This is a genomic window from Azospirillum sp. UENF 111221, assembly GCF_058780625.1.
This window is the reverse complement of record NZ_JBSNCH010000002.1, coordinates 787,041-887,625: the sequence shown is the minus strand read 5'-3', so window position 1 is coordinate 887,625 and position 100,585 is coordinate 787,041. Positions and strand designations below refer to the sequence as shown.

Here is a 100,585-nt window from a genome sequence, read left to right as displayed (position 1 = left end):
CTATCCCGGTAAGCGGTGTTTCGGCTCCCGATGGCCTCGATCCAAGATGTCTTCACCCATGCCCAGCAGCGTCATGCCGCCGGGCATTTCGCCGAGGCAGCGGCGCTCGCGCGGGAGGTGCTGCGGCTGGCGCCCGATCATGCCGTCACCCGCCACATGCTCGGCACCGCCTTGTGCGCATCCGGCCATGGCGAGGAGGGGCTGGCCCACATTGGCACGGCCATGCTTCTTGATCCGGGCCAGCCGGTCTATGCGGTGAACCTGGCCATCCTGCTCCATTCCTTTGGCCTCAAAGCCGATGCGGCCTTCCATCGCGCCTTGCGGCTGCGGCCGGGGGATGCCCGGTTGCTCGACGGGTTGGGAAGCTGCATGAGCGAGCAGGGCGATAACCCGCAAGCGCTCATTCCCTTGAGGCATCGGTTGGCGCTGGAACCCAGCGTGGCAGAGGCCTACCGCAAGGTTGCCATCGTTGCCCAGCGTGCCGGCCAACTGGAGGAGGCGCGGCGGGCTTACCGTCGGGCTTGGCGGCTGGGCGGCGGAGACGGGCTTTTGGTGCGCGAGGCGCTGACCTTGCCGGCCATTCCCCGCTCAGCGACCGAGATCGAGGAAAGCCGCGCCCATTGCGCCGCCGTGCTGCGGCAGGCGCGCGAGCACGGCCTGCGCATCGACGACCCGCTGCGCGAGGTCGGCGTCACGTCCTTTTTCCTGTCCTATCATGGGCTCGACAATCGTGCCTTGAACGGCGAGCTGGCTGCCTTGTACCAGGAGGCTTGCCCCTCCTTGCTCTACACCGCCGCACATTGCCGGGAGCCCGGATGGCCCGGCGCGGCGGAGGACAGGGCCGGTCGGCGGCTCCGCGTCGGCTTCATCTCCGACTATTTCCACAATCACACCATTGGCATGCTGAACGAGGGGCTGATCGAGCGGCTGTCGCGCGAACGCTTCGAGGTGGTGCTGTTCCTCACGCCAGGGCCGGACGACGACCTGCGGCGCCACTTGCGCACCGTGGCGGACCGCGCGGTCGACATTCCGCGCGATCTCGGTGCCGCACGGCATATCATCGCCGAGGAGCGCTTGGATGTCCTGTACTATACCGACATTGGCATGTCGCCCTTCACCTACTTCCTCGCCTTTGCCCGGCTGGCGCCGCGGCAATGCCTGAGCTGGGGGCATCCGGACACCACCGGCATTCCCACCTTGGACGTCTTCTTGAGCTGCGATGCGATGGAGCCGGAGGATGGCGAGGCTCATTACAGCGAACGCCTGATCCGCTTGCCTGGCCCGACCGTCTGCTACCGGCGCCCACGGCTGGCCGAACCGCGCAAGACCCGCATCGATTTCGGCCTGGCCGCCGAAAGCCGGCTCTATCTCTGTCCGCAGAGCTTGTTCAAGATTCATCCCGTCTATGACGACGCCCTGATCGCCATTCTGCGACGGGACCGTGACGGCATCCTTGTCTTTGTCGATCCGCGCGGCCAAGGCGCTGCCCTGACGCGGCGGCTGGGCGCCAAGGGACCCGATGTGGCCGGTCGCATCCACCTGCTGCCGGGGCTGGGGACCGCGGATTTCATCGCACTGACCGCCGACGCCGATGTCATGCTCGACCCGTTCCATTACAGCGGTGGCAAGACAAGCTTGGAGGCTCTGGCCTTCGGCACGCCGGTGGTGACCTGGCCTGGCGCCTTCATGCGCGGACGCCATACCCTGGGTTTCTACAGGCTGATGGGGCTTGACGACTGCGTGGCGAGCGATCCGGCCGATTATGTCGATCGGGTGGTCCGGCTCGGCACCGATCAGCGGCTGCGCGCCCAGGTCCGGCAGCGCATCCTTGAGCGAAGCGCCGTCCTGTTCGACGACGGGACGTCGATCCGGGCGATCGAACGCTTTTTCCAGGAAACGTCCTGACCGGAGCGCGGCCAAGCCGTTTGGGGGGATCAGTGTGCGGGCAAGGCCGACAGGCGGTCGGCCATCCGCAGGACGCCCTGGGCCAGCCGGACGATGGCGGGAGAGCCGATGAACAGCTCCCGCAGGGCCGCCCCTTCGCCGAAGCGCAGGACGAAGCCGTTCGGGTTGAAGACCACAGCGACCTTGGCCGTCTCCGACAGGACATGCTGGGTGCGTCCCTGGAACACGGCGTCCAGGATCGACCGCGCAAGCTCGCGGGCGTCCTCGACGTCCAGGGAGGCTATCTCCGGCCCGAGCCGGCTTTCGTTGAACAGGAAGACGCCCTCCAGCCGCAAGGCGCCTTCGCCGTCCGCCGCTTCGCCTTCATGCAAGGCGATGTGGGACAGGAACTTGCCGTCCGGGAACAGGACAGTGCGGTCGTCCACCTCGATGTTGATGACGAGCTTGCTCCTGGCCGACATGGGGCGGGCTTTCTTCGGAAGGCTGTTCCGGACGGATGAGGGTCTCGGAAAGCGAATTGGGACAGGGGCTCAGGCGACCGACCGGCGTGCCATTTCGGCATCCGCCAGCCCGGCGACCACCTGGGCCATGCGGCGTTCGGCACGCCATCCCAGCATCCGGTCCGCCTTGGCGGAGTTGCCCACGCTGAAGGCGATGTCCGAGGGGCGGAGCAGGTCCGGATTGCCGCTGACGTGACGGCGCCAGTCCAGGCCGAAATAGGAGAAGGCCTGGGCGACGAACTCCTCCAGCCGGTTCGCCTCGCCGGTGGCGATCACGAAATCATGGGGTTCGTCCAGAGCCAGCATGCGGGCCATGGCGTCGACATATTCCGGGGCCCAGCCCCAGTCGCGGGCGATCGACAGCGTCCCCAGCTCCAGGACGTCCGTCTTTCCCTCGGCGATGTCGGCAGCCCCGCGGATGATCTTCTGCGTGACGTAACGGGTGGGCCGCAACGGCGATTCATGATTGAACAGGATGCCGGAGCAGGCGAACAGGCCGTAGGCCTCGCGGTAGTTGGCGACCGCCCAGAAGGCGGCGGCCTTGCCGACGCCATAGGGGCTGCGCGGATGGAAGGGGGTGGATTCGTCCGCCGGCGCCTCGGTGTTGCCGAAACATTCGCTGGAGCAGGCGCTGTAGAAGCGGGTGTCCAGCTTCAGGAAGCGGATCGCTTCCAGAATGTTGATGGTGCTGGAGATGGTGCTGTTCAGCGTCTCGACCGGCTGGTCGAAGGACAGTCCGACCGAGGCCTGGCTGGCGAGATTGTAGATCTCGGCCGGCCGGACCCGGGCGATGACCTCGACCACGCTGCGGAAGTCGGTCAGCACGGAGGAATGGAGGATCACCCGGCCGAAGATGCCGAGCCGCCGCAAATTGGCAAAGCCCGCCATCTCCCGGTCGCGCGAGGTGCCGTGGACCGCATAGCCCTTGTCCAGCAGAAGCTGGGAGAGATAGGCGCCATCCTGGCCCGAAACGCCGAAGATCAGTGCGCTCTTCGGATCGCTTCGGGTCACTTCTCCAATGGTCATCGGACGGCGCCTACATCGGTTGCCGGGCGGTCACTGAGCGGTCGCGGGGGCGGTGTCAGCGGTGATCGTCGCCGCCGGCGAGAAGACGCATGTCGGACTCGACCATCTCCCGGACCAGATCGCGGAAGGCGGTGGTGTGGGTCCAGCCCAGCTTCTCGCGCGCCTTGCTGGGGTCGCCCAGCAGCAGGTCGACCTCGGTCGGGCGGAAATAGCGGGGGTCGATGCGAACCACCACCTTGCCGGTCTTCTGGCAGATGCCTTCCTCGTCCACGCCTTCGCCGCGCCATTCGATCCCGCGGCCGATGTGGCCGAAGGCCAGCTCGACGAACTCGCGCACGCTGTGGGTCTCGCCGGTGGCCAGCACGTAGTCGTCCGCCTCGTCCTGCTGCAGGATGCGCCACATGCCCTCGACATAGTCGCGCGCATGGCCCCAGTCGCGCTTGGCGTCCAGGTTGCCGAGATACAGGCAGTCCTGGCGGCCCTGCTCGATGCTGGCCACCGCGCGGGTGATCTTGCGGGTGACGAAGGTCTCGCCGCGGGTCGGGCCTTCATGGTTGAACAGGATGCCGTTGCTGGCGTGCATCCCGTAGGCCTCGCGGTAGTTCACCGTGATCCAGTAGGCGTACAGCTTGGCCGCGGCATAGGGGCTGCGCGGGTAGAAGGGCGTGGTCTCGCGCTGCGGCGTCTCCTGCACCTTGCCGTACAGCTCCGAGGTGGAGGCCTGGTAGAAGCGCGCGGTCTTCTCCAGACCCAGGATGCGGATCGCCTCCAGAAGACGCAGCGTGCCGATGCCGTCGGCGTTGGCGGTATATTCCGGCGTCTCGAAGCTCACATGCACGTGGCTCTGGGCCGCCAGATTGTAGATCTCGGTCGGCTGCACCTGCTGGACCAGGCGGATCAGGTTGGTGCTGTCCGTCAGGTCGCCGTAATGCATGAAGAAGCTGACGTCCTCCTCATGCGGATCCCGGTAGAGATGCTCCACCCGCCCCGTGTTGAAGGACGACGACCGGCGCTTGATGCCGTGGACGATATAGCCCTTCCCCAGCAGAAGCTCGGCAAGATACGCGCCATCCTGGCCGGTGGCGCCGGTGATGAGGGCAACTTTGCGCAAAGGACCGACCCTTGATCTGTACGGCGTTAATGATCGGGCACTATCCTCAAAGGATCCTGGCAAGGCAAGGGGCGTTGCGCCCGATCCCAGATAAGGCACGGGCATTGTGCCGCATTATCGGCTTTCCGGCGGGGCGATGGAGAAGCCGGCGGCGGCACGAACGGAGTTGAAGCGCCTATCGCGGAACGATAGGGTGCGCGCCGAACGGGCCGGCCATCCCCGGCGGCCCCGGTCGGGTGCGGCCGTGGAGCCGGGGCCGGAGGCCGCACAGCACGGATTGTCATGGCTACCGTCGCCGAAGCATTGCAGATCGCCGTGGGACTTCAGCGTGCCGACCGCCTGGACGAGGCGCGCGCGCTCTATCTGCGCATTCTGGAGGTCGATCCACGCAATGCCCATGCCCTGCATCTGCTGGGGCTGATCGAGCGGCGCCAGAACCGCCGGGACAAGGCGCTGGACCTGATCCGGGCCGCTCTCGACATCGCGCCGGAGATGGCGGACGCCGCCTGCAACCTCGGCAGCACCCTGTCCGAACTTGGCCAGATCGATGCCGCCGCCGCGGCGTATCGCCGGGCGATCCAGTTGGATCCGGCGCTGGAAGGCGCGCATCAGGCGCTTGCCGCCCTGCTGGGCGGGCGTGGCGGGCCGCGCGACTGGGCGACGGCCGCTGTGGCCTATCGCCGCGCATTGCGGCTGAACCCCTACCGTTCCGAAAGCTATCACGACCTCGGAATCGCGCTGCGGCAGGACGGGGCGGTGGAGGAGGCGCAGGCAAGCCAGCGAAACGCGCTCGTCCTGCATCCGGGATTTGCCGGTGCCCACATGAACCTGGGCAACCTGCTGGTCGAGGTCGGTCGTCTCAACGAGGCGCTGACTTGTTTCCGCCGCGCGCTGCTGATCCAGCCAGGGCATGGCAGCGTGCTCTACAACCAGGGCAATGCCCAGCATGCCGCCGGACTGGCCGAGGCGGCGGTCGACAGCTATGCCGGTGCGGCACGTGCCGGCCTCAACATGGCGCTGACCCGGCTGGCGGACGTGCTGACCGGCCTTGACCGGCTGGCCGAGGCGGAGCAGGTGCTGCGGCTGGCGCTGACCCAGCCGGGCAGCGACGTGCCCGGCGCCATCGACATGCTGTCGGCCCTGCTGGCGCGCCAGGGGCGGCATGAGGAAGCCCGGCGCTTCTTCGCCGACTACCGCTATCCGCATGCCGCCGATCCCGCCATGTTCCGCATCGAATGCCTGACCGCGGTCGCCGAGAACTGGCTGGCTGCCGGCGAGACCGACCGTGCGGTGGAGGTGCTGGCCGGGGTTCATGGCCATGGCAGCCGCTTCTTCACCGTCAAGTCGATCGCCGGGCTGCAGCAGTCCCTGGCCCGGCAGGGCCGTCGGCTGGAGCGTCCGGCCAACTCCGACCCGTCCCTGCCGCGCATCTGTTCGTCCACGCTGGCGACCCATGGCCGTTTCGCCCACAACGCCCTGGAATATGTGCTGCTGCGGCTCTACGCCGAGAAATTCGGCTACCGGCTGGAGACGCCGGACTGGGTCGGCGGCCATTACTTCGATCTCGACGATCCCAGGCCCGGCGGCGGGCTGAAGCCGATGCATTTCGGCCGGCGCATCCTGAACGATCTGGTGACCGGGCGACGCGACGACCCGCGCCCCGGCGTCGACATCCTCTCGCCGCTGTTCCTGTTCGATTATCGCGAGGAGTGGCGCGAACGGGTACAGTCCTGGCTGAAGCCACGGCCCGACTGGCTGCCTCATGTCGATCCGGTGATGCAGGCGTTGAAGGCGCGCGGTAACACGGTGGTGGCCCTGCACATCCGCCGCGGCGACTTCGTCTGGTTCCGCTACACCATCACCGAGACCTCCTGGTACGTCGACTGGCTGAAGGCGCTGTGGCCGACGCTGGACCGGCCGGTGCTGTACATCGCCACCGACGACCCGGCGACCATCGGCGACTTCGCGGAGTTCGCGCCGGTTTCGCTCGACGATCTGGCGAAGGACGGGGCGGTGGAGCCGTGGAAGGGGCTGGAGTTCCTGCAGGATTTCCACGTGCTGATGAACGCCGACGTGCTGGGCGTCAGCGCCCAGAGCGGTTACAGCCAGCTGGCGGCCCTGCTGAACCGCAATGCCCGCCTGTTCGTCGAGCCGGATGCGGCGGCGCAGCGGATCAGGCCCTATTCCCCCTGGACGAGTTCGTCCGGCACCCCTTAAGACCACCACCATCACGATCAACGCGACGCCCTCGAAAAGGGCAGGAGGGCAGCCCCATGGATCTCGCGACCAAGGAATTCTACGACGACTTCTGGCCCCGTTTCGTGCCGATCTACGACGAGACCAAGAAGTACATGCTGGAGACGCTGACCGAGCGGCAGATCGGCCGGGCGCTGGATGCCGGCTGCGGCCACGGCATCTGCTCCGTCATCCTGTCGGAAATGGCGGAGCGGGTGGTGTCGGTCGACGTCTCGTCGGACAGCCTTGCCACGGCCCGCCAGCAGGCCCAGCGCTTCGGCCGCGACAACATCGAGTTCCACCACCAGGATCTCCAGGAACTGGACACGAACCTGGGTCCGTTCGATCTGGTCTGGTGCTGGGGGGTTGCGATGATGGCGCCCGACCCGATGAAGGTGATGCGCAACCTGATGGCCGTCACCAAGCCGGGCGGCACCGTCTATCTCGGCCTCTACCTGAAGACCTGGCTGTCGCCGGTGCATGAGGGCGTGCGCCATTTCTGCCGTGCCTACATGGACACGCCGGCCCGGCGCAAGCTGGTCGGCGGCTTCTTCACCGGCCTGACCAAGGTCGCCTGCGCGCTGAAGGGTCAGGAGATCAACCGCCGCGCCGACAACGTGTCGATCCAGGCCCAGGTCGAGGACTGGTACTATCCGCCCTACAAGACCTTCTATTCGATCGAGGAGATCGTGGCGCTGTTCGAGCGCAACGGCTTCAAGGCCGAATGCATCCAGGACCGTCTGGGCCGGATGAAGAGCGCCACGATCTTCGTGATCCGGGCGACGAAGAATGGCTGAGGCGGCGGCGGGCCGGCAGGACCGGGCGGCTCCCCCCGACTGGGAGGAACTGGGCCGGCTGCTGTCCCGCGGCTACATCGACAGCGGCTTCATCGGCGGCGTCACCCGCGTGCCGGTGAAGGACGTCGTGCGCGACATGCTGTCGGAGGCGCGCGCCGACGAACAGGTGGCGGAGCTGCGGCGGACGGCCGCGGCCGCCGGCGTCGATGCCGGCAACGCCCGCATCCTGGAGGTCGGGTCCGGCTGCGGCATGACCGTGGTGCGCGGGCGCACGGCGCATGGGCTGGACATCCACGGCATCGAGCCCAGCATGGGCGAATACAGCTCCACGCTCGACGTCTGCCGCCGGCTGATCGACCATTACGGCCTGCCGGCGGACGCGGTGCGCGACGCCACCGGCGAGGCGATTCCCTTTCCGGACGCCAGCTTCGACATCGTCTATTCCTCCAACGTGCTGGAGCATGTCGGCGATCCGGCGGCGGTGCTGGACGAGGCGCTGCGGGTGCTGAAGCCTGGCGGGCTGCTGCTGATCGTCGTGCCGAATTACGGCTCCTGGTGGGAGGGGCATTACGGCATCCTGTGGCTGCCGCGGATGCCGGCCGGTCTGGCGAAGCTCTATGTCCGGCTGTTCGGCCGCGACCCATCCTATGTCGACACCCTCAACCTGATCGACCGCCCCTGGTTCGACCGCTGGCTCGGCCGCCATCCCGGCCGGCTGGAGGTGCTGGACTGGGGCTGGGGCGTCTTCGAGCAGCGCCTGCGCACGCTGGGCTTCGGCGACTGGGCGGCTCTGTCGGTCGCCAAGCGCATCGTCACCTTCGTCCACCGCTCCGGCCTGCTGGAACCGGCGATCTGGCTCGCCCGGCGCCTGCATTGGGAAACGCCGATTATCTTCGTGGCGCGCAAGCGGCCGGACTGACCGGCCTCCGCGCCGCCGCCCTGCTCGCCGTTGCCCCGCGCGCCGCCGGCCCGGTCAGCGCCCCATCCGGTACAGGGCGATCAGCGACTTCCATTCCAGTGCCCGGTTTTCCCAGCGGTAATTGGCGCCGATCGCCTGCCGCTGGTGCCGGAGCGACGCCTGGAGGTCCGCTCCGTCGCCGTTGCTCCACTGCCCGATCTTGGCGACCAGGGCGTCGGTGAAGGCCTTTTCAAACCCGTCTCCGCCCTTGCCATAGGGGACCATGGTGGCGAAGCCGGCCGCGCTTTCCGGCAGTGCGCCGCGGTCCGTGCAGACGAGGCTGCAGCCGGCGGCGAGCGCCTCGATGGGGGCAATGCCGGAGGTCTCCTCGAACGCGGTGGGGTAGGCGACGACGGCGGTGTTCAGCAGCCGCTCGGTCAGGCGGGCATGGGAAAGCGGGCCGCGATAGTCGACGCCTTCCATCGTCATGCCGCTGAGCAGGCGGTGGATGGGGTCGTCGGCCTGCGCGACGCCGTAGATCGACTGCCCGGAATAGACGGTCAGCGTTGCGGCCGGGCATTTCGCCCGCACCTCCGGCCACAGCTTCAACAGGGTTTCCAGTCCGCGCGTCGGTGCCGAGACATAGGCCACCTCCAGTGCCGCCCGCTTGGCCGCGAACAGCCCCGCCTCGTCGTCATGCCGCCGCAGGACGAAGGGGTTGCAGGCGTTGCGGATCACATGGCACCGCTCCGCCGGGACGGTGTCCCTAAACTTTTCCAGGAAGACCCGCTTCTGCCATTCGCTGACGAACACGATGCCGTCGGCGGAGCGCGCGTGGTCGGTGTCCAGATAATGGGCCAGGCATTTCAGGTCGTGGAACCACACATCGTGCTGGATGTGGACCCACAGGAAGACAGGCACGGAGGGGACAAAGCGCTTCACCGCCGTCACGTTGTCGGCGTTGTTGCTGACGATGACCGCGTCGGTCCCGGTCAGGTCCCCGGCGGTGATCTTGGTGCAGTCGACGACCTTGACCCCGCTGCGGCGCGCATCCTGGCCGCTGCCGATGGCAAGCACGACCTCGTGCCCCTCGGCGGCGAGGCAGTCGGACAGGTAGATCAGCGACGAGGCGATCCCACCCATTCCTTCCGTTTCGCTGTAGGCATCGCTCGCCTTCGTCAAATGGGAGTCGATGAGGAGGAGCTTCATGGGTCGAAAAGCCTTTTTCGGAAGGGCGGCAGGCTGCACGGGGCCGGTGGGGCGGGACCGGTCGGCGATCCCGGAGTTATAGGCCGCCTGCCCGCCGGTTTCATAGCGTCTGCATCCGCCGGACGATAAGCGCTTCATGTTGAAAAGGCGGGCGGACTGTCCGAGATTGGCCGTCTCTCAGCCTCATCCTTCGCCGTGACGGGCGGGGGAGAAAACCTTCGAGTGGTCAGCCGATCGATGCGTCAGCGCCTTCAGTTCACCGCCCCGGGCCAGTTCGAGGCCCTGCTGCGGCAGTGCGTCCACCGTCTGTCCGTCGATCCGGCCGATGCCAACCAGTGGTTCGTCCTGGCACAGGGGTTGGAGGGCGTCAGGCGGGACGGGCAGGCGCTTCGCCTTGCGCGACGGGCGATGGCCCTGCTTCCCGGCCAGCCTGTGCTGCTGCGTTTCGTCGGGGCGCTGTCCAAGCGCCTGAACCGGCTGGACGAGGCGAAGGACTGCTATGGCGAGATTTCCCGTCTTCTGCCCGGCGACGAGGAGGCCCTGGCCGAACTGGCCGACATCGACAGCCGGCAGCGCATCCTGAGCGCCCCCCTGCGCGTCCGGGCGGAGCCGAAGGGGACAACACCGTCCGCTCCGGTCACCGTCAACCTGCTGTACAAATGGTGGGACCAGCCCTGGCTGCGGCAAACTCCCGGCGGGACCGGGCGCTGGGGAAACCACCAGTTCGTCGCCAACCGGCGGGGCGGGCAGTCGGACTGGGTGGTGGTCTACGAGGATTCTGGATGTGCCCAGGACGGTCACCTGCCGGCAGGGGAATCTCGTCCTGGCGACCGGGGAACCGCCGTCCCTGTCCCGCTACAGCCGCGGATACCTGGACCAGTTCGATCTGGTCGTCACCTCCCATGAGGATTCTGGAGCATCCCCGCGCCCTGCTCTCGCAGGTTCCACTGCCCTGGCACATCGGGCTGTCCGGTGTGGAGGCGTGGCCCGGCTCCGGACCCATCGGCTACGACCTGCTGTCCGGCGTGACGGGGATGGACAAGGCCTTCGCCGTCTCCGCCATCGTGTCCGACAAGGTGCTCACCGAGGGGCATGTCGTCCGCGGGGAGTTCCTGAGGCGGTTGAAGGCCCTCATGGGTGACAAGCTTCACCTGTACGGCCGGGGATATTGCGAGGTCGCCAACAAATGGGCGGCGATCGCTCCGTACAAATTCCATCTGTGCATAGAGAATTACCAGAGCAGCCATTACTGGACGGAGAAGCTTTCCGACGCCTATCTCGGCTGGTCGATCCCGATCTATCATGGGTTCACCAAGGTCAGGGAGGCATTCGATCCCTCGACCTTCTGCGAGATCGACATCCGCGATCCGGAAGCGACATACCGGCGGATCATGGATTTCATGGAACGGCACAGGGACACCGACGTGTCCGACCTGCTGGCCCGGCAGCGTGCCGCCGTCTTGAACGGCCACAACATGTTCAACCGTCTGGCCGAAATCTGCGCCGATGCCACGGGAACAGCTTGGCGTCAGGTGACCATTCATCCCGAGGTCTCCTTTCAGAAGGGCCGCTGACGGTCCACCCTCCGGGGATCGGGCCGCCGGGTTCATTTGACCGGCCAAATTGGCCTGTGCTATGCCGCCGGATGGGCCGGGGATCGGGCGGGGTGCCGTTTTCCTCGCCCAAGTTCTTCGCCCAAGCGTCTGCTTTCCCCTGTTCTTCCCCGGTCAAGGCCACGCCATGGGACATGTCACCGATCGCGCCATCGAACTGTACAAGGCCGGGCGCCGGGACGAGGCGCTGTCCCTGGTCGAGCAGGTGCTGCGCGAGAATCCCGTCGACCGCGACGCCTTGAGCCTGGCGGGCGCCATCCTCTACCAGTCGGACCGGCTGGACGAGGCGGAGCGGATGCTGCACCGGCTGGTTGCCGGCCACCCGCTGTTCGCACAGGGGCGCATCAATCTGGCGACGGCGATGCTGGCGCGCGGAGCCAAGCGGGAGGCAATCGGCCATCTGCGCGTCGCCTGCCTGCTGACGCCCGGCGATCCCGATGCGCACGGCCGTCTCGGCAACCTGCTGCACGGGGCCGGCGATTACGCGGCGGCCACGCGCCACATGACCCATGCCGCCCGGCTGTGCCCCACCGATCCCGACCGGCAGGTCCTGCTGGCGGTGGCCCTGCTGTCGCACTGCGACCATGCCGGGGCGGTGGAGGTGTTGACCCCCGTCCTGGCCCGGCATTCCGGCCATACCGATGCCCGCACCCATCTGGCCGCGGCCTGGCTGTCGCTCGGCCGTCCGGATCTGGCGGAAGAGACCCTGCTGGCGGCGGGTCCATCGGGCGCCAAGCCGCCGGCCGCCCAGGGGATCGCCCAGGGGGCCTCGCAGGGCGATCCCATACTGTCCCGCGCCCGGCTCTACCGCCAGGTTGCCGCCGACGCCCAGCGGCCCCACACGCCGGAGGGGCTGCTGGTCCGCGCCCCCTTCTCCGTGCTGTCCGGCTATGGCGACTTCGCCCAGCATTTCGTGCGCAGCCTGATGGAATGCGGGACGACCCTGCGGCTGGCCGGGCTGATGGGGGAGGAAAGCTGGCGCCCGGCCTTCACCGACCCGATCCTGCAGGCGGCCGCCCGGCGCCTCGGCGATCCGGTGCGGGCGCGGCTGGCGCTCAGCGTGCTGACCCCGCCACTGGTGGAGCCGGTCCCCGGCCTGCCGACGGTCAACTACACCATGTTCGAGGGGCCGCGCATCCCGGACTCCTGGGCCGTCTGCAACCGGGCCCACGAGATGGTCGTCGTGCCGACCGACTCCTCGCGCCTGGCCTGGATCGCCGCCGGCCATCCCGAAGACCGCATCCGCGTCTGCCCGCCCGGCATCGCCCCCCATCCGGCCGATGCGGCGGCGCAGCCGCTGCCCATCGTCGGTCCGGGCGGACGCAGCGTGATGGATTACCGGGTGCGGGTTCTCAACATCTCCGACTTCGTCGCGCGCAAGAATCTCGCCGGGCTGCTGCGGGTCTGGCTGCGCGGCACCCGTGCCGGTGACGATGCGATCCTGATCCTGAAGGTGGGAAAGGGCGGGTCGTCCCTCATGGGCGAGATGCGCCGTCTGGTCGAGGAGGGCATGCGTGCCACCGGCCGGCGGCTGGATGAGGCGGCTCCCATCGCCCTGCTGACCGACCGCTACGACGATGCGGGAATTGCCGGCCTCTATGCCATGGCCACCCACTATCTCAGCCTGTCGCATGGCGAGGGCTGGGACCTGCCGATCACCCGCGCCGGCTGCCTGGGGGCCGGGCTGATTGCGCCCCGGCACAGCGCCTACACCGCCTATCTGAACGACCGGGTCGCCCACCTGATCCCCTGCACCACCGGCCCGGCGCTGATGCCGTACAGCAGCGCCTATTACCAGCCCTTCCATGGGCTGGACTGGTGGCATCCGGACGAGGAGGCCGCGGCCGACATCCTGTCCCGCGTCATCCGCGACCCCGAAGGGGAGCGCCGCGACGCAGCCCGTCATCTGATGGACAATTTCACCTGGGACGCCGCCGCCCGCCGTCTGCTCGACGCCCTCGACGGGGTCTAATCCTCCAGCACGAAGCGGCGGCCATGCAGGGCGATGCGGGGGCGGAGCCCCTCCTGCTCGACGCTGCGCAAGGCCCGGATGCGGCGCTCCATCTCTTCCGCACCGATGTCGGAGGGCAGGGTGCGGAGGTCGTCCAGCGCCTTGGCCGTGCAGCGGCGGCTGTGGTCCCAGGCAAGCTCGGTGCGGGGCAGGGGCCGGCCGGTCGCCGCCAGCTGGGGCGCCAGCATCACGAACAGATGGACCAGCGCGGTATGGGCCTGGTCGATCAGCCAGACCGGGTCGGGATCGGCGGGCAGGGCGAAGCTGAGTGCACCGACGATCGGGCCGGCATCCACCCGCTCCACCATTTCGTGGGCGGTGACCCCATACTCCGCCACCCCGTCATAGAGTGCGAAGGCGAAGGGGTAGCGGCCGGGATAGGCGGGCGGGGCCGGGTGGAAATTGTAGGAGGGGCCCGAAACCCGCCGCAGCAGCTCCGCCGGCACCACGCAGTTGGTCCGGAAGGCGACGAGGCGGTCGATCTGCCCACGGTCCGCCATCGCGGCTTCCAACTGCGGGCGGTCGGCGACCGTCACGACGGTCAGGTCGTGGTTGGCTCCGGCGAGGATGGCGGCAAGATGGCGCGCATCCCCCGGCTGGGCCAACAGGACCAGGGTGGCGGGCATGACCGGACCTCCTCCCTCAACAATCCTGGCGAAAGCCCCGGCTTCACTGCCCCGGCTTCACTGCGTGGCGTCGACGAACGCCTCGGCGAAGGCGCGCCAGCTGCGCTCGGTGCGGATGAAGGCCTTGGCGCGCGCGGCGCGTGCCTTGGCGGCGGCACGGTCGGCGTAGAGCCGCTCCAGCGCCTCCACCAGCTCGTCGACCGAGGATTCGCCCCAGCCGAAGCGGCTGCCGTCGCGGTCGGCGACCGGAACCTGACGGTCGAGCGTCAGGCACAAATCGTCGCCCTGGGTCGGGCTCTTCAGCAGGTCGCGGTGACCGGTGTTGTTGGACAGAACCACCGGAACGCCGCAGGCCATCGCCTCCATCGCGACGAGGTTGGTCGCCCCCTCGCAGCGGTTGGGGAAGACGGCGGCGTGGCAGTCGGCGAGGATCCCGGCGATCTGGTGGCGGCCGAGGAAGCCCAGATCGACGAAGCCCTCCTCGTCGGCGCCGTTCTCCATCGCCCAGCTCTTCACGTCGATCATGTTGTTGGGCAGGACCCGCGGCGGCTTCGGCGCCAGCGGCGATTCCGCCATCGTCATGCCGACCTCCGGCCAGGCGTTCTGCCAGGCGGTGACCAGCAGCGCGTCGGGATGGCGCTGACGGAAGGCGCGGAAGGCGGCCAGCACGATGTCCTGGCCCTTGCGGAACTCCAGCTTGCCGCCGGAAAAGACGACGAAGCGGTCGCCGAAGCGGCCACTCGGTTCCGCCTCCACCATTTCGGTCGGGTCGATGCCCTGGAAGGCGAGGCCGACATTGTCGAAGCCCCAGATCTCCAGAAGCTGCCTGTTGTAGGTGGAATGCACGACGATGCGGTCGTACTGGCGGGCGCGGGCCATCACCTCGGGCGTGAAGCGGGTGTCCTCATAGGCGATGACGCCGATGTTGCGCCGGCCGCGGAAGCGCGTCGACGGACCGCCTGCGGTGAAGCCGTTGCCCAGCGCGTGCAGGACGTCGAACTCCTTCAGCAGCAGCATGTGGCCCTTGGCGTTGTCGGCCATGGCGGCGATCTGCTGGTAGGGGGCTTCCAGCGGCTGCAGCTTTTCGCGGTTTTCCGGGCGCAGGGTACCCATCAGCGGCTTTTCCAGCAGCAGCGGCGGCCGCCCGGCGTCGGCGAGGTAGAGGGCGGTGTGGACACCCACCAGTCCCCAACCGTGGACCTCCGTGAGCTGCCAGGTGAAAGCCAAGTTCGGAATCATGATGGAAACCCCAATTCTGGGTGCAGGTCCGCCAGCCCAGGCGGGCGCCCAAGCGGGCGCCGAGCGGCGGGAAGATCCCGCGCCGGGGCGGCGCTTGTCAAGCCGAGCGGAGCGGACTGGATTCCCCGCCTGCCCGATGCTACGACAGCGGCGGCTTTCCATAGCGGGATGGTGCTCAAGGTGCGGACGGAATCGCTTTTCTCCCTGGAGGGCAAACGGGTCTGGGTGGCCGGGCATCGCGGCATGGCGGGCGCCGCCGTCGTCCGCCGGCTGGAGCGCGAACCCTGCGACCTGCTCACCGTCGGGCGCGACCGCGTCGACCTGCGCCGCCAGTCGGAGGTGGAGGACTGGATGGCCGAAACGAAGCCGGACGTGGTCTTCGTTGCCGCCGCCACCGTCGGCGGCATCCTCGCCAACTCCACCCGGCCGGCCGAGTTCCTCTACGACAACCTGGCGATCGAGACCAACATCATCCATGGGGCCTACCGGACGGCCGTGAAGAAGCTGGTCTTCCTGGGATCCTCCTGCATCTACCCGCGGCTGGCCGAGCAGCCGATGCGCGAGGACGCCCTGCTGACCGGCCCGCTGGAGCCGACCAACGAGTGGTATGCCATCGCCAAGATCGCCGGCATCAAGATGTGTCAGGCCTACCGGCGCCAGTATGGCTGCGACTTCATCTCGGCGATGCCGACCAACCTCTACGGCCTGAACGACAATTTCGACCTGCAGGGCGGGCACGTCGCCGCGGCATTGCTGGCCAAGATCCACCGGGCCAAGGTGGAGGGGCTGCCCTTCGTCGAGCTGTGGGGGACGGGTGCGCCCAAGCGCGAGTTCCTGTTTGCCGACGATCTGGCCGATGGCCTGGTCTTCCTGGCCCGGCATTATTCGGGCGAGCCGCACGTCAATGTCGGTACCGGAAGCGAGGTGTCGATCCGGGAACTGGCAGAGCTGATCCGCGACGTCGTCGGCTATGAGGGCGAGTTCCGCCACGACACCTCCAAGCCGGACGGCAGCCCGCGTAAGCTGATGGACGTCAGCCGGATGAGCGGGATGGGCTGGACCGCGCCCACGTCCTTGCGCGACGGCTTCGCCACCACCTACCGCTGGTTCCTGGAGACTGTCGACCGCGGCGGCCTGCGGGGGGTATGACCCCCGAACGGTGAAGCCTGCCGGGAGAGGGCGCGGCGCCGACGGGGCCGTGCCCTCTCCTCTTTCATCCCCTCGGGTGGCGTTCCCTCAGGCGGCGCTGCGGGCCACCCAGTCGCGCCACATGGCGCGGTAGGCCGCCTCGACCCCACGGGCGAAGCCCGTGTAGTCGGTCAGCGGGGCGGCGCTCAGCCGGCTGCGCATCGTCCGGCGCAACCGGTCCAGGCGGCCCGGGTCGCCGGCGAGCGCCACTGCGGTGGCGATGTAGCCCTCCATGTCGGAGGCCACCAGCTCCGTCAGCCCGCAATGGGTCAGCAGGCTGGCGCCGACGCGGGCGACATGGTTGGCGCCCGTCAGCGTCACCACCGGCACACCCATCCACAGGGCCTCGCAGGTGGTGGTGGTACCGTTGTAGGGGAAAGGGTCGAGCCCGATGTCGATGCGGTCGTAGGCGCGCAAATGCCCGTCGGCCGCGTCGATGCGGGCCAGAAGCTCGACCCGGCCGGCGTCGATCCCGCACTGGACGAAGGTGTTCAGATAGCGCCGGCGCGTCTCCTCGTCGCCCATCTGGGCGCTCTTGACGATCAGGCGCGAGCCCGGCACCCGCTTCAGGATCTCCGACCAGACACGCACCACCTCCCCCGTCACCTTGGAGGTGTTGTTGAAGGAGCCGAAGGTGACATGGCCGCTGGCGCGGAACGGCGGTTCGGCCGGCGGGGCGACGTCCACCGGCGGGCGGTAGCTGTGGAAGCCATGCGGCAGCCTGACGATGCGTTCCGCGCTCAGCCGGTCGGCCTCGCCCGGCGGCTCGGCGATGGCGTCGCTGAAGCGCCAGTCGATGGCGCGCATGCCGGTGGTGTCGGGATAGCCCAGCCACGTCGCCTGCACCGGCGCCGGCTTGCGGGCGAACAGGGTCAGCCGGTTGTTGGCGGTGTGGCCGGTCAGGTCGACCAGGATGTCGATGCCGTCCTGCTCGATCAGCGCCGCGGCGCGGGCATCGTCCACCCCCACCAGCGACCGCCAGCCGTCGGACAGCCCCTTCAGCCGTTCGGTGACCATGTCGGAGCGTGCGTTCGCGTGGTAGCAGAAGACCTCGAAGTGCCCGCGGTCATGCTCGCGGATCAGCGGCTCCGCGAAGAAGGCGACCGAATGGGCGCAGAAGTCGGGCGAGACGTAGCCGATGCGCAGGCGACGTTCGGGATCGCGCGGGTTGGGGTGGCGCCTGCCGGCGGGCAGCAGCGGGTCGGCATGGCGCTGTGCCCATGCCACATGGGCCCTGAAGATGGTCTCGGGCGGAACGGCCGGGGTGTAGTGCAGGGCCAGCAGCAGGTTGGAATGCATCAGCGCGTGGGCGGGATGCGCCTCCAGCCCCTTCTGGAAGACGGCGACCGCCTCCTCGATGCGTCCCATCTCCTTCAGCGTTTCGCCCAGGTTGTTCCAGGCCTCGGCCGATTTCGGGTCGGCCTTCAGCGCGGCGACGAAGCACTCCACCGCGCGGGTGAGTTCGACCGCCCCCTTGTGCAGGTCGCCCAGGTTGCACAGCGCCGACGCCATGTCCGGCTTCAGGCGCAGCGCCTCGCCGTAGGCGGCCTTGGCCGCCTCGCGGTTGCCGCGGTTGCGCAGGATGTTGGCGAGGTTGAAATGGGCCTCGGCATACTCGGGCTTCAACCGGATGGCGGTGCGCAGCGCCTCCTCCGCCTCGGCGCTTCGGCCCATGTCCTGCAGCAGGCAGCCATGGTTGCTGTGGACGAAGGGATCGGCCGCGTTGCGGGCGAGCGCCCGGCGGTAGCAGCCCAGCGCCTCCTCCCAGTCGCCGCGGGCCCGCAGGATGATGGCGAGGTTGTTGTTGGCGTTGGGGTGGCCCGCATCGGCAGCCAGCACGGCGCGGTATCCGGCCTCCGCCTCGGCCGTCCGGCCTTCCCGGTGCAGGCTCAGCGCCCGACCGAAGCCGGCGTCCCCTGCCGAAACCGCCGGAGCCGTGCTCTGCGGGGAGGGGGCCGGAATGGCCGGGCGCTTGGCCCTGGCCTGCTTGCGTGAAGGCTTTTTCATCGGGCTGACCGCTTGGCGTTAATTCGTCGTCGGCAGAAGAGCCGTCCTGCCGGTCGATAGCAATGACCATGCGCTGCCGCAAGCGGCATCTCGTCTCCGGATGGATGTGCCGCAACGGCCACATGGGGTGGAGACATATGATGGATGATGGATGGGCCCTGGGACAGATGGCTTGCCGCTGTTGGGCCAATTCTGCTATTCCAGCGGAATCGCGTGGTTATACATCGTCTGCAAGTGGCGGACCCTACGCGCTTCGTCGCGCCCCTGGGCCCCAAGGAGCGCATGGTCGATCAAGACCGGGTGACCGAACGGTATGAAGACCTTGCTTTCGCGACGCATTTCACATTTTTCACGGCGGTTCCCATGACCCTCGCTGCGGAAGTCCCTTGCGCCCACACCGGGCTGCATTCCCTGGCTGTCGTCGCGCGCCAGCGTGGCCTCGACGTTTCGGCCGAGCGGCTTCAGCACAGCAACGTCATCGGAAACGAGGAGCTGGACACCGCGCGCCTGCTGCGCGTCGCCAAGTCGATCGGCCTGAAGGCCGAGGCGACGACGCTGGACTGGGACGATCTGGGCAAGCTCCACGATGCCTTCCCCGCCATTCTGCGCCTGCGCAACGGCAACTCGATGGTTGTCGTCGGCTTCGGCAAGCAGGGCGACACCGACGTCGCCATTTTGCAGGATCCGCTGGCGGGCCAGGAGTTGATCCTGCCGGTCGACCGCATCCGCCTCAGCCAGGCCTGGGCCGGCGAGGTGGTGCTGCTGAAGCGCGACTACGGCCTGACCGACGCCGAGCAGCCTTTCGGCCTGAAATGGTTCCTGGTGGAGATCCTCCGCCACAAGCGCATCTTCCGCGACATCGGCATCGCGGCGATCCTGATGAGCCTGTTCGCGCTCGCCGTGCCGATCTTCTTCCAGCTGGTGATCGACCGCGTGCTGGTCCACCGCAGCATGGGTACGCTCGGCGTGCTGATGATCGGCATGGTCGGCGTCATCATGTTCGAGGCGGCCTTCTCCTACCTGCGCCAGTACCTGATGCTCTACGCGACGAAGAAGATCGACGCGAAGATGAACGTCCAGGTCTTCAACAAGCTCGTCGGCTTGCCGATGCATTATTTCGAGCGGGTATCGTCGGGCGAGATCGTCAAGAACGCCCAGCAGGCCGAGCGCATCCGCAACTTCCTGACCGGCCAGCTCTTCATGACGCTGCTGGACACGGTCTCGCTGGTCGTCTTCCTGCCGATCATGTTCATGTACAGCGTGCCGCTGACCTTCCTGGTCCTGGCATTCTCGATTCTGATGGCGATCAACATCGGCATCATGATCCCGCTGATCAAAGGCCGGATGAAGGAGCTCTATCAGGCCGAGGTGCGCCAGCAGTCCTTCCTGATCGAGAACATCCACGGCATGCGCACGGTGAAGTCGCTGGCACTGGATTCCCGCCAGAAGCAGGAATGGGACCACCGCGTCGCCCGCGCCGCCGAACAGCGCTTCGACGTCGGCCGCATCATGATCATCGGCCAGACGATCGCACAGCCGCTGAACCAGCTGATGATGGCCTGCCTGCTCGGGCTCGGCACCTATCTGGCGCTGAACGGCGAGATGATGATGGGCGCGCTCATCGCCTTCTACATCCTGGCCGGGCGCGTCACCCAGCCGCTGCTGCAGATGGCCCAGCTGGTGCAGCAGTTCCAGGAAGTGTCGATCTCGGTCCAGATGCTGGGCACGATCATGAACCACGCTCCGGAAGAGGGGCGGACCGGTCGCGGCCTGCGCACGCCGCTGCGCGGCACGGTGGAGTTCCAGGAGGTCCGCTTCCGCTATGCCCCCTCCACGCCGCCGGCGCTCGACGGGGTGTCCTTCATCGCGTCCGAGGGCACCATTCTCGGCGTGATGGGCCGCTCCGGCTCCGGCAAGACCACCGTGACCAGGCTGCTGCAGGGCCTGCACCGGGCGCAGGAAGGGCTGATCCGCATCGACGGCCGGGATCTGCGCGAATACGACCTCGATCACCTGCGCGCCTCGATCGGCGTCGTGTTGCAGGACAATTTCCTGTTCACCGGCACCATCCGCGAGAACGTCTCCGCCGCCAAGCCGGGGGCGACGACCGAGGAGATCCTGAGGGTGATCCATCTGGCCGGCGCCGACGAGTTCGTCGAACGCCTGCCCAAGGGCCTGGAAACGATGCTGGAGGAAGGCTCGTCCAACCTGTCCGGCGGTCAGCGCCAGCGTCTGGCCATCGCCCGCGCGCTCCTGACCAACCCGAAGATCCTGATCATGGACGAGGCGACCTCGGCGCTGGACGCCGAGAGCGAGGCGATCGTCCAGGCCAATCTGATGAACATCGCCCGTGGCCGCACCATGATCATCATTTCTCACCGCCTGTCGTCGCTGGTGCCGTCCGATACCATCCTGGTGATGGACCGCGGCAAGGTGGTGGACAGCGGCAAGCATGACGAACTGCTGATGCGCTGCGACATCTATCAGCATCTCTGGCACCAGCAGAACCGGCACATCTAGGAGCGCGTCCCTTGACCGCACAGAAGCTTGCGAAAATTGAGACCGCGCGCGTTCCCGCCAACGATGTGGCGCCGCAAGGGCCGCTGGACAAACGGGCCAAGGCGCGCGGAAAGGCGGCGATCGGGGCCTTCCAGAAGGATACGGAGGCGATCCAGAACGCCCCCGATCCGTTCCTGGCGCGCGTCACGCTGCATCTGCTGGCTCTGTTCGTCATCGGGGCGATCACCTGGGCGTCGATGGCCTATCTGGACAAGATCGTCGCCTCCCAGGGCAAGATCATCTCGACCGAGCCCAACGTGATGGTCCAGCCGCTGGAGATGGCGGCGATCAAGCAGGTCCTCGTCCGTGCCGGCGACGTCGTGCATCAGGGGCAGGTCCTGGCGACGCTGGACCCGACCTTCACCCAGGCCGACGTGCTGCAGCTGGAATCCCGCCTCGCCAATGCCGACGCGCAGATCGCCCGGCTGGAGGCCGAGCATGACGGCAAGCCCCTCGTGCCGGTCGCGGATCGCTATGGCTACGGCACGCTGCAGCAGGCGCTGTGGCGTGAGCGCCAGGCGCAGTACCAGTCGCAGATGCAGAATTATGAGGAGAAGCTCGCCCGCCTGCAGTCCAACGTCTCCAAGTACGAGATGGACCGCCTGCACCTGAACGAGCGGCTGAAGGTGGTGCGCGAGATCGAGAACATGCGCTCGTCGCTGCTGGCCACCCAGGTCGGCAGCAAGCTGAACCTGCTGCAGGCCACCAGCGACCGCATCGACATCGAGCGCAATCTGGTCCTGAACCAGAACGAGCTGCAGGGCAACCGTCACGATCTGCAGGCCCAGCTGGCGGAGCGCGACGTTTTCATCCAGCAGTGGAACGGCAAGATCATCGAGGAGCTGGCCACCCAGAGCAACGAGCGCGAGGCGCTGCGCGAGCAGCTGACCAAGGCGCGCAAGCGTCAGTCGCTGGTCCAACTGGACGCGCCGGTCGACGCCATCGTGCTGGAGGTCTCACCCAAGGCCACCCCCGGTTCCATCGCCAAGGAAGCCGAACCGCTCTTCACCCTGGTGCCGGTCGGGGCTCCGCTGGAGGTCGAAGCCAACATCGATGCCCGCGACCTCGCCTTCGTCCAGATCGGCGACAAGGTGCGCGTCAAGCTGGATGCCTATCCCTACATGCAGCACGGGTCGCTGGAGGGAGAGGTCGCGACGATCAGCGAAGACTCCTTCTCCAGCAAGGAAAACGGGAACGGCATGCTCTTCTACCGGGCGCGGATCAGGCTGCTGACCACCACGCTCGACAATGTGCCCTCTAACTTCCGCCTGATCCCCGGCATGCCGCTGACGGCCGACATCAAGGTCGGCGAACGCCGGATCATCACCTATTTCCTGCGCCCCATCCTGCGCGGGTTCGACGAAAGCCTGCGGGAGCCCTGATTGTGTTCGGCAAACTGCTGAAGCGAAGCAAAACCACCAGTTTCCGCAAGCCGGACTTCCAGCAAGGTCTGGCCGCCTTCGAGGCGGATGACCATGCCGGCGCCGTGGCCAACTGGATGCCGCTGGCCGAACGCGGCCATGCCGAAGCGCAGTTCCGCATGGGACAGCTCTACGCCCGCGGGCAGGGGGTGGTGCGCGATTTCGGCGACGCCGCCCACTGGTTCCGCAAGGCGGCCGAGCAGGGCCACACCGAGGCGCAGTTCTCGCTCGCCCTGTGCTACGCCAACGGCGAAGGGGCGGCGCAGGACACGGCCTTGCCGGTGCGCTGGTACAAGACCGTGTCCAAGGCCAGCCCGCCGACGGCGGAGGCCAACCTGGCCCTGCTTTATCCCAACGGGCTGGGCATCGCGCCCGACATCGCCCAGGCGCTGCACTGGTACCGGCTGGCTGCCGAGGCCGGCCACGCCGAGGCGCAGTACCACATGGGCCTGCTGCATGCCTACGGACAGGGAATGCCGCAGGACCAGGTCGTGGCCGCCGACTGGTACCGGCGCTCGGCCGAAGGCGGCTATGCGGTGGCCCAGCATGCGCTCGCCTCCTTCTACGCCAACGGCCAGGGGGTGGAGCGCGACATCGGTCAGGCCATCGCCTGGTACGGGCGTGCGGCCGAACAGGGCTATGCCAACTCGCAGCTGGCGCTCGCCATCATCTACGAGCACGGCACCGGGGTGGAGGCCGATCCGGCCCGCGCGGCGGAGTTCTATCGTCTGGCGGCCGAGCAGGGCCATCCGGTGGCGCAGGTCAATCTGGGCCTGCTCTATGCCCGTGGCCAGGGCGTGCCCAAGGATTACCGCGAAACCCTGAAATGGTGCCGCCTGTCGGCCGAGAAGGGCAACGTCAACGCCCAGTTCAACCTGGGCCTGATCCATTCCAACGGACTGGCCGGCCAGCCCGACTATGCCGAGGCGGCTCTCTGGTACCGCAAGGCGGCCAACCAGGGGAATGTCGGCGCCCAGGTCAATCTGGGGCTGATGCTGATCCATGGCTGGGGCGGCCGCCCCGAGCTGGTGGAGGGGGTGGACTGGCTGCGCAAGGCCGCAGCGCAGGGTCACACCGGCGCCATGAGCAACCTCGGCGCGCTCTATGCCGATCAGAACAGCAAGGCTTACAACCCTGTCCAGGCTTATGTCTGGACCATCATGGCCGCCGCCGGCACCCAGTCCGGAGCCGAGCGCGACGGGCTGGAAGCCAAGGCGCATCAACTGGGCAATGCCTTGACCAGCGATGACCGCCACAAGGCCCAGCTCATCATGGAAGAGTGGAAGAAGAACCCCAAGTCGATGGCGATGGCCTGATCATGCCCCTGGCCGGCAGCGGATTTCTCCGTGGATTTCCCAGTGCCGGCCAGGGCCCCGTTCAGGTGCCGGACCCGCCGCCGTCGCCATTCGCCTCCTGCTGCAACCGCCCGACGACATCCATGATCAGGTGCTGGGCCTCGGCCATCCGGCGGCGTCCGGCCGCGATCTCCTGTTCGGCCAGTTCGGAGAAGGACGGGTCGTCACGGGGGGCGTAATCGGGCATGCGGCCCTCGGCCATGCCGTATTGAACGAAATGGCTGTAGCCGTCGGGGAAATGGCCGGCCAGGACCGCGCTGCGGACATCCGGATTGGCCGTCAGGTAGGCGTCTTCGTCGAAGGGCAGGCGGCGGCCCGCTTCGCGGTGGATCTGCCGGTAGGTCAGCACCCCGTCGAGTGACGCCGGCGTCGCCAGCCCGATCCGCTTCAGCAGCGCCAGCAGACAGAGATCGGCGATGCGGTCGGTCGACCGCTCCGTCCGGATCGCCTCGATGTCCGGAAGCCCCGCCCTGTCCGCCGCGCCGTGCAGGCGGCCGATGGCGTCCAGCCAGGCGGCCTCGCTGTTCTGCACCAGCAGTCCGGCCGGCAGCGTGCTGGCGGCATGGGCGGAGCAGGCGGAATAAATCCCGCGGTGGCCGGCCGCGCCGAACAGCATCATCCGTTCGTCGCCCGGAAGCGTGCCGCTGCACTCCACCCCGTCATCGACCGGAGCCAGGGCGATCAGCGGTTCGCATTGCAGCAGGGAATTCAGGATCGCCGGCCGCGTCGCCGCCGCCTGGATGCGGATGTCCGGGATGAACCGGAAGAAATCCGGGTCGGGGGCACCGAACCACAGAAGCGGCAGTCCATAGCGTGCGGACGCCTTGGCGATGACGGTCAGGACCGGTCCCTTGGACGCGGCGAGAGGCAGGCCGTCGCTGGCGTCCATGACCATGGCGACGGGCCGCCCCGCCGAAGCCGGCGCGCTGCCGGGCAGAGTGCCGGGCAGATCGAGGGCCGGCGGCAGCAGGATGCCCTGCCGGCTCGCATCCACCCGGTTCAGCAGCCCCGGGGATGAGGCGCACAAGGTCGTCTGTCCACCCATCAGGCGGCGCAGGGCGCTTCCGGTCCCGCCGCTCCCGGTGCCGCCCGCTGCTCCTTCGAGATGCAGTCCCCGCCGTTCCGTCGTCAGCAGGGTCGCTTCCACCATGGAGCGGCTGGGGGTGCCGCAGACCAGGACCGCGTCATGGAGGTCGCCGGACGAGGGCTTGCCGTAGCGCTCGACTGCCGGGGCCTCGATCCCCTCCGCCTCCTGCACCACCGTCAGGCCAACCAGCCGTCCGCGCCGGATCAGCGACGCGAACAGGGGAAGCAGCGCGTCCACCCGCCGCCGGCCGGCTTCGCCGCCGGCCACCAGCAGAACGCTTCCCATATCCGGTCCGGCGGTGGGGGCCGCGGGGCGGCGGGACGCCGGCTTGGTCAGCGCGCGCAGCGCGGGCGCGCCATCCGACGGCATTTGCGGGACCGGCAGGGCGACCTGCCGGGCGGTCAGGTCGCGCAGGATGGTCGCGGTGTCCTCCTCGCCGGTCCAGGACATCAGCCCGATGCTGTTGCGGGCGCAGATGGCACGCCGCATCGCGGTCGCCAGATAAGGCTCGCCGCAGACATGGAAGGGGTCGATCGTCACCGCGGCTTCGCTCAGCAGCCGTCCGAGCGTTTCCGGCACGGGAGCGGCCAGAAGCTGCGTGTGGGCCGGCAGCAGGTCTGGCGGCGGGCTGGCGGAGCGGAAGGGCAGATGCACCAGGGCGACGGAAAGCCCGGCCCGTATCAAGGCGCCGGTGAGCATCCCGAAGGCCTGCGCCTGCGGGGCCAGAAGGGCAAGGTCGCCCATCACCAGGATCTGGCGGGGCTTTGCCGAGCGGTTCACCCGCAAGGCTGCCGGGCAATCGGCAGGCAGGTGGAGAAGGGGGGTGCCGGCCGGCAGGACGGCGTGGGCCAGATCGGCCTGCGCGGCGTCCAGTATGAAGCCGCCGGCGGCGTCCGCCGTCTTCCAGGCGGCCCGTGCCGCGTCCAGCCCGTCGCCCGCGGCGTCCATGCCCGCCATGTCGCAGAATTTGCGAACCAGCGGCAGGGCGTAGGACGGCAGGGCGAACCGCTCGGGTGTCAGCCACAGCGCGGTGGCGGGGCGATGGTCGCGCAGGACGGCGGTCTGCATCTCGCCTGCGCCATCCCGTTCGGAGGCTGACCATTCGCAAGCGGCCGGCAGGGCCGACATGGTCGCGCCGAGCTTCGCGGCCAGAAGCGCTTCCGCAATCTGGCTGCTGCGGCAGGACGCGACGGTGACGGTCTGGCCGTCCTTCAGGCGCGGGCCGCTGGCGAAGACGTGAACGGTCGTCATGGCTTCTTTCGGCTGGAAAGGGCGGGACGTCTCCGGACCGGTGCCGGAGACGTCAGGCCCTTCTGTCAGACAAGGCAGGGAGAGTCCACATCCGGCAGGGACAAGTCCCGGGGCTGGTCCTGCGGAGATCGGAACGGGGGGCGGCGCGGCGGGAAGGCCAGCCCCGCATCCGTCGTCTCAAGCGTCAGGTTCGGGTTGTAATAGGGGTCCTCGGCCAGGGCATCGCCCCAGCGTGCCCGCAAAGCCGCCGTCTCCGCCGCAGGTGCCGGCGGGGCTGCCTCGCGGCAGACCATCTGGGCGAGCGGCGTGTACAGGGACCGGAACCCCACACCGGCCAGACGCAGGCACAGGTCGACGTCGTGCAGAGCCTGCGGCAGGCCCTCGTCGAAGCCTTTGGCGGCCATGAAGCGATCCCGCCTTATGGCCATGCAGGTGACGGACACGGACGACACCGTCTGCCGCAGCACGGCCCGCCCGCCCGGACCGACCATGGCGATGTGCTGGCCCGCGTAGGCCGCGCTTCCCTGCGCCTCACCGCCGAGCCGGTATCCGGCATAGCGGATGAGGCCGTTCGCAGTCACCAGCCGCGCGCCGGCGGCGCCGACCCCCGGCGCCATGCACTGGCGCACCAGCTCGGCCAGCCAGATGCGGTGCATCGGTCTGGTGTCCTCGTCGAGGAAAACCAGAACCTCCCCGGTCGCCGCCTTGGCCGCGGTGTTGCGCAGGCTGGCCGGCGCCTTGTCCATCGGCAGCAGCCGCAGGTTCCGCCATCCTTTTGCCGCCTTGGCCATATCGGCGGAAACGGCGGCGGGGCAGGTCACGATCACCTCGGAGACGGACCGGGCGGTGAACCGCTTCAGGACGTCGAGGGTGTCGGCAAGCCTGGCTCCGTCGCCCCGGCAGGACAGGATGACCGAGACCTTCGGCCAAGCCTCCAGCCGGGGGCGCAGATGCAGGAAGGGCGGCTGCAGGCTGGGGCAGGCGCGGGCCTTCAGCCCCCGTCGCTTCAGCGACGCCTCCAGGCCCTTGCGCATGGCGTCGGCCGCATAGTCCTTCTCGTCGATCCTCAGGGCGGTGGACCCCGGAACGGCCCGCCAATGGTAAAGGACGTGCGGGATGTGGCGCACCGCCGCGGGCGGGCTGTGTTCGATCACGCGCAGGGCGAGGTCGTAGTCCTGCGACCCTTCCAGCCCGACGGTGAAGCCGCCGAGACGGCGCATCAGGTCGATGCGGTAGACCCCGAGATGGCTGATGCAGTTCTGCGCGGCCAGGAGATCCGGATTGTAGCCGCCCTTGAAATAGGGCTCGAACCGCTCGCCGGCCTCGTCGATCTTGTCCTCGTCGCTGAAGATCAGGGTCGCTTCGGGGTTGGTCAGGATTTCCTCGGCCACCAGAAGCAGGGCGTGTTCCCTCAGCAGGTCGTCATGGTCGAGCAGGACCGCGAACTCGCCCGTCGCCAGTTCCAGTGCGCTGTTGCTGGCGGCGGAGATGTGGCCGTTGACGGGACGGTGCACGACGCGGATGCGGCGGTCGGCGCGGCTTTCCTCCTTCAGCAGCGCGGCGATCTTCGGATCGGTCGAGGCATCGTCGGCGATGCACAGCTCCCAATCCGGGTAGATCTGCCGGCGAACCGAGGCGATGGCCTCGCGCAGCAGGGGCACGGGCGTGTTGTAGACCGGCATCAGCACCGACAGCAGCGGTCGGCGGGGCAGGGCGTCGAGCCGTGCCCGCATGGCCTCCCGATCTGCCGGCGTCACGGTGTCGTAGCGTTCGACCCAGGCGCGGTAGGTCCGGCACAGGTCGACCGTCAGCGGGCTGCCCGGCAGGTCCCGGCCGGTGCCGGCGATCCGGACCCGGATTTCCGCCATCGCGGACTCCGCCCCGGGCGGCGGCGCCGGCGGCCGGCAGCGGAAGCCGCTGGCGAGGCGCATCGCATCGATCGCTTCCAGGTCGGGACGATCGACGTCGGCCGTGAGTGTCCTGTAGGGGCGGCCGTCGACCAGGATGTCGACACGGATCGGAACGTCGGGGGTCTTCTCGTCATAGGCCCAGCCGACGATGTCGCCGTCCGCCGCGAACGTCACATGCCCGCGCCAGGACGGCTCCGCCGCCGGCTGGACGGTCAGCGGCGATCCCGGCACATGCTGGCCGGTGGCGGCGACGACGAAGGCGACCCGATGCGGCTTGCCGTCGCACAGGGCATCGGGGATCGGCCAGGAGAAGCCGTGCCGCTCGGAACCGATGCCGACCAGCTTCAGGCCGGATCGCAGCCGGTCGGCGGTCACCGTGCCCCAGACCTCATCGTCCACCAGCACCGCCAGTTCGACAGGGCGGGCGGCCCGCGCGGTGTTGCAGCACCAGCCCGAAACGGTCCGCCCGTTCACCCCGTCCATCTGGCCGATGCAACGGCCGGCGGGGTCGGGCTGCTGGAAGCGCAGGGGCTTGGCGTTCAGCATCGCGCCGCTGTCGGCGATGGCCAGATCGATGCGGTGCGGCTTGCCGTCGCACAGTTCGGACGGCAGGGTCAGGCGGAAGCCGCCGCGACGGGGTTCCCCGACCCCGGCCTTCGGCCGTTCCAGATTAGCGGCGAGCCGGTAGCGCGGACGGCCGTCCACCAGCACGACAACCCGTTGCACCTCGTCCGGGCGGTCGGGATCGAAGGCCCAGCCGGAAATCTGGTTCTGGATCATCCATTCCACCCTGCCCAGGGCCACCTTGCCCAGGTCCAGCCCGTCCCGGGTGCTCGGGGCGGATGCGCCCGTGGGAGCGGCGGCAGGAGAACCGGGGGCGGCCATGGGCGCCGGGGCGGGGTGGACCTGGGCGGGGCTCGCCGCCTGCGGAACCGGTGCCGGCGCGTCCTGAGCCGCTTCGGCCTCTTCCTCCCCGGCGGAGGACGCCGAAGGGGACGCCGCGGGGGCGTCGGCCGGAGCCGGCGGGGGGGCCTCCGCAGCCTTGCGGGCGTGCGTGCCGGCCCGGGCGGACGCGGCGGTGCGCACCGGCTTGCTCCGCTCCAGCGTCTCGTCGAGGAGCGCGGTCCAGGCCGCCAGATAGCGGTCGTGGTTGAACAGGTCGAGGGCGGTCAGCCGTGCCCGTTCGCCGATCCTGCGGGCCGCAGCCCGGTTGCGGCAGAGGTGAACCAGATAATCCGCCAGCTCCTCCGGCGACTCCCCGCAGAAGCCGTTGACGCCGTGGCGGATGAACAGGTCCACGTCATCGCTGCGCAGGCAGACCGGGACGACGCCGCACAGCATCGCTTCGGCGCGCGACCGCGGCATCGGCGAGCGCCGCGTCGTGTCGAGATAGGCGGTGAAGCTGCGGATGCGGTCGATGTATCCGCGGAACTTGGATCGCGCGTAGCCGTTCGTTTCCCGCGGCCACAGGCCGCCATCCTGGTTGACCGCGGTTTCCACCCGGATGTCGGCCGGCAGGCGGGCCATGACCCTCTCATGCTCGTAGGCGCCCCGGTAATGCGGCCGCTCCCACATGGAGGAGCCGAGGGCCAGAACGTCGCGTTCGTAGCGCGCGTCGGGATATTCCTGGGGATCGAAGCCGTGCCAGATCACCCGGCTGTCCGCGAACCCCCACTCCGCCTGCGCCTGCCAGGCGTTCACCACGACCGGGATGCCCCGTTCCGCCAGCAGGTCGACGAGTGACCGCCGTTCGGCTTCGTGGATCTGGAAGCGATCGATCGGGCCGCGCATCGTGCCGTATTGGCCGACGAAAGCCGGGGTGCCGTGGCAGAGGGCGATCTTGGGCAGCGGAACGTTGGCCAGGAACCAGCGGAAGGCGTTTCCCCAATCGTCGGGCAGCGCGCCGGCCCCCATCTGCGGAGCCAGGACATTCTCGTCGAAATGCAGGATGGCGACGTCGTACTTCGACGGGTCGAGCTCCTCCATATCGACGAAGCGGACATTCGGGCGTAGCGGGCGCTGCTCGTAATCCCAGCGGTCGGTCAGGCCCGGTCCCAGGCCGCGCACCAGGGTGAACTCGTGCGGCAGCTTGTACAGTTCGTACTGGTGTCCGCAATGCCAGCGGTAGGACAGCACGCGCAGGGGCTTGCGCGCCGCCCGGCGCAGGGCCGGGGAGGCGGCGGCCGCGCCGAAGCGGGACTTCAGCTCCGCATAGGCCGGCGTGTGCAGGGACTCTCCCTGGCGATCGTCCGCGCGGATGGCTTCCAGGATGCTGCCGGCTTCGGCCACCACCCAGCGCCGCGCCACCAGCGCCAGTTCGGGATAGGGCCGGAACAGGCTGTTGAAGCCCTCCATCCGGCGTTCCTGCGGCGTGAGCCCGTCGGCGGCGGCCTCGTCCGTGGCCCTGGCGCCGTTTGCGGTGCGGATGGCGAAGGCATGCTCCGTCCGGCCGAAACGCGCCCCGGCCCGGTACAGCAGGTAACCCAGCACCAGATCGTCGAAGCGGTTCCGGCCTTCCCCGGCGGCCCCCTGAAGGATGCCGGGGAAGGCGTCCTCCTGCGGAAGGGCGAGGCGGCGCAGCAGGGTCGATTTGACCGACAGGTTCCCGGCGGCGACATTGAGAAAGCCGTCCGGCTGCACCGGATCCCGCATCCTGATGCGGTCGCGGGCGTGGTTGGCGTCGGCTTCCAGCTCATCCAGCAGGCGGTCGGGATTGCGGCCGTCCGCCGCCACCGGCGGGGCTCCGATCACGGCGTCGAAATCGGGATGGCGATGCGCGAAGGCGTGGGCCGCCAGGAAGTCGCGGTTGACGTGGAGATCCGCATCGAGGACGACGCAGACGTCCGCGTTCGTCAGCGTGGCGGCCTGGAGCAGGCGCCGGCCCTGCGTCTTCCCGGCGCCGGCCGGCGCGATGTCGTGTTCCTCCTGGTCCACCGCTTGGCACACCACTTTGATGTCCAGCCGGGTCCGCCGGTCGCGCTGTCCCCACAGCTGGGCCCGGATGCCGAAATCCTCCGACGGGCCGGGATCGCTCAGCAGGAGCAGGGTGACCGGACCGCCGTAGCTCTGGCCGGTCAGGGTATGGAGAACCGCGTCGAACGCCTCCTCGCCGCCGCGCAGATCGCAGACGACCGCGATGTGCGGCAGGGCGGCATGGAGCGCCGCGTCGCGGAGGCCGCGCAGATCCGGCACCGCTTCGGGGGCGCCGTCCGCCCAGGCGGCCCGGCCGTCCGGCCCGGCGACGAGGGCGTGACGGCAACGCCTTGCGGTCTGGAGCGGCCCGGTCAGCGCCCGCTGCAGCCTGCCGTCCAGCCGCAGGCCGGCCGCCGGCTGCCCGCCGGTGCCGAGAGTGCCGGTGTCGACATGGATGGTGCAGACCAGTCCGGCGTCCAGCAGGGCGACCGTCTCGTCGTAAAGGCGGGTCGCCTCGCCCGCCTGCGGGTGCAGATCGACGAACAGGACGACATCCTGCGCCGACAGCCGCGGCAGCAGAGCGGCCCAGCCCCCATCCGGGAGGCTTTGCAGATCGATGGTGTGATCGGGGAAGGCACGGCCGAGGAATGTCGCCACCGAACCCGGCCGCGGATGGTCGTCCGGCACCAGGGCGCAGACCCGCAGATGCCCCTGCCCATGCGGGGTCGTACCGCGGGCGGCGCGCGACCGCTCCACATATTGCGCCAGGCCCGTTTCGGCGCCGAGAAGCCCCAGGCCGGGGGCGGGCGGGCGGGCGGGAAGCCCCTCGCGGTTGACCAGCACGCAGTTGCAGTCGTCCGCCGCCGCCGTGGGCGAGGTCAGGCTGACGCGATAGGTCTCCCCGACCCGGAGCGGGATTCCCGCAAGATCGAAATCTACATACTGCGGCACCGGCCGGGGCATCGGCCGGATCGAGCGCATCAGCAGAAGATTGCCGTCCCTGTCATGCAGTTCCAGCTGCAGCGGCACCGTGCCGCGCGCCATCCGCGGGGCGACGCGGATGCCCAGCGCGTCGACGGCGGCGGCCGGAGCCTCGAAACAGAATTCCAGGCTGGAATGGGAATAGACGGGCAGCGGGATCAGGCCGAAACGCTTCTCCAGCCACTCTTCGGTCGTCACCTGCATGCGGGCGCCATGTTCGACCCATTGCAGGCGCCACATCGGTTCCCGGCGGACGGCCGGGGTGACCTCGACGGACGGCTCGGGGCAGGCGGTGGCGGTGATGCAGCCCCAGACGCCGAAGCCGCCCTGCGGGGCATCCCCGTCTGGCCGCAGCATGACGCGATAGAGGCGCTTCTCCCGCAGCGGCGCGCCGATCAGGTCGAACAGGACGGTTCCGTTGCCCTTGGACGGCGGCACGGTCAGCTGGGTGGTGTGGAGGATCTGTTCGGCGATCCCGTCGCCCGACGGCTCGAAGGAGCTGATCGTCAGGGTCAGCCTGCACGGGTCCGCCAGTCCCCGGCTGTCCAGCTCCAGGGAAAGGGAGTGAACCCCGCTCTGTCCGCGGATGGTGAAGGCCAGCCCGTCCGCGCCCAGCCGCTGCTGGACGGGGGCACCCATTCCCGCTGTCGCCGCGCTGACGGCATAGCGGATGACCTGGCCATCCTCGTGGCGGATCAGCTGATGGAGGGGAAGGAACTCTGCGCGCTTCGCGACGTGGGACACCGGAGGAAACACCAGGGAAGAGGCGGGAATGGGAGCGTCGTTCATATCCGGGCGGCTTTCGGTCATCGCCTGCGCTTTTTCCGTTGGGACGGGCGCTGGGTTGCCGGAATGGACGCGGGGCGCGCCTTGTGCTGCGGAGCGGGCGGAACGGCCCGTACCACGGCTGCCTCCAGCGGCTTGGCGAGGGCAGGGGCGGGGGCAGCGGCGGCGGGGGCGGATGCCGGGGCCTGGACGGCGGCCGGCGCGGGGAGTGCCAGGGCGTCCAGGGTCCGCTCGACGAGCACCTCCACGGTGAAGCGGCGGTGGACGTCGGCCTGCGCCTCCGCGGCCAGCCGGCGGCGGTCCTCATGGTTGCGCAGCAGGAACAGGCAGGAGCGCGTCAGCCCGTCGAGATCGTCGGTCCCATGCATGTAGGGCAGCAGGCCGGGGCTGAGGGCGGACGGGGTGCCGCCCGCGCAGGTGCAGACCACCGGAAGCGCCTGCCACTGCGCCTCCATGATGACGTTCGGCAACCCCTCGGCCTTGGCCGTGTGGAGAAGCAGGTCGGCGGCCCCCAGCAGGACGTTCACGGACTGGCTGCGCCCCAGGAAATGGATGGCGTCCTCGATGCCGAGTGCCCGCAGCCGCCGTTCCATCGCCTCGCGAAGAGGCCCGATGCCGGCGACCACCGCCTTGACGTGCGGGATCTCCCGACGGATGCGGGCGATCACCTCGACGAACAGAAGGGGCTGCTTTTCCTGAGCGAGCCGGAACACGCCGGCGATCAGCGGGCGGGAGGAGCCGACCCCGATCGACAGGCGGGTCTCGACCCGTTGCGCCAGTGTCGGCTGCGGCAGATCCTCCACGGCGATCCCGTTGACGATGGTCTTGACCGCCTCCGGCTTCAGCATCAGCCAGGCGGCGTAGGATCGGGCGCCGGCCTCGGCATTGGCGCTCATCACCACGCGCGGGGAGCGCAGGAGCATGCGGTACAGGCCGTAGAACCACGGGCGGTAGAGGTTGGGGAAATGGGTCGGGTTGACGTTGCGGCCGGACAGAAGGATGCGGGGCACCCCCACCAGAAGGGCGGCGAGCCCGCCGACCACATTGACCATGTCGAGATAGCAGATCACGGCGGCCGGCCGCAGCCGGTGCATCCGGATCATCGCCTCGATCACCGGCAGGCGGACTTCCTCCGGCAGGCGCCGCAGGGTCGGGGCCGCCGCCCACAGGATGTGGCGGAACTCCTCGTCCCCGGTCGCCAGGACGAAATCGCCGTGGGTCATCACGTCGAGCGACAGGATGGGGATGTCGCTGTCGTGCAGCAGCATGTCGGCGTAATGCCGCCCCTCGTCGCGGATCGGCGACATGGTCATCAGGGACGGCGCATACCCCTGCGCCAGCAGGCCGCGCGCCAGATTGCAGATTCTGCCGTTCCGCGCCGCCGGGGCCGAGATAGCCGATCATCAGCAGGATGCGCTGTTCCGACGGTTCGGGAGGCAGCAGCCGGTCGCCGTCCTGCCCCAGCCACTCCTCGAACACCCGCTCGGCCGGGCGCAGGCTGGGCAGCCGGCGCGCCTGTCCGCGGTCTTCCGCCTCCAGGTCGGCCTGGCTCCAGGCGGAGTCTCCGGACGGCAGCACCCCGCTGATCCGTGCCAGACGGCGATCCATCCCCGTCGGGTGTTCCGGCAGCTCGATCCAGGAATAGGTGCGGCCGTTCTCGTTGGGATTGCTGTTGTCGGAGCTGGAGAAGAAGACCCGGCTTTCCCAGTGGGAGTAAAGCCCGCGCCCCACCCCGCGCAGCGCCGTGTGCAGCGCATGCGCCGAGCCCAGCGGCCGACCGTCCTCCAGCAGAACCAGCCGCGAGCGGCCCTCCTTGCCGTTGGCATCGGCGCGGGCGGCGAGGCTGGGGCAGTGGGCGCTGAAGCCGTGCCCCCCTTCGGGGTGATAGCCTCCGGCCTTGCCCAGCGGGTGCTTGCGCATGCTGTCGGCACAGAAGCGGTGAACCGCCTCGTCGATCAGCCGCCGCCGCCGCGCCCGGTTCTCGTCGCAGCGCACCACGACGGGCGCCCCGCCGACGATGGCCGTGACCGTCTTGTGGCCGAGCCGGGCCAGCCGCAGGATGGCTGCCGACGGGATGGCGCTCTGCCGGCAGAGGAAAAGCAGCTCCACCCGCTCCCCTTCGGCCAGAAGCGATGGAAGGGTGTCGCGGTCGGACCCGTCTCCCCCGGCCGTTTCGGCAGATTCGGCCCAAGGCCCGTCGTTCCAGGCATCGTCCGTGAGCCAGGGAAAGGAGATGGCGTCGCCGGTTGCCGGATGGGTCGCCGAATCTCCGCCCGGCACGACGCAGGCGCGCAGGTTGGGCAGCCCGCGGAGCTGGGACAGATCCTCGGGATGGCAGAAGGCGACGAGGCCGCCCGGTGCGCGGCAGCCTGCGGCCTCCACATACAGCAGAAGGCTGATGGACAGGGTCACTGAAGCACCATGGATGCTTGGGGCCGAGTGGAAGCGGCTGTGGCGGATGGGTGCGCGGGATAGCCCGGACGCGCGCGCAGCCAGCTTTCCAGAATGAAGAGCAGCCAGAGCTGGTAGGCGCTGTAGGACTGTTCCTGATGGTCGAGGAAGGCGGCGATCCGCTCGACCGGGATCCAATCCTGCAGGCGGCTTCCGGCATCGAGCGTGAGCGCCCGGGTCCGCGGCAGCAGCTGGTCCTTTCCCCACAGCGCCATCGGCAGGCCGAAGCCGCGCTTGGGCCGTTCCAGCCAGTCGCGTGGAACGTAGCGGGCGGCGATCTGCTTCAGGACGCGCTTGCCCTGTCCGGCGGCATAGCATTCCTCGGGGCGAAGGCCGCTGGCGAAACGGGCGACCTCCAGCCCCAGCAGCGGCGCGCGCACCTCCAGGCTGTTCTGCATGCTCATCCGGTCGACCTTCGGCAGGACGGCGCCCGGCATGTAGTGGGCCGCGTCCAGTTCGCGCAGGCGGTGGATCAGCGGCTTTCCGCTGCGGTTGATGGTGGAGCGCAGGTGGCGCAGGAGGCTGGCGTTCTCCGGCGGCATCCGTCCCAGCAGCCGCGTCACGTCGCTGTCGGCATAGACCAGGATCCGGTACGAGTAATAGGCATTTCCGGGGTCCCAGCCAGCCATGCCGACGGGATCGCGCTCCAGGCGGGCAGCGTCCTCCAGCGTGGAGAAATAGCGCCCATAGCCGCCGAACAGCTCGTCCCCGCCGTCGCCCGACAGGGCGACCGTGACATGTTCGCGGGCGAACTGGGTCAGCAGGAAGGTCGGCAGGCAGGAGGTGTCGCCGTTGGGCTCGTCCAGCACCGATCCGACATGTTCGCCGAGCGCCAGCATGTCGGGCGAGATGATGCGGTCGTGGTGGTCCGTTCCCAGATGGCGGGCCATCGCCCGCGCATCCTCATGCTCGGATTCCGGCGTGTCCGCGAAGCCGATCGAGAAGGTCATCAGGTTGCGGTTCAGCCGCTTGGTGGCGATGGCCGCCACCAGGGTGGAATCGACGCCGCCCGACAGGAAGGCCCCCAGCGGCACGTCGCTGATCAGCTTGCGCCTGACCGAGCGGACGAGGATTTCCTCCAGCTCGTCGGCCAGCTCGTCGATGCTGCGGATCTTCCCCTGGTGTGGTTCCGCTTCGAAGGCGAAATGGCGGCATACGGTCGCATGCCCGTCCTCGCTCAGACGCAGATAGCAGCCGGGCGGCAGGCGGCGGACGTCGCGGTAGATGGTGCGGGTGCCCGGCACATACTGGAAGCTGAGATAGCCGGCGATGCTTTCCAGGTCGATCGCCGCGTCGAACCCCGGCAGCACGGTCAGTGCCTGAAGCTCCGACGCGAAGGCGAACAGCCCGTTTCCCTGCCAGTAATAGAGCGGCTTTTCCCCGAACGGGTCACGGGCGAGCAGCATCGACCGGTTGTCGTGGTCGAACAGGGCGAAGGCGTACATCGCATCGATGCGCGACAGCAGCGCCGTGCCGTATTCGCACAGCCCGTACAGCAGGACCTCGGTATCGGAGCGGGTGCGGAACCGGTAACCCCGGGCCTCCAGAATCCTCCTTCAGCTCCAGGAAGCTGTAAAGCTCCCCGTTGAAGCAGATGGAATGGCGGCCGTCGGGGGTCTGCATCGGCTGATGCCCTCCCGAAGACGTGTCGATGATGCTGAGACGCCGGTGCGAGAAGGCGCAGAAATTGGTGTCGTCGACCCAGACGCCGCCATCGTCCGGGCCGCGATGGATCATGGTATCTGCCATCGTCTCGGCGATGTTCGCCAGTTCCTGCCTGCTGAACCGACCGCCGAAATTCACCAGTCCTGCAATTCCGCACATGATCGACGTTATGCCTCCTAACAACTTGGAATTGCCCGGATCGGGCCTTGTCGGGTCACCGGTGGGGGCGGACAGCCTGCCGGAGCCGCTCGGACAGAAAGGCCACCAGCCCCTTCAGGCTCTCGATCGTTGCCGACTGGGCACGGATCTGGATCAGCATCGCCGCGCGCTCCCGCAAGCCATTCTCCTCCCCCTCCTTCAGCCGGCCGATCGCCTGCCGGATGTCCCAGCCGGAGGCGGGGGTGTCAGCTGCCGAGGACGCTGCGGACAGAGCGGATTGCTCTCCCAAACGTTGAATCATGGTGTGACAAGCACTTCCCAGGCGCGCCGCCAGCGTGTTTCCGCTTCGATCAAGCGCAACTCTGAGCCTGCCGAGCCTCTGTGCTGCTTCGTCTCGGTTGTTTAAAGCAATGGCCACTTCCACAAGACCAAGCTCGGCCGACAAATCATCCGGGTTAACTCGCAGGGCCTCTTCGAATGCAAAGCCTGCCGCAACGATGTTGCCGCGCGCCATTTCTGCATGAGCCAGCTTCTTTAAAACTTCGGGGCGCCTTTTCGATGCTTTTTCCGCCTTTGAATAAAATTCTACCGCCTCATCAAATCGACCGCCAGAGACAAAGAAATCTCCCGAGATTTCATAATCGTCATCGTATGATATTTGTTCTATTACCGACGAGTTTTGCTCATCTTTCTGAATTGATGGTGAGTAGTCAGAGGAGTTTCCTGAATATACACGCATCACTTCATCCAAAGAAAATTGAAACTTCGCCTTGCGGGAAGAATATATCCAATTGACGTGAAAGCTTTCTTAATGTTTCTTGATGCGTATCTTTTGTAAAGAAGCATGTTAATCGTACTCCAGAGATCATGTGGGATACAATGCCAAAAGGGCAGAGCACGGCGGAGCGCGCGTCCTCCCAAAACCAGCCGTACCCCCTGGAGGGTCCGTTCGAGGATGATGGGGGATACGGCTGGCGTATCTCGCTGCCGGAGCTGAGTGCTTACGGGGCCTCGTCCGAAATGCCCCGTTCGTCCTTGTCATTGCTGGAAAACGGCCGTCCCCTGGGGCCGCCGGACCAGCTTCACGACGATGTCCGCCAGAAGGGCGGCGGCCGCTACAGCCATTGGGGCGACGGATTGTGGTTCTCCGCCTCCGACAACAGCGACCCGAACACCAACGGCCGCGACTACACGATTATTATCGATAAAGAAAACAAATACAGTGCGGCCGAAGTCGAGGACTCCGAAGCCGGATGCTCCTCCCCGGTCGTCCTGTCGCCCTTCGGGGCCGATATCCAACCGCAGGTAGGGGCGATCTATCCCCTGCCGAAGCCCTTCGCGACCGACAACGGCTTCGCCTGGCTCGTGAAGCTGCCCCAGTTCGAAGCCTGGGGAAAGGGCGGGACAGGATTCAGGCTGCAGTTCATGGAGGATGGCCGTCCCCTGGGACCGCCTGAGCAGCTCCACGACGATATCCGTCAGGAAGGCGGCGGCCGCTACAGCCATTGGGGCGACGGGTTGTGGTTCTCCACCTCCGACAACAGCGACCCGAACGCCAACGGGCGCGACTACACGATTTCCATCGTGCCGGCCGGCCAGGCTGTGCCGGCGGCCGCGGTCAAGGAGGGCTATGCCCGCCTGTCGTTCGAGGAGGGCGTCTACACAGTCGACCTGCCGGGGCGGTACGGCAATGCCGGCGGCTTCGCCTGGACCGCCTACATTCCGGAACTCGCGGCCCTGGCCTCGGATGGGCAAAGCCGCTACTCGGAGCTTTTCCTGATCGAGGACGGCGTGTTCCTGCCGCGGGCGGACATGCTCCACGACGACATCCGCCAGAAAGGCGAGGGCCGCTACAGCCATTGGGGGAACGAGCTGTGGTTCGCCACCAGCGACAACAGCGATCCCAACACCAACGGCCGCCACTATCAGCTCGGATACAAGATCCATAGGACGCTGGACGACGGATCGATCATCTATCACGCCGCCCGGGGTGCCCATGTCCTGTTCCGCGGCGGCAGCCGCTTCGCTTTGCCGCAGTACTGCAACATCGGCCTGACCAACAAGTGCAACCTGCGTTGCGAGATCTGCGGCAGCCAGAAGTTCCTCGACAACGAGAAGATCCCCCGCCGCTTCATGGATATCGGGGTGTTCCGCAAGGTGGCGGACACCATCCTGCCCTTCATGACCGAGGTCGAGCTGAGCAGCTACGGCGAGCCGTCGCTGCATCCCGACTTCGAGGAGGTGCTGAGGGCGATCCGTGACCATGGCTGCGTGTTCAAGCTCCAGACCAACGCCACCCTGCTGACCGACCGGCTGGTCAACCTGCTGTCCGGCATGGTGGGCACCGTCTGGATGTCCATCGATGCGACCGGCCCGCTGTTCAACGAGGTCCGTCGCAATGGGAAATGGGAGGCTGTCGAGCGCGGGGTCCGTCGGCTGAACGAACTGCGCGATCCTGAAAAACTGAAGCTGTGCGTCAACCCCACAGTCACCCGCCGAACCCTGCCGGCGATGCTGGACGTCATGGAGTGGGCCTCCGCCAACCGGATCGATTCGGTGAATTTCCGCCAGTACGATCCGATCTCGGATTCGTTCGAGGAGCAGCCCAGCCCCGAGGAGCTGGCTCCCCAGATCGCCGCGCTGGGCGAATGGGCGGCGGCGCATCCGGACGGTCCCGACATACGGTTCGAGCCGAACTGGATCCGCTTCACCAACAAGGAGGTCGTGGACACCGTCCATTACAAGGCGCGGTCCGGCCACGCCAACTACCCGATCCTGTCGGGCCGCTCCGACGCCCATCCCGTCTATGCCTGCATGGCGCCGCTGCAGTATGTGGACATCGGGCTGGATGGCGAGATCTATGCCTGCTGCCGCACCCAGCGGACGGTCCTCGGCTTTGCCAACAGCCTGGACGCGTTTCTGAACACCTGGTGCGGCAAGCGTTATAAAAGCCTGCGCCGCTCGCTGCGGCATGACAGCCTGAATCCAATCGTGCTGCCGGAATGCGCAGGCTGCGTCAAAAGCTACGGTGGAAGCTGACGCCGGCCGTTTCCTACCGACAGGACTGTCGCCACTCCGGACTGTGAAGGCCGGAGTGGCCGGCAGCCCGGACAGGTGCCGCCAGGGTACCGTCATGCTGATCATATCGACGATGCACATGTATTGGAGCGGGGCTGGGTTGATGAATGCTCGTCGAAACCCGGCAAGACTGGACGTTTGATGAAAAAAATGTTATCAATTCGCCTCGATTGAAAATTAGAAGCTGCTGAGTTGTTCGATGTCACAGATCTTGAAGCATCTCTATTTTAAAGAGGCTGGCTATGCATGGGCTCGTCCAAGCTGGCCGATTGAAGGGATATCGGATAATTCACAAGATGCGTTGGCATCAACGCTTCAGGTTTTTGAAAATGGTCGGCCGCTTGGTCCGCCTCATGCTCTTCATGAAGATATTCGGTTGAAAGGGAATGGCCTTTTTTCTCATTGGAGGTCTAGTCCTTCCAGCATGGCGATGGTTATTTTTTCGACATCCGATAACTCAAATCCAAATACAAACGGCAGAGCCTATGATTTTATTTTTAACTATGGCGAAGAATACAATGAAAGAAAAAATAAAAACAGAAGATCCATTGGAGATTTTCTGACGTACTGCTGCCTATCTTACCATTTGGATGATATTAATGCCGTAGGGCTTTCATCAATTCGGATAGTGAATTTTCTCGCTCACGTTTCTCGAAGTCTCAGAGTAATATTTCCATGGGGGACGCATGGAGAAAATTTCATTGATGATTACAATGAGAATTATCATGATTTTCACGAAATTATTTTAAGACGACCGCCAATGCTATGTGGTGCCTTTGCAAGGGCATTAGGGGACTGCGCGATGGGTATGGGGTTGAGAGCAAGGCCAGTTATATTTCCAGCGCATATTGCAGTTGAGATCGAAATTACTCCTGATCGTTGGGTCTATTTCGATCCGGCGTTTCAGTTCTTTGCAGCGGTAAACGGAGAGTACTTGAGCGCTCGTGATTTGGCTAAGCGCATGGATTTGATTCAGGCTTGGGATCAGCATTTTAATTCAACTTTAACATGTACAAATATTCTGTCTCATCAATTCAATATGGGATTCCATGAAGGGGAAATTCTTCCATCTATATAGATAAACAGTAGATACGAAAACCGCTCGAGAGCTAACACCTGACTCTGCTTGGCAGATAAAATAGAAGGAGTAAAGCCATGGAAATAAATCTGGAAAGACCATTTCGCCATCATGGCGGGTTTTCGTATCAAAAAGATCTTTTTGACTTTGTTTCTGTTGCTGATATCCCTGGAGAAGATCGATCGACCTTGCAGCTTTTTGAGGATGATCTTCTGCTCGGTCCGGCGCATATCCAGCATAGCGAAGTGGCTGCGAAGGGAAATGGGCGATATAGTCATTGGGTGCAAGGGATATGGTTCTCTGCTTCCGATAATAGCGATCCAAATGAAAATGGTAGATCGTATCGAATCATCATAGATGATACAAAAGTCGAGATGGCAAAGTCATCTAATAATGTAGATTTTGAAATATATCAGACTTTTTCCTGTATGAACTCATACTGCCGTGAACCATTCCCTGTATTTCGTAGTGAAAATAAAATAAATATACTAGAAATTGGCGCAAGATATTTGGGTGTTGCTGCGCTTTTCGCAGCACGTGGCGCATATGTAACGGTCATAGAACCGGAGGGAATTCAATGGGACGATGAACGCAGCCCGCTTTTCTATAAGTCACTCTCTGAGCGAGCCGAATTGCAAGGTATTTCTATCGTCGATCAATCTGTATTTGATATAATTATCGAAAGCAAGGGAAAAGTAACCCCTCGCATTGAGGTCTTGGAGACCACAGTAGAAGAAATGAATTCAAGAGAATATTCAAATAGATTTGACCTTGTTCTTTCTAATTCTGTTCTTGAGCATATATTTGATCCAGAGCGTACAATGGAAAATTTGGCTAAATGCTCAAAGCCATGGTCTTTGGCAAGGCATGGCGTGGATTATAGAGATCACAGTAATTTCAGTGATCCACTGAATTTTCTTTTCATTGACGATGCTGAGTTTCGTCAAAAAATTGTTGCGCATGATACAGCTAGAGGAAATCGTCTGCGTCCTTCCGAGCTTGAATATTGGTTCACACGCATGAACTTTAGCATCAAGGAACGTATTGTTCGTAGCTATAATACAGACGATTATGTCAATAAATTCCTTCAGGAAAGTAAAGAGAAAAGTCGGAGCCGTCTTTACAGAAACTGCATTCATCAAGATCTATATGAAAATTCAATAGCTTACAGCTTGGTTCTGATGCCATGAAATAAATTTATTCAATATATTTTCTGTATGAGTATTGGAATCTCTATTCATGGTAACGGGGGTTTCGTTCCCCGTCATGGGAGTCATCTTGCTCTGCTACGAAGATGATTGGGCATTGGTTTGGGAAGGCTCTCGTTGAGAGCCTTCAGCACTATAGATTCGATTCCGTCGTATTTGACTGCCAAGTTGAATAGGGTTGTGAAAAGATGTGAGGACCATTGGTTACGTCCAAACACCAGCGGTCATTGGTGATCGCCGCTGGTATCCGCGCCGACCGGCGCGGCGGCGGCTCCTGCCGCCGAAGCCTTTGATCCTGACCTGTCAGGATCAAAGGCTTCTGGGATAAGGGCAACACATCGTAGCCCTGTGCTCCAGTATGATAGAGATGTGAATGAATCATGGGGCTTTATAGGTAGGCTTGAGGAGGTATTGTAAATTTGCTAGTACTCTCTTGTCCATGAAAGCAAGAAAGTCCGGACTTTCAATCTTTGTCAAAAAACGAAGAAAATCTATCAATTGGAGGTTGCTCTGAGGATGAAAGGTACTTTCATTGAAACAAAAAAAATTGAAGAATTGATTGAAGTAAATTCATCAATAGAAGAATTTTTTTCTTCCAATTCTAAATATTGCAAATCAATTTTATTAGGAGAAGAATTTGTTGATTTCAGCGATGGGTATTTCCTCGAGGATTATTTTCAGGATAAGAGTGCTTACAATTATAATTGGACTAAAAGTCAAAAATCCTATACAAGCCAGAATTTATTTTTCCTTCGTCTGAAGGATGTTTTTGTATTTCCGAACCGCAGCGCGATCATGATTGCTCCTGGGGTATTCTTAAAAGAATCTTTGAACAATATTTGCTACGGAGATCAATCAAAAAACTTTGATTATTTAACTCGTTTTCTGCCGAATATTACAAAGACGGACAAAGGCTTGGTTTTCGATCCGGAAATCTGCGACCGTGCAGAAATGATCGAAGATACAGTCATGCTGGTCAACACCGTTCAGGACAATTATGGTCACTGGCATCTTGACAGCATGTTGTCCGCCTACGGGATCCGTGACTGGATTTTAAAAAATGATGTCAAGTTCCTTATGCCCAGTGCTAGGCATGCAATTAATCATTACAGAAACCGAGGTTGGATTCAAGAAAGTTTGACGGCGCTAGGCATGGGGGGGCGGTTGCTCGGCACCCCTGAACCGATTGTGTTTTGCCGGGACCTCATCTATTCAAGTCGGATGCTTGGGTTGGGAACAAACAATCCTCCACCACTTTTTCATACTATGACTTCCGAGATCGCGGAGCGAATCGCCCGTGACAGTTCGGTTCAGATCCATCAGCCCGAGTACATCTTCCTGATGCGCAAAGGTGGTGGCTCTGGACGTTACATGCTCAATGAGGAGGCTTTATCTATCGGCCTCCAGAATTATGGTTTCAATTGCGTTGTGCCCGATAATTTTAACTTTGCCGACGAAGTGAAGTTTTTCGGCAAGGCCAAGATCCTCATCTGCCAGACCGGCTCGGCGATACTGAATGCCGCCTATGCGCCGGAAGGCTGCATCATCTGCGAGATCGGGGCCGGCAACGTGTTTTTCACCGCCTTCGTCCATGTGCCGGGGGTCACGGGGAAGCGCTACGTCATGTATCATGTGCCGGAAATGATCCGGCAGGATCCGACCCGTGCGGTGGAGGCGGCCAACCGCGACCAGTGCTCCTTCGAGGTTCCGCTGGAAAGCTTCCTGCCCTTCGTCGCGCGGCTGATGGAACTGACAGGCGTCACGGTCAATCCGGAAGCCGCTTTGATCCGTGCCATGGCCGAGACGAAGCCGGAAATCGAGCGCGGGGCCTGCTATCGGGTTCTTGATGCGCCTTTTTCGCCCGACCAGATCGGGACCTTTGCCTATGCATACCGTCTCCCTGAACTCGTGCGTTACGCGGACGGCATGGCGGCGAGCTCCCGGTCGCCGCTCCGCCTGCTGGAAAATGGCCGGCCGATCGGTCAGCCACACAGTATGCATCACGACATCCGGACCAGCGGTGGCGGGCTCTATTCCCACTGGAACGACTACATCCTTTTCTCGACCAGCGACAACTCCGATCCGAACGCCAACGGCCGAACCTATTCGATCTATCTCGACCGCTGATCGTTTGCCCTTTCCCAATCTCCACCGGGGCAGGCTCTTTCCGCCCGTCCCGGCGGAGGGGCGACGCGACGCACAATCACAGCCGCCGTCCGGCTCATTTTTTCAGGCAAGGAATGCCGCATGGATAGACAGGATCTCCTCGACGCCGCGGGACGCTGGTGGGAAGACCAGGCAAAGCCCGCCTTCGTTCCGGGGAGAGCTATGTGCCCGTCACCGGCAAGGTGGTGGACGGTGACGATCTGCGGCATCTGATCGACGCGTCCCTGGACATGTGGCTGACCGAAGGGCGCTTCGCCGACGGTTTCCGCAAGCGGTTGGCCGAGCGTTTCGGGGTCAGGTACGCCAGCCTCACCTGTTCCGGCTCCGCCTCCAATCTGGTGGCGGTGAGCGCCCTCACCTCCCCGTCGCTGGGGGAGCGGCGGCTGGCGCCGGGCAGCGAGGTGATCACCGTGGCGGCCGGTTTCCCCACCACCGTCGCCCCGATCGTCCAGAACGGCTGCGTGCCGGTCTTCGTCGACGTCGATCTTGCCACCGCCAACATCACCCCCGACCGGGTCGAGGCGGCGCTGACCGACAGGACGCGGGCGATCGTCGTCGCCCACACGCTGGGCAATCCGTTCGACGCCGCGGCGCTCGCCGACATCGCCGAACGCCACAACCTGTTCCTGGTGGAGGATTGCTGCGACGCCTTCGGCGCCACGCTGAACGGCCAGGGGGTCGGCACCTTCGGAACGCTGGCCACCGTCAGCTTCTATCCGGCCCACCACATCACCACGGGCGAGGGCGGCGCCGTCTTCAGCAACCGCAAGGCCTACGAGCGGCTGGTGAACTCCTTCCGCGACTGGGGGCGCGACTGCTGGTGCCCGCCGGGCCGCGACAACACCTGCGGCCGCCGGTTCGACTGGACCTTCGACGGGCTGCCGCCGGGCTACGATCACAAATACGTCTACTCCCATCTCGGCTACAACGTGAAGATGACGGACATGCAGGCCGCCATCGGGTTGAGCCAGCTGGACAAGCTCGACGGCTTCGTCGTCCGCCGGCGGGAGAATTTCCGCTTCCTGCGCGACGGCATGACCGCCCTGGGGCTCGACCGCCATTTCGTGCTGCCCGAGGCCATCCCGGGGGCGGAGCCGAGCTGGTTCGGCTTCCTGCTGACGGTGCGCGACGGCGTGGCCCTGGACCGCGGCGTCCTGGTCCGCCGGCTGGAAGAGCGCAGGATCGGCACCCGCCTGCTGTTCGGCGGCAACCTGACCTGCCAGCCGGCCTTCCGCGGCGTGGACTATCGCACTGCCGGCGATCTCACGAACACCGACACCATCATGCGCCGCTCCTTCTGGCTGGGCGTCTGGCCGGGCCTGACCGAGCGGCACCTGTCCTATGTTCTCGACACCCTCAAGAGCATCGTTGCGGAGGAACTGCGATGAAGGCGGTCATTCTTGCCGGCGGGCTTGGATCGCGTCTCAGCGAGGAGACGGACCGCCTTCCCAAGCCGATGGTCCGCATCGGCCGCATGCCGATCCTCTGGCACATCATGAAGCTCTACAGCCATCACGGCATCAACGACTTCGTGATCTGCCTCGGCTACAAGGGCGAGGTCATCAAGCAGTTCTTCCTGGAAATGCGCAGCACCCTGTCGGACTTCACGATCGACATCGGGAACGGAGCCATCAGCTATCACGACAAGTCGCACGACGACTGGCGCGTGACGCTGATCGACACCGGGGATGCGACGATGACGGGCGGCCGCGTCAAGCGGATCGCCCCCTATCTCGACAACGAGACCTTCTGCCTGACCTATGGCGACGGCGTCGCCGACGTCGACATCCGGAAGGAGATCGCCTTCCATCACGAGCAGAAGCGTCTGGCCACGGTGACGGCGGTGGAGCCGCCGGGCCGTTTCGGCGCGCTTGAGCTGGCGGGCGACCGGGTGGCCTGCTTCTCGGAAAAGATCGACAACAGGAACGCCTATGTGAATGGCGGCTTCTTCGTGCTGGAACCGGGCTGCCTGGACTACATCGAGGGCGACACAACCGTCTGGGAGCAGGAGCCGCTGGAGCGTCTGACTGCCGCGGATCAGCTGGCCGCCTATCGGCACAAAGGCTTCTGGAGGCCGATGGACACCATCAACGACAAGCGCATCCTGGAGGAGCTGTGGGCGACGGGCAGCGCCCCCTGGAAGGTCTGGTCGTGATGACCCCGCAGGCGCACGGTTTCTGGCGGGGCCGGCGGGTCTTCCTGACCGGCCACACCGGGTTCAAGGGGGCATGGCTGTCGCTGATGCTGCGCCGGCTGGGCGCGGAGGTCACCGGCTATTCCCTGCCGCCCCACACCAACCCCAGCCTGTTCGAGCTGGCCGGCGTCGCCGACGGCATGACCTCCATCATCGGCGACATCCTGGACGCCTCCTCCCTCGCGCGCGCCATCGCCGATTGCCAGCCGGAAATCGTCCTGCATCTGGCGGCCCAGCCGATCGTCCGGCTGGCCTACACGGATCCGGCCGGCACCTATGCCACCAACGTCATGGGCACGCTGAACCTGCTGGAGGGTGCGCGCCGCGTTCCCTCGGTGCGATCCGTCGTGGTCGTGACCACCGACAAATGCTATTTGAACCGCGGCTGGGTCTGGGGATACCGCGAGAACGATCCGCTCGGCGGCAACGATCTCTACAGCAGCAGCAAGGCCTGCACCGAGATCCTGACGGCCTCCTTCCGCCAGTCCTTCTTCCCGCCCGAACGCCATGGCCAGCATGGCGTCGGCATCGCCACCGCCCGTGCCGGCAACGTGATCGGCGGCGGCGACTGGGCGCCCGACCGGCTGGTTCCCGACGCCATCCGCGCCTTCACCCGCGGCGACACGCTGCGGCTGCGCTATCCCGGCGCGATCCGCCCCTGGCAGCATGTGCTGGAGCCGCTGGAGGGCTATCTCCGGCTGGCGATGCGGCTGTGGCAGGACGGCGCCACCCATGCCGACGCCTGGAACTTCGCGCCGCTTCCCAGCGGGGAGCGCCCGGTGGGCTGGATGGCCGCCCGGCTGGCCGCCCTGTGGGGCGGTGGCCGGGTCGAGGTCGAGCAGGCGGACCACCCTCACGAGGACACCGTCCTACGGCTGGATGCGACCAAGGCTCGCGTGTCGCTCGGGTGGGAGCCGCTGCTCGACCTGAACGAGACGCTGGAGCAGACGGTGGCCTGGTACCGGGCGCAGGCCGGCGGCACCGACGCCGGCACCCTCACCCGCGACCAGATCGACGCCTATCTGGCCCGTGGCGCCGCCAAGGCAGAGGTGCTCCCGTGACGGAGACCGTCAGGCTGGACCTTCCCGGCGCCTTCGAGATCCGCCCGCCCGTGCACCGGGATCCGCGCGGGACCTTCCGCAAGATCATGCACCGCCCGACCTTCGAGCGGCACGGGCTGTCCACCGATTTCGCCGAGGAATATTTCACGGAATCGGCGGATCGGGTGCTGCGCGGCCTGCATTTCCAGCTGCCGCCGCACGATCATGTGAAGCTGGTCTATTGCGTGACCGGCACCGTGCTGGACGTTGCGGTCGACCTGCGCCGGGACTCCCCCACCTTCGGGCGCCACGTCATGGTGGAGCTGTCGGCGGACCTCGGCAACGGCGTCTATCTGCCGCCGGGACTGGCGCATGGGTTCTATGTGCGGCGGGGGCCGGCCATCCTGGTCTACAAGACCAGCACCGTCCATGCCGCGGCTGCGGACAGCGGCATCCGCTGGGACAGCGCCGGCATCGATTGGCCTGACACTGCCCCTATTCTGTCCGAACGTGACATCAATCTCCCGATGCTGGAGTCTTTCGAAAGTCCTTTCCATATCCGCTGACTGACATGTCTAGTATCGTTGCGACGAATTGCTTGTGTGAAGCCTCATCGATTTCAATCCAAGAAAGTACAGTTCAAGACAGTCCTGAAACTTGGAGTAAATCTTTCAGGCCCGCCTCAAGAGGGATTGCCGGTGTCCAGCCCGGTACGGAATTCCCTCCGCGCCATGGCTGCATTACCTCCCGAGTTCGGTAAGGGCGGGCTCCCCACTCTACGGAAATCGGTTGCGCGATGACTTTTTCAAAGAGGCTTACAATTTCACGCAACGGCAGACAGCGGCCCGATGATACGGTGTAGCACTCTTGTGCGCCGATTTTCCTGCTCAGCAAATGTGTCCCGGCTATTCGAAAGGCTTCGACCACGTCCTTGATATGAACAATATCGAGGAGTTGCTCTCCCGGTGACATGCGCAACGTTTCTTTATTTTCCACAGCGTTCCGCAGTAAATGAAACAATTTGGAGCGACTATCTCCGGGGCCGTAGGTGTCATATAATTTAAGCGTTGTTACGGAAAATCCGCGAGCGGAAACATAGTAAGAGATAATCGATTCAAGAGCCTGCTTGGTCGCGGCATAAAGGTTTACAGGCTCATATTGATCGCCATTGAAGTGCTGCCACGAGGTTCCGGTATTAACGAGACGCTGAACGCCCACATTGGCCATGGCTTCCATCAATCGGGTGCCGAACAATACATTGGAATTTATAAGGCTGATAATATCCTGGGGCTTATGTTCTGTTATGTAGAGAGAAGCAAGGTGGAAGACGATATCTGGCCGAACTGTTTCAAGAATTCCGGCTAATTCCTCACCTTCGCCATCCATATGCTGGGTGATGTAGGGAGGAAGGAGATGTGAGTTGCTGTCGGGACGGACCACAGCGTGTACGAGTGCTCCATGCGCGGCCAAATGGCTGGCAAGATGACGTCCAACAAAGCCGGTGGCCCCTGTCAGGAGAACGCGTAATTGATTGGACGGTGCTAACGTCATGGCACGCCTCTTTTGGAAATGATTTTACTCATAATCGGCATTGAGCGCCGCCGGCGACAGACCGGCCATCTGAGCGCCGCGCAAGGCGCAGTCGTCGGACCACAGATATTTCCATTGGGCAAAACGACCACCGAGCAGCAGGGGGCCTGACAGGGGGCGTGCACGCTCCCAGTCGACCACCGGGTCCAGATCGCCCTCCTCCCGCTCCAGCCCATAGCCGGACAGCCAGTCGAGGATGCTGTCCAGCGCCGCTTCGCGGGCATGGTCGAACAGCACGTTGGCGTAGGGCTGCGACACCAGCCTGGCCCGGATGCTGTCCCGGCCGGTGCCAGGCGCGATCAGCCCCATCGCCGTCAGTTCCTCCACCACGCGGTCGACCAGCGCCTGCCCTTCCAGCGGCAGCGGCCGGGTGGGGCCGGCATACACCTCTACCTGCAGGCCGCAACTGCCGGGCGGGGTGACCTCCGGCGACAGGTTGGTGGTCAGGGTGATGCGGGTGGACAGGCAGTCCTCGTCATAGACATACAGCCAGCTCTCTGGACGCGTGGGCGGATGGGGGACCAGCACATTGACCAGCGACAGGTCGGTGCGGACCAGCCGCCTTGCCGCCACCCGTATCTCGTCGCCGGCCTGCAGCGTCGCCTCGACGAAGCGGTCAAGCGGGATGGTGCTGACCAGCCGGCTATAGGGATGCACCGTTCCGTCGGCGGTGGTCACCTCCCGCCGCTCCAGATCGATCCGCTCGACGCGGGCGCCGTAGCGGATGTTCGCTCCCTCCGCCAGATGGGAGAAATAGCCGGCATAGCCGCCCGCCTGGGGATAGCGGATGCTGGTGATGTAGTGGGTGTCGTAGGGCAGGGGGCCTTCCGCTCCCCGTTCGATCTGCTCCAGGTCGGGATAGAAGATGCGGCGCCCGATCCAGGACACCGTCATCTCTTCCGGTTCGACCGTCCAGTATTTGCGGGTGTAGGCCGCCGCGAAGACCCGGCTGAATTCGGGGCCGAACGCCCGCTCCAGCCAGTCGCCGTAATGCGCCGGCTCCTTGGCCGGCAGGGCGCGGATCGCCTGGACCGACGACAGGCAGGCTTGCCGCAGGCCCGGCTCCATCTGGTAGAGGTGGCTCTGTGCCGGATGGGAGATCCAGCTGCCCCGGTAATGGTTGCTGATCAGGGCCTGGAAGCTGCGCTGCCGCCCGGCGCAGCCGACCTGCTGGAGATGGCGGACATAGGCATGTTTCGTGAAGGACACGTGGGGGCCGATGTCCCAGAAGGCGCCGTCCGCCTGTTCGGTCCGTACCAGCCCCAGGGGGCGCGTGCTTTCCTCAAGCACCAGGCAGCGGTCATGGCCCGCATGGTGGCTGAACGACAGGCCGGTCAGGCCCGCTCCCAGAACGACGATCATGACTGGACCACGCAAGAGCGGTGAGGATGGAGGGGAGAAACGGGGCCAGCCTGCCCCTGATCGGACTATATCGATAGTCCAGATGGAAATCAGCGAAGCCGTCCATCCTCCCAGCACCGGACGTTGCCTGACAGGCTTGACATAAAGGAAAATGTTCCTTTACTGTCCGTCCATCAACACCCGCAATGCGCCCACGCCGGTTCCCGCCGCCGTGGGCTTTTTCATGCCCGGACTCCGGAGGTGCCGCCGATGAACCCTGTTGTCATGATCCCCGACGCCTATGGGCACAAGACCGACATCCTGACGCCGCCCCCGCACCGGCAGGTCCATTCGCTGGCGCCGTCCACCGCCGTCACCATACCCGTTCCGGCCGGTGCCCGGGCCGTTCTGATGGCGGCGACCACCGATTACTGGGTCCAGTACGATGGGGATGCCGTCCTGCCGGCGGCGTCGATCACCGGAGGAAAGGCGCCGGAGTTCAACCCGATGGCCCGTTCGGTGGCCGGGCTGACGACGCTTTCCTTCGTCTCGGAAAAGGCCGGCTTCCTCAGCCTCGGATTCTATGGGTGACGCAATGAATGGACGATATTCCTATGCTCCGCAGCCCGATCTGAGCGGCCTCGCTCCCGCCGCCCACGGCCATGGGATGGAGGCGGTGGCCGGGCTGACCCCGGCGCTGAACGGCAAGGCCCCGCTGGCCTCTCCCTCCTTCACCGGTGCCGTCGCCTTGGCCTCCGGATCGGCCGCCGTTCCGGCCCTGACCTTCGCCGGCGACACCAACACCGGCCTGCACCGGCCCGCTGCCGACACGTTGGGCTTCGCGACCGGCGGGGTGCAGCGCACCACCCTGGACAGCGGCGGCGCCCTGGTTCAGGGCCATACCGCCGGGGTGGGCATCGGTGGAACCGGTGGGTCCTCACCGGTGATCCAGGCGCACGGGACATCCTGGTCGTCCGGGATCGGCGCCTGCCGCTGGGACGGCGCCAGCGTCTGGGGCGCGCAGCTTTCCATCGCCAAAAGCCGCGGGACCGCCGTCGGTACGCGCGGCATGGTCCAGAGCAACGACGAATGCGGCCGGGTGTGGTTCATGGCCGACGACGGCAGCGCGTTCCTTCCGGCCGCCGACATCCGGTGCTGGGTCGACGGCACGCCGGCGGCGGGCAGCGTGCCGGGCATGCTGGCCTTCGGGACCACCCCCGCCGGCGGCACCGTACCGGTGGAGCGGCTTCGCATCGGCAGTGACGGCACGGTGACGCACCGGTCCAACGCGACCGTCGTCATCGATGCCAACAGCCATCTCGGCCTGCGCAGCTACACGGTGGCGACGCTGCCGAGTGCCGCCGCGGTGGGGCGCCTGATCTGTGTCAGCAACGGCACTGCCAGCAAGAGGCTGGCGGTCAGCGACGGCACCGGCTGGCGGTGGCCGGACGGCGCCCTGGTTTCCTGATTCGATAGCTGACTGGGAGAGAACGATGCAGACGACGAAGCGTCCTTACGAATTCCTGGTGCGCTGGGACCAGCAGGGCAATCTGGCCGGTGCCCATGCCCAGTTCCGCTATATCACCACCGATGAAGCCGGGACGGTGATCGGCGAGTTCATCGGGCCGGCGGAACCGGTGGCGATTGCCGGGGCGAACGGCTTCCCCCTGGCCACCGTCCTGACGCAGGAGCAGATCGCCGCCTTTGCCGGCGCGGTGCCGGAGCCGGTGGACGGCGGCGGTCAGCCGCTCTGATCCCCGGCAGGGGAAGCCTACCGGACGATCAGGAAGATTCCGCCCAGGGTGGACAGCAGGGCCGGGTCGATGTCCCGGAAGGGGCTGTCCGTCGCAGCACGGAGACGCGGCAGGAATTCGGCGAAATAGTCCTGATCGACGGTGGCTTCCGGCAGGAAATCGACCGTGGCGAAGTCGATGGTGCGGAAGAGGGCCTCCATGACGTTCGGCCGCATCCGGTTGCCATGCTGGTACTTGGCATCCCCGCTCAACTCGTCGTAGCCGTCCTGGCTGAGCAGAAGGAATTCCAGCGGGCGGGCGAAATTGCGGTGGTCGCGGAAATCGACCCGATGCACACCCCGCCCCCCCGGCTTCATGCAGCGGGCCAGCGAAAGCAGCGCCGGCTTCATCGCATAGAAATGCTCGAACGCGGCGTGGGAGACCGTCAGGTCCGCCAGTTCGCCCCCCGTTCCGAGATCGGCGGCCGTCACATCCTCCAGCGAGAGCGGCACCGGCCGGATCAGTTCGGGATCGAACGCCTGGGCCGCCAGCGATCGCTCGACCGGTTGCGGATCGACCGGCCAGCCGCGCTTGCGCATCTCCTCGATCAGGACCGGCAGATACTTGTCGTGCCATCCCGCCCGCCAACTGGCCAGATAGCGGTCCACCACGCAAACCCGCGCGCCCAGGCATGCCATCGCCAGAACGCTGCCCATGTCCGGACCGGGGCCGATCTCCAGAACCAGGCGGTCGCGGAAACCGTTCAGTCCGCCCTGCACATGCGTCGCATAGAACTCGACGATGCTGAGGGCGTAGTTCACGCGCTCTGAAAAATAAACGGTCTCCGACGGCTCGACCGTATAGACGCGCCCGTTGGTGTTCGGGTCGCTGTTGTCGCTCGTGGAGAAATACAGGACGTCTCGCCAATGCGAATAGCGTCCGTTGCCCTTGGTCCGGATTTCGTCATGCGAGGCATGGCCGGGACCGAGCAGGCGGTCACCCTCCCGCAAGGCCAGGATCGAACGGGTGACGAAGCCGACATCGTCGGTCAGCGGAAAAAGACCTAAGTCTATCTGAACCGTCCATGCGGCTCCGCTTTCCTTCCGGAAAGGCGGAGACAGTATGACGGGAATGGAAATCTGCTCGTCACCGCCGAACATGGCAGCCCTTAACTCTGATTAATCTGCACTAGCTATTGAATAGCTCTGCCGGAAAGTCAATGAATTGCCATGACAAAAGATATGGCTTTCTTTGATTGCAGCCCATGCATGCGAACGGATGCCTTCCACGGCAGTTCTGCGAAGTGAATGAACCATCCCGGCATCGTCTCAATGGAAGCGCCAATGGCGTGGCATGATACCGCAGCGTGTGGATGCGGCCGGCTTGTGAGGCGGGCGCGAATGGCTTGTCGAAGTTGCTTTCGGCGTGCAAATGTTCAATCTGCATTGTCAGGCGGCCCGATGACGCCTTGCAAGCCAGACAGTACCATCATCAAGACCAGGTCCGGACTCCATGAGCTTCATCGCAGGATGCCTCCACACCTCTCCTTCAGTGGACAAGGCGGCGCGGTCGATTGTGTCCAGGGCCGCAGCCAAGGCGGAAGCACGGGGACTGCTGCGCTTCGGTTTCGAGGTGGGGCCGCGGATCAGCGTTGCCGTCGCGCAGCCCGCTGGACCGGACGAACCGTTCCAGCCCTTCGCCACCGGCGACGGACGATGCGGTCTCGTGCTGCTCGGCGGCCGTCCGGCCACGAACATCGGGCAGGCGTCCGGCGGCGCGTCGCACCTGGGCGAGCGGCTGCTTGAGCGGTACCGCACCGGGGGCGAGGCTGCCCTGGCCGGGCTGGCGGGCGATCATCTGTTTTGCCTGTGGGATGAAGACCGCGACCTCTGCATCGTGTCGCACGGCTTGGCGGGCACCCGGCCCCTGTTCGTCAGGATGAATGGCGCCGACATCGTGTTCGCGTCCGAGGCACGGCTGCTGTCGGACATGGATGGATGTCCGCTGTCTCCCGATGCGGCCCTGCAATTCCTGCTCGCCGGCATCGCCGCTCCCGGTCTGGACCGGAGCCGTCCGGACGACGGGGTGCGGCGCCTCGATCCGGGGATGACCTTGCGCTGCCAGGGCGGGGTTCTGTCCCTCTGGCTCTCCGATGCTCCGGCAGGAACGGGAGGCGGAAGCCTTCTGGACCGGCTCGCCGGCGTTTCCGGCTTCGGACCGGGCCGCAAGGTTCTGCTGCTGAGCGGCGGGCTGCACGCCGGCATCCTGGCGGCGGCGCTGGGCAAGGCCGCCGCGGGAGATGGGGCGCCGCCGGTCGCCTGGGCCTTCGGTTTCCCCGGATTGAACGAGTTTCCCCTCGCCGGTGCCATCGCCGACCGGTTCGGCCTGAAGCTGGAAACCTGCGAACTGTCGCCCGAAGCTGTTTTCGATGCGGTGGATGGCCGGCTGGCCGGCCATGGGCTGCCGGTCGACGATCTTCTGCTTTTCCTGCTGTGCGCCGGGATTGGGCATCTGGGCGATGGGCCCGGCCGTATCCTGGCGGGAATCGGCGGCCGTGCCCTGTTCGGTGAAGCGACCGTCGGGATGACCGCCGGGGCGATGCTCGACGCCGGTGCCTGCGCCGGGCTGGTGCGCGGAGCTGACGTCGTCGGAACCCTGCACCGGACCGGCCTGTCGATGCGCGGCTGGGACCCGACGGGTCCGCTGCCGGCTGCGGATGAAACCACCCGTCTTGCCGGAGGGACGGTTCCGCTGCTGGCCAGTGTGCTGGGGGAACGCGGTTGGGAGCTGGACGTGCCTTTCCTCGGCGGCGGCGAACTGGCCGGCTGGGCGGAAGCGCTGCGTCGCCAGGCCCGCGCCGATGGCATGCCGGTGCGGCGCCGGCTGCTGGCCGAAGTGCCGGCACCGCTCGCCGATGCGATGGGACAGCGGGAGCCGGGTGCGGAACTGGTGACGCCCGACATCCTGCTCGACGGTCAGCGCGACCGTGTTCTCGACCGTCTGGCCACCGCCCGTGGCGGCTCGCTCGCCGGCCTTCTCGATCTGGATGCCGCGGAGCGGCGGATCGCCGCCCATTATGACGGGACACCCGATCCGCTGCTGGTCTGGCGGCTGTTCCTTCTCGCCACCTGGTCCGCTTCGGCATAGAGCCGAAGCGGAACCGCCCCGGGTCCTCGGGGGTGTGGATGTTGTGCAGATCGATCATCACCGGCCGCTTCAGCATCGGAATCTCGCCGTTCCTCAGCCGCTCGATCTTGCCGGCGTCCTTGTCGGCGTCCTTGTCGGCGTCCTTGCCGGCGCAGGTGACCTGCACGCCGAATTCGGAAAAGCAGGCGGCGGAGACCAGGCCGATAGATGGGTCGGAAGGCTGATCCCCGTCCCGGGATCCGATCCCTTCACGCCTTTTCCTTTACAGGGCGATCCTTGCGAAGGGGGTGTCCAGCCGGTTGAAAGCCGGGCTGTAGAAGGGGTCGTCGAGCGCCTCTCCCCATGCCGCCAGGATTCTCTTCACGTCGTTCCGATGGGTGTCGAGGCCGGCCTGACCGGACAGGTAGCCGCGGGTCTTGGATTCCAGGTGGTACAGGCAGACCGCGGGGTCGTAGACCACCCGCCGTCCCTCACGCCGCACCGCCATGCAATAGACGATGTCGTTCCACTCGACCGGCCAGGACGGGTCGAATCCCTTCACGCTCTCGAAAACGGAGCGCCGGGTCACCATGCAGGCGCCGGTCACGGCGGCGGCGGACCGCAGAACGAGGTTGCGGCCGAGATAGCCGCCCTCGTTGCCGGGCATTCCGCGCCCGTCATGCACCGCCCCCTGCTGGTGGCTGGTGATCACGCCGGCATGCTGGATGCTGCCGTCGCCATAGAGCAGGCGGCCCCCCACCACCGCGACGTCGGGCAGTTCCAGCGTCGCGACCGCACGGGCCAGCCATCCGGTGTCGGTGGTGATGGTGTCGTCGTTGAGGAAGACCAGCACGTCGCCGCCGGCCTGCGCCGCGGCCAGATTGTTCATCATCGCCCAGTTGAAGGCGCCGCGATACGGCATGACGTCGACGCCGCGCTGAGCCTTCATGGCGGCGATCAGGGCGACGCTGTCGGGATCCTCGTTCTGGTGGTCGATCACCAGGATCTGCATCGTCCCCGCATAGGCCGTGCGCGTCCGCAGGAGCGAGTCCAGGCAGTTGCGCAGCAGGACCGGGGCGTTCCTGGTCGGGACGATGACGGTGACCGAAGGCAGGTTGGGTCGGCGGGGCACGATGTCGCAAGGCTCGACCAGCGTCTGGCCGGCCTCCCCGGTTTCGCTGACCACACGCGTCTGCCGCACCTCGGCCGCCAGCCCACGGCGTGCGGCCCATGCCTCGACCGCCCGCGGGTCGCCGGTCAGCAGCCGCGGCAAGCCGCCGGGGCCGCGCAGGTCGGCCGTCTGGTCCAGGCTGTAGAGCACGGACGGAACGTGCCGGATCGCCTCGGCCGGCACGCAGTCGCTCAAGCGCAGCATCAGGTCGTGCAGCCCCGACGGCGGCGTTCCGTCGGCAATGGCGAATGACCGCAACAGAGCGTCCGGCGTCACCAGGACGATCGGGCCGGCATAGTCGTAGGACAGCAGCATCGCCGGATCGAAGCCGGGCTTGAACACCGGCAGCACCTGCGCCGGCTTGCCGTTGCGGGCATCGGTCAGGACGTCGTGGTCGCTGTAGGCGACGGCGGCCGGATTGTCCGATGCCGGTTCCAGGGCGGCAAGAAAGGCGGCAAGGGCGTCGGACCGCAGCGGACCGGCGCTGCCGACCACCAGATGGGCGGCGGCACCGGCCAGGGCAGGGTGGCCGGCCAGCAGGCGCGGCAGCGTGGCCGGCGCCGCGACCACCGCCCGGCCGTCGGCCTCCAGCGGACGGATCAGCGCCCCGGCCTCGCTGCCCAGGTTGTTTTGGCCGAGGCCATCGGCGGCAAGCACGGTCAATGTCCAACGGCGGTGCGTCTGGTCGTCCAGCGAGGCGAGCAGGCTGCGCAGCGGTGCCGGCTCGAGCGCCGTCTCCAGCAGGATCACGTTGACGGTGAGGTCGGCCGCTGCGGCGGCCTCACCGTCCAGCAGGCGATGGCAGGCGAGCAGCCCTTGCGCCTTCAGGGCGCCATAGGCCGACAGCGGTGGACTGACGGCACGCAGGACATGCGGGATCTGCTGCTCGATGCTGGCGAGCATCTCCTTCATCGACTGGATGGCGGCCAGCACCCGGCCGAGATCGTCGAGGGCCGCCGGCAGGTTCGCCTTGACGTAGATGTCCGACCCGAAAGGCGCCTTGGAATGGGCGTCGCGCAGCCGCAGCATCGTCCCCCGGGCGACGAGGTCGGCATGGGCCGTCGGGATATCGAAGAGGAAGCCGTAGGTGCCGCCGCCGCCGACGCGCTCGCCCAGACCCGGAATGAAGTGCTCGCACCGCACCGCGCCGATGAAGCGGTCGCCGAGATGCAGTTCCAGCACCACGCGCTCCGAAAAGTCGCTGGCATTGGCGCACCAGCCGGAAACGCCGCCGGTTCCGTTGTGCGACGCTTCCCCGATCAGGCGGCGGGTCGGGGCGAGTTCGACGGCGGCCAGCCGCCCTTGCACGCCGGAACGTGCCAGCCAATCGGCGACGGCAGCCGGCAGCCCGCCGCGGAAGCCGTCGTCGCGCAGGATCGTCAGCAGCCAGAAGCGCCAGGAGCGGCTGGTGGCGATCGACTCCCGGGAGCTTTCCGACAGGGGCAGGCGGTCCAGCGCCCAGCGTGCCAGGGCATCGTCCGGAGCCGGGGCCAGGGCGACATGCGGCAGAACGGCATCGCCGGCCAGCCCGGCGATGATGCCGTTGAGAAACTCCTTGTGCAGCAGATAGCCGCCGAGGAACTCGGCCGGCGTGCAGCCGGTGGCGGCCGTGATTTCCTGAACGCTGTTCGGGTGGCGGCCAAGGAACAGGCGGTAGCCGTTGAAGGCGTCCTCGAGGCTGGTTTGCGCAGAGGCGTCCGGGCCCTGCGCCGGGAGCGGCTTGTTTCCAGCCGTGTTCAGGCCGCTGTCCATTCCCATATCCCTGTCTTGCTCCGCCGATCCGCCTTCATGCCGACGCCCTTCACGTCAACGCCGGGCGGGAAGGATGCGGACCTTCCATCCGGCCCCTGCTTACCAGAAACCGGCTCAGATGGTTTGCAGGATCGTGGAGAGGCGGCTGGCATAAAGCTCCTGCAGGACGGGCCGGGCGAAGCGGCCGCGGACGGAGGCGGCCCCGGCGGCGGCCCGCCGTTTGGTTTCGCTCCGGTTCTCCTTCACCCGCCGCATCGCCTCGGCGGCTTCATCGATATCCGGCTCGAACCAGCGGGCGCCCGGCGTGACGCCGATATACTCGTCGCTGTCGAGGTAGCATTCGCAGCCGCCGACCAGGAAGCCGGTCTCGTCCGTCATGTAGTCGAGATTGGCGGAATAGCGCGAGGCAATGACCGGCTTGCCCATCATCATCGCCTCCACCATGGTGTAGCCGAAGCCTTCGGCCCGGTGCAGCGAGACATAGGCGTCACAGGACCGCATCTCGGCCAGGGAGTCGGCGTATGACAGCTCGCGGTCACGCACGACGATGCGCGGATCGGTGCCGACCAGACGGTCGAGGTCCAGCTTGTGGGCGAGATCGGCGATGCTCCGGTTGGTCTGGCGGTAGCGGATGCGCAGGATGAGCCGCACCCCGCTTTCGGACGGAAAGGCTTTCCGGAAGGCGCGGACCACCGCGAGCGGATTCTTGCGCGTGTACCAACTGCGGGCATCGAAGCAGAAATAGAAGGTGAAGGGCTGATCCTCCGGCCGTTTTTCCGCGGAGACCTTCAGGACACGCTCGTCGACGCAGTTGGGCACGATGCGGATGGGACCGGAGAAATGCTGCCTCATGGTGTCGGCGCAGAAGGCCGACATGGTCCAGACCTCGTCCATCATGTCCAACGCCAGATGGGCCGAGCGGGGCAGCGCGCTGGTTTCCCACAGGAAGAAGCCGATGTTGTACGCGCCGGCGAAGCGCGCCAGTCCATGATTGATCATGTCGCCCGGCGCACCCAGCAGGCCGAAATGGATCAGGTTGATCGGGTAGAGTTCCTCGCCGGCATGGCGGTTGGGCACCGCCATCATCGGCATCGTCACGCCGAAGCCGGCGTCCTGCAGGATATCGCGGGAAAACAGGGCATTGCGGCTGATGCCGGTGCCGCCGTCGAAATAGCCGAACAGGTTGACGCCCTTCGCCTGCGGCATGCGCGGCAGGTGGCGCGCCACCGGCGCGCATTGCCGCTGGCGCAGCGACGACAGGCTCAGGGCCTGCGCCCCCGGCACGCCGAGGCGGGTGTAGAAATAGCCAAGCCCGGACATGGCCTGCCCGTCATGATGGATCGGCGCGTCCAGAAGCGCGCTCACCTCCGGCGGCAGGAACAGGTCGTCCAGGTTCCAGCGCAGCAGCCACAGCGAGATCGCCAGCAGCAGGGGGAACAGCGCCCGCTCGTCGCGCAGGTCGAAGGCCGCGGTCAGCTCGGGGTCGCGGGCATGCATTCCGGCGTAGAAGCGCGAGATCAGTCCATGGCGGTCGATCCGGGCCGGCGCATTCGAGATCCTCCACATGGCGGGGGGACAACGATTCCTTGGGCAGGCGGGCCTTGCCGAACATCCAGTGGACGAGGTCGCACAGCACGTCACCGTCACCGCTGGCCGCACCGGTCTCGCCCGTCCGGTAGGCCGAGAGCAGGCGCGAGTGGAAGAAGCCGGCGGCATCCTCTTCGCCCGAGGTCAGATAAGCCGTCACATCGGCCGGCAGCGGGCACCATGCATGGTCGGCCAGCGTGAAGCGCTCGGCGTGCTGCACCAGAAAGCGGGTCAGGTCGGCCGCGCTGCGCAGATGGAAGTTCCGCTGTTCCTGCAACCGGTAGAGCTGGTGTGCCAGGAAGGAGCCGACCGTCAGCTCGCTCCTTTCAAACCCCTCGGCGTTACGGACCAGCCTTGCGTCCTCGATCTGGTCGCGTCCACGCCTGGTCTGGTTCGTCGTCTCGCAAAGCGCACTGGCGCACAGGGCCTGCCGTTCCGGCGTCATTCCGGACAGGGCCGTGTCGATCACCGCCCGGTGAAGGCCGGTGACGACGGGGGCGCCTGGAATCGATATCCTGGTGCCATGGATCTTGATGTCGACACAGCAGCCGTCGATCGACAGAAGGCCAGTGGGAAGGGGGATGTTGAAAGCGAGGAAGCCGTTCCGTCCCGGCAGTCCGCTCAGCGCCTTGTGATGCTCGTTGCAGGCATGGGTGCCGAGAAAGCGTCCATCGACATAGAGATCGACCAGGCATTCCTCCGCCGGATTGCTCTGGTTGTGCAGCCAGCCGTAGATCTTGCTGGTCGTCACGAACTCGAGCCGGCCCTGGTAGGTGGCGACCTTTGCGAATTCGACCTTGACCGGGCTGATCGCATTCATCGGACACCCCCCGGCGCGGCGGCCGCGCCGGCTCCGGAGCTGAGTGCAACCGAAGAGGGCGCGTGGCAGTTCAACCCAAAGGCAAGGGAAGAGATCGAAGCGCTCTGGAAAAGCTTAGATCCCGAAGCAATACGCTCCATTTGGTCAGCCGTACCAGCAAAGAGATATCACCGAAGAGGTATAGTATCAAAATCAACCCCAATCGGTTAGGGCTTTTGCATTATATTGCAATCATGAAACAGGAATTTACGCATCCTGGAATTGAAAATTGCGGACCGGGCGGATGGAAGCGAAACGGGGGAAGGTTTCCCTTCCCCCCGCCCTTCCCCTCAGCCCGCCGGCAGGATGAAGCCCTGCGGCGGCTTGCCGGCCTTGTGCAGCGCCCACATGACCTGATAGGCGCGTTCCAGGTTGCGGGTGAAGCGGTGGCTGTCGAACAGCGGCACCGTCATCCGCCCCCCCTCCAGCCGCTTGCGGAAACCGGCGCGCCGCTCGGGATCGCCGGCGAGCGCCACCGCCAGCTCTTCGTAGCCGGACAGCGAGCGGGTGATGGTGTCGGGCAGGCCGGCCGCGTTCAGCAGGCTCGCCGCCACCCTGGACGCGAAGCTCCCGCCCAGGCAGGTCACCACCGGGCAGCCGGCCCACAGCGCGTCGCTGGTGGTGGTGTGGCCGGTGTAGGGCAGGGTGTCGAGCGCCAGATCGGCGACACGGTAGCGGGCGATGTGGTCGGCCAGCGGGCGGGGCGGGGCGAAGACCAGCCGGTCGCCGGAGACGCCTTGGGCCTCGGCCGTGGCTTTCAGATTGGCGGCGGCCTGCGGATTGGCTTCGAACAGCCACAGCACCGATCCGGGCACGCGCTTCAGGATGCGCATCCACAGGGCGAACATGGTCGGGCTGATCTTGTAGGCGGTGTTGAAGGCGGCGAAGACGACGCCGTCCTCCGGCAGGCCGCACTGGCCGCGCGACGGCACCTGCTCGGGCAGCGGGCGGCGGCGGTCGTTGATCTGATAGGCATCGGGCAGGATCGCCAGCCGCTCGGCATAGAAGGGCTGGTGCTCCGGCGGGGTGACGAAGCGGTCGCCGATCACATAATCCATGTACGGGCAGCCGATGGTGCCGGGATAGCCCAGGTAACTGACTTCGACCGGCGCCAGCCGGCGCGACAGCAGGTCGAGCCGGGTCTGCTTCGTGTATCCCTTCAGGTCGATCATGATGTCGACGCCGTCGTCGGCCATGCAGCGGGCGACGGCATCCAGCGGCACGCTGCGGATGTCGCGGAAGCGGTCGAACGACTTCACCAGCCGCTGGCGCATGGCGCTGCCGTCGTCGGGGCCGTAGGAATAGGCCAGCACCTCGAATTGCCCGCGGTCGTGCAGCTCGAACAGCTCGGCCGCCAGATAGGCGGTGGCGTGCTCGTGGAAATCGGCCGAGACATAGGCGATCCGCAAACGGCTGTCGGGCCGGCTGTCGGGCCGGCTTTCCGGCCGCGCCGGCATCGGCGGGGCCGAGGGGCGCTTGACCAGCCGGTCGTAGAACAGCCGGGCGGACCGGTCCTGCTGGGCCGGCGTGGTGTCGATCGACAGGGTGGCCAGCGGGATGACGACGCCGGCATCCTGGTCGATGGTCTCCGTCACCCGGGTGCACAGCCGGTCGTAATCGTCCCAGGCGCACAGCGTCTGCTTGAGGTAGAGGTGGTAGCACAGGGCTTCGGTCTTGGCCGGCGTCAGCGTCACCGCGCGGGCATAGGCGGTTTCCGCCTCGCCCAGGCGGCTCAGTTCGCGCAGGGCGTGGGCATAGCCGAGCATCGCCTCACCATTGCCGGGCTCGATGACCAGCGCCCGCCTCAGGGCGCGGATCGCCTCGGCCATCCGCTGCCCCTCGCGGAGCGCCACGCCGAGATTGGCGGCGGCGAGCGCGTCGATCGGCCGCAGCCGGAGCGCGCGGGCGAAATCGGTCGCCGCCCCGTTGCGGTCGCCGAGCGCCAGGCGGGTCGATCCGCGGTTGACGTAGCCCTCCGGCGTGCCGGGGGTCAGCTGGACGCAGCGGTCGTGGGCGGCCAGGGACTTGCCCATGCGGCCCAGCGACTGCAGCACGGTGCCGAGATTGCTGTGGCTGTCGGACAGATCGGGACGGATCGTGATCGACTGGCGTAGGATGGTCTCCGCCTCCTGCGGGCGGTTCTGCATCATCACCACCGTGCCCAGCAGCTGGAGGATCTCGCCCTGGCCGGGAACGGCGTTCAGGATCGCCCGGCATACCTGCTCCGCCTCGGCCGGCCGGCCGGCCCGGAAATGGTCCAGCGCCAGCCGGAGCGCTTCGTTCAGCGTCATCGCCCCGCCTCCCCGGCGAGAATGCCGGTCCGGTTTCCGGCCTCGGCCGCCACGTCCGCCGTCACCCTGGCCATCACCTCGGCCCAGTCGTTGGGTCTCGCCTGCCGGAACAGGCGCATGGTCGGATACCAGGGGCTGTCGAGGCGGTCGCGCATCCAGCGCCAGTCGGCGAACCATTTCAGCACCACCCAGGTCGGCCGCCCCATGGCGCCGGCCAGATGGCAGACCGAGGTGTCGCAGGTGACGATCAGGTCCATGTTGGCCATCGCCGCGGCGGTGTCGAGGAAGGCATCCGGTCCGGCGTCGAAATCCGCCCCCAGCTCGGTCACCGCCACCCGGTCGCGCAGCCGCTCCAGATGGTCGAGGCCCGACACCTTCTGCAGGCTGTAGAGCCGGACGCCGGCCAGTTTCCCCATCGCCTCGAAGCATTCCAGCGGGATCGACTTGCCGGTCTCGTTGCCGTGCCAGTTGATGCCGATCCGCAAGGCCGGGCGATTGCCGCCCTCCAGCCGGTCCAGCCGCTCCGCCCAGCCGGCCTGCAGCTGCGGCTCCGCCCGCAGATAGGGCACGCCGCCGGGGACGCTGTCCGGCGTGGTGCCGAGCCGGTTCATCAGGCTCATCAGCGAGATGTGGTAATCGTAGGCCGGCAGCGGTTCGCCGAAGGCGAACAGCCCGTCCAGGTCGGGGGCGGCCGACAGCACGCGCTTCAGCGCCGGCTGGCATTCGTAGAGCACCCGCGCGCCCATCCGCTTCAGCACGCCGGCATAGCGGATGTACTGGAAGGAATCGCCCAGCCCCTGCTCGAAATGGACCAGCAGGGTCTTCCCCGCCAGCGGCTGGCCCTGCCACAGGACGCCCGGCATGTTGCGCTTGCGCCAGACCCCCTGCTCCAGCCGGCCCTCATAGGCGACGGTGCCGTTGGCGTAGTCGCCGGCCATCAGCAGGCAGGTGCCGAGATTCTTGCGGTATTCCGGCCTGCCGACGTCGATGGCGAGCGCCCGGCGGTAGTTCAGCGCCGCGTCCGCCAGATGGCCGAGGCTGAGGCTGACGGCGCCCAGGTTGTTGTGGTTGACGGCCACGTCCGGCTCGACGGCCAGCGCCAGCCGGTAGACGGCGCACGCCCGCTCGCCGTCGCCGCTGAACATGAACAGGTTGCCCAGCGTCAGCAGTGCTCCCGGATAGTCGGGCTTCAGTCTCGCCAGTTCGCGGAAGGCGATCAGCGCATGCTCGATGTGGCGCTGGTCCAGCAGGATGCCGCCCAGCGCGTTCAGCGCGTCCAGATGGTCGGGCTTCAGCCGCAGCGCCTGGCGCAGCGGTTCCATCGCCTCGGCCGGCCGGCCGGAGGCGCGCAGGCACAGGCCCAGCGCCCCATGCAGGGTGGCGCCACGCGGTGCCGCGATGTCCGGGTTTTCGTCGATCAGGCGGCGGTAGACGGTGGCCGCCTCGTCGAAGCGGCCGGCCTGGAACAGCGCCGCACCGGTGTTGTAGGCCTGGACGAAGGCCGGCGAGAACTCGGAAATGGCAACCCCCAACGCTTGATCGCGCAAATGACCGGCGGCGCGGATCGATTGTCGCACTGACCCGCGGCTTCTTAACCCAAGACCCCGGCCGTCAGCAATAAAGGGCTGCCTTGTTCATTTCTTTGATCTTACCCCCGCGGCTTCGCTCCGATGGCCGCCCAGGAGATCTCGTTGACCCAGGCGAGCTGAACGTCCTCCAGCCCGGCGCCCTTCATCAGCGTCTCCACCTCGTCACGGCGCCAGTAGTTGGCGATCTTCGGCAGCATCTGGTCGAAGACGATGGAGCGCAGATGGGCGAAGTCGAAGCGGCGGATCAGGCGGAAATATTCCAGCCGGTCCAGCCCCAGCCGCAAGGCCAGCCACAGCAGGGCGGTCGGCGGCAGGGACAGCGCATGCACCAGCCCGATCGGCAGGCGGCTGAACAGCGCCTTGCGCAGCGGGTCGGCGAAGTGGACGATCCAGCCGTTGTTCTCGCGGCCATAGACCCAGACCATCACCCGTCCGCCGGGTTTCACCGCACGCACCATGTTGGCGAGCGCCGTTTCCGGATGGGCCAGATGGTGGATGACCCCGATGGAGAAGGCGAGGTCGAAGCGCTCCACCTCGTTCAGCTCATAGGCGCTCTGGCGGCGCACCTCCATCGCCGGATGCGGCGCCAGCGTGGCGCGGGCCGAGGCAAGGCTGCGCTCGTCGATGTCGATGGCCAGCCCGCCGGCCGCACCGTAGCTCATCGGCCAATGGCTGTTGCGTCCCATGCCGCAGCCGACGTCGACGAAGGTCAGGCCGCGCCAGTCCTCCGGCTTGAGGAAGGGCGTCCAGCGGCGGAACTGTTCTTCGTAGATGCCCTTCAGCTCGGCATAGCGGCCCCACTCATAGCCGAAGCGGTCGGCCGACCCGCTGTGCACCGCGGATGCGGTGTCGGGGGCGGGGGAAGAAGACGGCGCTTCGCTCATCGCGGCGGTCCGGTGTGGTGGAAGGGCAAGACGGCGCTATCGGTAGAAGCCGGAGGGCGGGCTTGTCAAGCAAGGGGCAGGCAGGGCGGGCAAGGCGGGGAGACGGGCAGGGGAGCAGGACGGGAAGAAGGGTGCGGACAGGCCGGTTCCTCCCGCCGCCGCGGACGGCTACCATGCCGCCCCTTGCCGTGAGACGAAGCCGCCCCTCCATGCCCAACCTCCTGTTCGACAAGCCCGGCATTCCCATCCTGTTCGTCCATATCGGCTACAAGGCCGTGGTCGACATCGCGCTGAGACAGGCGGCGCTTGCCTCGCCCGACAGCCCGGTGATCCTGCTGACCGACGAGATCCGCGACCTGCCCTTTGCGGTCCATCAGGCCGACATCCGCCTTTACACCGGCTCGTACTCCCGCTTCGACGCGGTGTACGAGCATCTCTCGGTGAATGGCGAGGGGTACGAGGCGATGTGCTACGGGCGCTGGTTCTTCGCGCACGAGTTCGCCGTCCGCCATGGGCTGGGCCGCTTCTGCGTGTTCGACAGCGACGTCATGCTCTACCGCCCGGCGGAGCGGTTCTCCGCCGCCTTCGCCGGGCGGATCGCCGGGAACTGGAGTTGGGCCAACTGCTTCGAGGGGCCGGAGGCGCTGGGCTTCCTCTGCGACCGCTTCGTGGAGATCTTCGCCGACAAGCCGAGGCTGCACGCCCTGGGCGACCGTTTCCGCATCGGCGGCCGGCCGCATGTCAGCGACATGCACCTGCTGATGGAGATCGCCGCCGCCGATCCCCGCTTCCTTGAGCAGGGAGGTCTGATCGCCCAGGGCTTCGACCACAACATCCGCGATGCGGACGGCTGCTTCGCCATGCGCGATGGGTTGAAGAGCGTCCGTTTCGGGGCGGACGGCATTCCGGTCTGCGCCCGCACCGACGGCGGCGCCCCGGTTCCCTTCACCTTCCTGCATTTCCAGGGTCCGGCGAAGGACCGGATGGGCGGCTTCGCCTGGCCGGCCGCGGGCCAACCGCCTGTGGACCGGCCGCCTGTAAATCAGCCGCCTGTGGATTGACTGTCCGACCGGCGCTGATCGCACCAGCGCTGCCACATCAGCCGGTAGGCGGTTTCCAGATTGCGCATGAATCGCCCCTCGTCGCACAGCGCCGATGCCCGCAGCCGCTCGCGCATGCCCATGCGCAGCCGCATCAGCCGGGTCAGGTCGCCGGCCAGACCGGCGGCGATGGCAGCGTATTGCCCGGGGGTGCCGGCGACCAGTTCGGGCAGGCCGACGGCGGCCATCAGGCTGGCGCCGACGCGGGCGGCATGCCGGCTGCCCGCCAGCGTCACCAGCGGCGCCCCCATCCACAGCGTGTCGCAGGTGGTGATGGTGCCGTTGTAGGGATGCGGGTCCAGCGCGATGTCGATGCGGTTGTAGGCGGCGAGATGCCCCGCCGCATCCTTGATGAAGCCGACGAGGTCGAGCCGGGCCGGGTCGATGCCGGCGGCGGCGAAGCGCGCGCGCATCGCCGCCGCGGTGCCGGGGTCGGACAGCGGCCGGTCCTTCAGCAGCAGGCGGGAGTCCGGCACCCGCCGCAGAACCTCGGCCCACAGCGCGACGGTGCCGTCGGTGATCTTGGACAGCTTGTTGAAGGACCCGAACGTGACGGTTCCGCTGGCCCCTGCCGGCAGCGGAACCACCGGCGGGGCGGAGGCCGGCGGGCGGAAGCACAGGAAGGGGGCGGGCAGCCGGACCAGCATTTCCACCGCATGGGTATCGGTCGGGCCGACCGGGTCGCTGATCGGATCGACGATGCGGTAGCCGACCGAGTCCATGCCGGTGCCGTTGGGATAGCCCAGCCAGGTCACCTGCACCGGCGCCGGGCGCCGGGCCAGCATCGGCAGCCGGTTCAGCCCCGAATGGCCGGCGAGGTCGACCAGGATGTCGATGCCGTCGGCACGGATCTGCGCCGCCAACGCCTCGTCGTCGAGATGGCCCACGGTGCGCCAGCCGTCGGCCTGCGCCTTGAAGCGGGCGGTGTGGGCGTCGGCATGGGTGTCCGGCAGGATCGAATAGCAGACGATCTCGAAGCGGTCGCGGTCGGCCGCCTCGAACAGGGGCGTCAGGAAATAGGCGCCCAGATGCTCGCGGAACTCGACCGACAGGTAGCCGATGCGCAGCCGCTTCTCCGGATCGGGGCGGTTGGCGTGCGGAGCCGCCGCCGGCAGCCGGCCGTCCTGCCGGCCGAAGCGCTCGTCGAAGCGCCGGTGTTCGGCCAGCAGGCGCTCGCCGGACAAATCCAGGTAGTTCAGGCACAGCAACCGCTGGCTGGCGATCAGCGGATCGGCGGGGGCCAGCCGTTCGGCCTGGTCGAAGCATGGGGCCGCCGCATCGGCATTGCCGCGCATCTGGTGGGTGACGCCCAGATTGAACCAGACGCCGATGTCCTGCCGTGGATTGGCGGCAATCGCCCGGGTCCAGCGCCGGACCGCCTCGTCCAGCCGGTTGGCGCCGTAGGCGCTGCTGCCCAGCCCGACCCAGGGCTTATCGTAGTCCGGCCGCAGGACCAGGGATTTGCGCAGCGCCGCCGCCGCCGCGTCGGGCTGGTTCAGGTCGGACAGGATGACGCCCAGATTGTTCCAGACGTCGGCGGCCGTGCCGTCCTGAGCCAGCAGAGCGCGGCAAAGCGCCGCCGCTTCCTCCAGGCGCCCGGCGTTGAAAGCCTCCAGCGCCTGCCGCTTGAGCGTTTCCTGAACGGGGGCGGTCATGAACGCGCTCAGGCGAGCCGGGCTTCGACCTGTTCGCACAGGTAATGGTACAGGCAGATGTGGACCTGCTGGATCAGCGGGGTGGAGCGCGACGGCACGTCCAGCAGGATGTCGCTCAGCCCCGCCATCTTGCCGCCGCCCTCGCCGGTCATGGCGATGGTGGTCATGCCCAGCCGCTTCGCCACCTCGAAGGCGGCGATCACGTTGCGCGAGTTGCCGCTGGTGGAGATGCCCAGCAGCACGCCGCCCGGCTCGCCATAGGCCTCGGCCTGGCGGGCGAAGACGCTGTCGTAGGAATAGTCGTTGCTCCAGGCGGTCAGGACGGCCGCGTTGGAGCTGAGGCAGATCGCCTTCAGCCCGCGGCGCTCCTTCAGGAAGCGGCCGACCAGTTCGCCGGTGATGTGCTGGGCATCCGACGCCGAGCCGCCGTTGCCGCAGACCAGCAGCGCCCGGTTGGCGCCCAGCGCGGTGGCGACCGCATCGACCGCCGCCTCGACCCGCGCCGGATCCAGGCTGTCCATGGTGCGCCGCAGGACGTCGATGGCGGCGGTGAGGCAGCCGTGCAGCGAGGGGGCGGAGGTGGCCTGGGAATCCATGGGCGGAATACCTTTGCGTGACCGATGATGCGCGTCGGCGGTGACGGGACGGGGCGGACCCTGCGCGCGTGCCCCATGTGCAGCGGCCAGTGCATCCTATGGATCGCGGGGGCCTGTCAACTGCAAGCCGCGCAATGACGGCTTTCCCAGACCGCCGGGAAAGCCTATTTTCGGTCCTGTGCCCCGGCGGCGGGGCGAGGATGCCAAGGGTGGCCTATGACGACGCGGACGGTCCGGCTGGGCCCCCTCAGCGTGAAGATGTATTGTGCGATCGGCATGATCGCCGTGTCCTGGGCGCAGTTGGAAGACATGGTTTCGCTGTGCATCTCGCGCCTTCTCGGCACCGATCACACCGATTTCCTGCCGATTGCCTCCAACATGCAGATCAAGGCGCGCTTCGATGCGCTGAAGTCCATCGCCGGCCTGCGCCTGCCCGCGGACGAGGCCAAGGCCCTGATCGCCCGCTGCGACGAGGCGCTGGAGCTGGGGCGGGAGCGCAACAAGATCCTGCACGGCTCCTGGATCCAGGGTGAGACCGACGATGTCGCCATCCGCCTGAACTATCGCGCCCATGGCCGCATCTCCACCGACGCTCCCGTCATCTCCGCCCGCGAGATCGCGGAGATCAGCGACCGCATCACCATGCTGACCGAAGGCTTCGCGCAGACCCTGCAACGCCTCGGCCTGTTCGATCCCAAGAACCCGATGCGCAGCCCGGCGCGCGATTCAGGCAGGACGCCGGAGCCGCCCCTCGATTGAAGGCCGGCCTCGGCGGCCTCCCGCCAACTCCCCTGCCAGCTTCCCCGCCAACTCCCCGACCGATGCCGGTGACGGCACCGGCGCCTCGATTTCCGGTTTTTCCCGACAGGCCATGCCTTCCATCCACGATATCCTGACCAAGGCCGTCGCCCTCCACAACGGCGGCCAGCCGGAGCGGGCGGCGGCGCTCTACCGAGACGTCCTGGCGGTGGAGCCGGCCGAGCCGCACTCCCTGCATCTGCTGGGGCTGCAGATGCGCCGTGCCGGCCGCGAGGCGGAGGGGATTGCACTGATGGCGCGGTCGCTCCTGCTGGCCCCCACCCTTGCCCCCGCCCTCTTCAACCAGGCGCGCGCCTTGCAGGATTCGGGGCGGCTCGACGAGGCCATCGCGCATTTCCGCCGCAAGCTGGAGGTGGAGCCGGACTGTGGCGTGACGCTGATCACCCTGGGAAGCGAAGCGCTCGCCCGTGGCCGGCTGGACGAGGCCGAACGGATTTTGCGCCGCGCCGCCGCCCTGGAGGCGGGCGGCGCATTCGCATCCCGGCTGCGCCGGGCACTGGAGCGAGTAGCCACCGCCCGCGGGATCGCCCGCGATGCCGCCGACCCGTCGCTGCCGCCGGGGCTGGTGGTCCGCGGCGCCTTCCGCGACAACAGCGGCTATGCCCACAAGGTCCGCCAGTTCGTCCGCCATCTGGTCGATGCAGGAGTGCGGATCCGGCTGGTCGACCTGAACCATGACGATGTCGACAATCTGCCCGACGATCAGATCGACCCGCTCCTTCACACGCTCGACCGGCCGGTGCGGGCCAAGGCGGTGCTGAGCTTCACCACGCCGCTGGTGGTCGAGGCGGTGCCAAACCTGAAGACGATCAACTACACCGTGTTCGAGGCGCTCGACATTCCGCCCCTGTGGGCGACGCACAGCCGGCGCCACGACCATGTCGTCGTCGCCACCGACTCCTCCCGCCAAGCATGGCTCAATGCCGGCCATCCGGCCGGCCGCGTCCATGTCTGCCCGGAAGGGGTGGAACCGCTGGAGCCCGGCCGGGTGGCGCCCGCCGCCTTCCTTGGCCTGAACGGGCGCCGGATGACCGACTATCCGGTGCGCATCCTCAACATTTCCGACCTCAACAGCCGCAAGAACCTGGAGGGGCTGCTGCGGGTGTGGCTGCGCACGACGCGGGCGGAGGATGGCGCCGCCCTGCTGCTGAAGGCCGGCAAAGGGGGAGGGGCGTCCGGCAGCATCCGCGATCTTCTGGTCCGGCTGACGGCGGAGACCGGCCGGACATTGGAGCAGGCAGCCCCTCTGTTCCTGATCGAGGGCATGCTGTCGGATGCGGACATGATGTCGCTCCACGCCACCGCCACCCATTACTGGAGCATGTCGCATGGCGAGGGCTGGGACCTGCCGATGGCGCAGGCCGGCGCCATGGGGCTGACCCTGCTGGCCCCGGACCACAGCGCCTATCGCGCCTATCTGGACGGCCGGGTGGCCCACATGATTCCCAGCCGCGTCACCCCCGCCCTGGACGGCTATCGCGGCCGGGACTGGTGGACCCCCGACGAGGAGGCAGCCGCCCGGCTGCTGCGCGCGGTCATCGACGATCCCGACGGCACCCGACTGTCCGCCCGCGAGCTTCTGCTGGAGAATTTCAGCTGGCGGTCCGCCGCCCACCGGCTGATCGGCCTTCTGCGCGGGCTGGACGCCCTGTGACCGGCGGCCCCGACCTTCTCGGCATTGGCCCGGCCCCGGAGCGAGGGGCTCTTGCATCGTCGGGGGGAGCAGGGCAAAGAGCCATCTTCGGCCCTCGGCTTCGGCACGCACCTTAACGCAGGCGGGTTTGCGCATGGATCAGCAGAAATTCCGGCAGGTGATCGGCGGCATCGCCGCGGCCTGCGCAATCGACCATGCCGCCCTCGACCGCGAGCTTTGCGCCATCGAGGCCGCCGGCGACCGTCAGCGCCTCTACGACATCATAGCGCTGCTGATTTCCCGGATCGGCGACGGGGCGGAGAGGGGCCGGCTTGCCGACGCGCTGATCGGCTGCCGGCCCGATGACGAGGCCCTGTATCTCGCCCTGGCGCACCGGCTGGCCTATGCCGGCATGGGGGTCCTCGAACGCGATCCGGCCATCCCCCGGCAGGGCATCGACCTGCTCGGCCGGGCGCTGGAACGGGCGGCGCCATCCCCCCTGCGGCCGCAGGTCCATGCCAACCTGTCCTTCCTGTTCAACGAGGCCGGCCGCCCCGATCTGGCGGAGGCCCATGGCCGCGCCGCGGCCGGCTGCCAGAATGCCATCTTCCATCTCTGGCTCGGCGAAGCCCTGTTCCGGCAGGGAAAATACGCAAGCGACGGGCTCTGCGTCATCGACCTGTCGTCCCTGTCCTTCCGCCGGGCGGCCCAGGCCCTGGCCCAGGCGGATGCGGCGCCGCCCTTCGCCCCGGCCGGACGGCATGTGGTGCTGGTGTCGGTGGACGGCGCCTATTTCAAGCGCTACGCCGCAGCGCAGATCCTGAACCTCCACGCGCTCGGGTCGGCGGTGGCCGTCCACTACCACATCGTCAACGGCGATGCGGAGGTCGCCCAGCTGATCGAGCGGCTGCGGGGCATCGTCGGCGCCATGCCGGTCACCTTCTCGCACGAGCGCTGGGCGCTGCGGGGGGAGGCCATCGACAAGCCCTATTACGCGTCCTCCCGCTTCCTCATCGCGGCGGAGGCGATGCTGCTGCACAAGGCCGACGTGATCGTCTGCGATGCCGACGTGCTGTTCCGCGAGAAGCCGGAGGACATCGTCAGGCTCGCCGGCACCGCCGACGTCGCCCACACCGACTATCGCGGCGAGCCGCTGTGCAGCCGCTACAACGCCTCCTTCGTCTATTTCCGCCACAGCCGCAGCGGCTATCTGACGCTGCTGATGATCGCGGATTTCCTGCGGACCAACTTCGCCCGCTGCTACATCTGGATGATCGACCAGGTCGCCCTGTTCGCCTGCGTCGAACGCGCCGCGCAGCTGCTGGGGAGCGAGATGGCGCACGCCGCCTGGCCGGACAGCGTCCTGCCGCCGCGTGCCCCCGATGCGCTGCCGCTCGTCCTGACCGGCGCGCTCGCCGGAAAGCACGGCAACAGCCCCTACAGCGCGAAGCGGGACGAAATCCTGCGGGCATACGGCCTGTGAGGAGCGCGGGACGCCGGTCCGCCGGTTTGTCTTCGGCCGTGCATCGCGATTGCGGCTGCGGTAAGTAAGCGGCCGTCCTGCCCGCGCCCGAACGGCCCGGCAGATGGATTGCCCCGACGGAGCTTTCATGCCGACCCTCGAAGAAGCCTTCCGCATCGCCGTCGAGCACCACCATGCCGGACGGCTGGCCGAGGCCGAGGCCGTCTACGAGAGCATCCTCGTGGCGGTGCCCGACCAGCCGGAGGCGATGTCGAACCTGGGCTACGCCCAGCAGATGCAGGGCAGGCTGGGGGCGGCGGCGGCCACCTACCGCAAGGTCCTGGCCAAATGGCCCGACCGGCCGCAGGCCCATATCCGGCTGGGCGAGATGATGCAGTGGACCGGCCGCTGGGGGACCGCGGCCGACTGTTACGAGACCGCGGCGTCGCTGCTGCCGAACGATGAGGGGCTGGCGGCCCAGCTCGACCATGCCCTGTCGCTCGCCTCCCGCCACCAGGCGCTGCGCGAGCCGCTGCGCCGTGGCGGACGGCTGGACCTGCGCGACGTCACCTTCCTGGTGCCCTGCCGGATCGAATCCCCGGACCGCAGGCGCAACCTGCGCATCCTGGTCACCTATCTGCGGCGGTATCTGGACACCAACATCCTGATCTGCGAGGACAATCCGGAGCGCCAGGACGTCCCCGGCATCATGGCCGAACTGGGGCTGGGGTCCGCCGACTACGGCTATGTCCACCTGACCGGCAACGACAGCCCCTACACGCACAAGGCCAAGCAGATCAACCTCATGGCGGCGGCGGCGGCCACGCCGATCCTGGTCGTGCAGGACACCGACGTTCTGGTGGAGCCGACCCAGTATGTGCTGGCCCGGCAGGCCGTCCATGACGGCGCGGCGCTCGCCTGCCCGTTCAACGGCCTGTTCTTCGACGTCGCCCCCGACTTCGTGCCCGGCGTGGAGCGGACGCTGGCGGTGACCCAGATCGACCTGTTCGATCCGCGCAACGAGATGCTCTACAAGAACTCCTACGGCGGCTCGGTCTTCTTCGCCCGCCGGGTGTTCGACCGGCTCGGCGGCTTCAACGAGAGATTCGTCTCCTGGGGCTGGGAGGATTTCGAGATCTACCGCCGCCTGGAACTGCTGGGCGAGCGGGTGGAGCGGACGCTGGGGCCGCTGCTCCATCTCAGCCATGCGCGGTCGGCCAATTCGGTCACGGAAAACCCCTGGTACGCCCACAACACCGCCGAGTATGAGCGGGTGGTGTCGATGACCCCCGACCGGATCCGGGCGGAGATCGCCGGCGGCGGCTTCCGCCGTCCGCTGGTCGGCGCGGACACCGTCCCCGGCTGGGGGGAGCCGCCGGCCTCCTGAGTCCGGCCCATGGCGCGGCGGGCATGGGGTCCGCCGTTTCCCAACCCGCGTCCGAGACCTCCGCATGCCGCCGCACACGCAAGCCGCCTCCCTCCTCCCGCAGCCGGCAGCCGACGCTCCCCGCACGCTGTTCTGCTGCCTTGCCACGCCCGACTATTACCGCCGGCCGCTGTTCTCGGAGCGCGAGGTGTTCTGCGGGCCCGACTGCCCGACGGTGGAAACCGGCGACGGCTTCGCGTCGCTGAACACCCCGCCCGGCGAATATGATCTGGTGGCCGTCGTCGCCCGACTGCCGGCGCACCAGCGTCCGGAGCTGATCGTGGTGAAGGCCGACGCCACCCGGCGCAACCTTCCCCGCGGGCTGGACCGGCTGCCGGGCACCAAGGTTCTGCTGGTCGGCGACACCCACCATTTCGCCGGCCCGCTGCGCACGCTGCTGGCCTATGGCGCGATGGAGAGCTTCGACGCGGTGGTTCTCGACCACACCCGCCAGCATGCCCATGCCTTCCTGGAGGCGGGGTTCGACCGCGTCTATTGGATCCCGGCGGTGGATTATGCGCTGCGCCGGCGCGACATTCCCGCAGTCCCCGACCGCCCCCTCACCTTCGTCGGCCAGGTCGGCGCCTTCCATCCCTGGCGGCGTCATGTGCTGGACCGGCTGACGGAAGCCGGGCTGCCGCTGACCGCGATGCGGGCGCCGCCGGAAATGGCGGCCGACATCTATGCCGGCTCGCAGATCACGCTGAACGTCTCGCTGAACGGCGACCTCAACCTGCGCGTCTTCGAGGCGCTGGGCGCCGGCGGCTTCCTGCTGACCGATGCGCTGTCGCCCGACGCCGGTCTGGAGCGCTGCTTCACCCCCGGCCGCCATCTCGCGACCTACCGTTCGCCCGGCGAGCTGGTGGAGATGGCCCGCCATTACCTCGACCACCCGGATCAGGCGATGGCGATCCGCCGGGCCGGACAGGCGCATCTGCTGGAATTCCACAGCCCGCGGGTCAAATGCGCCCAGTTCTACGCCGCGGTGTTGGACGACCGCGTCGATCCGGCGCTGGAGGTGCGCGGGGAACGACGCGGACTGTCGGCCCTGCCGGCCCGGAGCGCCGGCTTCCGCTGCCGCCTCGCCGCCTACGAGGCATTGCAGAGGCTGCAACTGACCGCGTCGCGGCTGACCGTCCATGCCGCCGTGGAGGACGGATTCGCCGCCGACCTGCGCCTCATGGCCCGCGATTTGCCGCGGGTGGCCTTTGCCGCACCCGGCGCCACACCGGACGCCGCGCCGGACGCCGAGACCGCCCCGGTTGCCCTGCCGCTGCCGCCATCCCCCGACCGGGTGCGGGACGATGCGGTGACGCTGCTGCCCTGGCCGGGTGCCGGTTCCGATAGGGCCGAAGCCGACCGCCGGATGGCCCGGCTGTCCGGCGCCTTCGTCCTCTGCCCCGCCGCGTCGGCGCGCGACCATGCCGCGGTCTCCGCCCATCTGGCCGGCTGGGGCTTCGTGCCCACCGAACCCGGCGGCATCCTGTTCCAGTGCGCCGACGCCCTGCGCTATGCCGGACGCTCGCTGTCCGATCCGGACTTGGCGGCGGGACTGGCGCCGGATCTGCGGCGTGCGCGCCTGGCGGCGCTGGAGCCGATGCTGAGGACCGCCGACCAGATGGTCGGCGCCGCCCGTCTGGCCGCCCGCTTCGGCGAGAACAGCTTGGCGGAACGGTTTCTGCTGGGTGCCGTCGGGCTGGACCGCCAGCAGCCGGATGCGCTCGCCGGGCTGGCCCGCCTGTGTGCGGTGGCGGGACGCGCGTTGGAGGCATTCGTCTATCTCTGCGAGGCCCGGCGTGCCGCCCGTCTCGCCGGAACCGCAGACCCGGCTCCGGATTTGGACGCCGCCGCCTTCGCCGCCGCCACCGGCGGCCATCCGGGGCTGGAGCGCTACCTCGGCCTGTTCCGGCAGGCGGCCGCCCCGTCGACCGGCCGGCCGCGCCGCATCCTGGTGGTCACCAACCTGTTCCCACCGCAGGAGTTCGGCGGCTATGGCCGCAAGCTGTGGGAGTTCTCGGCCGAACTGATCCGCCGCGGCCATGTGGTGACGGTGCTGACCGCCGACGTGCCCGAACTCGCCCGGCCCGGCATGGCCGGCACCGAGGATATCGAGGCGCATGTCGACCGCTCGCTGACCCTCTATGGCACCTGGAAGGACGGCCGCGCCTTCATCCACGACGATCCGGCCCATCGCGCCGCGCTGGTCCGCGCCAACATCCGCCGCGTGCTGGAGACCGCCCGCGACTTCCGCGCCGACGCCTGTCTGGTCGGCAACCTCGATCTGGTCGGAACCGAGTTTCTCGACCCGCTGACCCGGCAGATGGGCGTCCCGGTTCTGCACTGCCTGGGCAACCAGAATCCCGGCTACGCGCCGGAGACGGCACCCCGCTCCCCCCTCTACCGCGCCGGACCGGCCAGCGGCTGGGTGGCGGACCGGCTTGTCGCCGGCGGCTACGGCCTGCCCGCCACGGTGATCCATCCCGGCGCCCGCGTCGATTATTTCCACCGCGCGGCGATGCCCTCGACCGACCGGCTGCGCATCGCCTTCGCCAGCCTGTTCGTCAACTACAAGGGGCCGCAGACGCTGATCAACGCGCTTGCGATCCTGCACCGCGAGGGCATCGACTTCGACTGCACCTTCGCCGGGGAGGCGCCGGACACCGATCTGGCGGCCCGCTGCCGCGACTTCATCGAGCGCCACGGCATGGCCGGCAAGGTGCGCTTCACCGGCTTCCTCGACCGCCGCGGCCTGTCCGACCTGTTCGCCCGCTGCAACGTCCTGGTCTTCCCCAGCGTCTTCCAGGAGCCCTTCGGCATCTCGCAGGTGGAGGCGATGGCCGCCGGCCTGACCGTGGTCGGCAGTGGCACCGGCGGCAGCGGCGAGGTGCTGCGCGACGGCGTGGACGGCCTGCTGTTCAAGGCGGAGGACCATGAGGCGCTTGCCGGCCGCCTGCGCAGCCTGGTCAAGGACCGCGATGCCTGGCTGCGCATGGCCTTGTCCGGCCGCGACCGCGCCCGCGACTTCACCGTCGCCCGGTCCGTCGACCGCATCGAAGCGGTGTTCGAGGAGCTGGCCAGAGTGAAAGATGGCCTCTAAAGTTGCCAATAATGAAGATTTTTGGTATTATCGTCAAAGTTGTTGCCGGAAATACCTATTAGTTTTTGGGTAAATTGAAGATGACAAATGTCCTCGTCACTTGTTGCAACTCCGAATATTACTCATCCTGCCTTCTTTTGATTAGTACTGTCCATAATTTGAGCGATTCGACTATTGATAAGATCCTTGTCTATAATCTCGGTCTTTTGGGCGAAGAGGTCGCTTTCCTGGAAAAGTGTCATAAGGTCCAAGTCGTGGAATTCCCGGCCTGGATGTCCGACATATACCCCGAGTTCCTCACCCCCAAGCAGTATGCCTGGAAGACCTTCGTCATCAAGGATGCGGCATCCTACGGAGACAACATCTTCTATCTCGATTCCGGCGCGATGTTGGTAAGGGACATCAAGGACATCTACGAGAAGATCGAAAAGAATCACATTTTCGTCGTCGGCGGTTGGGGGCAAAACAAGACCTGGACCCATGATCTCTGCTTCAAGATCATGGGGGCCTCCGAGAAGGAAAAGAATGCCAATCAGATATCCGCAGGAATCCAGGGTTACAAACCCAACGGCCGGTTCCAGCGTTACGTGGATGAAGGGTTTCTTTACGCCTGCATCAAGAGCGCAATTTTCGGCGATCACAAGAACCATCGCCATGACCAGAGCATCTATTCCGTCCTGGTCAGCCGCTACGGCATAGAACCCGAGGACATAGGCATCTACGGCGAGTTGCAAGGCATTCTAAGGCCCGATCAGGCCATCTATGTCCACAGACGCGCTTTCCCGGTTTCCAAAATCCAGCTCAAGGCGAAGGGGCGGGAATGACCTGACGGGTCACTTCCGGAGCCCGGCGGTGAGAAAAAAGGTCCGGAGCAACCGCCCCTTTCGATAGGGGAATGAAAGGCTGTAGAGTGGCCGTGCCGCAGTCCGCGGTGCTGTTTCCCTCCCGGTCATGCCAATCACACTCTCCGACCTGCCCGACGCCCCAGGCGGCACGATGCCTGTCTGTTCCTGCCTGTTGTGCAGCGCTGCCGGTTGGAGAACTCCCGCCATCGTGATGCTTGGATGCGCATGGCCCTGTCCGGCCGCGCCCGCGACTTCACCGTCGCCCGCTCGGTCGACCGGATCGAGGCGGTGTTCGAGGAGTTGATCGGAAGGAAAGGCAACCCGCCGGGTTGCTGATGCAGCGAGATTTCTGATAATGTCGGTCAAATTTTCCGGAAGAATTCCTGTGTCGGGGCAGTGCTGAAGATGTCGAATGTCCTTGTTACCTGCTGCAACTCCGCCTACTACGAATCCTGCCTTCTTCTGATCAGCACTGTTCATTCGACGAGCGATTCCACCATCGACAGAATCCTCGTCTACAATCTCGGTCTTTCAGGAGAACAGGTCGATTTGCTGAACAGGTGCCACAAGGTGCAGGTCGTGGAATTCCCGGCCTGGTTGTCCGACATATACCCCGAGTTCCTCACTCCCAAGCAGTATGCCTGGAAGACCTTCGTCATCAAGGATGCGGCATCCTACGGAGACAACATCTTCTATCTCGATTCCGGCGCGATGCTGGTGCGGGACATCAAGGACATCTACGAGAAGATCGAGCAGAACCATATCTTCGTCGTCGGCGATTCCCACAAGAACAGGACCTGGACGCACGATCTCTGCTTCAGGATCATGGGAGCGTCCGAAGAGGAAAAGAACGCCAACCAGATATGCGCGGGAATCCAGGGCTACAAGCCCAATGGACGGTTCCAGCGCTATGTGGACGAGGGGTTCCTCTACGCCTGCATCAAGAGCGCGATTTTCGGCGACCATAAAAATCATCGCCATGACCAGAGCATCTATTCCGTTCTTGTCAAGCGCTATGGCATCGAACATGAGGACATCGACATCTACGGCGAGTGGAAAGGCATCCTGAGGCCCAATCAGGCCATCTATGTCCACAGGCGTTATTTCCCGGTCTCCAAGATCCATCTCAAGATGAAGGGGTGATGGGGTTGACCGGCCGGGATCCGGCCGATCGCCCTCCAAGGCACGGCGGTGAGAAAAAGGTCCGGGTTTGCCTCCCCTTTCGATTGGGGAATGAAAGGTTGTAGAGTGGCGGAGCCGCAGATCCGCGGCCCGGATCCGCTCCCGTCCATGACGACCACCATTTCCGACCTGTCCGACGCCCCGGCCGGCACCGTGCCTGCCTGTTCCTGCCTGCTGTGCAATGCCGCCGGCTGGAGTGCCGCGCCGATTGCCGCAACCCCGGACCCGCAAGGTTCGGTTCCGCAGGGCGCCGCCTCCGCCACCGTCTCGGCCCTGCTGGCGACGGGGACGCCACGCTGGGGCAGCGGTGCCGCCGGCAGCGGGGCAACCGTCACCTACAGCTTCATGGAGCAGCTGCCGTCCTACGCCACCGTCTCGGACGGGACCGGGTTCGCGCCGCTGTCCGCCACGCAGCGCGACGCGGTGCGCCAAGCATTGGCCGCCTGGAGCGCGGTCGCCAACATCTTCTTCGTCGAGACCTCCGACAGCGCCAACAGCGGGCAGGGCGGGTCGATCCGCCTCGGCACCAACCGGCAAAGCTCCAGCGCCGCCTACGCCTATTATCCGAGCGGCTCGCTCTATGACGGCGGCGGCGACATCTACCTGTCCAACAGCAGTGCCGCCAACACAAGCCCGACGCTTGGAACCTACGGCTACCTGACCATCCTGCACGAGATCGGGCATGCCATCGGGCTGAAGCATCCCGGCAACTACAACGCCACCGGCGGCGGGGGCGAACCGCCCTACCTGTCCTCGGCCGAGGACAATTACCGCTACACGATCATGTCCTACAACAGGCACCCCAGCCTGGGTCTGAACGGGCTGGCGACGGGGCCGGCGCTGTACGACATCGCGGCGGCGCAGTACCTGTACGGCGCCAACACCAACACCCGCATCGGCGACGACCGCTATGCCTTCGCCAGCAACACGGTCGCGGTCAGCCAGTCCATCTGGGATGCCGGCGGCACCGACACCATCGATGCCGGCGGGCAGGCATCGGCCGTCAGCATCGACCTGACGCCCGGAGCCTTCAGCTCCATCGGCCCCAACGGGTCGGGCGGGCTGGCGGTGGGCAATGTGTCGATCGCCGCCGGCGTCACCATCGAGAACGCCATCGGCGGCAGCGGCAACGACATCCTGATCGGCAACGGCGCCAACAACCTGCTGATCGGCGGGGCGGGTGACGACACGCTGACCGGCGGGGCCGGCGACGACACGCTGCAGGGTGGCGGCGGAACCGACACCGCGGTCTACAACGGCAGCCGGTCCTCCTACACCGTCACCGTCACCTCCGACGGCGCCACCATTTCCGGCGGCGGCGAGGGCACCGACACGCTGACCGACGTCGAATTCGCCCTGTTCGCCGACACCCGCATCAGCCTGCTGCCTCCGGCGGTCGCCGCCAGGGCCGGCCGGGTTTCCATCGGTTCCTCCATCGCCATTGCCAGCCTGATCACGGCGACCGATCCGGCCGGCGGCCTCGTCACCCAGTATGAGCTGGTCGACAACACCAGCGGCGCCGGCTCCATCATGGTCGGCGGGACGGCCCAAGCTGCCGGCGCGGCGGTGCCGCTGACCGCGGCGGCCTTCGCCGGCGTCACCTTCGCCGCCTCCACCCTGCCCGGCATCGACGAGCTGTCGGTGCGCGCCTACAACGGCGTGGCGTGGAGCCGTTGGATCGGCTTCACCATCGCCTCGCGACCGGCCAACCGGCCGCCGGCCGTCCAGGGCGACAAGACCCTGACCGCCCTGGAGGCCGGGCCGGCCATCGCTCTCGGCATCGACCGGCCGAGCGACCCGGACGACGGCGACAGCATGACGGTGACGCTGGTCCGCCTGCCGTCCGCCGGCACGCTCCGGCTCGCCAACGGCACCGCCGTCACGGCCGGGGTGACGCTGGGGGTGGCCGATCTGGCCGGCCTGACCTATCAGGCATCATCCGGCACCCCGGCGTCGCCGGGGTCCTTCGCCTACACCGTCACCGACAGCCAGGGGGCGGTCAGCGGCCAGACCGTGACCTTGCGGGTGACCACGCTGGCCGAGACGATGGCCGGCTTCGACCCGCTGGCCTATCTCGCCTCCAATCCCGACCTTGCCGCCGTCTTCGGCACCGACGCCGCGGCGGCGCGTGCGCATTACCTGTCCGTCGGCCGGGCGGAGGGGCGGGCGGCCCGGTCCTTCGACCCGCTCTCCTACCTCGCCGCCAATCCCGATCTGGTGGCGGCCTTCGGCTACGACCTTGCGGCGGCGAGCCGCCATTATCTGACCCTGGGCCGCCGGGAAGGGCGGTCGGCCGGCAGCTTCGACCCGCTGGCCTATCTCGCCGCCAACCCCGACCTCGCCGCCGTCTTCGGCACCGACACCACGGCCGCCACCCGCCATTATCTGTCCAGCGGCCAGCGGGAGGGGCGCAGCACCCGGTTCGACGGCTACGGCTATCTGGTGTCGAACCCGGATCTGGCGTCGGCCTTCGGGCTGGACCCGTCGGCGGCGGCCCGCCATTACGTGACCGCCGGCCGGGCCGAGGGGCGCGGCATCACCTTCGACAGCCTGGCCTATCTGGCCGCCAACCCCGACCTTGCCGCCGCCTTCGGCACCGACACCGCGCGGGCGGCCGGCCATTACCTGTCCAGCGGCCGGCGGGAGGGGCGCAGCACCAGTTTCGACGCGCTCTCCTATCTGGCGGCCAACCGCGACCTCGCCGCCGTCATCGGCAACGATCCCGTGCGGGCGGAGGAGCATTACATCCGCTATGGCCGGCTGGAGAACCGCAGCACCAGCTTCAACACCCACGACTATCTGCTGGCCAACCCGGATCTGCTGAGCGTCTTCCTGGGCAGCGAGCAGCAGGTGAAGCTCTATGTCGTCCTCTACGGCAACACGCCGCGGCGCGACGCCGCCGGCTTCGATGCGCTGAGCTATCTGGCCGCCAACCCGGATCTGGCGGCAACCTTCGGCACCGACACCGCCGCCGCCACCGCCCATTACCAGTCGACCGGACAGGCGGCCGGGCGGCCGACCCAATTCAACGCGCTTGCCTATCTGATGGCCAACCCCGACCTCCAGCGCGCTTTCGGCAGCGACCAGCAGCAGGCTCTGGTCCACTTCATCCAGTATGGCCGCAACGAGCCGCGCCCCAACCCGATCGGCTATGTCCGCCCGTCCACGGCGGGGTTTGCCGTGGACGGCGATGGGATGCTGGCGGCAGGAGGCTGATAGGAGGAGCAGGCTTCAGCGTTTGGCGATGCTGACGGCGGCAGGCTCGTTCGCCACGCTGTCCCAGACCCCGGCAACCGTTTCGATGCGGGAGAACAGGACGTTGCAGGTGTAGGTCTGCCTGACCTCGCTTCCGGGCGGCACGAGGCGGGGCAGGGCTCCGCCATGGTCGAGCAGGAACATGTGATAGCCGTGCTCCACCATGAACCGGCGCAGCTCGTGCTGGTTCGTGCGGTTCCTTGCCAGACCGGGAAGGTTGAGTTCGGCGGCGATGAAGTCGATCCTCTTCCCGTGAAGAAGCCCTTCGGCGCCCTTCAGGACATTCAACTCATGTCCCTCGGTGTCGATCTTCAGCAGGCGGATGCGCTCAAGCCCGTGCCGCTCCGCCAGACTGTCGAGCGTCTCGGCGCGGGCGACGAACTGCGTGATGGACTCGTTGCTTTCCAGCGCTTCTCCCGGCGTCTTCTCGGGCACGACGCCGCCATTGCTGTCGTTGGTCCCGTTCGATCCGAAGACGATCTCTCCGTTGCGATCGCTGATCGCAACGTTTTCGATGAAAAGATGCGAGACATCGTTCAGCGCGGCGCTGTCGCGGATCAGGGCCGCCAGTCCGGGATTGGCCTCGGCGGTGACCACGCGTCCCTGTGCGCCCACCGCGGTCGCGGCAAGCATGGTGAAATAGCCGGCATTGCCGCCGACATCGACGGCGGTATCGCCGGAGCGAAGAACCTTCAGGAACAGCAGCGACGTTTCGTGTTCGTACATCTGGCCGCCAAGGAAATGGGCGATGACGTCACGCTGGGCCATATCCTGCGGATCGAGCTGCAAAAAGAACGTCGTTCCATTCGAAGCAACGATGTTGAATTTTTGAAGAGCCATGGTCCGCCGATCCGTCGCTGAAAGCCGGAAGCACTTTATGGGCATGGGCTTTCCAGATCAACGCTTCCACCAGCGGCGGGATTTCAGGCGGGCCCAAGCTTCAGAACCCCGTCTCGCGGATCAGCACCGATGCGGCCATGCGCCAGAAGCGTTCGGCGATGCTGCGGGCCTCGCCCGCCACGCGGACGATGCCGCGGGTGACGCGCTCCGGCCCGTCCTGTGCGCCGGCTGCGCCCGGCCCGGCACTCACCGGTTCGACGGCCAGGGTGATGCGGTAGACCGCCTCCACAGGGGCGAGCGCGCTGCGGGTGGAGCCGCCATGGGGCTGCTGGCCCGGCTGGGAGCCCGCCTGCCCCTCCACCGCCACCGGCCCGCCATTGACCGAGGCCAGTGCCGGCACGTCCAGAACCGACACGGCGACCGGGTCGACCGCGCGCACCGTCGCCGCGCGCCGGGGGGCCAGTGGATCGTCGGGGTGGAACTGTGCTCCGGCCCCCGGGCTCAGCCGGTCGAAATCGCCTTCGCCGACATAGCCGACCAGCTCGCCGCTGCCCGGCGCCACCACCATCGCCAGCGGCAGTTTCGGACCGATCCAGCGGCCGGGGATCAGCGCATCCTCCATGTCGCGCACGGTGCCCGACAGGGGAGCGCGCACCACCAGCCGGTCGCGGCTGTCGAGAATGCCCTGCCGCTCGGCCAGGGCGGCGGCCAGATCCTCCTCCATCGCCCGCACGCGGTCGAGCTGCTCGCGGCTGGCGGTCAGGCGGGCGATCTGCTCCTGCATCCAGTCGATGCGCAGTTCGGCCTGCCGCAGCTTGCCCTCCAGGTCGGGAGCGGTCAGGCGGAACAGCGGTTCGCCCTCCACCACGCTCTGGCCGCGGGCGACCAGCGTCTCCTCCAGCCGGGCGGGGAAGGGGGCGTAGACGGTGGCGAACCCCGACGCCCGCCAGACCACCGGCACCGACACGGTGGCGGTCACCGGCAGCAGGGTCAGTCCGACCGCCGCCGCCAGCCCGGCCAGCGTCAGCCCGGTGCGCAGGTTCATATGGAAACGGTCGCGCAGAGACCACCAGGCCTTGGCCTCGGTCAGGAAGGGACGCGCGACGAACCAGCCGATCTCGATGACGAACAACAGGATCCCCAGAACCTTGATGGCGACGTGGTAGACCAGCAGCGCGATGCCGAGGAACAGCACCAGCCGGTAGACCCAGGTGGCGTAGGAATAGGCCAGCAGGATGCGCCGCCGCCCCGCCGGCATCTCCTCCGGCGGAGCCATGCCGAGGCCGAACAGCCACTCCCGCAGCTTCCAGCGCGCCATGGCGAAGGCGCGATCCTGCAGGTTGGGCACGTCCAGCGCGTCGGACAGCAGGTAATAGCCGTCGAAGCGCATGAAGGGGCTGAGGTTGATCGCCAGCGTGGTGACCCAGCTGACCGTCGCCAGGAAATAGGCGGCGCTGCGCAGCGGTCCGTCGGGCAGGAAGCTCCAGGCCAGCGTGGCGAAGACGGCGATCGTCAGCTCGGTGGCCATGCCGGCGGCTCCCACCGCCAGCCGCTGCCGGCGCGACACCAGCCTCCAGGCGTCGGTGGTGTCGGTGTAGAGCACCGGCCACATCACCAGGAAAGCCACCCCCATGGTCGGCACCCGGCAGCCGAAGCGCTTGGCGGTGTAGGCATGGCCAAGCTCGTGGCAGATCTTGGTGCCCAGCAGGGTGACGCCGTAGAGCGCCAGCCCTTCGGGCGAAAAGAAATGCTGGAAGGTGTGCAGGAAGGCATCCCACTGCCGCGCCACCAGCAGCCCGGCCAGGAGCGCGGTCAGCAGCACCAGGACCATCCAGGCCCGGCTGTAGAGCGGCGCCACCAGCCCCACCGTCGCCGACAGGAAGCAGTCCGGCCGCACCAGCGGGATGCGGAAGAACAGGTAGTTGTGGACCAGCCACCAGAACCAGCCGGTGTGCCGCGCCGCCGCCTGCCGCGCCAGAAAGGCGGTGTCGGTCGTGACGGTCAGGTTGTTGGCCGCCAGGAACTGGTAGAAGCCGATCACGTCCTCGGCCGTCGGCTCGAACAGGCTCTGCTCCGCCACCGCCGCGGCGATGGTGCGCGGGTTGGCATGGTGCCAGTGGGCGATCAGCGCGAAGCCTTCCGGCCCGATGCGGAAATAGCGGTTGCGCACCGGGTCGTGGATGGTCCAGCCCGGCGCCCCGTCCTGTCCCGCCGGCGCCGGCAGCAGGGCCAGGTCGTCGCGCAACCCCGGCAGCCGCAGGGACGCCAGCGGGTCGGCCGGGGCGAAGCTGGCGGCATGGCCTCCGGTGGAGGGGCCTTCGGTGGAGGAGCCGGCGGAAGGGGTGAGGGCGATGGACACGGGAGTCCTCGGGTTTGCCGTCGGGTTTGCCTTGGGAGGGCTGCCTCAGATGCCCAGCGACTGGCGCAGCAGGGCCAGCGGGCGGCGGAACAGGTAAAGCGCCAGCGGCACGCGGTCGCCCAGGATCTTGGCGGTGCCGCGCAGGCCGATGCGGGGCGGGGCCTCTCCTGCGTCCAGTGCCGCCTTGACCCGGTAGGACAGCACGCCGGCGGCCGACAGGCCGGCTTCGTAGCTGGCATGGGTCAACCGCGCCCGCAGCGGGTGGAGCGGATCGACGTTCAGGAACAGCTCCACCGGGGAACCCGGCTCCAGCACCAGGGCGTCGCCGACCGGCACCATGATGTCGATCTCCGGCGCCTGCGGGTCGGCCAGGGTCAGCACGCGCTCGCCCACCGACACCGGCTTGCCCAGCCAGTCGTTGACGTCGGTGAAGACGGCGATGCCGGCGCGCTCGGCCTTCACCGTCACCCGCTCCAGCAGGTCACGGGCGAGCGCCATCTCGGCGCGGCGCAACTCCACCTGGGCGCGGAGCTGGGCGATGCGCGCCTTGGTCTGCGGGTCGGCGAAGGCGGCCTGCGAGGCGGTCAGCAGTTCGGCCTCCGCCTGGGTCAGCCCCTTGCGCGCCACCTCGAAGCGGCTGCGCAGGACGGTGGACTCGAAGCTGAACAGGGGCTGGCCGGCCGCCACCGGCTGGTTTGGCTGCACATGGAACCGCTCGATCACACCGTCCAGCGGGGCGGCGACGATCACCGGATTGCTGGTCTGGATCTCGGCCGGGGCCAGGGTCGACATCGGCACCGGGATGGCGAGCGCGCCGGCGACGGCCAGCAGCGCCAGCAGCGGCAGCAGGGTCCGACGCAGCCCGTGCCGCTTCGTCCGCTTGCCCGACAGCGCCCACCAGGCATGGCCGTAGCCTTCGGCCAGATGGCTCAGCAACAGGATTTCGCCGTCGGTCCAGGGCTCGTCACGGCCGAGCCACAGGCCGGCCAGCGGCGGTGCTGCCTTTTCCGCGGCGGCGGCGGGCGCCGTTCCCCCAGGGGCTTCCCGGGGCGCCTCCTGCGGGGATTGCGGCTTGCGCAGCGGGCACCACAGCACCTGCGCCAGTCCCCATTCCCCCCAGGCGCTGCGCACGGAGGCGGGCAGGGCGGCGGGATCGACGACGTGGACGCTGTTGGCGTCGTGCCCGGTGGCGACGGCGCGCACCGCTTCCTCCAGCCATTGGGCGAAGGGGGCGTTCGGCTCCAGCACCGCGATGTTGGACACCGCCCCCAGCGTCGCCCGTCCGCGCTCGCCCACCGTCAGGAAGGCCGCTTGGCGATAGGCGATCAGCCGGCGGGTTCGGTTGACGATGTGATAGCGCAGCTCCGGCGCCGTCGCCTGCCGCCAGGCCTGCCGCTGCAACTCCAGCAGCATCAGCAGGCCGTTGACGGGCTGCGCGCCTCCCTGCGGCGTCCCCTGCGGCGTCCCTTGCGGCGGAGCCGCCTGCTGGGGCGGGGTCTGGGCCATGGCTGTGCTCATGGCTTCGCAGTTCCGGGTCTGGGGGCGCCGCCCTGATTTCCAGCCCCTTGGTTCCCGGTCGGCAGAGAAGACAGCGCGGGCTCGGGGAAGATGGCGGTGCCGCTCATGCCGGCGATCATGCCGGACGGAACGCCCTCGCCGGTCAGCTTGGCGGTGACCTTCACCGACTGGCTGGCCGGATCGACCTTGGCACCGGGCAGCACGACCTCGCCGGGCAGGGTGGCGCCGGTTTCGTCGACGCGCAGGTCGAAGCGCTGCCCCGGCCTCAGCCACACCAGCCAGGAGGAGGGAACGATCAGCTCCACCTTCAGGTCGCGGTCGGACAGGATCTCCAGCAGCGGCGCGCCGGCGGCGACCGACTCATGCTCCTGGATGCGGCGTTCGACCACCCGGCCGTCGAAGGGCGCCTTGACGTCGCAGCGCCGGGCCTGCACCTCGGCCTTGCGGACGTCGGCGCGGGCGACCTGGGCCTTGGCCTCGGCCAGCTGCACCTCCGCCTCGCCGATGGAGCGCAGGCTGTTCAGGCGCCGGTTGACCCGCGCCGTCACCTCGGCCGCGTTCAGCTGGGCGCGGGCGCCGTCCAGTTCCGCCTGATAGCTGGAGCAGTCGAAGCCGACCAGCAGCTCGCCGGCCTTGAAGCTCTGGCCGGCATCGACGCTCATGCGGGCGATGCGGCCGGGGATCTCGGAGGAGAGGACGGCGTGCCGCCGGGCCTCGATCAGGGCGCGGACCTGCCCCTGGGACGCGTCCTGAGCCACCGCCGGGGTGGAGGCGAGGCCCCCACCCACCAGCGCGATCAGGAGAGCGGCGCCGGCAGCAATGCCGGGCCAGCCACGGGGACGACCACCGGGACGGATCACAGCGACGCGAGCCGATCGGCGGTCTGGCTGTCGGACTGCTGCTCTTGGGCCGAAAGGGTACGAACAGTGCATTCCCGCTGACTATCCTTCACACGATGGCAGAACCGTTCGGCCGCGGCGCGGTCGGTGAAACCGCCTGCGCGCAGTTGGACGATGGTCTTGCCGTCTTGGCTGCGCCGGCTGGCGACATACAGGGCGCCAACCCCGCTGCCCTCCGTTTCCAGGCGTTTGGCGATGATACCCCATTCCTTCTCGGCAAGCCTGTGGCTTGCGTAAGCCCCGAGTTCAGCCTGGATGACGGGAGAGAAGGAGGCCGTCGCAACCGGTGCGGCGACCTGGGCGGCGGCTGGTGCCACCGGGGCAGGAGTGGAAACGGCAGCCTGAACCGGAGCGGGAACCGGCACCGGGGCAGGAGCGGGAGAGGAAGCGGGCGCCTGCGCTGCGGAGGAGGCCGGCACGACAGGCGCGGCGGCCGGAGCCGGTTCGGCCGCGGCGGCCTTCGGCGCCGGCTCGGCTGCGACGGGAGCAGGGGCGGGGGCCGGAGTGGGGGTGGGGACGGTCGCGACCGGAACCGGCTTGTTGACCGGCTCCTGTTTCACCGCGTCCTGCTTGACCGGCTCCGGCTTCGGGGCTTCCTGGGCGGCGGTCTTGGGCGCAGCCATCAGGTCCTTGACGCGCATCACGCTGTTGGCCCGGTCCTGCCAGGAGGAGAGGCCCCGGCTCACCGCCTGGGTCAGGGTGGGCAGGTCGTCGGCGGCCATCGTCTCGGGCAGCGGGTCGACGCCGGCCGACACCATCACGCGGGCATAGGCGTTGTGCAGGTCGGCCAGCACCAGGTCGCGGCGCAGGTCGGACAGCAGCGCCGTCACCTCCGACTGGATCACGCCAAGCTCGCCGACCTGCCCGGCCTCGCCGACGTTGGTGTATTGCGAGCGGATGCGGGTGTCGAGGTCGGCCTGCTCGGCGGTCAGGGCGAACTCCTGCTTCAGCTCGCGGTACTGAAGCACCGCCACATGCACCTGGCTCAGCACCGCCATGCTCAGCGCCTGACGGCGGAAGGCGATCAGCTCCTCCTGCGCCTCGGCGTAGGATTTGGTGGCGGGGGCCGACACCAGATTGATCAGGTTCCAGCTGATCCGCGCGCCGTAATCGGCCCAGCGCTGGTTCAGCAGGAAGCTGTTGCTGTCGTAGCGCAGGGCGGCGTTGACGTCGATGCCCGGCAGCAGCTTCAGCAGCGACCGCCAGGTCTCGTCGGCGGAGATGCGCTGGTTGTAGCTCTCCTCCAGCAGCTCCGGCCGGTTCAGCAGGGCGTAGGTCTCCAGCGCTTCGGCGCCGACATCCAGCTTGGGCGGCGACTGCATGACGCTGGCCGCCGGCATCTCGATCTCGAACGGCTCGCCCGGCGGTAGCCCCATCAGCGCGCCCAGCTGCGACTTCGACGCCACCAGCTCGCGGCGCAGCGACTGCAGCTGGCGCAGCGTCTCGACCAGGGTGCGGGTGTAGTTGAGCGCCTGCAGCGGCGCCTGGACGCGCAGCGCCTCCAGCGTGCGGGCATCGCGGCGGGCGCCCTCGACACGCTTCTCCAGCGGGGCCAGCCGCTTCAGCAGCCGCTCGGCGGCGACGGCGCGCCAATAGGCGGTGCGCACGTCCTGCATGATGCCCTGGACGACGCGGCGGCGGCGTTCGTCGGCGATCAGCACCAGATTGGCGTTCTGCCGCGCCCGCAGATAGCTGACGCCGAAGTCCAGCACGTTCCAGGTGAAGGCGAGGTCGCCGGTGCGGCGATGCCTGTCGGTGGCGGTGGTGCTCTCGCCCGTCCGCCGGCCGGTGGCGAGGTTCAGGCTCTCCGACCCGGCGTCGTTGTTGCGCCCGACATAGCCGGCCGCCGCCACCACGCGCGGCAGCATGTCATAGCGCGACAGGTCCAGCTGGTCGGTGGCGACCGCCACCTCCATCAGCTTCACCCGTTCGTCGAGGTTGTACTTGATGGCCCGCGCCATCGCCTCGTCCATCGAGACCGCCTTGGTCAGCGGCTCCTGCGGGGTCAGGACGACACCCAGATCCTTGCGGACGCGCGCCAGATTCTCCTCGGCCGTCAGCGGCTCGGGTTTGACCGCGCAGCCCGCGGCCAGCAGGGATGCCGTCAGAACGGCGACGGGAACCACCGAAGAAAGCAAGCGGCGGCGGAGGTGAGCGGTCGAAGTCTTCATGGCGGGAGCAATTCCGTTCGGCGGAAAAGGATTGGATGAGGGAAAAGCGACGCGGGAATGAGAAGGACGGCGGGAAAGACCCCGGGTGAGAAGGATGGGTGGGGATGGGGAGCCGGGCCGCCGTCAGGCGGCCCGGCTGTCGGGCAGGACGTGGCTGGCGAGTGCGGCCAGCAGGTCGGCGGCGCCGGTCGGGCCGCCATGGGCGCGGGCGACCTGACGGGCGAAGCCGGGGGAGGCCGGCATGATCTCGGCGCGGGTGTCCGCTCCGCGCTCCGCCGGCCGGCCGCTGCCGTCCGCCGGGGTGCCGCCGCCATCCTGGGGAGCGCCCTGGTTTTGCGGCTGGCCCTGCTGCTCGCCCTGGCCCTGACCTTGCTGGCCCTGGCCTTGCTGACCCTGTTGGCCCTGGTTCCCCGGCTGTCCGGCCGTCGGGCCGCGGCCCTGCCCGGTGCCGAGGCCGGTCCCCCGGTCCTGGCCTTGGCCCTGAATCTGGCCCTGACCCTGACCCTGACCGTTGTTCTGGCCGGTGCCCTGGATGCCGGTCTGGCCGGGAGTGCCCTGGCCGTTGGTGCCGGTGCGCGTCGTGCCGCCCGTGCCGGTCGTGGTGCCGCCGCTGGCGGTTCCCGTGTTGCTTCCGGTCCCCGTGCCGGTCCCTCCGAGCGTGCCGCCGGTGCCGCCGAGGCCCGTGCCGCCCAGGCTGCCGCCGCCCAGACCGCTACCAAGACCGCCGCCACCGAGGCCAACCAAACCGCCGCCCAGCCCGCCACCGAGGCTGCTTCCCCCCAGTCCGCTGCTGGAACTGCCGGAACCGGAGGAGCTGCCGCCGATGCTGGTGAGCGTCACCGACCGGCCGGCATCCGTGCTGGCGGAGCTGCCGCCGACGCTGCCCAGCGTCACCGACCGGCCGGCATCCGTGCTGGCGGAGCTGCCGCCGACACTGCCCAGCGTCACCGAGCGACCGGCATCCGTGCTGGCCGAACTGCCGGGGATGCCGGCGCTGCCGGCGCTGCCGCCGCCCGGCAGGCTCGGGCCCGACCCGCCACCCAACACGCTGCCGCCCAGCACACTGCCCGAGGACGAGCCGTTGGAGGACGGGCCGTTCGACGAGGAACCGAGCGCCGAGCTGCCGGACTGTGACGGACCGTTGCCGCTGCCGGTGACCGGCGTGGTGATCGCCGGGCTGTTGGTCGTGTTGACGGTGGGGGTGGTCGTCGTGGTGGTGGTGGTGACGCGGGCCACCGCGACCGTCACCGTGGTCGCGGTGGAGCTGTTGCCGACGAGGTCGCGGGCCTGGATGCTGATCGACCGGCTGGTCGCCGTGCCGGTGAAGCTCGGGTCGCTGGCGCTCGACCGCAGCCCGATCGCCCGCACCGCCGCCTGATAGTCGGCGGCCGACGCCACGCCGGTCAGCACGATGCCGGCGCCGTCGCGGGTCGCGGTGATGCCGGCCGGCAGGGCGCCGATCACCAGCTCGTCGCCGCTGCGGGCGTCGGTCAGGGTGACCGTCACCCGGTTCAGCGAGCTGGCGTCCGACAGCGACACCGCGGTTCCCAGCGTCGCCGTGCCGCCGGCGGTCAGCGTCGGGGCAGAGCCGCCGGACACCGTCGGGGCCTGGGTGTCGACCGTCAGGCTCAGCGTGCCCGAACGGCCGATGTTGCCGGCGCGGTCGGTGGCGGTGGTGACCACGTTGTGGCTGCCATCGGCCAGCGGGGCGGTGACCGCGAAGCTCCAGCGCCCGTCGCTGCCAGTCGTGACTGTGCCGACGGTGACGCCGTCGACGATGACCGTGACCGTGCTGTTCGGATCGGCGCTTCCGGTCAGGGTCGGACGGCCGGTGGCGATGACGTTGGCCGAATTGTCGATACCGGAGATCGCCGGGGTCGACAGCACCGGCGCCGTGGCATCGATGGTCAGCGTCAGCGCCGCCGAGGTGCCGCTGCTGTTGCCGGCCCGGTCGGTCGCCCGGCTGGTGACGGCATGGGTGCCGTCGGCCAGCGGGGTGGCCGGCGTGAAGCTCCAGCTGCCGTCGGAGCCGGCGATGGTGGTGCCGACCGCCACGCCGTCGACCAGGACGGTGACGGTGGCCCCGGCTTCCGCCGTGCCGCCCAGGGTCGGGCGGTTGAGGCTGGTCACCCCGTCGGTGGCGGAGCTGCCGGTGTCCTGCCCGGGCGCCAGCACCGGGGCCGGGGGGGTGTCCGGCGCCACGGTGTCGACCAGGACGTTCTGCAGGCCCGGCAGGCCGGTCAGCGCCGTGGGCAGCGGGAGGCCGGCCTTGTCGGCGATGCCGCCGCCGTTGAGGTTCAGCCCGGTGACGGCGATGCCGTCGGCGTCGCTGTCGCCCGCCTGCACCACATAGTCGAAACGCAGGATCGTCCCGCTGCTGCCCGCGGGGGTGTAGACCGCCTGGCGGGTCTGGCCGCCGATGTCCAGCGTGATCGTCGGGGTGCCGTTGACGATCACCACCTCGCTGGCCTGGATGTAGAAGCTCAGCGTCTTGCCGAGGCCGTACACGCCGTCGTTGGGCACGACGACGCTGCGGATCGCCGGCGCCGTGGTGTCGATGGCGATGTCCTTGTTCAGCCCCAGCGACCGCGCGTCACCCGGCATCGTCAGGGTCAGGATGCCGGCGTTGCCGGCAATGTCCGTGATCGATCCCGCCAGGGCCGAGGTGCCGATGGCATCCAGGTCGGCGGCGGTGTCGCCGGCCTGCACCGTGTAGGTGAAGGTCAGCGTGCTGGTCCCGGCCCCGCTGCTGTAGACGGCGGTGCGGCCGGTGTTCAGCGCCAGCGTCGGCGTGCCGCTGACGGCCACCGCCTCGCTGAAGCTCACCTGGATCGAGATGGTCTGGCCGGTGGTGTAGGTGCCGTTGTCGGTGCTGGAGGTGACGTTGGTGACGGTGGGAGGGACGCTGTCGATGCGGGCGCCGCCGGTATCGGCGACGTTGCCCGGCGTCCGCACCGCGGCGTTGCCGGCCAGGTCGGTGATCGTGCCGCCGGTCAGGGCGGAGACCAGGCGGACGCCGTCGCTGTCGCTCAAGCCCGCCTGCACCGTGTAGCGGAAGGTCAGGCTGGTGCCGCCCGACCCCGACACGTAGGCCGCCTGCACCACCGTGCCGTCGTCCAGCGTGATCGGCAGGATCGGGCTGCCCGTCACCGTCACCGCCTCGTTGAAGGCGACGGTGAACTCCATCACATCCCCGGCCTTGTAGATGCCGCCGGTCGGCACCGACACCGAGGACACCGTCGGCGCCGTGGTGTCGATGACGATGTTCTTGGTGCCGCCCAGCGACGATCCGCCGCCGACCGCCGGCAGGGTCGTCGCCGCGTCATTGCCGGCGGTGTCGGTGATCGTGCCGCCGTTCAGCGCCAGCGCGCCGGTGGAGGCGTAGTCGAGGTCGGCGGCGGTGTCGCCGGCCTGCACCGTGTAGGTGAAGGTCAGTGTGCCGGTCCCCGAGCCGCCGCTGTAGGTGGCGGTCCGCCCGTTGCTCAGCGTGATGGTCGGGGTGCCGTTGACGATCACCGTCTCGGACAGGCTGACCTGGATCGAGATGGTGTCGCCGGCCTTGTAGCTGCCGTCGGCGGTGGAGGAGGTGACGCCCGTCACCGTCGGCGCCGTGCTGTCCACCGTCACCGACAGCCCGCCCGAGGCGGGGGAGACGTTGCCGGCTGCGTCCGTCGCCTTGACGGTGAGGGTGTGCGGCCCGGTCGACAGGGCGGTGGCGACGGTGACCGAATAATTGCCGGAGCCGTCCGCCGTGCCGGTGCCCAGCACCGTGGTGCCGTCGGTGTCGTACAGCGTCACCGTGCTGTTGGGCTCCGCCGTGCCGGTGATCGTCGGGGTGGTGGTCCTGGTGATGCCGTCGCTGGCGGAGATGCCGGTGTCGCTCGCCGCCGGCAGGACCGGCGTGCCCGGTGTCGCCGGCGCGCTGGTGTCGATGGTGACCGACAGCCCGCCCGAGACGCTGGAGACGTTGCCGGCCGCGTCCGTCGCCTTGACGGTGAGGGTGTGGGTTCCCGGCGTCAGCGCCGTGGTGGCGGTGACCGAATAGTTGCCGGAACCGTCGGTGGTGCCGGTGCCCAGCACCGTGGTGCCGTCGGTGTCGTACAGCGTCACCGTGCTGTTGGGCTCCGCCGTGCCGGTGAAGGTCGGCGTGGTGTTGCTGGTGACGTTGTCGGTGCTCGAGCCGCCGCTGTCGGTGCCCGCCGTCATGTCCGGGGCGGTCGGCGCGCCCGGCGCCGTGGTGTCGACGATGATCGCCTTGTTGGCGCCCAGCGAGTTCGCCGCCCCCGGCGCCGCCAGGGTGAGGATGGCCGCCAGGCTGGTGGAGCTGTCGGCGATCGTGCCGCCGTTCAGCGTCAGCGCAGCGGTGGAGGCGCAGTCGAGGTCGGCCGACGTATCGCCGGCCTGCACCGTGTAGGTGAAGGTCAGGGTCGTGCCGCCCGACCCGCTGGAATAGGTGGCCGTCCGCCCGGTGCCGAGCGCCAGGGTCGGCGTGCCGGTCACCGTCACCGCCCGGTTGAAGGTGATGGTGATCGAGATGGTGTCGCCGGCCTTGTAGCTGCCGTCGGCGGTGCTGGCGCTGACCGACGAGACGGTCGGGTTGACGATGCCGTTCAGCACCAGGTCGTTGCCGGTGCCGCCGGCATAGTCGACCGTATAGAGGTCGCCGTTGCTGGTCATGGTGGCGCCCTGCGCCAACCCCGACAGCGTGTTGGACAGCGTGCCGGCGCCGGTCTGGTCGATCACCCTGTAGCTGGCGTTGGTCGCGGCGAAGCCGTTGACGCGGGTGACGGTGATGGCGCTGGAGCCGCTGGACAGCGTGACGCCGCCGCTGACGATCACCTGGTCGTAGTCGGTGCCGGCGGTGGTGGTGCCGGCGATCTCGACCGCCAGGGTGCCGCTCAGCGACAGGTTGCCGTTGACGGTCAGGCTGCCGACGCCGTTGTTGGTCCCGGCGATACCGGGCGCCAGGGTGGCGCCGGACGCGACCGTCAGCGTGTTGGACGAGCTGGCGGCGAAGATCGAGCCGGTGCCTCCCAGCGTCGCCCCCGACGCCACCGAGACGGCGCTGGTGCCGCCGAGCGCCCCGGTCACCAGCAGGGTGCCCACCGACACGGTGGTCGGTCCGGCGTAGCTGCTGGTGCCCGACAGGGTCAGCGTGCCGCTGCCCGTCTTGGTCAGTCCGTCGTTGCCGCCGATGGCGCCAGACAGCGTCACGGCGACGCCGGTGTCGATGGTGGCACCGTTGACCCCGGTGTCGAAGGCGTTGTCGATGGTGCCAGCCCCGGTCACCGTCAGCGTGCCGCCGTTCAGCGTCACCGTGCCGGCGCCCAGGTTGTCGTCGCCGGCCACGCTCAGCGTGCCGCCGCTCCGCACCCTCATCTCTCCGCTGAAGCCGCCGCTGTTGGAGCCCGACAGCGTCATCGTGCCGCTGCCGTCGAGACTGAAGGCACCGCTGCCGGTCAGGGTGCCGGAGAAGGTGGTCGAGCTGTTGTTCACCCCGGTGGTCAGGGTGTTGGCGCCGATCGCCACCGTGCCGGATCCGCTCAGCGAACCGATGGTCTCGTCGCTCGACAGGGTCAGGGTGGTGCCGGTGGCGACGGACACCGCGCTGCTGTCGCCGATCGCCGACCCGCCCGACACCGTCAGCCCGCCGCCCGACAGGGTGGTCGCGCCGCTGTAGCTGTTGGCCCCGGACAGGGTCAGCGTGCCGCTGCCCGCCTTGGTGAAGCCGCCCAGTCCGCCGATCACGCCCGCCATGGTGGCGTTGCTGCCATAGGTGGCAGTCAGGACCATGCCGTTGTCGATGGTGACGTCGGTGGAGGCGCTGCTGTTGCCGGTCAGCGCGCCGACCGTCTCGCTGGCGCTGACCCGGAACACGCCGGAGCCGCTGAGGGTGACGGAGCTGGAATCGCCGATCGCCGACCCGCCCGAGGCGATCAGCGTGCCGGCCGAGATCGCCCAGTTGCCGGTATGGGTGTTGGTGCCGCCGAGCGTCAGGGCGCCGGCCCCCTGTTTCTCGACGGCGTTCGTGCCGGAGATCACCCCCGACAGCGTCACCGCGCTCGCGTTGGAGATGATCGCCGCATCGTTGTTGATGACGATGGCGTTGGTGACCGTGGTGCTGGCGCCGGTGATCTTCAGCGTCGTGTTCAAGGTGACGGCGCCGCTGCCCAGATTGTCCGAACCGGTCACCGAAAGGCCGTTCGCCCCGCTGACCGTGGTGCCGCCCGAATAGCTGTTGCTCCCGCTCAGCGTCAGCAGCTGGCCGCCGGTCTTGGCCAGCGACCCGCTGCCGGTGATGGCGCCCGACAGGATGGCGGCCGAGCTGGCGACATTGACCGTGCCGTTCGACGACCCCAGCGCGATGTCGTTGTCCACCGTGCCGCCGCCGAGGTTGCTGAGCAGCAGCGTGCCGCCGTTCAGCGTGACCGTGCCGGTTCCCAGATTGCTGTCGGAGCCGATCCCCAGGGTGCCCGCCGTGACGCTGATGGTGTTCAGCCCGGTGCCCGAGGTGCCGCCGGACGTCGTGTTGTTGGTGCCGCCCAGCACCAGCCTGCCGTCCCCGCTCTTGCTCAGGGCCGAGGTGACGGTGCCGTCGTCGGCCAGGGTGGAGTTGATCGTCAGCATGTCGCCCGTGGCGACGCTGATGCCCAGACCGCTGCCCAGCGTAAAGCCGTTGCCGGTGATGGTCAGCGAGCGGCTGTTGCCGCTGCTATCCATCGCCAGGGTGACGCCGTCGCGCACCGTGTAGGTGCCGCCCAGCGTGATGGTGCCGGACAGGCTGGAGGCAAACCGGATGGTGATCGGTCCGGACTGGTTGTTGGCGATGGCCAGGGCCTCGTACAGGTCGAGACCGCCGCCATCCGCCACGTCCGACGAATAGGTGCCGGTGGGGGCGCTGGAATCTATGGCGTTGACCGTCACCACCAGATCCCCGGCGACGGTGACGGTGACGGTCTGGTCGGTGGTGCCGCCATGGCCGTCATCCGCACGGACCACGACCGTGTAGCTGCCGGCCGTCAGGTTGGCGGCGTTGACCGCGGTCAGCGCGCCGGTGGACCCGTCGATAGCGAATTTCGCGAAATCACCGCCGCTGGAGACGCTGTTGACGCTGACCAGGCTGTAGCTGCGGGTGTCGTTCTCCGCATCGCTTGCCGCCGCGGTGATCACCGCGGCATTGGTTCCGTCATAGATGCTCAGGCTGGCGCTGGTGGACGAGGTGAAGACCGGTGCGCTGTTGGTGATGGCGGTGTAGGCCGAGGTCGCCGTCTGGGTGCCGCCCTGTCCATCGTTGGCGGTCACCACCACGCGCAGGTACTTGTGGCCGTCCGAACTGCTCAGCGTGTAGCTGGAACTCGTCGCGCCGCTGATCGCGGTCAGGTTGGTGCCGCTGTTGTCGTCGGCCCGGTACCATTGGTAACTGTAGGTCCGGCCATCGCCGTCGGCATCGCTCCAGGTGCCGTTGGTGGTGCTCAACGCGTTGCCCACCGTCGCCGTGCCCGACACGCTCGGCACCACGCTGTTCACCGGCGCGCTGTTGGTGATGGCGGTGTAGGCAGCGGTCGCCGTCTGGGTGCCGCCCTGTCCATCGTTGGCGGTGACCACCACGCGCAGATACTTGTGGGCATCGGACGTGGTCAGTGTGTAGCTGGCGCTGGTCGCACCGCTGATCGCGGTCAGGTTGGTGCCGCTGTTGTCGTCGGCCCGGTACCATTGGTAGCTGTAGGTCCGGCCATCGCCGTCGGCATCGCTCCAAGTGCCGTTGGTGGTGCTCAACGCGTTGCCGACCGTCGCCGTGCCCGACACGCTCGGCACCACGCTGTTCACCGGCGCGCTGTTGGTGATGGCGGTGTAGGCAGCGGTCGCCGTCTGGGTGCCGCCCTGTCCATCGTTGGCGGTGACCACCACGCGCAGATACTTGTGGGCATCGGACGTCGTCAGTGTGTAGCTGGCGCTGGTCGCACCGCTGATCGCGGTCAGGTTGGTGCCGCTGTTGTCGTCGGCCCGGTACCATTGGTAGCTGTAGGTCCGGCCATCGCCGTCGGCATCGCTCCAAGTGCCGTTGGTGGTGCTCAATGCGTTGCCGACCGTCGCCGTGCCCGACACGCTCGGCACCACGCTGTTCACCGGCGCGCTGTTGGTGATGGCGGTGTAGGCAGCGGTCGCCGTCTGGGTGCCGCCCTGTCCATCGTTGGCGGTGACCACCACGCGCAGATACTTGTGGGCATCGGACGTGGTCAGTGTGTAGCTGGCGCTGGTCGCACCGCTGATCGCGGTCAGGTTGGTGCCGCTGTTGTCGTCTGCCCGGTACCATTGGTAACTGTAGGTCCGGCCATCGCCGTCGGCATCGCTCCAAGTGCCGTTGGTGGTGCTCAATGCGTTGCCGACCGTCGCCGTGCCCGACACGCTCGGCACCACGCTGTTCACCGGCGCGCTGTTGGTGATGGCGGTGTAGGCCGAATAGGCGGTCGTCGTGTTGGAGTTGCCGTCGTTGGCGACCACCGCCACCCGCAGATATTTGTGCGCGTCGGACGTCGTCAGCGTGTAGCTGGCGCTGGTCGCTCCGCTGATCAGGGTCAGGTTGGTGCCGCTGTTGTCGTCGGCCCGGTACCATTGATAGCTGTAGCTCAGCGTGTCGCCGTCCGGGTCGCTCCAGTTGCCTGTTCCCCCGGTCAGGGCGTTGCCCACCGTCGCCGTGCCCGTCACGCCCGGCGCCACGCTGTTTACCGGTGGGCCGTTGCCCGCTGCCGCAACCTGCGACGAGTAGACCGACGTGGCCGTCTGGGTGCCGCCCTGTCCGTCGTTGGCGGTCACCACCACGCGCAGGTACTTGTGGCCGTCTGAGCTGGTCAGCGTGTAGCTGGAACTCGTCGCGCCGCTGATCGCGGTCAGGTTGGTGCCGCTGTTGTCGTCGGCCCGGTACCATTGGTAGCTGTAGGTCCGGCCATCGCCGTCGGCATCGCTCCAAGTGCCGTTGGTGGTGCTCAACGCGTTGCCGACCGTCGCCGTGCCCGACACGCTCGGCACCACGCTGTTCACCGGCGCGCTGTTGGTGATGGCGGTGTAGGCAGCGGTCGCCGTCTGGGTGCCGCCCTGTCCATCGTTGGCGGTGACCACCACGCGCAGATACTTGTGGGCATCGGACGTCGTCAGTGTGTAGCTGGCGCTGGTCGCACCGCTGATCGCGGTCAGGTTGGTGCCGCTGTTGTCGTCTGCCCGGTACCATTGGTAGCTGTAGGTCCGGCCATCGCCGTCGGCATCGCTCCAAGTGCCGTTGGTGGTGCTCAATGCGTTGCCGACCGTCGCCGTGCCCGACACGCTCGGCACCACGCTGTTCACCGGCGCGCTGTTGGTGATGGCGGTGTAGGCCGAATAGGCGGTCGTCGTGTTGGAGTTGCCGTCGTTGGCGACCACCGCCACCCGCAGATATTTGTGCGCGTCGGACGTCGTCAGCGTGTAGCTGGCGCTGGTCGCTCCGCTGATCAGGGTCAGGTTGGTGCCGCTGTTGTCGTCGGCCCGGTACCATTGATAGCTGTAGCTCAGCGTGTCGCCGTCCGGGTCGCTCCAGTTGCCTGTTCCCCCGGTCAGGGCGTTGCCCACCGTCGCCGTGCCCGTCACGCCCGGCACCACGCTGTTCACCGGTGGGCCGTTGGAGGAGCCGCCGCCGCCGACGGTGATCTGGCTGGTCCGCGCGGTGCTGGTCGTTTCGCCGTCGTTGACGGTGATCGTCGCGGTGCGGGTGCCCGCGGTGGCGCTGCCGGCGGTGTTCTTGTACTGGATCAGCTGGATCACCGCCTGATACCCCGCCACGCTGGCGGCGCCCCGCAGGGTGATCGTCGACGAGTTGTTGCCGGAAACACTGATTCCGTAGGTCTTGGCCGTCGCCACGGATGCCGTAAGCATGCTCAGGACTTCCGCCGCGCCGTCCGACGTGCCGGATAGGGTGATGGTGGCGCCGAGCAGGCGCGTGTCGCTGTCCGTCTGGGTCAGGGCGGCATTGGGAGCGATCAGCACACCGGAGGAGGGCGTGGAGGTGGTGACGGACTCCCCGGTACCGGTGCCCGCCCCGTTCAGGTCGACCGACGGCTCGCCCGCGTTCCAATGCACCTCATAGGCGCCGAGGTCGAGGGCGCCGTCG

At 67.4% G+C, this 100,585-nt stretch carries 61 protein-coding genes and 1 pseudogene (1 of these 62 running past the window's edge); 32 read left to right on the top strand and 30 right to left on the bottom strand.

Going from position 1 to position 100,585, the window contains the following annotated elements:
• Positions 1-30 precede the first annotated feature (30 nt).
• Complete coding sequence (locus ACWPN3_RS08450; RefSeq protein ID WP_492243543.1) at positions 31-1,905, top strand: O-linked N-acetylglucosamine transferase, SPINDLY family protein; 1,875 nt, start codon at positions 31-33, stop codon at positions 1,903-1,905.
• Between the two features lie 29 nt (positions 1,906-1,934).
• Here the strand turns inward: ACWPN3_RS08450 and ACWPN3_RS08445 are convergent, their stop codons facing one another.
• The 3 genes from ACWPN3_RS08445 to gmd form a co-directional block, all read right to left on the bottom strand.
• The gene (locus ACWPN3_RS08445) at positions 1,935-2,366 is read right to left on the bottom strand and encodes a hypothetical protein (protein ID WP_109047222.1); all 432 of its coding nucleotides are present in this window, start codon (positions 2,364-2,366) and stop codon (positions 1,935-1,937) included.
• A 69-nt stretch (positions 2,367-2,435) separates the two neighbouring features.
• Positions 2,436-3,431 (bottom strand): GDP-mannose 4,6-dehydratase, encoded by a 996-nt coding sequence (locus tag ACWPN3_RS08440; RefSeq protein WP_492243544.1) that lies wholly within the window; start codon positions 3,429-3,431, stop codon positions 2,436-2,438.
• Positions 3,432-3,486: 55 nt separating this feature from the next.
• Positions 3,487-4,542 (bottom strand): GDP-mannose 4,6-dehydratase, encoded by a 1,056-nt coding sequence (gene gmd / locus ACWPN3_RS08435; protein ID WP_247879457.1) that lies wholly within the window; start codon positions 4,540-4,542, stop codon positions 3,487-3,489.
• 282 nt (positions 4,543-4,824) lie between these two features.
• Between gmd and ACWPN3_RS08430 the strand changes: the two genes are divergently transcribed.
• From ACWPN3_RS08430 to ACWPN3_RS08420, 3 genes are read left to right on the top strand one after another with little or no spacing between them, the layout of a single operon-like run.
• Positions 4,825-6,759 (top strand): tetratricopeptide repeat protein, encoded by a 1,935-nt coding sequence (locus ACWPN3_RS08430; RefSeq protein WP_492243545.1) that lies wholly within the window; start codon positions 4,825-4,827, stop codon positions 6,757-6,759.
• A 56-nt stretch (positions 6,760-6,815) separates the two neighbouring features.
• Positions 6,816-7,574, top strand: a complete 759-nt coding sequence (locus ACWPN3_RS08425) for a class I SAM-dependent methyltransferase (protein ID WP_492243546.1) — start codon at positions 6,816-6,818, stop codon at positions 7,572-7,574.
• Entirely contained in the window at positions 7,567-8,493 is a 927-nt protein-coding gene (locus ACWPN3_RS08420) for a class I SAM-dependent methyltransferase (protein WP_492261240.1), read from the top strand. The genes ACWPN3_RS08425 and ACWPN3_RS08420 overlap by 8 nt, the downstream gene beginning before the upstream one ends.
• 54 nt (positions 8,494-8,547) lie before the next feature.
• Here ACWPN3_RS08420 and ACWPN3_RS08415 read toward each other — a convergent pair whose 3' ends face one another.
• Positions 8,548-9,681, bottom strand: coding sequence for a glycosyltransferase family 4 protein (locus ACWPN3_RS08415; RefSeq protein ID WP_492243548.1), 1,134 nt, complete (start codon positions 9,679-9,681; stop codon positions 8,548-8,550).
• A gap of 237 nt (positions 9,682-9,918) precedes the next feature.
• Here ACWPN3_RS08415 and ACWPN3_RS08410 point away from each other — a divergent pair, with 237 nt between their 5' ends.
• The 3 genes from ACWPN3_RS08410 to ACWPN3_RS08400 all read left to right on the top strand — a co-directional run bounded on the left by ACWPN3_RS08410 (position 9,919) and on the right by ACWPN3_RS08400 (position 13,266).
• The gene (locus tag ACWPN3_RS08410) at positions 9,919-10,587 is read left to right on the top strand and encodes a hypothetical protein (protein WP_492261239.1); all 669 of its coding nucleotides are present in this window, start codon (positions 9,919-9,921) and stop codon (positions 10,585-10,587) included.
• Positions 10,584-11,255 carry a glycosyltransferase family 10 domain-containing protein gene (locus tag ACWPN3_RS08405; RefSeq protein ID WP_492261238.1) on the top strand — a complete coding sequence of 224 codons (672 nt, stop codon included), beginning with the start codon at positions 10,584-10,586 and terminating at the stop codon, positions 11,253-11,255. The genes ACWPN3_RS08410 and ACWPN3_RS08405 overlap by 4 nt, the downstream gene beginning before the upstream one ends.
• Before the next feature lie 166 nt (positions 11,256-11,421).
• Positions 11,422-13,266, top strand: a complete 1,845-nt coding sequence (locus ACWPN3_RS08400) for a tetratricopeptide repeat protein (RefSeq protein WP_492243550.1) — start codon at positions 11,422-11,424, stop codon at positions 13,264-13,266.
• Here the strand turns inward: ACWPN3_RS08400 and ACWPN3_RS08395 are convergent.
• Together ACWPN3_RS08395 and ACWPN3_RS08390 are read right to left on the bottom strand one after the other, a co-directional pair.
• Positions 13,263-13,931: a formyltransferase family protein gene (locus ACWPN3_RS08395; RefSeq protein WP_492243551.1), complete on the bottom strand. Its 669-nt coding sequence runs from the start codon at positions 13,929-13,931 to the stop codon at positions 13,263-13,265. The genes ACWPN3_RS08400 and ACWPN3_RS08395 overlap by 4 nt on opposite strands.
• A gap of 57 nt (positions 13,932-13,988) precedes the next feature.
• Positions 13,989-15,113 carry a glycosyltransferase family 4 protein gene (locus tag ACWPN3_RS08390; RefSeq protein WP_492243552.1) on the bottom strand — a complete coding sequence of 375 codons (1,125 nt, stop codon included), beginning with the start codon at positions 15,111-15,113 and terminating at the stop codon, positions 13,989-13,991.
• 225 nt (positions 15,114-15,338) lie between these two features.
• On the opposite strand from ACWPN3_RS08390, the gene fcl reads away from it, so the two are divergent.
• Positions 15,339-16,319, top strand: coding sequence for a GDP-L-fucose synthase (gene fcl, locus ACWPN3_RS08385; RefSeq protein WP_492261237.1), 981 nt, complete (start codon positions 15,339-15,341; stop codon positions 16,317-16,319).
• An 87-nt stretch (positions 16,320-16,406) separates the two neighbouring features.
• Here the strand turns inward: fcl and ACWPN3_RS08380 are convergent, their stop codons facing one another.
• The gene (locus ACWPN3_RS08380) at positions 16,407-18,365 is read right to left on the bottom strand and encodes an O-linked N-acetylglucosamine transferase, SPINDLY family protein (RefSeq protein ID WP_492243554.1); all 1,959 of its coding nucleotides are present in this window, start codon (positions 18,363-18,365) and stop codon (positions 16,407-16,409) included.
• A 363-nt stretch (positions 18,366-18,728) separates the two neighbouring features.
• Here ACWPN3_RS08380 and ACWPN3_RS08375 point away from each other — a divergent pair, with 363 nt between their 5' ends.
• Genes ACWPN3_RS08375 through ACWPN3_RS08365 form a run of 3 tightly spaced genes read left to right on the top strand, consistent with a single transcriptional unit; the run spans position 18,729 to position 23,661 of the window.
• Positions 18,729-20,885, top strand: a complete 2,157-nt coding sequence (locus ACWPN3_RS08375; RefSeq protein WP_492261236.1) for a peptidase domain-containing ABC transporter — start codon at positions 18,729-18,731, stop codon at positions 20,883-20,885.
• Positions 20,886-20,896: 11 nt separating this feature from the next.
• The gene (locus ACWPN3_RS08370; protein WP_492243556.1) at positions 20,897-22,306 is read left to right on the top strand and encodes an HlyD family type I secretion periplasmic adaptor subunit; all 1,410 of its coding nucleotides are present in this window, start codon (positions 20,897-20,899) and stop codon (positions 22,304-22,306) included.
• Between the two features lie 2 nt (positions 22,307-22,308).
• Positions 22,309-23,661: an SEL1-like repeat protein gene (locus tag ACWPN3_RS08365; RefSeq protein WP_492243557.1), complete on the top strand. Its 1,353-nt coding sequence runs from the start codon at positions 22,309-22,311 to the stop codon at positions 23,659-23,661.
• A gap of 61 nt (positions 23,662-23,722) precedes the next feature.
• On the opposite strand, the gene ACWPN3_RS08360 is transcribed toward ACWPN3_RS08365, so the two are convergent.
• From ACWPN3_RS08360 to ACWPN3_RS08335, 6 genes and pseudogenes are all read right to left on the bottom strand, one after another.
• Complete coding sequence (locus tag ACWPN3_RS08360) at positions 23,723-26,038, bottom strand: hypothetical protein (RefSeq protein WP_492243558.1); 2,316 nt, start codon at positions 26,036-26,038, stop codon at positions 23,723-23,725.
• 65 nt (positions 26,039-26,103) lie between these two features.
• Positions 26,104-32,652, bottom strand: a complete 6,549-nt coding sequence (locus ACWPN3_RS08355) for a glycosyltransferase (protein ID WP_492261235.1) — start codon at positions 32,650-32,652, stop codon at positions 26,104-26,106.
• Positions 32,649-33,941, bottom strand: a complete 1,293-nt coding sequence (locus ACWPN3_RS08350; protein ID WP_492261234.1) for a glycosyltransferase — start codon at positions 33,939-33,941, stop codon at positions 32,649-32,651. The genes ACWPN3_RS08355 and ACWPN3_RS08350 overlap by 4 nt, the downstream gene beginning before the upstream one ends.
• A gap of 1,095 nt (positions 33,942-35,036) precedes the next feature.
• Positions 35,037-36,626 carry an asparagine synthase (glutamine-hydrolyzing) gene (gene asnB / locus ACWPN3_RS08345; protein ID WP_492261252.1) on the bottom strand — a complete coding sequence of 530 codons (1,590 nt, stop codon included), beginning with the start codon at positions 36,624-36,626 and terminating at the stop codon, positions 35,037-35,039.
• Between the two features lie 61 nt (positions 36,627-36,687).
• Positions 36,688-36,903: pseudogene (locus tag ACWPN3_RS08340) on the bottom strand (asparagine synthase (glutamine-hydrolyzing)); the annotation flags it as partial.
• 55 nt (positions 36,904-36,958) lie between these two features.
• Positions 36,959-37,645: a tetratricopeptide repeat protein gene (locus ACWPN3_RS08335; protein WP_492243671.1), complete on the bottom strand. Its 687-nt coding sequence runs from the start codon at positions 37,643-37,645 to the stop codon at positions 36,959-36,961.
• A 278-nt stretch (positions 37,646-37,923) separates the two neighbouring features.
• Between ACWPN3_RS08335 and ACWPN3_RS08330 the strand changes: the two genes are divergently transcribed.
• From ACWPN3_RS08330 to ACWPN3_RS08295, 8 genes are all read left to right on the top strand, one after another.
• A complete protein-coding gene (locus ACWPN3_RS08330) occupies positions 37,924-39,942 on the top strand; it encodes a radical SAM protein (protein ID WP_492243562.1) in 2,019 nt (672 codons plus the stop codon).
• Between the two features lie 238 nt (positions 39,943-40,180).
• Positions 40,181-41,059, top strand: coding sequence for a hypothetical protein (locus ACWPN3_RS08325; protein ID WP_492243563.1), 879 nt, complete (start codon positions 40,181-40,183; stop codon positions 41,057-41,059).
• Positions 41,060-41,136: 77 nt separating this feature from the next.
• Positions 41,137-42,249: a class I SAM-dependent methyltransferase gene (locus ACWPN3_RS08320; protein WP_492261233.1), complete on the top strand. Its 1,113-nt coding sequence runs from the start codon at positions 41,137-41,139 to the stop codon at positions 42,247-42,249.
• 534 nt (positions 42,250-42,783) lie between these two features.
• The gene (locus ACWPN3_RS08315) at positions 42,784-44,394 is read left to right on the top strand and encodes a glycosyltransferase family 61 protein (RefSeq protein ID WP_492243565.1); all 1,611 of its coding nucleotides are present in this window, start codon (positions 42,784-42,786) and stop codon (positions 44,392-44,394) included.
• A gap of 158 nt (positions 44,395-44,552) precedes the next feature.
• On the top strand, positions 44,553-45,821 hold the full coding sequence (rfbH, locus tag ACWPN3_RS08310) for a lipopolysaccharide biosynthesis protein RfbH (RefSeq protein WP_492261232.1): 1,269 nt from the start codon (positions 44,553-44,555) through the stop codon (positions 45,819-45,821).
• On the top strand, positions 45,818-46,588 hold the full coding sequence (rfbF, locus tag ACWPN3_RS08305; RefSeq protein ID WP_492243567.1) for a glucose-1-phosphate cytidylyltransferase: 771 nt from the start codon (positions 45,818-45,820) through the stop codon (positions 46,586-46,588). Before rfbH ends, rfbF begins: the two co-directional genes overlap by 4 nt.
• Positions 46,588-47,688 carry a CDP-glucose 4,6-dehydratase gene (rfbG, locus tag ACWPN3_RS08300; RefSeq protein WP_492243672.1) on the top strand — a complete coding sequence of 367 codons (1,101 nt, stop codon included), beginning with the start codon at positions 46,588-46,590 and terminating at the stop codon, positions 47,686-47,688. Before rfbF ends, rfbG begins: the two co-directional genes overlap by 1 nt.
• Positions 47,685-48,233 (top strand): dTDP-4-dehydrorhamnose 3,5-epimerase family protein, encoded by a 549-nt coding sequence (locus tag ACWPN3_RS08295; RefSeq protein ID WP_492243568.1) that lies wholly within the window; start codon positions 47,685-47,687, stop codon positions 48,231-48,233. The genes rfbG and ACWPN3_RS08295 overlap by 4 nt, the downstream gene beginning before the upstream one ends.
• A gap of 73 nt (positions 48,234-48,306) precedes the next feature.
• Here the strand turns inward: ACWPN3_RS08295 and ACWPN3_RS08290 are convergent, their stop codons facing one another.
• A complete protein-coding gene (locus ACWPN3_RS08290) occupies positions 48,307-49,218 on the bottom strand; it encodes an NAD-dependent epimerase/dehydratase family protein (protein ID WP_492243569.1) in 912 nt (303 codons plus the stop codon).
• Positions 49,219-49,242: 24 nt separating this feature from the next.
• Positions 49,243-50,619 carry a protoporphyrinogen/coproporphyrinogen oxidase gene (locus ACWPN3_RS08285; protein WP_492243570.1) on the bottom strand — a complete coding sequence of 459 codons (1,377 nt, stop codon included), beginning with the start codon at positions 50,617-50,619 and terminating at the stop codon, positions 49,243-49,245.
• Positions 50,620-50,868: 249 nt separating this feature from the next.
• Here ACWPN3_RS08285 and ACWPN3_RS08280 point away from each other — a divergent pair, with 249 nt between their 5' ends.
• The 3 genes from ACWPN3_RS08280 to ACWPN3_RS08270 are packed head-to-tail and all read left to right on the top strand — an operon-like array spanning position 50,869 to position 52,352.
• Entirely contained in the window at positions 50,869-51,189 is a 321-nt protein-coding gene (locus ACWPN3_RS08280) for an NAD/NADP transhydrogenase alpha subunit-like protein (protein ID WP_492243571.1), read from the top strand.
• Positions 51,182-52,066: a hypothetical protein gene (locus ACWPN3_RS08275; protein ID WP_492243572.1), complete on the top strand. Its 885-nt coding sequence runs from the start codon at positions 51,182-51,184 to the stop codon at positions 52,064-52,066. The genes ACWPN3_RS08280 and ACWPN3_RS08275 overlap by 8 nt, the downstream gene beginning before the upstream one ends.
• A gap of 25 nt (positions 52,067-52,091) precedes the next feature.
• Positions 52,092-52,352 (top strand): hypothetical protein, encoded by a 261-nt coding sequence (locus ACWPN3_RS08270; RefSeq protein ID WP_492243573.1) that lies wholly within the window; start codon positions 52,092-52,094, stop codon positions 52,350-52,352.
• Between the two features lie 17 nt (positions 52,353-52,369).
• Here the strand turns inward: ACWPN3_RS08270 and ACWPN3_RS08265 are convergent, their stop codons facing one another.
• Positions 52,370-53,491, bottom strand: coding sequence for a class I SAM-dependent methyltransferase (locus tag ACWPN3_RS08265; RefSeq protein ID WP_492261231.1), 1,122 nt, complete (start codon positions 53,489-53,491; stop codon positions 52,370-52,372).
• Between the two features lie 415 nt (positions 53,492-53,906).
• Here ACWPN3_RS08265 and ACWPN3_RS08260 point away from each other — a divergent pair, with 415 nt between their 5' ends.
• Complete coding sequence (locus ACWPN3_RS08260; protein ID WP_492243575.1) at positions 53,907-55,478, top strand: asparagine synthetase B family protein; 1,572 nt, start codon at positions 53,907-53,909, stop codon at positions 55,476-55,478.
• 262 nt (positions 55,479-55,740) lie between these two features.
• On the opposite strand, the gene ACWPN3_RS08255 is transcribed toward ACWPN3_RS08260, so the two are convergent.
• The 6 genes from ACWPN3_RS08255 to ACWPN3_RS08230 all read right to left on the bottom strand — a co-directional run bounded on the left by ACWPN3_RS08255 (position 55,741) and on the right by ACWPN3_RS08230 (position 65,590).
• Complete coding sequence (locus ACWPN3_RS08255) at positions 55,741-58,380, bottom strand: glycosyltransferase family 2 protein (RefSeq protein ID WP_492243576.1); 2,640 nt, start codon at positions 58,378-58,380, stop codon at positions 55,741-55,743.
• A gap of 114 nt (positions 58,381-58,494) precedes the next feature.
• Complete coding sequence (locus ACWPN3_RS08250) at positions 58,495-59,232, bottom strand: glycosyltransferase family 4 protein (protein ID WP_492261251.1); 738 nt, start codon at positions 59,230-59,232, stop codon at positions 58,495-58,497.
• 478 nt (positions 59,233-59,710) lie between these two features.
• Positions 59,711-60,787 (bottom strand): hypothetical protein, encoded by a 1,077-nt coding sequence (locus tag ACWPN3_RS08245; RefSeq protein ID WP_492261230.1) that lies wholly within the window; start codon positions 60,785-60,787, stop codon positions 59,711-59,713.
• Between the two features lie 329 nt (positions 60,788-61,116).
• Positions 61,117-63,117, bottom strand: coding sequence for an O-linked N-acetylglucosamine transferase, SPINDLY family protein (locus ACWPN3_RS08240; protein ID WP_492261229.1), 2,001 nt, complete (start codon positions 63,115-63,117; stop codon positions 61,117-61,119).
• On the bottom strand, positions 63,114-64,694 hold the full coding sequence (locus ACWPN3_RS08235; RefSeq protein ID WP_492243579.1) for a tetratricopeptide repeat protein: 1,581 nt from the start codon (positions 64,692-64,694) through the stop codon (positions 63,114-63,116). Before ACWPN3_RS08235 ends, ACWPN3_RS08240 begins: the two co-directional genes overlap by 4 nt.
• 71 nt (positions 64,695-64,765) lie before the next feature.
• On the bottom strand, positions 64,766-65,590 hold the full coding sequence (locus tag ACWPN3_RS08230) for a class I SAM-dependent methyltransferase (RefSeq protein ID WP_492243580.1): 825 nt from the start codon (positions 65,588-65,590) through the stop codon (positions 64,766-64,768).
• Between the two features lie 209 nt (positions 65,591-65,799).
• Here ACWPN3_RS08230 and ACWPN3_RS08225 point away from each other — a divergent pair, with 209 nt between their 5' ends.
• Positions 65,800-66,651 (top strand): hypothetical protein, encoded by an 852-nt coding sequence (locus tag ACWPN3_RS08225; RefSeq protein ID WP_492243581.1) that lies wholly within the window; start codon positions 65,800-65,802, stop codon positions 66,649-66,651.
• Here ACWPN3_RS08225 and ACWPN3_RS08220 read toward each other — a convergent pair.
• Together ACWPN3_RS08220 and ACWPN3_RS08215 are read right to left on the bottom strand one after the other, a co-directional pair.
• Positions 66,633-68,345, bottom strand: a complete 1,713-nt coding sequence (locus ACWPN3_RS08220) for an O-linked N-acetylglucosamine transferase, SPINDLY family protein (RefSeq protein ID WP_492243582.1) — start codon at positions 68,343-68,345, stop codon at positions 66,633-66,635. The two genes, ACWPN3_RS08225 and ACWPN3_RS08220, sit on opposite strands and share 19 nt — an antisense overlap.
• An 8-nt stretch (positions 68,346-68,353) precedes the next feature.
• The gene (locus tag ACWPN3_RS08215) at positions 68,354-68,941 is read right to left on the bottom strand and encodes a D-sedoheptulose-7-phosphate isomerase (protein ID WP_492243583.1); all 588 of its coding nucleotides are present in this window, start codon (positions 68,939-68,941) and stop codon (positions 68,354-68,356) included.
• 216 nt (positions 68,942-69,157) lie between these two features.
• On the opposite strand from ACWPN3_RS08215, the gene ACWPN3_RS08210 reads away from it, so the two are divergent.
• The 8 genes from ACWPN3_RS08210 (at position 69,158) to ACWPN3_RS08175 (ending at position 82,621) form a co-directional block, all read left to right on the top strand.
• A complete protein-coding gene (locus ACWPN3_RS08210; RefSeq protein WP_247872667.1) occupies positions 69,158-69,700 on the top strand; it encodes a hypothetical protein in 543 nt (180 codons plus the stop codon).
• Positions 69,701-69,812: 112 nt separating this feature from the next.
• Positions 69,813-71,414: a tetratricopeptide repeat protein gene (locus tag ACWPN3_RS08205; RefSeq protein WP_492243584.1), complete on the top strand. Its 1,602-nt coding sequence runs from the start codon at positions 69,813-69,815 to the stop codon at positions 71,412-71,414.
• 133 nt (positions 71,415-71,547) lie between these two features.
• Positions 71,548-72,876 carry a hypothetical protein gene (locus ACWPN3_RS08200; protein ID WP_492243585.1) on the top strand — a complete coding sequence of 443 codons (1,329 nt, stop codon included), beginning with the start codon at positions 71,548-71,550 and terminating at the stop codon, positions 72,874-72,876.
• A 127-nt stretch (positions 72,877-73,003) separates the two neighbouring features.
• A complete protein-coding gene (locus ACWPN3_RS08195; RefSeq protein WP_158285307.1) occupies positions 73,004-74,242 on the top strand; it encodes a glycosyltransferase family 2 protein in 1,239 nt (412 codons plus the stop codon).
• A gap of 64 nt (positions 74,243-74,306) precedes the next feature.
• Entirely contained in the window at positions 74,307-77,378 is a 3,072-nt protein-coding gene (locus ACWPN3_RS08190) for a glycosyltransferase family protein (RefSeq protein ID WP_492243586.1), read from the top strand.
• A 158-nt stretch (positions 77,379-77,536) separates the two neighbouring features.
• Complete coding sequence (locus ACWPN3_RS08185; protein ID WP_492243587.1) at positions 77,537-78,202, top strand: hypothetical protein; 666 nt, start codon at positions 77,537-77,539, stop codon at positions 78,200-78,202.
• A gap of 426 nt (positions 78,203-78,628) precedes the next feature.
• Entirely contained in the window at positions 78,629-79,366 is a 738-nt protein-coding gene (locus tag ACWPN3_RS08180) for a hypothetical protein (protein ID WP_146207949.1), read from the top strand.
• 147 nt (positions 79,367-79,513) lie between these two features.
• Positions 79,514-82,621, top strand: a complete 3,108-nt coding sequence (locus ACWPN3_RS08175; RefSeq protein WP_492243588.1) for a M10 family metallopeptidase C-terminal domain-containing protein — start codon at positions 79,514-79,516, stop codon at positions 82,619-82,621.
• A gap of 15 nt (positions 82,622-82,636) precedes the next feature.
• On the opposite strand, the gene ACWPN3_RS08170 is transcribed toward ACWPN3_RS08175, so the two are convergent.
• The 6 genes from ACWPN3_RS08170 to ACWPN3_RS08145 all read right to left on the bottom strand — a co-directional run.
• Positions 82,637-83,500, bottom strand: coding sequence for an FkbM family methyltransferase (locus ACWPN3_RS08170; RefSeq protein ID WP_199237383.1), 864 nt, complete (start codon positions 83,498-83,500; stop codon positions 82,637-82,639).
• A gap of 100 nt (positions 83,501-83,600) precedes the next feature.
• Positions 83,601-85,859 (bottom strand): peptidase, encoded by a 2,259-nt coding sequence (locus ACWPN3_RS08165; protein ID WP_492243589.1) that lies wholly within the window; start codon positions 85,857-85,859, stop codon positions 83,601-83,603.
• A gap of 45 nt (positions 85,860-85,904) precedes the next feature.
• Positions 85,905-87,377 (bottom strand): efflux RND transporter periplasmic adaptor subunit, encoded by a 1,473-nt coding sequence (locus ACWPN3_RS08160; RefSeq protein ID WP_492261228.1) that lies wholly within the window; start codon positions 87,375-87,377, stop codon positions 85,905-85,907.
• On the bottom strand, positions 87,374-88,237 hold the full coding sequence (locus ACWPN3_RS08155; protein ID WP_247872666.1) for an efflux RND transporter periplasmic adaptor subunit: 864 nt from the start codon (positions 88,235-88,237) through the stop codon (positions 87,374-87,376). Before ACWPN3_RS08155 ends, ACWPN3_RS08160 begins: the two co-directional genes overlap by 4 nt.
• Positions 88,234-90,447: a TolC family protein gene (locus ACWPN3_RS08150; RefSeq protein ID WP_492243592.1), complete on the bottom strand. Its 2,214-nt coding sequence runs from the start codon at positions 90,445-90,447 to the stop codon at positions 88,234-88,236. The genes ACWPN3_RS08155 and ACWPN3_RS08150 overlap by 4 nt, the downstream gene beginning before the upstream one ends.
• 123 nt (positions 90,448-90,570) lie before the next feature.
• On the bottom strand, positions 90,571-100,585 hold the 3' portion of the coding sequence (locus ACWPN3_RS08145) for an Ig-like domain-containing protein (protein WP_492261227.1). Its footprint extends 1,823 nt past the window's final position; only the last 10,015 of its 11,838 coding nucleotides appear in the window; its start codon lies off the right edge, out of view; it ends in the stop codon at positions 90,571-90,573.

Bases quoted from the DNA above. Each gene is read 5' to 3' on its own strand.
- ACWPN3_RS08450 (WP_492243543.1), top strand. From the start codon at position 31: ATGGCCTCGATCCAAGATGTCTTCACCCATGCCCAGCAGCGTCATGCC.
- ACWPN3_RS08445 (WP_109047222.1), bottom strand. From the start codon at position 2,366: ATGTCGGCCAGGAGCAAGCTCGTCATCAACATCGAGGTGGACGACCGC.
- ACWPN3_RS08440 (WP_492243544.1), bottom strand. From the start codon at position 3,431: ATGACCATTGGAGAAGTGACCCGAAGCGATCCGAAGAGCGCACTGATC.
- ACWPN3_RS08430 (WP_492243545.1), top strand. From the start codon at position 4,825: ATGGCTACCGTCGCCGAAGCATTGCAGATCGCCGTGGGACTTCAGCGT.
- ACWPN3_RS08425 (WP_492243546.1), top strand. From the start codon at position 6,816: ATGGATCTCGCGACCAAGGAATTCTACGACGACTTCTGGCCCCGTTTC.
- ACWPN3_RS08420 (WP_492261240.1), top strand. From the start codon at position 7,567: ATGGCTGAGGCGGCGGCGGGCCGGCAGGACCGGGCGGCTCCCCCCGAC.
- ACWPN3_RS08415 (WP_492243548.1), bottom strand. From the start codon at position 9,681: ATGAAGCTCCTCCTCATCGACTCCCATTTGACGAAGGCGAGCGATGCC.
- ACWPN3_RS08410 (WP_492261239.1), top strand. From the start codon at position 9,919: ATGCGTCAGCGCCTTCAGTTCACCGCCCCGGGCCAGTTCGAGGCCCTG.
- ACWPN3_RS08405 (WP_492261238.1), top strand. From the start codon at position 10,584: ATGAGGATTCTGGAGCATCCCCGCGCCCTGCTCTCGCAGGTTCCACTG.
- ACWPN3_RS08400 (WP_492243550.1), top strand. From the start codon at position 11,422: ATGGGACATGTCACCGATCGCGCCATCGAACTGTACAAGGCCGGGCGC.
- ACWPN3_RS08395 (WP_492243551.1), bottom strand. From the start codon at position 13,931: ATGCCCGCCACCCTGGTCCTGTTGGCCCAGCCGGGGGATGCGCGCCAT.
- fcl (WP_492261237.1), top strand. From the start codon at position 15,339: ATGGTGCTCAAGGTGCGGACGGAATCGCTTTTCTCCCTGGAGGGCAAA.
- ACWPN3_RS08380 (WP_492243554.1), bottom strand. From the start codon at position 18,365: ATGAAAAAGCCTTCACGCAAGCAGGCCAGGGCCAAGCGCCCGGCCATT.
- ACWPN3_RS08375 (WP_492261236.1), top strand. From the start codon at position 18,729: ATGACCCTCGCTGCGGAAGTCCCTTGCGCCCACACCGGGCTGCATTCC.
- ACWPN3_RS08360 (WP_492243558.1), bottom strand. From the start codon at position 26,038: ATGACGACCGTTCACGTCTTCGCCAGCGGCCCGCGCCTGAAGGACGGC.
- ACWPN3_RS08355 (WP_492261235.1), bottom strand. From the start codon at position 32,652: ATGACCGAAAGCCGCCCGGATATGAACGACGCTCCCATTCCCGCCTCT.
- ACWPN3_RS08350 (WP_492261234.1), bottom strand. From the start codon at position 33,941: ATGACCATGTCGCCGATCCGCGACGAGGGGCGGCATTACGCCGACATG.
- ACWPN3_RS08330 (WP_492243562.1), top strand. From the start codon at position 37,924: ATGCCCCGTTCGTCCTTGTCATTGCTGGAAAACGGCCGTCCCCTGGGG.
- ACWPN3_RS08325 (WP_492243563.1), top strand. From the start codon at position 40,181: ATGTCACAGATCTTGAAGCATCTCTATTTTAAAGAGGCTGGCTATGCA.
- ACWPN3_RS08320 (WP_492261233.1), top strand. From the start codon at position 41,137: ATGGAAATAAATCTGGAAAGACCATTTCGCCATCATGGCGGGTTTTCG.
- ACWPN3_RS08315 (WP_492243565.1), top strand. From the start codon at position 42,784: ATGAAAGGTACTTTCATTGAAACAAAAAAAATTGAAGAATTGATTGAA.
- rfbF (WP_492243567.1), top strand. From the start codon at position 45,818: ATGAAGGCGGTCATTCTTGCCGGCGGGCTTGGATCGCGTCTCAGCGAG.
- rfbG (WP_492243672.1), top strand. From the start codon at position 46,588: ATGACCCCGCAGGCGCACGGTTTCTGGCGGGGCCGGCGGGTCTTCCTG.
- ACWPN3_RS08290 (WP_492243569.1), bottom strand. From the start codon at position 49,218: ATGACGTTAGCACCGTCCAATCAATTACGCGTTCTCCTGACAGGGGCC.
- ACWPN3_RS08285 (WP_492243570.1), bottom strand. From the start codon at position 50,619: ATGATCGTCGTTCTGGGAGCGGGCCTGACCGGCCTGTCGTTCAGCCAC.
- ACWPN3_RS08280 (WP_492243571.1), top strand. From the start codon at position 50,869: ATGAACCCTGTTGTCATGATCCCCGACGCCTATGGGCACAAGACCGAC.
- ACWPN3_RS08275 (WP_492243572.1), top strand. From the start codon at position 51,182: ATGGGTGACGCAATGAATGGACGATATTCCTATGCTCCGCAGCCCGAT.
- ACWPN3_RS08270 (WP_492243573.1), top strand. From the start codon at position 52,092: ATGCAGACGACGAAGCGTCCTTACGAATTCCTGGTGCGCTGGGACCAG.
- ACWPN3_RS08265 (WP_492261231.1), bottom strand. From the start codon at position 53,491: ATGTTCGGCGGTGACGAGCAGATTTCCATTCCCGTCATACTGTCTCCG.
- ACWPN3_RS08255 (WP_492243576.1), bottom strand. From the start codon at position 58,380: ATGGACAGCGGCCTGAACACGGCTGGAAACAAGCCGCTCCCGGCGCAG.
- ACWPN3_RS08250 (WP_492261251.1), bottom strand. From the start codon at position 59,232: ATGAGGCAGCATTTCTCCGGTCCCATCCGCATCGTGCCCAACTGCGTC.
- ACWPN3_RS08245 (WP_492261230.1), bottom strand. From the start codon at position 60,787: ATGAATGCGATCAGCCCGGTCAAGGTCGAATTCGCAAAGGTCGCCACC.
- ACWPN3_RS08240 (WP_492261229.1), bottom strand. From the start codon at position 63,117: ATGACGCTGAACGAAGCGCTCCGGCTGGCGCTGGACCATTTCCGGGCC.
- ACWPN3_RS08230 (WP_492243580.1), bottom strand. From the start codon at position 65,590: ATGAGCGAAGCGCCGTCTTCTTCCCCCGCCCCCGACACCGCATCCGCG.
- ACWPN3_RS08225 (WP_492243581.1), top strand. From the start codon at position 65,800: ATGCCCAACCTCCTGTTCGACAAGCCCGGCATTCCCATCCTGTTCGTC.
- ACWPN3_RS08220 (WP_492243582.1), bottom strand. From the start codon at position 68,345: ATGACCGCCCCCGTTCAGGAAACGCTCAAGCGGCAGGCGCTGGAGGCT.
- ACWPN3_RS08215 (WP_492243583.1), bottom strand. From the start codon at position 68,941: ATGGATTCCCAGGCCACCTCCGCCCCCTCGCTGCACGGCTGCCTCACC.
- ACWPN3_RS08210 (WP_247872667.1), top strand. From the start codon at position 69,158: ATGACGACGCGGACGGTCCGGCTGGGCCCCCTCAGCGTGAAGATGTAT.
- ACWPN3_RS08205 (WP_492243584.1), top strand. From the start codon at position 69,813: ATGCCTTCCATCCACGATATCCTGACCAAGGCCGTCGCCCTCCACAAC.
- ACWPN3_RS08200 (WP_492243585.1), top strand. From the start codon at position 71,548: ATGGATCAGCAGAAATTCCGGCAGGTGATCGGCGGCATCGCCGCGGCC.
- ACWPN3_RS08195 (WP_158285307.1), top strand. From the start codon at position 73,004: ATGCCGACCCTCGAAGAAGCCTTCCGCATCGCCGTCGAGCACCACCAT.
- ACWPN3_RS08190 (WP_492243586.1), top strand. From the start codon at position 74,307: ATGCCGCCGCACACGCAAGCCGCCTCCCTCCTCCCGCAGCCGGCAGCC.
- ACWPN3_RS08180 (WP_146207949.1), top strand. From the start codon at position 78,629: ATGTCGAATGTCCTTGTTACCTGCTGCAACTCCGCCTACTACGAATCC.
- ACWPN3_RS08175 (WP_492243588.1), top strand. From the start codon at position 79,514: ATGACGACCACCATTTCCGACCTGTCCGACGCCCCGGCCGGCACCGTG.
- ACWPN3_RS08170 (WP_199237383.1), bottom strand. From the start codon at position 83,500: ATGGCTCTTCAAAAATTCAACATCGTTGCTTCGAATGGAACGACGTTC.
- ACWPN3_RS08160 (WP_492261228.1), bottom strand. From the start codon at position 87,377: ATGAGCACAGCCATGGCCCAGACCCCGCCCCAGCAGGCGGCTCCGCCG.
- ACWPN3_RS08150 (WP_492243592.1), bottom strand. From the start codon at position 90,447: ATGAAGACTTCGACCGCTCACCTCCGCCGCCGCTTGCTTTCTTCGGTG.